Source organism: Pseudoduganella sp. GCM10020061 (assembly GCF_042683405.1).
In the GTDB taxonomy this organism is placed as follows: Bacteria; Pseudomonadota; Gammaproteobacteria; order Burkholderiales; family Burkholderiaceae_D; genus Telluria.
On record NZ_JBHUJS010000002.1, the window covers coordinates 1 to 114649 of the forward strand.

The 114649-nt window shown below is 65.7% G+C and carries 93 protein-coding genes, 7 tRNA genes and 1 pseudogene (1 of these 101 cut by a window edge); 37 read left to right on the forward strand and 64 right to left on the reverse strand.

Going from position 1 to position 114649, the window contains the following annotated elements; genetic code table 11:
• The first annotated feature begins 251 nt into the window (after positions 1-251).
• Positions 252-328, forward strand: a tRNA-Arg gene (locus tag ACFSQR_RS03840).
• Positions 329-432: 104 nt separating this feature from the next.
• A tRNA-Arg gene (locus tag ACFSQR_RS03845) sits at positions 433-509 on the forward strand.
• Between the two features lie 111 nt (positions 510-620).
• Here the strand turns inward: ACFSQR_RS03845 and ACFSQR_RS03850 are convergent.
• The 4 genes from ACFSQR_RS03850 to ACFSQR_RS03865 all read right to left on the reverse strand — a co-directional run bounded on the left by ACFSQR_RS03850 (position 621) and on the right by ACFSQR_RS03865 (position 7505).
• The gene (locus ACFSQR_RS03850) at positions 621-2879 is read right to left on the reverse strand and encodes a diguanylate cyclase domain-containing protein (RefSeq protein WP_377728304.1); all 2259 of its coding nucleotides are present in this window, start codon (positions 2877-2879) and stop codon (positions 621-623) included.
• A gap of 209 nt (positions 2880-3088) precedes the next feature.
• Positions 3089-4984, reverse strand: coding sequence for an ATP-binding protein (locus ACFSQR_RS03855; protein ID WP_377728305.1), 1896 nt, complete (start codon positions 4982-4984; stop codon positions 3089-3091).
• A complete protein-coding gene (locus ACFSQR_RS03860; RefSeq protein WP_377728306.1) occupies positions 4984-5589 on the reverse strand; it encodes a YfiR family protein in 606 nt (201 codons plus the stop codon). Before ACFSQR_RS03860 ends, ACFSQR_RS03855 begins: the two co-directional genes overlap by 1 nt.
• Positions 5590-5597: 8 nt before the next feature.
• Entirely contained in the window at positions 5598-7505 is a 1908-nt protein-coding gene (locus ACFSQR_RS03865) for a TonB-dependent receptor plug domain-containing protein (RefSeq protein WP_377728307.1), read from the reverse strand.
• Positions 7506-7843: 338 nt separating this feature from the next.
• Between ACFSQR_RS03865 and ACFSQR_RS03870 the strand changes: the two genes are divergently transcribed.
• The 4 genes from ACFSQR_RS03870 to ACFSQR_RS03885 all read left to right on the forward strand — a co-directional run bounded on the left by ACFSQR_RS03870 (position 7844) and on the right by ACFSQR_RS03885 (position 14115).
• Positions 7844-8854, forward strand: coding sequence for an alpha/beta hydrolase (locus ACFSQR_RS03870; RefSeq protein ID WP_377728308.1), 1011 nt, complete (start codon positions 7844-7846; stop codon positions 8852-8854).
• 83 nt (positions 8855-8937) lie between these two features.
• Positions 8938-9756, forward strand: coding sequence for a response regulator (locus ACFSQR_RS03875; RefSeq protein ID WP_377728309.1), 819 nt, complete (start codon positions 8938-8940; stop codon positions 9754-9756).
• Between the two features lie 210 nt (positions 9757-9966).
• Positions 9967-12948 carry a PAS domain S-box protein gene (locus ACFSQR_RS03880; RefSeq protein WP_377728310.1) on the forward strand — a complete coding sequence of 994 codons (2982 nt, stop codon included), beginning with the start codon at positions 9967-9969 and terminating at the stop codon, positions 12946-12948.
• Positions 12949-13119: 171 nt separating this feature from the next.
• A complete protein-coding gene (locus ACFSQR_RS03885) occupies positions 13120-14115 on the forward strand; it encodes a diguanylate cyclase domain-containing protein (protein WP_377728311.1) in 996 nt (331 codons plus the stop codon).
• A gap of 146 nt (positions 14116-14261) precedes the next feature.
• Here ACFSQR_RS03885 and ACFSQR_RS03890 read toward each other — a convergent pair whose 3' ends face one another.
• On the reverse strand, positions 14262-14717 hold the full coding sequence (locus ACFSQR_RS03890; protein ID WP_377728312.1) for a hypothetical protein: 456 nt from the start codon (positions 14715-14717) through the stop codon (positions 14262-14264).
• 172 nt (positions 14718-14889) lie between these two features.
• Here ACFSQR_RS03890 and ACFSQR_RS03895 point away from each other — a divergent pair, with 172 nt between their 5' ends.
• Positions 14890-16509, forward strand: coding sequence for a response regulator (locus tag ACFSQR_RS03895; RefSeq protein WP_377728313.1), 1620 nt, complete (start codon positions 14890-14892; stop codon positions 16507-16509).
• A 75-nt stretch (positions 16510-16584) separates the two neighbouring features.
• On the opposite strand, the gene ACFSQR_RS03900 is transcribed toward ACFSQR_RS03895, so the two are convergent.
• Complete coding sequence (locus tag ACFSQR_RS03900) at positions 16585-17049, reverse strand: hemerythrin domain-containing protein (protein ID WP_377728314.1); 465 nt, start codon at positions 17047-17049, stop codon at positions 16585-16587.
• Between the two features lie 169 nt (positions 17050-17218).
• On the opposite strand from ACFSQR_RS03900, the gene ACFSQR_RS03905 reads away from it, so the two are divergent.
• Entirely contained in the window at positions 17219-17923 is a 705-nt protein-coding gene (locus tag ACFSQR_RS03905; protein WP_377728315.1) for a sensor histidine kinase, read from the forward strand.
• 27 nt (positions 17924-17950) lie between these two features.
• Here the strand turns inward: ACFSQR_RS03905 and ACFSQR_RS03910 are convergent, their stop codons facing one another.
• A complete protein-coding gene (locus ACFSQR_RS03910; protein ID WP_377728316.1) occupies positions 17951-19276 on the reverse strand; it encodes an NAD(P)/FAD-dependent oxidoreductase in 1326 nt (441 codons plus the stop codon).
• A 111-nt stretch (positions 19277-19387) separates the two neighbouring features.
• Here ACFSQR_RS03910 and ACFSQR_RS03915 point away from each other — a divergent pair, with 111 nt between their 5' ends.
• Positions 19388-20425 carry a S41 family peptidase gene (locus ACFSQR_RS03915; RefSeq protein WP_377728317.1) on the forward strand — a complete coding sequence of 346 codons (1038 nt, stop codon included), beginning with the start codon at positions 19388-19390 and terminating at the stop codon, positions 20423-20425.
• Positions 20426-20522: 97 nt separating this feature from the next.
• Here the strand turns inward: ACFSQR_RS03915 and ACFSQR_RS03920 are convergent, their stop codons facing one another.
• The 3 genes from ACFSQR_RS03920 to ACFSQR_RS03930 form a co-directional block, all read right to left on the reverse strand.
• Positions 20523-21050: a hypothetical protein gene (locus ACFSQR_RS03920; protein WP_377728318.1), complete on the reverse strand. Its 528-nt coding sequence runs from the start codon at positions 21048-21050 to the stop codon at positions 20523-20525.
• A 134-nt stretch (positions 21051-21184) separates the two neighbouring features.
• Positions 21185-21946 (reverse strand): LytR/AlgR family response regulator transcription factor, encoded by a 762-nt coding sequence (locus ACFSQR_RS03925; protein WP_377728319.1) that lies wholly within the window; start codon positions 21944-21946, stop codon positions 21185-21187.
• Complete coding sequence (locus ACFSQR_RS03930; protein ID WP_377728320.1) at positions 21931-23199, reverse strand: sensor histidine kinase; 1269 nt, start codon at positions 23197-23199, stop codon at positions 21931-21933. Before ACFSQR_RS03930 ends, ACFSQR_RS03925 begins: the two co-directional genes overlap by 16 nt.
• Positions 23200-23665: 466 nt before the next feature.
• Between ACFSQR_RS03930 and ACFSQR_RS03935 the strand changes: the two genes are divergently transcribed.
• Positions 23666-24916 carry a DEAD/DEAH box helicase gene (locus ACFSQR_RS03935; protein WP_377728321.1) on the forward strand — a complete coding sequence of 417 codons (1251 nt, stop codon included), beginning with the start codon at positions 23666-23668 and terminating at the stop codon, positions 24914-24916.
• Between the two features lie 179 nt (positions 24917-25095).
• On the opposite strand, the gene ACFSQR_RS03940 is transcribed toward ACFSQR_RS03935, so the two are convergent.
• Together ACFSQR_RS03940 and ACFSQR_RS03945 are read right to left on the reverse strand one after the other, a co-directional pair.
• The gene (locus ACFSQR_RS03940) at positions 25096-25728 is read right to left on the reverse strand and encodes a response regulator (RefSeq protein WP_377728322.1); all 633 of its coding nucleotides are present in this window, start codon (positions 25726-25728) and stop codon (positions 25096-25098) included.
• Positions 25725-29528, reverse strand: a complete 3804-nt coding sequence (locus ACFSQR_RS03945; RefSeq protein ID WP_377728323.1) for an ATP-binding protein — start codon at positions 29526-29528, stop codon at positions 25725-25727. Before ACFSQR_RS03945 ends, ACFSQR_RS03940 begins: the two co-directional genes overlap by 4 nt.
• A 183-nt stretch (positions 29529-29711) precedes the next feature.
• Here ACFSQR_RS03945 and ACFSQR_RS03950 point away from each other — a divergent pair, with 183 nt between their 5' ends.
• Positions 29712-30047, forward strand: a complete 336-nt coding sequence (locus ACFSQR_RS03950; protein ID WP_377728324.1) for a TIGR01244 family sulfur transferase — start codon at positions 29712-29714, stop codon at positions 30045-30047.
• A gap of 75 nt (positions 30048-30122) precedes the next feature.
• Here ACFSQR_RS03950 and ACFSQR_RS03955 read toward each other — a convergent pair whose 3' ends face one another.
• Complete coding sequence (locus ACFSQR_RS03955) at positions 30123-33434, reverse strand: amidohydrolase family protein (protein ID WP_377728325.1); 3312 nt, start codon at positions 33432-33434, stop codon at positions 30123-30125.
• 423 nt (positions 33435-33857) lie between these two features.
• Here ACFSQR_RS03955 and ACFSQR_RS03960 point away from each other — a divergent pair, with 423 nt between their 5' ends.
• Positions 33858-34649, forward strand: coding sequence for a hypothetical protein (locus ACFSQR_RS03960; RefSeq protein WP_377728326.1), 792 nt, complete (start codon positions 33858-33860; stop codon positions 34647-34649).
• Between the two features lie 89 nt (positions 34650-34738).
• Here the strand turns inward: ACFSQR_RS03960 and ACFSQR_RS03965 are convergent, their stop codons facing one another.
• Both ACFSQR_RS03965 and ACFSQR_RS03970 read right to left on the reverse strand, forming a co-directional pair.
• Entirely contained in the window at positions 34739-35227 is a 489-nt protein-coding gene (locus ACFSQR_RS03965) for a DUF1643 domain-containing protein (RefSeq protein WP_377728327.1), read from the reverse strand.
• Positions 35224-36189 carry a ribonuclease Z gene (locus ACFSQR_RS03970; RefSeq protein ID WP_377728328.1) on the reverse strand — a complete coding sequence of 322 codons (966 nt, stop codon included), beginning with the start codon at positions 36187-36189 and terminating at the stop codon, positions 35224-35226. The genes ACFSQR_RS03965 and ACFSQR_RS03970 overlap by 4 nt, the downstream gene beginning before the upstream one ends.
• Before the next feature lie 181 nt (positions 36190-36370).
• Between ACFSQR_RS03970 and ACFSQR_RS03975 the strand changes: the two genes are divergently transcribed.
• The gene (locus ACFSQR_RS03975) at positions 36371-36718 is read left to right on the forward strand and encodes a hypothetical protein (protein WP_377728329.1); all 348 of its coding nucleotides are present in this window, start codon (positions 36371-36373) and stop codon (positions 36716-36718) included.
• Positions 36719-36783: 65 nt separating this feature from the next.
• On the forward strand, positions 36784-38775 hold the full coding sequence (locus ACFSQR_RS03980; protein WP_377728330.1) for a TonB-dependent receptor: 1992 nt from the start codon (positions 36784-36786) through the stop codon (positions 38773-38775).
• A 51-nt stretch (positions 38776-38826) separates the two neighbouring features.
• Here ACFSQR_RS03980 and paoC read toward each other — a convergent pair whose 3' ends face one another.
• The 4 genes from paoC to ACFSQR_RS04000 form a co-directional block, all read right to left on the reverse strand.
• On the reverse strand, positions 38827-41088 hold the full coding sequence (paoC, locus tag ACFSQR_RS03985) for an aldehyde oxidoreductase molybdenum-binding subunit PaoC (RefSeq protein WP_377728331.1): 2262 nt from the start codon (positions 41086-41088) through the stop codon (positions 38827-38829).
• Positions 41085-42041, reverse strand: coding sequence for an FAD binding domain-containing protein (locus ACFSQR_RS03990; protein WP_377728332.1), 957 nt, complete (start codon positions 42039-42041; stop codon positions 41085-41087). The genes paoC and ACFSQR_RS03990 overlap by 4 nt, the downstream gene beginning before the upstream one ends.
• Positions 42038-42685, reverse strand: coding sequence for an aldehyde dehydrogenase iron-sulfur subunit PaoA (gene paoA, locus ACFSQR_RS03995; protein WP_377728333.1), 648 nt, complete (start codon positions 42683-42685; stop codon positions 42038-42040). The genes ACFSQR_RS03990 and paoA overlap by 4 nt, the downstream gene beginning before the upstream one ends.
• 349 nt (positions 42686-43034) lie before the next feature.
• Positions 43035-43241, reverse strand: a complete 207-nt coding sequence (locus ACFSQR_RS04000) for a hypothetical protein (RefSeq protein ID WP_377728334.1) — start codon at positions 43239-43241, stop codon at positions 43035-43037.
• Between the two features lie 306 nt (positions 43242-43547).
• On the opposite strand from ACFSQR_RS04000, the gene ACFSQR_RS04005 reads away from it, so the two are divergent.
• The 7 genes from ACFSQR_RS04005 (at position 43548) to ACFSQR_RS04035 (ending at position 48955) form a co-directional block, all read left to right on the forward strand.
• Complete coding sequence (locus ACFSQR_RS04005) at positions 43548-43904, forward strand: hypothetical protein (RefSeq protein ID WP_377728335.1); 357 nt, start codon at positions 43548-43550, stop codon at positions 43902-43904.
• Positions 43905-43906: 2 nt separating this feature from the next.
• Positions 43907-45319 (forward strand): TolC family protein, encoded by a 1413-nt coding sequence (locus ACFSQR_RS04010; RefSeq protein WP_377729018.1) that lies wholly within the window; start codon positions 43907-43909, stop codon positions 45317-45319.
• A gap of 14 nt (positions 45320-45333) precedes the next feature.
• On the forward strand, positions 45334-46725 hold the full coding sequence (locus ACFSQR_RS04015) for a multicopper oxidase family protein (RefSeq protein WP_377728336.1): 1392 nt from the start codon (positions 45334-45336) through the stop codon (positions 46723-46725).
• A gap of 44 nt (positions 46726-46769) precedes the next feature.
• Positions 46770-47129 carry a copper-binding protein gene (locus ACFSQR_RS04020; RefSeq protein WP_377728337.1) on the forward strand — a complete coding sequence of 120 codons (360 nt, stop codon included), beginning with the start codon at positions 46770-46772 and terminating at the stop codon, positions 47127-47129.
• Positions 47130-47263: 134 nt separating this feature from the next.
• The gene (locus ACFSQR_RS04025; protein WP_377728338.1) at positions 47264-47545 is read left to right on the forward strand and encodes a copper resistance protein CopC; all 282 of its coding nucleotides are present in this window, start codon (positions 47264-47266) and stop codon (positions 47543-47545) included.
• 7 nt (positions 47546-47552) lie between these two features.
• Positions 47553-48488, forward strand: a complete 936-nt coding sequence (locus ACFSQR_RS04030; protein ID WP_377728339.1) for a CopD family protein — start codon at positions 47553-47555, stop codon at positions 48486-48488.
• A gap of 26 nt (positions 48489-48514) precedes the next feature.
• Positions 48515-48955 (forward strand): YybH family protein, encoded by a 441-nt coding sequence (locus tag ACFSQR_RS04035; RefSeq protein WP_377728340.1) that lies wholly within the window; start codon positions 48515-48517, stop codon positions 48953-48955.
• A gap of 83 nt (positions 48956-49038) precedes the next feature.
• Here the strand turns inward: ACFSQR_RS04035 and ACFSQR_RS04040 are convergent, their stop codons facing one another.
• From ACFSQR_RS04040 to cysS, 16 genes are all read right to left on the reverse strand, one after another.
• Entirely contained in the window at positions 49039-50832 is a 1794-nt protein-coding gene (locus ACFSQR_RS04040) for a 2Fe-2S iron-sulfur cluster-binding protein (RefSeq protein WP_377728341.1), read from the reverse strand.
• Positions 50833-50840: 8 nt separating this feature from the next.
• Positions 50841-51533: a PepSY domain-containing protein gene (locus ACFSQR_RS04045; protein WP_377728342.1), complete on the reverse strand. Its 693-nt coding sequence runs from the start codon at positions 51531-51533 to the stop codon at positions 50841-50843.
• Positions 51534-51603: 70 nt separating this feature from the next.
• Positions 51604-54300, reverse strand: coding sequence for a TonB-dependent receptor (locus ACFSQR_RS04050; RefSeq protein ID WP_377728343.1), 2697 nt, complete (start codon positions 54298-54300; stop codon positions 51604-51606).
• 243 nt (positions 54301-54543) lie between these two features.
• Complete coding sequence (locus ACFSQR_RS04055; protein ID WP_377728344.1) at positions 54544-57684, reverse strand: efflux RND transporter permease subunit; 3141 nt, start codon at positions 57682-57684, stop codon at positions 54544-54546.
• A complete protein-coding gene (locus ACFSQR_RS04060; RefSeq protein WP_377728345.1) occupies positions 57681-59213 on the reverse strand; it encodes an efflux RND transporter periplasmic adaptor subunit in 1533 nt (510 codons plus the stop codon). The genes ACFSQR_RS04055 and ACFSQR_RS04060 overlap by 4 nt, the downstream gene beginning before the upstream one ends.
• Complete coding sequence (locus tag ACFSQR_RS04065) at positions 59210-60448, reverse strand: TolC family protein (protein ID WP_377728346.1); 1239 nt, start codon at positions 60446-60448, stop codon at positions 59210-59212. The genes ACFSQR_RS04060 and ACFSQR_RS04065 overlap by 4 nt, the downstream gene beginning before the upstream one ends.
• 147 nt (positions 60449-60595) lie before the next feature.
• Positions 60596-60991 carry a hypothetical protein gene (locus ACFSQR_RS04070; RefSeq protein ID WP_377728347.1) on the reverse strand — a complete coding sequence of 132 codons (396 nt, stop codon included), beginning with the start codon at positions 60989-60991 and terminating at the stop codon, positions 60596-60598.
• A gap of 319 nt (positions 60992-61310) precedes the next feature.
• On the reverse strand, positions 61311-61682 hold the full coding sequence (locus ACFSQR_RS04075) for a hypothetical protein (protein ID WP_377728348.1): 372 nt from the start codon (positions 61680-61682) through the stop codon (positions 61311-61313).
• 397 nt (positions 61683-62079) lie between these two features.
• Positions 62080-62262: a hypothetical protein gene (locus ACFSQR_RS04080; RefSeq protein ID WP_377728349.1), complete on the reverse strand. Its 183-nt coding sequence runs from the start codon at positions 62260-62262 to the stop codon at positions 62080-62082.
• Positions 62263-62507: 245 nt separating this feature from the next.
• Positions 62508-63302 carry a hypothetical protein gene (locus ACFSQR_RS04085; RefSeq protein WP_377728350.1) on the reverse strand — a complete coding sequence of 265 codons (795 nt, stop codon included), beginning with the start codon at positions 63300-63302 and terminating at the stop codon, positions 62508-62510.
• A gap of 682 nt (positions 63303-63984) precedes the next feature.
• Positions 63985-64077 (reverse strand) — tRNA-Ser (locus ACFSQR_RS04090).
• A 108-nt stretch (positions 64078-64185) separates the two neighbouring features.
• Complete coding sequence (locus ACFSQR_RS04095) at positions 64186-65433, reverse strand: aspartate kinase (protein ID WP_377728351.1); 1248 nt, start codon at positions 65431-65433, stop codon at positions 64186-64188.
• Positions 65434-65590: 157 nt separating this feature from the next.
• The gene (gene tilS, locus ACFSQR_RS04100) at positions 65591-66913 is read right to left on the reverse strand and encodes a tRNA lysidine(34) synthetase TilS (RefSeq protein ID WP_377728352.1); all 1323 of its coding nucleotides are present in this window, start codon (positions 66911-66913) and stop codon (positions 65591-65593) included.
• Between the two features lie 77 nt (positions 66914-66990).
• Entirely contained in the window at positions 66991-67968 is a 978-nt protein-coding gene (locus ACFSQR_RS04105) for an acetyl-CoA carboxylase carboxyltransferase subunit alpha (RefSeq protein ID WP_377728353.1), read from the reverse strand.
• A gap of 56 nt (positions 67969-68024) precedes the next feature.
• Positions 68025-68681, reverse strand: coding sequence for a DNA-3-methyladenine glycosylase family protein (locus ACFSQR_RS04110; protein ID WP_377728354.1), 657 nt, complete (start codon positions 68679-68681; stop codon positions 68025-68027).
• On the reverse strand, positions 68678-70063 hold the full coding sequence (cysS, locus tag ACFSQR_RS04115; protein ID WP_377728355.1) for a cysteine--tRNA ligase: 1386 nt from the start codon (positions 70061-70063) through the stop codon (positions 68678-68680). The genes ACFSQR_RS04110 and cysS overlap by 4 nt, the downstream gene beginning before the upstream one ends.
• A 246-nt stretch (positions 70064-70309) precedes the next feature.
• On the opposite strand from cysS, the gene ACFSQR_RS04120 reads away from it, so the two are divergent.
• The 3 genes from ACFSQR_RS04120 to ACFSQR_RS04130 all read left to right on the forward strand — a co-directional run bounded on the left by ACFSQR_RS04120 (position 70310) and on the right by ACFSQR_RS04130 (position 72216).
• Positions 70310-70879 carry a peptidylprolyl isomerase gene (locus tag ACFSQR_RS04120; RefSeq protein WP_377728356.1) on the forward strand — a complete coding sequence of 190 codons (570 nt, stop codon included), beginning with the start codon at positions 70310-70312 and terminating at the stop codon, positions 70877-70879.
• Positions 70880-70943: 64 nt separating this feature from the next.
• Positions 70944-71432, forward strand: coding sequence for a peptidylprolyl isomerase (locus ACFSQR_RS04125; protein ID WP_377728357.1), 489 nt, complete (start codon positions 70944-70946; stop codon positions 71430-71432).
• Positions 71433-71457: 25 nt separating this feature from the next.
• The gene (locus ACFSQR_RS04130) at positions 71458-72216 is read left to right on the forward strand and encodes a UDP-2,3-diacylglucosamine diphosphatase (RefSeq protein WP_377728358.1); all 759 of its coding nucleotides are present in this window, start codon (positions 71458-71460) and stop codon (positions 72214-72216) included.
• 29 nt (positions 72217-72245) lie between these two features.
• Here ACFSQR_RS04130 and ACFSQR_RS04135 read toward each other — a convergent pair whose 3' ends face one another.
• Entirely contained in the window at positions 72246-72716 is a 471-nt protein-coding gene (locus ACFSQR_RS04135) for a DUF3465 domain-containing protein (RefSeq protein ID WP_377728359.1), read from the reverse strand.
• Positions 72717-72829: 113 nt separating this feature from the next.
• On the opposite strand from ACFSQR_RS04135, the gene ACFSQR_RS04140 reads away from it, so the two are divergent.
• The 3 genes from ACFSQR_RS04140 to ACFSQR_RS04150 are packed head-to-tail and all read left to right on the forward strand — an operon-like array spanning position 72830 to position 75014.
• Entirely contained in the window at positions 72830-73198 is a 369-nt protein-coding gene (locus ACFSQR_RS04140; protein WP_377728360.1) for a GntR family transcriptional regulator, read from the forward strand.
• Positions 73195-74052 (forward strand): ABC transporter ATP-binding protein, encoded by an 858-nt coding sequence (locus ACFSQR_RS04145; protein WP_377728361.1) that lies wholly within the window; start codon positions 73195-73197, stop codon positions 74050-74052. The genes ACFSQR_RS04140 and ACFSQR_RS04145 overlap by 4 nt, the downstream gene beginning before the upstream one ends.
• The gene (locus tag ACFSQR_RS04150) at positions 74049-75014 is read left to right on the forward strand and encodes a hypothetical protein (protein ID WP_377728362.1); all 966 of its coding nucleotides are present in this window, start codon (positions 74049-74051) and stop codon (positions 75012-75014) included. The genes ACFSQR_RS04145 and ACFSQR_RS04150 overlap by 4 nt, the downstream gene beginning before the upstream one ends.
• A 70-nt stretch (positions 75015-75084) precedes the next feature.
• Here the strand turns inward: ACFSQR_RS04150 and ACFSQR_RS04155 are convergent, their stop codons facing one another.
• The 4 genes from ACFSQR_RS04155 to rnr all read right to left on the reverse strand — a co-directional run bounded on the left by ACFSQR_RS04155 (position 75085) and on the right by rnr (position 79883).
• Positions 75085-75753 (reverse strand): YceH family protein, encoded by a 669-nt coding sequence (locus tag ACFSQR_RS04155; RefSeq protein ID WP_377728363.1) that lies wholly within the window; start codon positions 75751-75753, stop codon positions 75085-75087.
• 12 nt (positions 75754-75765) lie between these two features.
• On the reverse strand, positions 75766-76497 hold the full coding sequence (cysE, locus tag ACFSQR_RS04160; RefSeq protein ID WP_377728364.1) for a serine O-acetyltransferase: 732 nt from the start codon (positions 76495-76497) through the stop codon (positions 75766-75768).
• Positions 76498-76673: 176 nt separating this feature from the next.
• Complete coding sequence (gene rlmB, locus ACFSQR_RS04165) at positions 76674-77417, reverse strand: 23S rRNA (guanosine(2251)-2'-O)-methyltransferase RlmB (protein ID WP_377728365.1); 744 nt, start codon at positions 77415-77417, stop codon at positions 76674-76676.
• A gap of 3 nt (positions 77418-77420) precedes the next feature.
• Entirely contained in the window at positions 77421-79883 is a 2463-nt protein-coding gene (gene rnr / locus ACFSQR_RS04170; protein ID WP_377728366.1) for a ribonuclease R, read from the reverse strand.
• A gap of 297 nt (positions 79884-80180) precedes the next feature.
• Here rnr and ACFSQR_RS04175 point away from each other — a divergent pair.
• Both ACFSQR_RS04175 and ACFSQR_RS04180 read left to right on the forward strand, forming a co-directional pair.
• Positions 80181-80265: transfer RNA gene (locus ACFSQR_RS04175), tRNA-Leu, on the forward strand.
• A gap of 68 nt (positions 80266-80333) precedes the next feature.
• Positions 80334-80418: transfer RNA gene (locus ACFSQR_RS04180), tRNA-Leu, on the forward strand.
• Positions 80419-80579: 161 nt separating this feature from the next.
• On the opposite strand, the gene cueR is transcribed toward ACFSQR_RS04180, so the two are convergent.
• Positions 80580-80978 (reverse strand): Cu(I)-responsive transcriptional regulator, encoded by a 399-nt coding sequence (cueR, locus tag ACFSQR_RS04185; protein WP_377728367.1) that lies wholly within the window; start codon positions 80976-80978, stop codon positions 80580-80582.
• A 134-nt stretch (positions 80979-81112) separates the two neighbouring features.
• Here cueR and ACFSQR_RS04190 point away from each other — a divergent pair, with 134 nt between their 5' ends.
• Positions 81113-81670 carry a phasin family protein gene (locus ACFSQR_RS04190; protein WP_377728368.1) on the forward strand — a complete coding sequence of 186 codons (558 nt, stop codon included), beginning with the start codon at positions 81113-81115 and terminating at the stop codon, positions 81668-81670.
• 38 nt (positions 81671-81708) lie between these two features.
• Here the strand turns inward: ACFSQR_RS04190 and tssA are convergent, their stop codons facing one another.
• From tssA to ACFSQR_RS04235, 9 genes are all read right to left on the reverse strand, one after another.
• Positions 81709-82602, reverse strand: coding sequence for a type VI secretion system protein TssA (gene tssA, locus ACFSQR_RS04195; RefSeq protein ID WP_377728369.1), 894 nt, complete (start codon positions 82600-82602; stop codon positions 81709-81711).
• On the reverse strand, positions 82595-85246 hold the full coding sequence (gene tssH, locus ACFSQR_RS04200; RefSeq protein ID WP_377728370.1) for a type VI secretion system ATPase TssH: 2652 nt from the start codon (positions 85244-85246) through the stop codon (positions 82595-82597). The genes tssA and tssH overlap by 8 nt, the downstream gene beginning before the upstream one ends.
• A 12-nt stretch (positions 85247-85258) precedes the next feature.
• A complete protein-coding gene (gene tssE, locus ACFSQR_RS04205; protein WP_377728371.1) occupies positions 85259-85723 on the reverse strand; it encodes a type VI secretion system baseplate subunit TssE in 465 nt (154 codons plus the stop codon).
• A gap of 85 nt (positions 85724-85808) precedes the next feature.
• Complete coding sequence (locus ACFSQR_RS04210; protein ID WP_377728372.1) at positions 85809-86168, reverse strand: hypothetical protein; 360 nt, start codon at positions 86166-86168, stop codon at positions 85809-85811.
• Between the two features lie 8 nt (positions 86169-86176).
• Positions 86177-86653 carry a penicillin-insensitive murein endopeptidase gene (locus ACFSQR_RS04215; RefSeq protein WP_377728373.1) on the reverse strand — a complete coding sequence of 159 codons (477 nt, stop codon included), beginning with the start codon at positions 86651-86653 and terminating at the stop codon, positions 86177-86179.
• A 62-nt stretch (positions 86654-86715) separates the two neighbouring features.
• Positions 86716-87207 (reverse strand): Hcp family type VI secretion system effector, encoded by a 492-nt coding sequence (locus tag ACFSQR_RS04220; RefSeq protein ID WP_377728374.1) that lies wholly within the window; start codon positions 87205-87207, stop codon positions 86716-86718.
• Positions 87208-87242: 35 nt separating this feature from the next.
• On the reverse strand, positions 87243-88727 hold the full coding sequence (gene tssC, locus ACFSQR_RS04225; RefSeq protein ID WP_377729019.1) for a type VI secretion system contractile sheath large subunit: 1485 nt from the start codon (positions 88725-88727) through the stop codon (positions 87243-87245).
• The gene (tssB, locus tag ACFSQR_RS04230) at positions 88727-89236 is read right to left on the reverse strand and encodes a type VI secretion system contractile sheath small subunit (protein WP_377728375.1); all 510 of its coding nucleotides are present in this window, start codon (positions 89234-89236) and stop codon (positions 88727-88729) included. The genes tssC and tssB overlap by 1 nt, the downstream gene beginning before the upstream one ends.
• 9 nt (positions 89237-89245) lie before the next feature.
• Positions 89246-89794 carry a hypothetical protein gene (locus ACFSQR_RS04235; RefSeq protein WP_377728376.1) on the reverse strand — a complete coding sequence of 183 codons (549 nt, stop codon included), beginning with the start codon at positions 89792-89794 and terminating at the stop codon, positions 89246-89248.
• Between the two features lie 180 nt (positions 89795-89974).
• On the opposite strand from ACFSQR_RS04235, the gene tssK reads away from it, so the two are divergent.
• On the forward strand, positions 89975-91306 hold the full coding sequence (tssK, locus tag ACFSQR_RS04240; RefSeq protein WP_377728377.1) for a type VI secretion system baseplate subunit TssK: 1332 nt from the start codon (positions 89975-89977) through the stop codon (positions 91304-91306).
• Complete coding sequence (icmH, locus tag ACFSQR_RS04245; RefSeq protein ID WP_377728378.1) at positions 91303-92061, forward strand: type IVB secretion system protein IcmH/DotU; 759 nt, start codon at positions 91303-91305, stop codon at positions 92059-92061. The genes tssK and icmH overlap by 4 nt, the downstream gene beginning before the upstream one ends.
• Here the strand turns inward: icmH and ACFSQR_RS04250 are convergent.
• From ACFSQR_RS04250 to ACFSQR_RS04265, 4 genes and pseudogenes are all read right to left on the reverse strand, one after another.
• Positions 92048-92809, reverse strand: a complete 762-nt coding sequence (locus ACFSQR_RS04250; RefSeq protein ID WP_377728379.1) for an OmpA family protein — start codon at positions 92807-92809, stop codon at positions 92048-92050. The two genes, icmH and ACFSQR_RS04250, sit on opposite strands and share 14 nt — an antisense overlap.
• The gene (tagF, locus tag ACFSQR_RS04255; RefSeq protein ID WP_377728380.1) at positions 92806-93771 is read right to left on the reverse strand and encodes a type VI secretion system-associated protein TagF; all 966 of its coding nucleotides are present in this window, start codon (positions 93769-93771) and stop codon (positions 92806-92808) included. The genes ACFSQR_RS04250 and tagF overlap by 4 nt, the downstream gene beginning before the upstream one ends.
• A complete protein-coding gene (tssM, locus tag ACFSQR_RS04260) occupies positions 93768-97460 on the reverse strand; it encodes a type VI secretion system membrane subunit TssM (RefSeq protein ID WP_377728381.1) in 3693 nt (1230 codons plus the stop codon). The genes tagF and tssM overlap by 4 nt, the downstream gene beginning before the upstream one ends.
• An 80-nt stretch (positions 97461-97540) precedes the next feature.
• Positions 97541-98167 (reverse strand): annotated as a pseudogene (locus ACFSQR_RS04265) (M15 family metallopeptidase); the annotation flags it as partial.
• Positions 98168-98376: 209 nt separating this feature from the next.
• Here ACFSQR_RS04265 and ACFSQR_RS04270 point away from each other — a divergent pair.
• The 3 genes from ACFSQR_RS04270 (at position 98377) to ACFSQR_RS04280 (ending at position 102929) form a co-directional block, all read left to right on the forward strand.
• A complete protein-coding gene (locus tag ACFSQR_RS04270; RefSeq protein WP_377728382.1) occupies positions 98377-98991 on the forward strand; it encodes a hypothetical protein in 615 nt (204 codons plus the stop codon).
• A 63-nt stretch (positions 98992-99054) separates the two neighbouring features.
• A complete protein-coding gene (locus ACFSQR_RS04275; protein ID WP_377728383.1) occupies positions 99055-100689 on the forward strand; it encodes a VRR-NUC domain-containing protein in 1635 nt (544 codons plus the stop codon).
• Positions 100680-102929 carry a helicase C-terminal domain-containing protein gene (locus ACFSQR_RS04280; protein ID WP_377728384.1) on the forward strand — a complete coding sequence of 750 codons (2250 nt, stop codon included), beginning with the start codon at positions 100680-100682 and terminating at the stop codon, positions 102927-102929. The genes ACFSQR_RS04275 and ACFSQR_RS04280 overlap by 10 nt, the downstream gene beginning before the upstream one ends.
• A gap of 36 nt (positions 102930-102965) precedes the next feature.
• Here ACFSQR_RS04280 and ACFSQR_RS04285 read toward each other — a convergent pair whose 3' ends face one another.
• The 7 genes from ACFSQR_RS04285 to ACFSQR_RS04315 all read right to left on the reverse strand — a co-directional run bounded on the left by ACFSQR_RS04285 (position 102966) and on the right by ACFSQR_RS04315 (position 109855).
• The gene (locus tag ACFSQR_RS04285) at positions 102966-103694 is read right to left on the reverse strand and encodes a LytR/AlgR family response regulator transcription factor (RefSeq protein ID WP_377728385.1); all 729 of its coding nucleotides are present in this window, start codon (positions 103692-103694) and stop codon (positions 102966-102968) included.
• A gap of 1 nt (position 103695) precedes the next feature.
• Positions 103696-104754, reverse strand: coding sequence for a sensor histidine kinase (locus tag ACFSQR_RS04290; RefSeq protein ID WP_377728386.1), 1059 nt, complete (start codon positions 104752-104754; stop codon positions 103696-103698).
• The gene (locus ACFSQR_RS04295) at positions 104754-105479 is read right to left on the reverse strand and encodes a LiaI-LiaF-like domain-containing protein (protein ID WP_377728387.1); all 726 of its coding nucleotides are present in this window, start codon (positions 105477-105479) and stop codon (positions 104754-104756) included. Before ACFSQR_RS04295 ends, ACFSQR_RS04290 begins: the two co-directional genes overlap by 1 nt.
• Complete coding sequence (locus ACFSQR_RS04300) at positions 105472-105843, reverse strand: LiaI-LiaF-like domain-containing protein (protein WP_377728388.1); 372 nt, start codon at positions 105841-105843, stop codon at positions 105472-105474. Before ACFSQR_RS04300 ends, ACFSQR_RS04295 begins: the two co-directional genes overlap by 8 nt.
• 201 nt (positions 105844-106044) lie before the next feature.
• Positions 106045-106221, reverse strand: a complete 177-nt coding sequence (locus ACFSQR_RS04305) for a hypothetical protein (protein WP_377728389.1) — start codon at positions 106219-106221, stop codon at positions 106045-106047.
• A 190-nt stretch (positions 106222-106411) separates the two neighbouring features.
• Complete coding sequence (locus tag ACFSQR_RS04310) at positions 106412-106570, reverse strand: hypothetical protein (protein ID WP_377728390.1); 159 nt, start codon at positions 106568-106570, stop codon at positions 106412-106414.
• A 318-nt stretch (positions 106571-106888) separates the two neighbouring features.
• Positions 106889-109855 (reverse strand): TonB-dependent receptor, encoded by a 2967-nt coding sequence (locus tag ACFSQR_RS04315; protein ID WP_377728391.1) that lies wholly within the window; start codon positions 109853-109855, stop codon positions 106889-106891.
• Between the two features lie 215 nt (positions 109856-110070).
• On the opposite strand from ACFSQR_RS04315, the gene ACFSQR_RS04320 reads away from it, so the two are divergent.
• Positions 110071-110994 carry an N-acetylmuramoyl-L-alanine amidase-like domain-containing protein gene (locus ACFSQR_RS04320; protein WP_377728392.1) on the forward strand — a complete coding sequence of 308 codons (924 nt, stop codon included), beginning with the start codon at positions 110071-110073 and terminating at the stop codon, positions 110992-110994.
• Between the two features lie 126 nt (positions 110995-111120).
• Positions 111121-112023, forward strand: a complete 903-nt coding sequence (locus ACFSQR_RS04325; RefSeq protein WP_377728393.1) for a DMT family transporter — start codon at positions 111121-111123, stop codon at positions 112021-112023.
• Positions 112024-112061: 38 nt separating this feature from the next.
• Here ACFSQR_RS04325 and ACFSQR_RS04330 read toward each other — a convergent pair whose 3' ends face one another.
• The 3 genes from ACFSQR_RS04330 to ACFSQR_RS04340 form a co-directional block, all read right to left on the reverse strand.
• Positions 112062-114098 (reverse strand): TonB C-terminal domain-containing protein, encoded by a 2037-nt coding sequence (locus ACFSQR_RS04330; protein ID WP_377728394.1) that lies wholly within the window; start codon positions 114096-114098, stop codon positions 112062-112064.
• Between the two features lie 358 nt (positions 114099-114456).
• Positions 114457-114533: transfer RNA gene (locus ACFSQR_RS04335), tRNA-Arg, on the reverse strand.
• Positions 114534-114601: 68 nt separating this feature from the next.
• A tRNA-Pro gene (locus ACFSQR_RS04340) sits at positions 114602-114649 on the reverse strand; it runs 29 nt beyond the window's last position.

Consider the following 114649-nt stretch of genomic DNA (forward strand, 5'->3'; position numbering starts at 1 on the left):
GCGCTGTAATGAGGAAGCTTGTCCACCTCATTTACGGTGTGATCAAGTCAGGCAAGCCCTTTGATCCACATTTCTTAAATCGACGGCTTGTAATTCAAGACGGTATCTGACCCCGGATTTGACACTGGACAAAAGGGCTTGGCGCCCCTACAATGCTGCTTCTTCGGGGACAAGCCCTACGGGCCCGGAGATCAGTCGAGACAGTTTTGCTCTTCCGGAAACAGATCGACGATGCTATAATGCTTGTCTTTGCGGCTGTAGCTCAGCTGGATAGAGTACTTGGCTACGAACCAAGGGGTCGTGGGTTCGATTCCTGCCAGCCGCACCAGTTTTTTCGACGGAATGATCCGCTTGCGGGCCGTTCCGATGGAGTCCCGGGGTCGCCCGGGTGCTTCGGTAACATCGGCAACGATGCTACAATGAGTTGTCTTCGCGGCTGTAGCTCAGCTGGATAGAGTACTTGGCTACGAACCAAGGGGTCGTGGGTTCGATTCCTGCCAGCCGCACCAGTATCAAAGAGAAATGCCCCGGTGAGAAATCACCGGGGCATTTTTCTTTATTGCGCCCCCGCCGAACTTGCGTGGAAGTCCAAGCGCGTCGCGGTCGCGGAAAGTGGCGCGTCAGCGCGGCGCTCGCGGCTGCGGACCCGCGGCCTCCAGCGGCGCGACGTCGATTTCGTAGCGGTTGCGTCCCGCTCGCTTGGCCCGGTACATGGCCTGGTCGGCGCGCTGGACCAGGTCGTCGGATGCCATGCCATCCTGGAAGAAGGCTACGCCGATGCTGGTGCTGACCGCCAGTTCGCGCCCGCCCACGCGGAACGGCACCTGCATGGCCGCCACCAGTTTTTCTGCGACGTTTTGCGCCACCTGGCGGTCAGGCACATCGTCGAGCAGCACGGCAAACTCGTCGCCGCCGAGGCGCGCCGCGGCATCGGTCTCGCGCACGCTGGCGCGGATGCGGGCGGCAAACTCGGTGAGCAGCGCGTCGCCAACATCGTGACCATTTGCATCATTGACCTGCTTGAAATGGTCGACATCGAAGTACATCAGCGCCAGCAGGCGGCCATGGCGCCGCGCCTTCTGGATGCCCTGCTCCAGCTGGTGGTAGAAGAATGACCGGTTCGACAGCCGGGTCAGTCCGTCGTAGTGCGCCATTTCCCGCAGCTGGGCTTCCATCTCCTTGCGCGGAGTGATGTCCTCGTACAATCCGAGCAGCGCGACCACCCTGCCGTCCATGCCCGCCAGCGGGATCTTGCTGGTCCGCAGCCAGCTGACGGTGCCGTCCGCGCGGTCCTGGCGCTCCTCGTAGTTGATCCTGGCGTCGCCCGTTTGCAGGACCGCCCTGTCGTCGGCGCGGTAGGCCTCGGCATTGGCGCGCCATGCGAGGTCGAAGTCGGTCTTGCCGACGATCTGTTCGGGCGCGTCCAGGCCCGCATCCTGGGCGAATGCGTTGTTGCAGCCGAGGTAGCGCAGGGACAGGTCCTTCCAGAACACGCGCTGGGGGATGTGGTTGACCACCCGCTGCAGCATGCGCCGCGACTCCGCCAGCTCCCACTCGCGCCGCTTCTGCGCGGTGGTGTTTTGCGCGAACACCAGCACGGTGCTGACCTGGTCGACCGCCCGGATCGGCATCATGATGACGCTCAGTTCACTGCGCTCGCCCTCTTTGTCCAGGATGGCCGAATCGTACGAAACCGGCACGCCCTGCAGCGCCTCCTCGAAACATTCGGCGGCCAGTTCCTGCTTGTCCGGTGCGATGAAAGCCGCAATCGACTGGCCGATCAGTCCCTCTTTCGCGACCTTCAGCTCGCGCGACGCCTGCGCGTTGGCGTTGACGAAACGGCGCTGCCGGTCCAGCAGGTACACCGCCGAAGGATGGTCCTGGAATACGGCGTCGAAGCGCAGCGCCTGCCCCTGCGCCAGCACGCGTGCGCGATGGTTGTGCAACCATGCTGCCGTGAGCGCGGCAAGTGCGACCGACAGCAACAGGCCGGCGACCAGGATGGCCACCGGTTCCAGGCTTTCGTAGCGCTCGAAATAGGGCTTCTTCGGGAAGAAGAACAGCTGCCACTGGCGGCCGCCGACATCGAGCAGTTCACGATGGACCACAGGAAAGTCCCGATCTTTGAACAGGACGTGCGCGCGCTGGTCGCCATCGTAGACCAGGTGCTCCCGGCTGACAGGGCCATCGAAGATCTCAAGGTCAAAATAGGTGCGGAACTCCCGTCCCATGACCTTCTCCACCATGATGTCGATCTGGTGCATCGAAAACACGAAGCCGCGCAATGCCGCGCGCCGTTGCTCGACCGTCGCGGTCGCGCGGGACAGGTCGTACACGGGTGTGAACAGGACGATGATTGGGGTGGTGGGCTCCCCGGTCTGGTAGGAGTGCTTGCGCGTTGCCACCGACTGCCCGGTATCGCGGGCCGCCTGCATCGCTTCCCAGCGCTCGGGTACCGAGGCGAAGTCCAGCCCCCGGGCCGCGGCACTGCGCTCATCATCGGGAAACACGTACAAGTACGGATAGGTATGATCGGGGTCGCCGCCCCGGCGGTCCACGCCGGAACTGCCCGCCCCGGGCAGGGATACGGGTGCGCCTGCGGGACGCGCCACGCGCGGGACGAAGCCCACGTAGCTCATGCCGGTTCCGCCTTCAAGGATGCGCATCCTTTCCGCATACGTGCGGAAACCGGCCATCGTCAGCGCCTGGGAAGCGACCACGAAGCCACCCAGTTCCCTGCTACGTTGCAGGTTGGCATTGATGCCATTCTGAAGTCCCCACTGGAACTGCGTGGCATCGGCACCCGCATGGTCGGCTACCAGGTTGCGCTGGCCTCCTACGTGCAGCGAATACACGACGCCAGTCAGCAGGCAAACCAACAGGAAAACTGCGAGTACCGGGATGCTGTCCCGGAAAACGAAAGACAACCGCTGTTTCGCCATTCACCCTCTCGCGTTGGTCCGGATGGATTTTCCCGTCCGGCTCCGGGGCGCCAGTCGCGCCGCTGTGCGAAATATAGCAGTCTTGCCCTGCCGGGTCCGCTCCGCTTGGCCGCCCCGCAACGCCGGGGCGTCCCCGCAGCGGCAGCTCAGGTGCGGACTTTTTTGATCAGGGCGCGGTTGCTGAGGATTTCTTCGATCTGCTCGAAGCGCACCGGCTTGACCATGTGGTGGTCGAAACCCGCCTCGAATGCCAGCTGGCGGTCCTTCTCCTGTCCCCAGCCCGTCACGGCGATCAGCAGCGTGGTCGCGCCGCACGACAGGCGCCGGATGCCGCGCGCCAGGTCGTAGCCGGACATGCCCGGCAGGCCGATGTCGAGGAAAGCGTAATCCGGACAGAAGCGCGCCGCCGCGGTCAAGGCGTCCGGTCCGTTGTGCGTGATGACGACGCTATGCCCCATGGCCGACAGCAACGCGCCGATACTGTTGACAAAGTCAACGTTGTCGTCGGCCAGCAGGATGCGGTAGGTCTCGGCGCTGATGAAGGCGGCCGGCGTCGGCTTGGCCGGCGGTTCCGGATCGACCACGATCGGCAGCTTGACGATGAACTCGCTGCCCTTGCCGGCGCCCGCGCTGTGCGCTTCGATGGTACCGCCGTGCAGTTCGACCAGGCGCCGCGCCAGCGACAGGCCGACGCCCAGGCCGGCGTTGGTACGCTCCAGCGTGGAGTCGACCTGCACGAACATTTCGAACACCTGGGACAGCATGTGCGGTTCGATGCCGATGCCGTTGTCGATCACGCGCAGCGTCAGGACCTTGTCCTCGACCTTGCCGGACAGGCGCACGCGCCCGCCGCGGTTGGTGTACTTGGCCGCGTTGTTCAGGAGGTTGGACAGGATCTGCGCCAGCCGCGTCGCGTCGCCGTTCAGGAAGACCGGACGGTCCGGCAGGTCGATTTCCAGCTCGTGCCCGTGCAGTTCGATGTAGGGGCGCACCACTTCCAGCGCGTCGTTGACCACCGCCTTCAGTTCGACGCGCCCGGTCTTGATGGCGAACTTGCCGGTGTTGATGCGCGAGACGTCCAGCAGGTCGTCGACCAGGCGCACCATCTGGCGCAGCTGGCGCTCCATGATGTCGGTGGCGCGCCGCGTCGCTTCGGCGTCGCCGCTGCGGATGCGCAGGATGTCCAGGCCGGTGCGGATCGGAGCCAGCGGGTTGCGCAGCTCGTGCGCGAGCGTGGCGAGGAATTCGTCCTTGCGCCGGTCGGCCAGCAGCAGCGCGTCCTCGGCGCGCTGGCGCACCTGCATTTCGTGTTCCAGCGTGAGGTTCGCTTCCTGCAACGCATGCGAGCGCCGCCCGATCTCGGCCAGCATGTCGTTGAAGGCCGCCACCAGCACGCCGATCTCGCCGGTGTTATTGCCCGGCACCCGCAGCGTGAAGTCGCGCCGCTGCATCACCTGGCGCGCGACGTTGGTCACCGCCTCCAGCGGCCGCGTGATCCCGCTTTGCAGCTTGCGCGCGACCAGTGCTGCGACGACCAGGGCGCCCAGCAGCACCACTCCGAGGATCTTGGCGTAGTTGGCAAAGCGTTCGCCCAGGCCGTAGCGCGCGCGCAGGTAGACGGTGCCGACCCTTTCGCCATGGTCGATCACGTTATGGAAGACTTCCAGCTCGTTGCCGGAGATGCGGTAGCCGATCTGGCCGGGCCGCGCCGGGAATGGCTCGGCCAATTCCGGCCGGTGCGTGTAGGTGGCAAAGCGCTCGCCGCTGGCGGTGTAGATGGCGCCGGCCAGGATCTGCGGGCGCACGCGCAGCACGGCCAGGCTTTGCTGGGCGGTGGTGGCGTCGTTGAAGGTCAGCGCCGGTGCGGTCACGCTGGCGACCACGTCGGCCTGGGTGATCACGTCCGAGACCAGGTAGTCGCGGAACGAGCGCAGGTCGTAGGCGATCATCGCTGCAAACGCCGCAAGCAGGGTGAAGAAGGTGGTAGCGATCGCCATGACGATCAGCTTGGAGCGGACGGTGCCAGGTTCGCGCCAGAACATCAGTTGACTCCCTTGTGGACCTGGTGCGCGACGGTGAGCAGGCGCGAGCTGAGCTTGACGTTGTACTTGTCAGCTGCATCGAGCGAGACATCGAACCGGACGCGCTGGTCGATAATCCTGAAATTAATGACGCTGCCGTGCGCCAGGCCGCTCTCGGACTCGGTCACCAGCAGCATCGGCTGCTGGGGGCCTCGGCTGATGCGCGCCGCGATGGCGGTCGCCGACGACGACAGGAACAGCAGGTGGACGCCGGTCGTGGGGTCGCCCTCCTTCATGGAGCGTACTGCGATCGGGCGGGTGCCCACCGTGCGCCCGGCCACGATACGGGTCAGTTCGGCAGCCATGTCGTCCGCGTCGACCACGCCGATCACGACCGGCGCGGCCGGATCGCTGAACGCGGCGGCCGGGAATTCGGTGTAGCCAAGGAATTTGTACAGGAAGGCGGCCTTGACGCTGCGCTCCAGCGTGCGTGCGCTGGCGCTGCCGCCTTGAGCCGACACGGGCGGGATCGAGAGCATTGCGATGACGCAGGCAAGCACCATCAGCGCGGCGCTGAGGCAGCGGCGCGCGGGCAGGTACGGCATGGCGAGGCGGTCAGTGCGCATAAGCCCGTTCAGTAACGCCACGACAGGTTGAACAAGACCGAACGGCCTACCAGCTGCCGAGTCGCGGCCGGCCCGAACTCCGGGTGCTCGCTGTGCAGCAGGTTGCGCCCAGTGACAGATGCCTCCAATCCGGGAGCGGCATTCCACGCGAGTCGCACGTCGAGCTCATGATACGACGGCACATGCGGTTCAGGCAATCGCGCGATGCCGCGCAGCTCCAGATCGAGCTCGATCCCCCTGCCGAGTTCGTGCGCCGAGTGCAAGCGCCAGTAGTGGTCCGGGTCGTTTCCGGTAACGCCGGTCAGGCGCGGACTGGCCAGGCTGCCGGGTTTGATCCAGGTGGCGACGCGCTGCACGACCCCGCCGCCGCTCAGTTGCCAGCGCGGCGTGACGCGCCAGCGCATCAGGAACTCGAGGCCGCGCGTTTTGCCCAGTCCGCTGTTGGCGAAGACCGCCGGAAGCCCGGGCCGCGGCTCCAGCGCGCGCAGGTCGTCGTAGCGGGTGCGGTAGGCCACGATGGAATACGCCAGCCCGCCCGCCTGGGCCCGGTATCCCAGCTCCATGACGCGGGCGATTTCCGAGCGGAAGGTGTCGTTGCCCTCGACCGCGTACGGCGCGCCCGGCGTGGGGCGCGCGCTCACCACGTAGAGGTCGCGGTCGGCGCGCGATGGCGCGCGCACGGTGCGCGTCGCGCCCACCCACAGCAGGTCGCTCGGGCCGGTGTGGTAGGCCAGGCGCGCAGTCGGCAGCCATTCGACGCGCGAATAACTGCTCTTTTCGAAACGGGTGCCGAGCGTGAGCTGCAGGTCGGGCGACAGCAGGATGCGGTCCTGGACGAATACATTCGCCCAGCGCAGCGTGGCAGCGGCCGGCAGGAAGTGCAAAGGGCCGCCATTGCGGACCCGGTCGCGCGCCTGGCGGTAGCCGCCGCCCCAGGCCACGTGGTGGCGGCCGATGCTGACGTCGTGCTGGGCCTCCAGGTCGGCCGTGTGCATCCGCTGGGTGGAGGCGCCTTGCTGGGCGCGGCTCGCGTAGTCCAGCCAGGCTTGCAGGCGCAGTCTGGAGCCGTCGTCCAGCGTGCGGCTGGCGCTGGCGTTGAGGTTGGAGCCGGTCAGCTCGGTGTCGCCGGCGTTAACTTCAGCGTTGCGGCCGGCATAGGTGTCACCGGAGAGGGTGACCGCATAGTTGCCGGCGGAAAAATCGGTGCGGAAGCCCGCCTGCGTGCGGCGCCATCGCCCGGGGACAGGCTGCCCCGCTTCGTTGACCAGGTCGTCATGCTTGCCGTGCTTGGCGTAGATGCGGTAATGCCCGCCGCCGGGCAGCGCCGCACCCAAGCGTGCCGCCCCGCGGCGTTCGGTATTGCCGGCGCCGGCCGCCACGAACACGCCCTGCGACTCCGCCGCGCTGCGGGTGATGACGTTGATGACGCCGTTGACCGCGTTGGCGCCCCAGATGGTGGAACCCGGGCCGCTGATCACTTCGATGCGCTCCACATCTTCCAGCAGCACGTCCTGCACGTCCCAGAACACGCCCGAGAACAGCGGCGAATAGACCACGCGGCCGTCGATCATGACCAGCATCTTGTTCTCGACCGTGGACGCGAAGCCGCGCGCGGTGATCGCGTAGTCCGACGCGCTGGTGCGCACGACCAGCAGGTTCGAGGCCAGGCGCAGCGCTTCGGGCAGCGTGGTGGCGCCGCTGCGGCGGATCTGCTGGCGCGTGACGCGCGTGATCGAGACGGGAACGCTGGCCAGGCTGGCTTCCTGGCGGCCCACCGAGGTCACGATAATCTGAGACAGCTGTTCCAGCGAGTAGTCGGCCAGCGGTCCGGCCGGTTGGCGAGCCGCCGCAGTGGCGCACAGGGCGCCCAGCGGGATGGCCAGCAGGAGTCGGCGCGCGGAGAAATAAGATGGCATAAGTTGCTATCGTAGAACATTTACCAAACTTAACAAAATGACTGGTAATGAATCGTGCGCGGCCGGCAGCAATAGTTTATTGATGGCAACTATGACAGTCATTATGAAAATCAATTTGCACATTTTTTTGCAATGCAGCATCATTCTTCCCGTCTCCTCTATTCTCCCCGCGAGATAGATTCAGGCCCGCCTCTGCGCGGGCCTTTTTTTCGCCTGGCCATCCCGCAGGCGGACGGCGCACCTGTTTGCGGCCGAACGTGTTGCGCAGATGCCGCAGCCTTGCACGGCTTGTGCGCCCGCGCACATACGGTTGTGCTGCACCGGGCCATCATGGCCCCATGGACCATTCACGAAAAGTCGCAAGCGTCGCCGGGTTCGCCAGCCTTCTTTGGCTGGGCCTGACAGCCGCCGTCGCCGTCAGCCAGCGCAAGCTGCTGTTCAACCCATGCCTCAAGCGCGAGGTCGACCGCCCGCGCAGCAACGGCCACCGAACCCGCGCGGTGGTGCTGCGCGCCCGCGATGGCACCCGCCTGTCCGGCTGGCTGATGACGCCGCAGGCGGTCGGCCCGCATCCGGCCGTGCTGTATTTCGGCGGCCGCTCCGAGGAAGTGTCGTGGGTGGCGCGCGACGCCGGCCGCCTGTTCCCCGGCATGACCGTCCTGGCCGTGAACTACCGCGGCTACGGCGAATCGCAGGGCGACCCCGCAGAACAGCACATGGTCGAAGACGGCCGCACCCTGTACGACTGGCTCGCCTCGCACGGCCACGTGGATCCGAACCGGATTGCCGTGGTCGGGCGCAGCCTGGGCTCGGGCGTGGCCGTACAGGTGGCGCGCGACCGGCCGGTGCATTCGGTGGTCCTGGTCACCCCCTACGACTCGATCCTGGCGATAGCCAAGCGCCGCTTCCGCGCGGTGCCGGTCGAATACGTGCTGCGCCACCGCTTCGAGTCGGTCAAGTACGCGCCGCAGCTCACCGCCCCGACCTTCGTGCTGCGCGCGGCCAACGATGACGTGGTGCCCCACTCGCATACGGACATGCTGGTCGCGCAGCTAGCTCGGCTCGAAGGCGACGAGACCGTACCGGATTCGGACCACATGAACATCCCCTACCTCGAAGCCGCCCAGTCGCGCATTGCGGATTTCCTGTGCCGCCGCTTCTTCCCGCAGTGCGAGCAGGCCCCGGCGCCCTCCGGCCCGATCGTGGTGCCGGCCGACAGCGCCGCCGGCGCGGCCGCCCCGATCCCCGCCCCGGTCTGCGCCCCGATCCCTGCGCCAGCCTCCGGCCCGATCCCCGTGCCGGCGCCGGCGGCCGCCGTTGCGGTCGTACCCCTGGCCACTGGCGCCTGAGAGCCGGTCAATCGTAGCGCTCGCAAGCGGAAGCATGGTGTAGGATTGCCGCCTGACCTTACTTTCAGGCTATCCTTTTCCGTATGTCCGACGCCGGCCTCCCTCTCCATCCCTTCGACTGGAACGCCACCGATCTAGGCAGCCGCGACCGCTGGCCGCATACGCTGCGCCTCGCGGTCGACCTCGTGCTGGGTTCACCCGCGGCCTCCATCCTGGTATGGGGCAAGCAACGCATCGTGGTCTATAACGACGCCTACGCCGCACTGGCGGCTTCCCGCTCGGTGCGCGCGCCTGGCGGCAACATGCCCGCGCTGTGGCCCGCGCCCCTGTCGAGCGCCCGCGATGCACTGGAGCAGGCGCTGGCCGGCCACGCATCCGTGCAGCGTTCGCTGTCGGTGCCTTTCGTGCGCGAGACCGGCGTGGTGATGGTGGACCTGGACCTCTACCTGACACCGGTGACGGACGAGACTGGCGCCGTCGCCGGCGCCGTCTGCGCCATGACGCCCGCGACCCCGGCGCAGGAAGCGCAGTCCGGCTGCCTGCGCATCGTGGTGGTGGAGGACAACCTCGATTCCCAATACCTCGTGTGCGAGATGCTGCGCGCCTTGGGCCACGAGGTGGAAGGAGTCAGCCATGGCGAGGACGCCCTGCCCCTGCTCACCGCCGGCAGCCACGACCTGTTGTTTACCGACGTCAGCCTGCCCGGCATGTCCGGCGTGGACCTGGCGCGGCGCGCCCTGGCGCACGATGCGCGCCTGCAAGTCATCTTTGCTTCCGGCTATGGCGACGCGCTGCTGCGCCATGTCGAGTTCCCCTACATTTCGCTGCAGAAGCCCTACGATCTTGAGCAGCTGCAAGACGTTTTGCTCCAGGTCGAGCACCGCCTGGGCGCGCGCCGCTAAGCCCCGAGGGCATACCGTGCGGGAGCGGCCCGCTGCTGCGGAGTAGAATCAGGGAACGATGCCACCTCCTTTGCCCTGATGCGCCAGACCAAGACCGAGCCGATCCGCAACATCCCGCCTTCCCGAGCGCGCCACGCGCTGCGGGATCGTTGCGCTCGCCCATGCCCGCAGGGCCCGGTCCCGGCCCGCCACGGGCGCGGGAGCTGAGCCGTGGCGCGCCTGCCAGGCAAGAGCCATGACATGCTGCGCCCGCTGGCGCACCGCACTGCGGGCAATGCCGCCACCGCACGCGAGCGCACCGAACGCAGCCTGCAAGCGGCCCAGACCGCCCTGCGCCAGAGCCATGAACGCACCGAACGCATGCTCGAAGCGCTTACCGATGGCGTGTACATGCTCGATCCGGCCTGGCGCATCACCTACCTCAACCAGCGCGCGCTCGAGCTGGCCGAGCCGCCCGGGCGGACGCGCGAATCGCTGATCGGGCGCTACATCTGGGACGAACTGGGCGGCCTGAAGAACACGGTCGCCCAGTCCCGCCTCGAACACGCGGCAATCACCGGCGAGACCGTCAGCTTCGAGTTCTTCTACGACGCGGTGCGGCGCTGGCTCGAGGTGCGCGGTTATCCGTCCGCCGAGGGCCTGACCATGTTCGTGCGCGACATTACCCAGCGCAAGCAGGACGAGCGCGCGCTGATCGACAGCGCCAACCGCCTGCAGCTGGCGCTGGCGGCCGGCCGCCTGGGCGACTGGAGCTGGAACGGCGCCACCGACCGCCTGACGCTGGGCGCGCGCGCCGCGGAGATCTTCGGCTTGCCGGCCGACGAGCCGCTGGCCTGGGAGCAGGTGCGCCGCTGCATCTTCGACGAAGACCGCGACATGGTGCGCGCGGAATTCCTGAGCGCCTTCCGCGACCGCACCGACCTCGATATCGAGTGCCGGCTCGAGCGCTCACACGGCGCGCCGCTGTGGATCTCCGTGGTGGGCCGCGTCGCCAGTCCGGAAGACGGCGACACCCGCACCATGAGCGGTGTCGCCCAGGACATCAGCACCCGCAAGAACGCCGAGGATTCGCTGCGCCAGAGCGAGGAAGTGCTGCGCGCCCTGGCCAATTCGATTCCGCAACTGGCCTGGATGGCCAACGCTGACGGCTACGTCGTCTGGTACAACGAGCGCTGGTACGAATATACCGGGACCACGCCGGACGAGATGCTGGGCTGGGGATGGCAGAAGGTGCACGACCCGGCCGTGCTGCCGCAGATGATGCAGCGCTGGCGCGAATCGCTGCGCACCGGCGAGCCTTTCGAAATGGAGTTTCCCCTGCGCGGCGCGGACGGCCAGTTCCGCTGGTTCCTGAGCCGGGTCAACCCGGTGCGCGACCGCCACGGCCATGTCGTGCACTGGTTCGGCACCAACACCGACGTGGACCAGGTCAAGCGCGTGCAACAGGCGCTGCGCGACGAGTCCAACGTGCTCGAGCTGCTCAACACGACCGGCGCGGCGCTGGCCTCGCACCGCGACCTGCGCTCGCTGCTGCAGACCGTGACCGATGCCGCCACCGACATCAGCGGTGCGCGCATGGGCGCCTTCTTCTACCACGGCGCCGATACGCTCAACATGTTCGTGGTGTCCGGCGTGGACCCGGCCGAGTTCGACCAGTTCGGCCACCCGCGCGCCACTGCCCTGTTCGGCCCCAGCCTGCGCGGGGAAGCCACCGTGCGCGTGGACGACGTGCTGCAGGATCCGCGCTACGGCCAGAACCCGCCGTTCAACGGCCTGCCGACCCTGCATCCGCCCGTGCGCAGCTACCTGGCGGTGCCGGTCAAGTCGCGCTCCGGCGAAGTCCTGGGCAGCATGTTCTTCGGCCATCCCGAACCGAACATCTTCACCGACCGCTCCGAACGGATCTTGTTGGGCATCGCGGCGCAGGCGGCGGTCGCGATCGACAACACGCGCCTGTACGAAGCGGCCCAGCAGGCCGCCGAGGAGCGCAACATCATGCTCGAGAACGAGCGCCTGCTGCGCGCCGAGGCCGAACGCGCGAGCCAGATGAAGGACGAGTTCCTCGCCACGCTCTCGCACGAGCTGCGCACGCCGCTGTCGTCCATCCTCGGCTGGGCGCAGGTGCTGCGGCGCGGCAGCCGCGGCCCTGAGGACCTGGCCAAGGGCTTGCAGACCATCGAGCGCAACGCGCGCGCCCAGGCCCAGCTGATCGAGGACCTGCTGGACATGAGCCGCATCACCTCCGGCAAGGTCCTGCTGGACATGCAGACCGTGGCGGCGCCGCAGTTCGTCGACGCGGCGGTAGAGACCGTGCGCCCGGCGCTGGACGCCAAGAACATCCACCTCGAAAAACGCTACCAGCCTGACGCCGGCCCGATCGCGGGCGACCCTGCGCGGCTGCAGCAGGTGATCTGGAACCTGCTGTCGAACGCGATCAAGTTCACGCCGAGCGAAGGCCGGGTCATCCTGACCATCCGCCAGGTGGGGGGCCACGTGGAGATCGAGGTGCGCGATACGGGAGCCGGCATCGGGCCGGAATTCCTGCCGCACGTGTTCGAGCGCTTCCGCCAGGGCGACGCCTCCACCACGCGCCGCCACGGCGGGCTCGGGCTCGGCCTGTCGATCGTCAAGCACCTGATCGAGCAGCACGGCGGCACCGTGCGCGCCGAGAGCGCCGGCGAAGGCCAGGGCGCGGCCTTCACGATCTCGCTGCCGCTGGCCAAGCCGCACGCGATGGCGGCGCGGCCCGACCGCGCGCCGGCCTTTGCCCGCCCTGCCCGCGTGCCCGAGATGACGCTGCGCGACCTGTCCGGCGTGCATGTGCTGGTGGTGGACGACGAACAGGACGCGCGCGAACTGATCAAACGCATCCTGTCGGAATGCCATGCCGAAGTGACAATGGCTGCCGATGCGCACGAGGCGCTGGCCTGCATCGAGCAGCGCCGTCCCGACCTGCTGATCTCCGACCTGGGCATGCCCGGGGTGGACGGCTTCGAATTGCTGGCCCGCGTGCGCGCCCTGGGGCCGGCGCGCGGCGGCGACGTACCGGCACTGGCGCTCACCGCGTTTGCCCGCTCGGAAGACCGGGTCCGTGCGCTCGACGCGGGCTTCTTGGCGCACATTTCCAAGCCGGTCGAGCCGACCGAACTGATTGCCGCGGTTGAAGCGCTGGTGCAGGGGCGCGGCGGCTAACTATCGCCATGCAGTTCCTACCGTAACACGCGGCGCTGTCCTACAAGAATTCGCTTGGGCATTCGGTACACTATTTCTCATTAGACGTGGCCTGAACGGCGCGTGCACTCGTGGGTTGTGTTACATCGCTGGCGGCGCGCCGCGATGTCCCACGGAATGAAGAGATCAAGCATGCCGAGTAGAGACGATATCCTTAACGCGAAAATCCTGGTCGTAGACGACTCCCCGGACAATATCGATCTGATGGAAGAGATATTGCGCGAGGAAGGCTATACGAACGTTAATTCGACGATGCTGCCGGAGCAGGTCTGCCCGCTGCATCGCCAGCACAACTACGACCTGATCCTGCTCGACCTGCAAATGCCCGGCCTGAACGGATTCCAGGTCATGAAGGGATTGAAGGAGATCGAGCACGGCGGTTACCTGCCGGTGCTGGCGCTGACCGCCCAGCCCAGCTTCAAGATCGCCGCGCTGGAAGCCGGCGCGCGCGACTTCATCAGCAAGCCGTTCGACCTGCTCGAAGTGCACAAGCGCATCCATAACATGCTGGAAGTGCGCCTGCTGTACAAGGAACTGGCGCAGTACTCGCGCACCCAGCAGGAACTGGCGCTGCACGACGCGCTGACCGGCCTGCCGAACCGCCGCCTGCTGGAAGACCGCATCGAAACCACGCTCCAGCATGCGAACCGCCACCACCACAAGGCGGCGATCATGTACCTGGACCTGGATGGCTTCAAGGCCATCAACGACACCTACGGCCACGCCTACGGCGACGAAGTGCTGAAGATGGTAGCGCAGCGCCTGGTATCGAACTCGCGCAAGGAAGACACCGTGGCCCGGCTGGGCGGCGACGAATTCATGATCGTGCTGGGCGACGTGCACGGCCTGCAGGATGCGCAGGGCCCGGCGGCGAAGCTGGTCGAAGCGGTATCCGAACCCTACTTCATCAACGACCTGACGCTGCGCCTGTCGACCAGTATCGGCATCAGCATGTATCCGGACGATGCCGAGACGGTGGAAGCGCTGATCAGCATTGCCGACTACGCGCTGTACGAAGCCAAGCGCTCCGGCAAGAACCGCTTCTGCTCGACGGCGACCGCAGCCAACTCGCCGATCGCCGCGCCGCTGGCAGTGGTCGCCGGCGGCCGCACTCCGGCCCAGCGCTAGCGGCCTGCGCCCCACGGGCAAGCCCTCGCGCTGGCGGGGCTGCCCTCGCGGACCGGCAGCTGGCACCGTCCCGTGCGCACGAAAAAAAGCGGCCCGCAGGCCGCTAATCCCGAACACACCGGCGGCGCCCCGCCGGCCCTACAAACTCAGACTTTGGCTGCTTTTCCTTTGCTTGCCGACTTGCCGTTGCCGTCGGCACCGGCCACTCCGGCCTCTTCCATGTGCTCCTCCACCTCGCGCGCTGCCTGGTGGTCGCGATGGGCGTCCACCTTGTCCGGCGCCACTTCGATGCGGGTGATCGAGGACTCGACGGAAATCGGATCGCTGGCCGGGAAAGTCATTTCCACGGCATCGTCCAGCAGGGCTTCCTGCGCCACTTCTTCCGGCGCCGGCTCTTCTTCCCCGGCAAGAGTGGTGATCGCCACCGCCCACTTCACGAAGTTGAGCTCGGCCAGCTCGCGTACCGTGCGAATATTGAACGCCTTTTCCAGCGAGCGGGCGTCCTGCTCCGACAAGCCGCGCAGGGCCGACAGCGGCGCCTCCGCCAGGTCGCGGAAACATTTTCCTGCGTGATTTTTATCAATGATTTTATCGATGTTCATGTTCCTGCCCTTTCGATGGACAAATTAGTAATCCCGCAATCACTATCGCATAGCGTGTTCCGAAGGTATGTGCGGCAGCGAACGTACGCTCGACCCCGCGCACGGTTCGCGTTGGTTATCCTGCCCCGGCCGTGCTATCCTGCTTGCTTAACGTAAAGACTGGTTTCTCTTCGTGCCTAAAATCGACAAACCCAAGATCCTGGTGGTCAATGATGACGCTGCCAGCTTGCTGGCACTGACCAGCTTGCTGGACCAATGGGCGGAACAGTCGAACTATGAGGTAGTCACCGCGCGCTCCGGACAGGAAGCGCTGCGCCAGGTGCTGCTGCACGATTTCGCTGTGATCCTGCTGGATGTGAACATGCCTGGCATGGACGGCTTCGAGACCGCCGAAACGATCCACCAGCGTCCACGCTCGTCCGACATCCCGATCATCTTCGTGACCGCCTTCGTGGCGGACGAAATCGACCGCCTCAAGGCCTACCAGAAAGGCGCGGTCGATTTCCTGTTCACGCCGGTGATCCCGCAAATCCTGCAGGCCAAGGTGCAGGTGTTCGTCACGCTGGCCACCAAGAACGTGGAGCTGAAACGGCAGGCTGCCAAGCTGAGCCAGCGCACCACGGAACTGATGACCACCAACAAGCGCCTCGTGCGCGAGATGGAGGAGCGCCGCAACGCCGAGCGCAAGAGCCACGCCAAGGATGAATTCCTCGCCATGCTGGGACACGAGCTGCGCAACCCGCTGTCGGCCATCACCAGCGCGGCATCGCTGATCGGCCTGCCGGGCGCGAACACCGAGACGGTGGCGCGCGCGCGTTCGATCATCCAGCGCCAGAGCCAGCACCTGTCGCACATCGTGGACGACCTGCTCGACCTGTCGCGCGCGATGTCGGGCAAGATCCTGCTCAACCGCCAGCCGGTCGAGATGTCGCAGCTGCTGCGCGGCTGCTACGACACCTTCCGCGCCACCGGCCGCACGCTCGACTACACCGTGGAGCTGGACGCCAACCCGGATTGCTGGGTCGAAGGCGATGCCACGCGCCTGGAACAGATCACCTCCAACCTGATCGACAACGCGCTCAAGTACACCCCGCCGGGCGGACGCATCGAACTCGTCACCCGCGTGGACGGCGAAGACACCGTGCTCACCGTTCGCGATACGGGCGTGGGCATCGGGCCGGACCTGCTGCCGCATGTGTTCGACGTATTCGTGCAGGGCACCAGCTCGATCGACCGCGCCCAGGGCGGCCTGGGGATCGGCCTGGCGCTGGTGCGCCGGCTGGTGGAACTGCATGGCGGCACCGTCAGCGCGATGAGCGACGGATCGGGCGCGGGTTCGACCTTCATGATCCGCCTGCCGCGCGTCGCCGCGCAGGAGAAGGCCGCGCCGGAGCAGAAGGCGGCGGGCGAGAGCGGCAAGCCATCCGTGCTGCTGATCGAAGATAACGACGACGGCCGCGAAATGATGGCCATGATGCTATCCACGCACGGCTTTGCGGTGCGCCATGCGGCCGACGGCGTGCAGGGCGTGGACCTGGCGGCAGCCAGCGTGCCGGACGTGGCGCTGGTGGATATCGGACTGCCGGGCATCGACGGCTATGAAGTCGCGCGCCGCCTGCGTGCGTCGGCGCTGACCCAGAACATCCGCCTGATCGCACTGACGGGGTACGGGCAGGCCGAGGATCACCGCCGGGTGATGGAAGCCGGCTTCGACGTGCACCTGGTCAAGCCGGTGCAGATGGATGCGCTGATCGACGCGATCAGCCAGTTCCCGGCCACGACCGCCAAATAAGACGAGGGGACGGTCCTGCCGGACCGTCCCCTTGGTTCCTGGGGCGCAGCCCGCCCGGGCTGCGCTTCCTGCTTCCTAGGCGCCCATCGCGGCCTTAAGCTGCTCCTTGCGCGCCTGCATCTGGCGGCCAATCTCGTCCAGGTCCAGCCCCAGCTTGCGCACTTTCGGGAACATCTCCTTTTCCTCTTCCTCGACGTGGTGCTCGATCATCTCCTGCAGCACCTTCACTTTGGCGTCGTACAGGTCCTCGTCCGGATCCATGGATTCGATCTGCGCGATCAGGTCCTTGGCGCTGGCGTGTTCCACCACGGCCTCGTCGACCATGTCTTCGAAGTCGTCGCCCGACTCGCGCACGGCCGGATAGAAGATCTCTTCCTCGATCTGGGTGTGGACGGTCAGTTCGTTGCAGATCTGGTCGGCGATCTTTTTCTTCGACACCTTGGCGCGGTCGGTCAGGTCTTCGAACTTCTTGAAGAGGTCTTCGACTTCGCGGTGGTCCTGTTCCAGGAGTTTGGTGGCGTCGGTCTTGTTTGTGCTCATGCTGGCTCCTTTGGTAGATCGGCGCGTGATGGCGCCGTACAGTGAGAGGTTCCCTCATAACCATGGCGGCCGTATGTGCGGCACTTCACCGTCTCAGCGGTAGCGAGCGCTGCGCCACCCGCCGGGAAGCTGGGGTATGATTCGGCAGAAACTTTCTTCGAGAGGCCACATGACTGCCCCGGCACCGCAGACAACCGAAACCGACGTGGTTCGCCTGGTGGCCGAACGCACCGATGACCTCACCGAGCTGCTCGGCCACCTGGCCAATTGCTGGGACGAGGAACGCCGTGGCCTGGCGCGCAAGCTGCACGACAATCTCGGTTCCTCCCTGACCGCGCTGACCATGCACCTGTCGCTGCTGCAGCAGAAGCTGCCGCCCGATCCTGCGCTGCAGGACCGCGTGGGACAAATGCGCCAGCTGCTGACGCAGGTGGTCAATGCCAACCGCGAGATGCAGCTGAACCTGTGGAACGACAAGCTTGAATTCCTCGGCATCAAGGCCGCGCTGAACGACGTGGTGGAGCGCGCCGCGCAGGAACACGGCATCAAGGTGCGCGCCAGCCTGCCGGAAGACGATGTCGAGTGCACGCGCGAGCACAGTATCGCCTTGCTGCGTTCGGCGGAGGAAGGATTGCGCAACGTGGCGCGGCACGCGATGGCGCACCACGCGGAAGTGGTGCTGGACGACACAGGCGAGACGCTGGTGCTGACGGTGCGCGACGACGGCATCGGCAACGCGGCGATCGACATCGATTCGCGCAGCTGCCACGGCTTGCGCATGCTGCGCGAACGGGTGCGCTTCCTGGGCGGCACCATTGCGGTCGCCAACGCGCCCGGGCACGGCACCATCCTGACCGTTACCCTCCCCCGCTGATGTGCCGGGCCGCGGCGGCCCGGCGGATCAGTGCAGCTTCACTAGCGGCGTGGTGCGCTTGATCAGGAAGCGCGCCAGCGCCAGCACCGCGGTACGCATCGCCCCTAGCACCGCCTTGTGGTGCATGAGGTGCAGGCTGACGTACATCATGCGCGCGGTGAAGCCTTCGACGAACCAGCTCAGGCCCTTGAGCGATCCCATCAGGCTGCCCACCGACGTGCTCTGCCCCACCGATACCAGCGAGCCGTAATCCTTGTACACGTAGCCTTGCCGCGGCGCGGGCCGGCCCGCCTTGGCGCGCAGGAAGGAATCAAGCAGGTAGTCGGCCTGCTGGTGCGCCGCCTGCGCGCGCGGCGGCACCTGGACGCCGCGCGCGTCCTTGCAGTCGGCGCAGTCGCCCAGCGCGTACAGGCCGGGCATGCCGCCGACCTGCAGGCGCTCGTCGACGATGACCTGGCCGCCCTTGGCCACCGGCAGCCCCATCTCGCCCAGGAAGTCTGGCGCGCGAATCCCCGCCGCCCACACGCACAGGTCGGCCGGATAGACATTGCCTTCCTTGTCGCGCACGCTGCCGGGCGCCACTTCGGTCACGCGGCACGAAGTCACCACCTTGATCGCGCGGCGATCCAGCAGCCGGGACGCAGCAGCGGAAACCTTCTCGGGCAGCGGCGCCAGGATGCGCGGCGCGCCTTCCAGCAGCGTGATGCGCACGTCGCGCAAGGCTTCATGGCCCATGCCGTAGGTCGCATACGCCCCGCTGGCTTCGCGCAGTTCCGCTGCCAGTTCCACCCCGGTGGCGCCGCCGCCGATGATCACCACGTCGATGCCGGCGCCAGGCTCGCCGTCGTTGCGGTATTCCGCGCGCGCCAGCATCTTGAGCAGCGTGAGCCTGAACCGCTCCGCGTCCTCGACCGCGTTGAGCGAAATCGTGTGTTCCTGCGCGCCGGGTACGCCGAAGTAGGCCGAGACGCTGCCGACCGCCAGCACCAGCGAGCCGTAGTGCACGCTGCGCGCGGGCAGGACTTCCTCGCCCTGGCCGGTCACGATCGGGCCGACAGTGAGGCTGCGCCCGTCCGCGTCCAGCCCCGTCATCGCCCCGTACACGAAGGTGAAGCCGTTATCGTGGGCCAGCATCTGGTACGACAGGCCTTCCTGGTGCACGTCCAGGGTCCCGGCCGCCACCTCGTGCAGCGACGGCTTCCAGATGTGGTACAGGCGGCTGTCGACCAGCGCCACGCGCGCGGGGCCGAGTTTGCGGCCCAGCTTGCAAGCCAGTTCCAGTCCGCCCGCTCCGCCTCCGACGATCACAAATTCGCTGCGCAAAGCCAACCTCCTGTCGATCAGTGAGCCCATCCGGCGGGCATGATTGCCAGTTTACTATGATCTGCAGGCAGCCGATTGGTCGCTTCCAAAGAGAAACTTTCTGTTAGTATAAAAGCCATCCCTGCTATTGGAGGACGAGCCATGCCGACCATCCGCCGTGCCCTCTTCTGTGCCAGCCTGCTCGTGAGCGCCGCCGCCACGCCGGCGGAAAAAGACCACCTGGTCGACGGCAAGCTCGCGCGCACGATGGCGGAGGAAATCCATGCCGTGTTGTCCACCGACGCGCTGCCGCCGCGGAGCCGGGCGGAATTCGATGCGGCGCTCGCCGCGTTGCGCCAGGCGGCATCGGCCGAACGGGTCAGCGAAAAGCTGCTGCATGCGCGCGTCAACCGGCTGCTCGGCACCATCGATTCGGACGGGCATACCCACCTGATACCACGGCAGCGGATGGAGGCGGCCCACCAGCCGTTCGACCCGGCCTCGCGGCCCGCAGCAGCGGCGCCCGCCTACACGCTCACGCTGGAGGACGCAACAGTGTTGGTCATCGCGCCGCCGCCCACGACCACGCAGGGCGGACGCAACATCGTGCAGGCGGCCGACGCCTTCCTGGACGCCGTGCGCACTGCGGCCGGCGCGCGCGATGCGTGCGCGCTCGTGGTGGACCTGTCGGGGCAGACCGGCGGCAACGCGTGGCCGGGTATCGCCTCGCTGGCCGATCTGGTCACGCCCGCCAACACGGCGCAGGTGGAGACGCGCGACGGCAAGCGCGGTGCGTTGACGCAGTTGGGAGACGTGGAGTACTACACGATGCAGCTGCGCGACGAGAACCGCCAGCTGCTGTCGCGCTTCCGCGAGCTGCCTTTCGCGGTGGTGGTGTCGCGCAATACCTCGTCGGCCGGCGAAATGATCGGCATCCTGCTCAAGGGCGAGCCGCGTTCGCGCGTGTTCGGATGGCCGACCGGCGGCTACACCACCGTCAACCGCACGGTGACGCTGGCCACCGGCGATGCGCTGGCGGTCAGCGTGGCCAGGTACGCGTTCGATGGCCAGCCGGCGATCCGCGGATCGTTCGTGCCGGATGTCGCGTTCGCGCCCGGGGACGCAAAGGATGCGCCGCTCCGGCAGGCGGCCGCGTGGGCGCGGGCGCAGTCCTGCGCGCGGGTCCAGCGGAAAGGCTGATCCGGGCTGGTCCCCTGCCTGCCCGCTGAAGTGGAGCGGCGACCAAAAAAAACGGACCTTGCGGTCCGTTTCCTGTTGATGGCATCAGGCCAGGCGTTCAGTGGCCGCGGCCATGCCCGTTGCCGTGACCGTGACCCTTGTCCTTGTGCTTGCCCTTGCCATGGCCGTCGTGGCGGTCATGGTCGCGGTAGTCGCGGCGGTCGTCGCGCCGCTCTTCGCGGCGGCCATCGCGGTAGCCGTCGGCATAATGACGGCGGTCGTCGTAGTAATCACGGCGCACTTCGCGGTAGTGGCGCTCGCGGTAGCGCGGCGCATATTCGTTCAGGTACCAGTCGTCCCGCACGAAGTACACCGGGCGACCGCAGGCCTCGTACCGGCGGCAGTAGCGCGCCCAGTTCTTGCGGTGGCCGGGCGGCACGCGCAGGTAGACAGGTTCGGCCACGTAGCGCACTTCGCGCTCGATGATGACCGGTTGCGAGATCAGCACCGGCGGCGCCGCATAGTCACCGATGTCGATGCGGCCGTAGAAACCGGGCTGGCCGATCGTGACCGACACATTGGTTTGCGCTGCGGCGGGCAGGATTGCGCCGGCGAAGACTGCAGCTGCGAGAATCAGGTTTTTCATATTGTGGCCTCAGTGGGTGAATGCATGGAACAGATTGTACCCACGCCACGCGCAACTTTTGTGCGTTCACGCACGCCTGGATTGTTACCAAACGTGTCATGCGTAACCGGCCTTGCGCACGCCCTTCCGATACGCTACATCGCCTTGAACAGCGCCATGAACGGCTGGCTCACCGTCAGCGTCTCCGGGCGGTTCTTGAGCTTGACGACGCCGCGCCCCGTCTCGTCGCGCGTGACCGAGGCAATCGCGCGCAGGTTCACGATGGTCGAGCGGTGGATCTGCTTGAACACGGCCGGATCGAGCACTTCCAGCAGTTCGCGGATCGGCTTGCGCAGCAGCGATTCCCCCTGCGACGTCATCACCACCGTGTACTTGCTGTCGGACTGGAAGTACGCCACGTCCTCGATCATGATCAGGCGCGTTTCCGTGCCCGTGCTGGCGGTCAGCCACACCAGCGGCTCGTGCCTGGCCTTGGGCGGCATGGCGGGCGCCAGCACCTTGAGCAGCTCCGCCAGCTTGGCCGCGTCGGCTCCCGCGCGCGCCTTGAGCCGCGCTACCGTATGCGCCAGCCGGTCCTTCGACACCGGCTTTTGCAGGTAGTCGACCGCCCCCTTGTCGAAGGCATCGATGGCATATTGGTCATATGCGGTTACAAATACGATCTGGGTGCCCGGGCTGGCGCTGGCCATTGCGCCGGCCACCTCGATGCCGGTCAGTCCCGGCATGCGGATGTCGAGGAAGGCCACATCCGGCTTGAGGCGGTCGATCGCCTCCAGCGCGGCGCCGCCGTCGTCGACCGCCGCCACGATCTCCAGCTCCGGCCAGGCCTCGCCCAGCATCTGCACCAGCGCGTCGCGCAGCAGCGCCTCGTCTTCGGCGATTACGCAGCTTGCCATGGTTGATTCTCCTTGAGAGTCGAATTCGGCACGGTGATGGTCGCCGCCACGCCGCTCGGGAAGTTGGCCGCGATGCTGAACGAGGCCGCGTCGCCGAAGGCCAGGCGCAGGCGTTCGCGCAGGTTGGCCAGGCCGATGCCTGTGCCGCCGCCCTCGGCCGAGAAGCCGCGGCCGTCGTCGCCGACCGTGATCGCCACCGAGCGGTCGAAGGCGCGCGCCAGGATCCAGATGTTGCCGCCGCCGGACTTCGGCTCCAGGCCGTGCTTGATGGCGTTTTCGACCAGGGTTTGCAGCATCATCGGCGGCACCATCAGGCCATGCAGCTCGTCGGGCACCTCGATCTGCAGGTTCAGGCGCGAGCCCATGCGGATCTTGAGGATGTCGAGGTAGGCGCGGGCGCGCTCCAGCTCCTCGCCGAAGGTGGACATCGAGACGCCGGCGCGCGGCAGCGAATGGCGCAGGTACAGGATCAGGTTGCCCAGCATCTGGTCGGCGCGCTCGGGATCGGTGCGGGTCAGCAGCTGGGCGCTGGCCAGGGTGTTGTACAGGAAGTGCGGCTCGACCTGGGCCTGCAGCAGCGACAGGCGGGCGGCCATCAGCTCCTTCTCGGTCACGGTCTGGAGGGCGGACGCCTGCTCGTTGCGGCGGTGCTCGGCGACGCGGCGCGTCAGGGCGCGCGAGATCGCCTCGGCGTTTTCCAGGTTGGTGCCGTCATCGACCAGGAAGATGTCGGTCCAGGCAGGGCGTTCCGGCTCGCACACCAGCATCACGGTGCCGGCGCTTCCGTTGGGCGTAACGGTGGCCAGGATCTGATTGCGGCGCGGGCCGAGCCAGCGGCGCTCGGGCTGCCCGTCCGGGACGTCGTTGTACGGGTTGATGCGGGTGACCTTGGCGCGCACCTGCAGGCTGTCGCGGGCGCTGATCACGTTGTGGGTGCCCGGCAGCTCGCGGATCGCCGCGTCGACGATGGCGAATGCCTCGTTCGAGTCGAACGGGATCTCGATCTGGCGGCGGTGGCGGTTGGCCAGCGTGCTGCGGTCGAGGCGGTCGGCGATCAGGCGCACCCGGCGCAGGTGCGAGAACGCGACGCTGGCGACCAGGCCGGCGATGATGAAGCCGATCAGGACGAAGAAGCCTTCGGAATCGTGCAGGCCGATCGCATCGAGGATGACTTCGGAGAAGAAGATCGCGACCGCGAGGTAGGCCAGGAACCAAGCGGTGACCAGGCGCAGGACAAGGAAGAATGCACTCATGATGGGTTCTTTTAAGTGGTTGGGACTGGCTTCACGATAGCAACGCCGGTGCCGGACGGGGTGCATTATGCGATGGAATGGCCGCGGCGGCGACGAAATGGCCCTTTCCGAGCGCGTGTGAGGCAGAGGGGATACCCCATGCGACGCGGCCGGCACGAATCCGGTAGCATCGGGACATCGAACCGACCAGGGGAGCGACCATGCAGACCATCCTGAAATCCGTGCTCGCCGCCCTCGCCTGCACCTTGCTGCTGGGCGCGTGCGACACCAAGCCGGAGCCGACCAAGCCGAAAGTCGAGATGAACAAAGCGCAATAGTGCCAACAGCCGGGTTTGGCCGCTGTAAGGCACAGTTGACGCAAGATCGGCATGGTTCGGCGCTGTTGGGCAGGGATATGGCCCGATCCCGGGAAATGAGCCGGGATAGGGTAAGATGCGCGCTGTTTTAATCTTTTGACCACTGATCCATGACGTTTGCTTCGCTTGGCCTGATCGACTCCCTGCTGCGCACCCTCGGGGAGCTCGGCTACGCATCCCCGACCCCGGTCCAGGCGCAAGCCATCCCCGCCGTGCTGGAGGGACGCGACCTGATGGCGGCCGCGCAGACCGGCACCGGCAAGACCGCGGGCTTCGCGCTGCCGCTGCTGCAGCGCCTCGTGATGGAAGGCACCCAGGTGGCGCCCAACAGCGTGCGCGCGCTGGTGCTGGTGCCCACGCGCGAGCTGGCCGACCAGGTGCACGAGAGCTTCAAGGCCTACGCCGGCGCCCTGCCGGTGCGCACCCTGGTCGCGTACGGGGGCGTGAGCATCAATCCGCAGATGATGAGGATGCGCAAGGGCGTGGACCTGATCGTGGCCACGCCCGGCCGCCTGCTCGACCTGCACCGCCAGAACGCGGTGCGCTTCAACCAGCTGCAGGTGCTGGTGCTGGACGAGGCCGACCGCATGCTCGACCTGGGCTTCTCGCGCGAGCTGGATCAGATTTTCGCGGTCCTTCCCAAGCAGCGCCAGACCCTGCTCTTTTCCGCCACCTTCTCCGAACCGATCCGCGCGATGGCGGCGAAGATGCTGCGCGACCCGCTCTCCATCGAGGTCGCGCCGCGCAACACGGCAGCCAAGACCGTGCGCCAGTCCATCGTCACGGTGGACAAGAAGCGCAAGACGGAACTGTTCCTGCACCTGCTCAAGCAACGGCAATGGGGCCAGGTGCTGGTGTTCGCCAAGACCCGCCGCGGCGTGGACGAACTGGCGGTGGCGCTGGAAAAGCGCGGCGTGCCGGTCGATTCGATCCACGGCGACAAGCCGCAGCCGGCGCGCATGCGCGCGCTGGACCGCTTCAAGGCCGGCGAGGTGCAGGTGCTGGTCGCGACCGACGTGGCCGCGCGCGGGCTCGATATCGACGACCTGCCGCTGGTGGTGAACCTGGACCTGCCGATCGTCGCGGAAGACTACGTGCACCGGATCGGGCGCACCGGCCGCGCGGGCGCCAGCGGCGAAGCGCTGTCGCTGGTGTGCGCCGACGAGGCGCCGCTGCTGGCGGCGATCGAGACCCTGACGCGCCAGACGCTGGCGCGCAGCGAGGAACCGGGCTTCGTGGCCGAGCACCGCGTGCCGATGACCAATGCAAAGGGCGAGCTGGTGAAAAAGCCCAAGAAGCCCAAGAAGCCGAAGGTGCATGCCGCGGTTGTGAAGGAAGACGTCCGCTTTCGCAAGCCCTGAGCGCAGGCTGGCCCGTGGCGGCCGGCGCGCGCGGTGCGGCCGGCGTGACATGTGGCGTGCCCCCCATGCAGGGCGGCTGTCACGGATCGCGCGATCCGGGCGTCGAAAATATTGCTACAGGAAAATGTGTGGCATACACAACACTAGCGCGCGGGGCCCGCGCGCCGTGCAGAGGCAAGTCAGCGCACCAGGCCGAACTTCACCGCGTAGTGGATCAGCGCCGCGTTGGTGGACAGGCCCATCTTGCGGAAGATGCGGGCGCGATACGTATTGACGGAACTGATGCTGATGCCCAGTTCCGCGGACACCTGCTTGATCTGCTTGCCCGCACCAATCATATTGAGTACGGCACGTTCGCGCGGCGTGAGCGACTCGTGCGCCGGGCGCGCAGGCGGCGTCGCGGCATCGGTCGCCAGCAAGGCTGCGAGGTTCGCGCTGACGTAGGTCGAGCCGGACATCACGCGGCGGATGCCGAGCACCAGCTCCTCCGCCGCCATCGACTTGCTCACATAGCCCGAAGCACCGGCGCGCAATGCGGCAATCGCGTACTGCTCTTCCGGGAACATCGACAGGATCAGGACGCGCTGGCGCGGGAAGCGCGAGCGCAATTCGACCAGTCCGGCCAGCCCTTCGTAGTCGGGCAGGCTCAGGTCCAGGATCACGAGGTCGGGTGCGGACTGCTCGACCAGTTCGGCCAGTTCCTCGAAGCCGGCAGCCTCGCCCACCATCCGCAGGTCTTTGTGCGAACGGATGATCTTCTTGATCCCTTCCCGAATCAGTTCGTGGTCGTCGGCTATAACAATCGTGATCAATCGCGGCTCCTTTGTTGCCGCCGATTGTAGCGGGATACGGGTCTTGATGTAAGCGGCGCGCGGCTCTCGAAACCGCGCGGCAGCAGCGCCGACACCAGCGTCCCGCGCGGGCGCAGCGGACCGACCAGCACCCTGCCGCCGGACAGCGCCGCGCGTTCGCGCATGCCGACCAGGCCCAGGGTCGCACCGCCGCCGGCGTTGCGTTCGATGCCGACACCGTTGTCGCGCACGCGCAGCAGCAGCTTGCAGCCGCGCTCCTGGACCGATGCGACGACCTCGGTCGCCATTGCGTGGCGCAGCACATTGGTCAGGGCTTCCTGGAAAATCCGGAACAGCTCCCCGGCCGCCGAGTCCGACGGTCCGCGCTGGTCGGACGGCAGCTCCAGCACGAAACGGATGCGGGTGCGGCGCTCGAAATCCTGCGCGTGCCAGCGGATCGCCGCGTACAGTCCCTGGTTCTCGACTTCGGGCGGGCGCAGGTCGCGCGCGATCGACCTGACCGACCCGATCGCCTGCTCGAGCGAATCGGACGCGCTGCGCAGCTCCGGGACCAGCATCTCCCGCGGCACGGGTCCGCTGCCCGACTGCACGTCCTCCAGCAGCAGCTTGATGTCGATCTTGGCAGCGGAGAGCAGTTGTCCAAGGTGGTCGTGGACCTCGCGCGCCAGCGCAATGCGTTCGTCCTTGCGCACGCTCTGCAAGCGCTCGTACAGCTCGCGCAGCTCGGATTGGGATGCGCGCACCATCTGCTCCGCGCGCTTGCGCGCGGTGATGTCCTGGACGATCTTGACCAGGTAACGCGGCCTGCCGTCATCGCCGGGGATGGTGCCGACGAACTTGTCGGCCCAGATCGTTTCGCCGTCCTTGCGCAGGTAGCGCACTTCCATGTCGAACCGGGTCAGTTCGCCCGACAGCAGCCGCCGGACCTGCGCCTGCCCGCGCCGGAAGTCGTCCGGCTCCGTGATGTTCTCCAGCGTCTGCCCGCGCAACTCGTCGTCGCCGTAGCCGGTCAGGCGCCAGAACGCGCGGTTCGAACGCACGATCCTGCTTTCGAGGTCGAGCATCGCGATCGCCGCCGGCGCGCGGTCGAACAGCGCCTTGAGCACTTCGTTGGCGGCATCCAGGTCACGGGTACGCGCGCTCACGCGCCGCTCCAGCTCATCGTGCGCGAGGCGCAGGCTGGCTTCCGCCTCCTTGCGCGCCGTGATGTCGTTCCCGAGCGCGAACGCGCCATCCGAGGTCGGGTAGCAGCGCACGTTGAACCAGCGGCCGGAACGCTTGTGCAGGTACTCCATGCCGACGATGCACCTCTTCTCCATGGCCTCGCGCAGGGCCGTGAGCGTGGGCGAGGCGTCCGGCCGCACCTCCTCGAACAGCCTGCCGACCATGTCTTCCTTGGGCCTCCCGGCCAGCTGGACCGAGGCATTGTTCATGGCGCGGATGCGCAGGTCATGGCCGATGTGGACGAAGGCATCGCTGGTGCCCTCGATCAGGCTCTCCAGGCTGCCGCGGATGTCGGCCAGCTGCGACAGCAGCAGGTCTTCGCGTTCCAGCGCGGCCCGGCGCAGGCGCGCCAGCTTGAAGTGCGAGCGTACCGTGGCCACCAGCTCGCGGCCGCTGAACGGCTTGGCCAGGTAGTCGTCCGCGCCTGCGGCCATCGCTTCCAGGCGCGCGTGCTCGCCCGCGTGGGCCGACAGCACGATCACCGGCACCGACTGGATCGCGCGCTCCGCGCGGATCCGGGCGAGCAGCTCGAAGCCGTCGACCTCGGGCATCATCACGTCCAGCAGGACCAGGTCCGGGCGCTCGCTGCGGATCGCGTCCAGGCCGGCGCTGGCCGAGCTGGCGGTGACGACCGTGCCGACCTCGTTCAGCAGGCGCTCGATGTAGCGCAGGATGTCGTCGTTGTCGTCGATGACCACCAGCTTGAACCGTTCGGATGCCGGGGCTGGCGCCGGCCCGGCCACGCCCCTTTCCGGCCGGGTCGCAGCAGGCGCCGTGCTGGCGAATGCTGCCTGCGTGAGCGCGCCCAGGCTGGGCGCGCGCGGCTGAACGGCGCGCTCCGGCATCCGGTCGGGCAGGCGCACGGTGACGAGCGTCCCCTGCCCCGGCCGGCTATCGATGGACAGCGAGCCCTCGTGCAGGCGCGCCAGTTCGCTCACCAGCGCCAGGCCCAGGCCGGTGCCTTCGGCAGGCCGGCCGGCGCCCTGGCGTCCGCGATAGAAGCGGTCGGTCACGTGCGGCAGGTCGTCCGCCGCGATGCCGATGCCGGTGTCGCGCACCGTCAGCTCGATCGCGCCGGCACGGCGGCCCAGCACCAGTTCCACCCTGCCCGACGGCGTGTACTTCAAGGCGTTGGAGAGCAGGTTGAGGACGATCTTTTCCCACATCGCGCTGTCGACCATAGTCTGCACCGCACGGGGATACGCGCGCACCTCGAACTCCACCCCGGCCGCATGGAACCCGGAGCGGAACAGGCTGGCCAGTTCGCCGGTGAGCGCGCCCAGGTCCACCTCTTCCAGATGCGCCTCCATCTTCCCTGCTTCGATGCGGGCAAAATCCAGCAGCGAGTCGACCAGCACTTTCATGCGCGCGGTATTGCGGCGTGCCATCTCCAGCAATTCGCGCGCGTCCGCCGGCAACTGTGCGCCCGCGTCTTCCAGCAGCATGCCGAGCGGCCCCTCGATCAGTGTCAGCGGCGTGCGCAGCTCGTGGCTGGCGTTGGCGAAGAATGCGGTTTTGGCCTGGTCGAGCTCCGCCAGCGCTTCCAGGCGCTCCTTTTCCATGCGCGCCGCCTCGGCATTGGCCACCGCCGTCGCCACGTGCCCGGCCGCCAGCCTGAAGAACGCCTTGTAGGGAGCGTCCAGATCCTTGCGCGGATTCACGCCCAGCACCAGCACGCCGTTCGGCTGGCGCCGCCCGGGCAGCATCAGCGGCAGCGCGACGCAGCGCGACGCCGGCGACACGCAGACGGCATCGCCGCCGGAAGGGCCGGACAACAGGCCGGTCTCGAACACCTGCATCTTCCCCGTCGAGAACGCGCGCGCCACCGGGTGCGCGCTGTCCGTGCCCAGCGGGACGTCATCGTAGCGGCAGTGGCTGCACGCGCCGCGCGCGAACACGCAGCGCGCCAGCTCGCCGTCGCGGTCCTTCAGGAACATGGCGGCGGACGGCACGTCATCCGGGTTGGCCTCGAAGGCGTCGGCGATGCTGGAATAGGCCGCCTCGCTGCGCTCGGCCGCGACACGCGCCGCCAGCTCGGTCAGCGTGCGCATGCGCCGCTCGTTGATATAGCGTTCCGAGGTCTCCAGCACCGACAGGAACAGCCCCGTGATCGTCCCATCCGGCTCGCGGATCGGGCTGTACGAAAACGTGAAGTAGGCTTCTTCCTCGAATCCGTGGCGCTTGAGGACCAGCAGCAGGTCGTCGTAGCGCAGGGCGCGCCCGGTCTCGAGCACCGAATGCAGCATCGGGCCGATCGTCGGCCAGATCTCTTCCCACACGTCGCGGGTGGGCTTGCCCAGCGCCCAGGGATGCTTGGCGCCGAAAATGGAACTGGACGCGTCGTTGTAAATATAGACCAGGTCGCGGCCCGCCAGCACGACCAGCTGGAAGGTCGAGTTGAGCGCAATGCTCACCGCCGTGCGGATGCTCTCCGGCCAGGTAGCGACCGCGCCGGCCGGCGTGGCCGCCCAGTCGAGGGCATTGACGCGCTCGACCATCTCCCCCTCGCCGACGAAATGCGGCGGCCGGGCCGCCTGCTCCGGTGCGCCGCCCGCCCTGTCTTCGCGCCTGTTCATCGGTGCCGCTCCCCCCTCAGGTAACCAGGCTGCATGGTAACGCATGGCCGCAGCCGCGCGAGGACCAGTGGAAACGGACGATTCGGAAAAAGTATCACAGGCGTGGCTGTGATACTTCCTGTGTATCACAGCGCCGGGGCGGCGCGGATATAATGTTTGCCAACACCTTCGGAGGCAGGGGCCATGGAAAACATCAAACCGATTACTGACAACTTTCACGCAACCGCGCAGCTGACGCCCGACGACGTGGCCGCCATTGCGGCGGCCGGCTACAAGGGCATGATCTGCAACCGTCCGGACGGGGAAGCCGGTCCCGAGCAACCGAGCCACGAAGCGATTGCCGAAGCGGCGCGCGCGCACGGCATCGCTTTCGCGTACGTGCCGGTCGTGCCGGGCCGGATCACGTCCGAGGATGTCGACAAATTCCGCGCGGCGCTGGCCGAGCTGCCGTCGCCGGTGCTCGGGTACTGCCGCACCGGCAACCGCTGCAACCAGCTTTACCAGCTTGCCCACGGTTAGCGTTCGGGGGACGGTACCCGCATCAAATGAAAAGGGGCTCCGAGGAGCCCCTTTCCTATTCAGCCGCCAGCGGTATCAGTGCTGGCCTTGCGATTCCGATTCGCCCTTGCCATGGCTGTGGCCATGGGTCCAGGCTTGCACCGGCACCGCCGCACCTTCCGCACCTTCGAAGTAGAACGGCTTGCGCGCCTTCGGCGTCGCGCCCACTTCGTTCATGGTCGCGGTCTCGTACACGCGGCCGCCCAGCATCACGTGGGTGATGCGGTCCGACTTGCGGATGTCCGAGACGACGTCGCCGTCGATGATCGACAGGTCGGCCAGCTTGCCCACTTCGAGCGAACCGACGTCCTTGTCCAGGCCGAGGTACTTGGCGCCGTTGATGGTGGCCGAACGGATCGCCTCCATTGGGCTCATGCCGCCGCCGACCAGCGACCACATTTCCCAGTGCGCTCCCAGGCCTTCACGCTGGCCGTGCGCGCCGATGTTGACCGGCACGCCGACGCGCTGCAGCTCGGTCGCGGTCCTCGCCACGCGGAAGACGTTGAAGTCTTCTTCCGGCGCGGTCTCGCGGCGCACGCTGCGCGGCTCGAGGATCGACTTCGGCACGTACTTCGACAGGATCGGGTGCTGCCACACGTCGGTGCGGGCGTACCAGTAATGCTCGCCATCCAGGCCGCCGTAGGACACCACCAGGGTCGGGGTGTAGCCGACACGGGTCTGCGACCACAGCTGCTTGACGTCGTCATACGCCTTCTCGACCGGGATCGAGTGCTCCACGCCGGTGTGGCCGTCCACCACCATCGTCATGTTGTGCTGGAACAGCGAGCCGCCTTCCGGCACCACCATCATGCCGGTCTGGCGCGCAGCTTCCAGGATCTGCTGGCGCTGTTCGCGGCGCGGCTGGTTGTAGCTCTTCACGCTGATCGCGCCCGCGGCCTTCATGCGGCGCAGGTGGGTCATCGCATCGTCCAGGCTATTGACCGGGGCCGCGAAATTGCCCTTCGCGCCGTACAGGATCGTACCGGTCGAGAAGATGCGCGGACCGACCACATCGCCCGCACGCTGCATTTCGCTGTGCGTGAAGATGGTGCCGGTGTCGTTGGACGGATCGTGCACGGTGGTCACGCCGAACGCGAGGCCGGCGTAGTTCACCCAGCTTTGCTGCGGCACGATGCCGTCTTCGCCCATGGCGCCGTGCCAGTGAGCGTCCACCAGGCCCGGGATCACGGTCTTGCCGGTGGCGTCGATGCGGGTCGCGCCAGCCGGCACGGCCACGTCCGATGCCTTGCCGATGGCGGCGATGCGGCCATCCTTGACCACGATGCGGCCGTTGTCGATGATCTCGTCGCCCTTCATGGTGACGATGCGGGCACCGTCCACCACCACGGTCGCGCGCTGCACGGCAGTCGGGGCCTTGAAGCCGATCTTCACGCCCGGCTGCTTGACCACAGCCTGCATGCGCTCCTTCTCCTTCTTCGCATCCGGGTCGGCCGGCGCAAAGGCGGTCTTCATGTCGCGGGTGAACAGCTCGTCGCCCAGCGAGAAGTGCAGCGCGCTGCTGTCGCCGGCCCAGTGCAGGTAGTCGCCCGCATCCACGTCGAGCTGGCGGATCGGCAGCGAATCGGTCTTCTCGCCGATCGTCACGGCCTTGCCTGCGAGCGGCAGCGGTGCCACGAAGGTGTGGAAGCGCTCGCCGTAGGCCAGCCATGCGCCGTCCGGCGACACCGCGAAGTTGGTCACGAACTCGCCCTTGGCGACCGTGAATTCCTCGCGCTTGTCCATGTTCACGCGCACCAGGTTGGTCATCGAATCGACCTCGTCCTTCCGCTCGGTGCGGGTCAGGTACACGTGCTCGCTGTCGGCCGCGAACTGCGGGTTGGCGCCGCGTTCGGTGATCAGCTCAGGCTTGCCCTTGCCGCTGGCAGCGACGCGGTACACGCCCTGCTCCATGCCGTACCACGGCGTGGTCAGGTAGCTGCCGCCGTCCTTCACGTACACCACCTGCTTGCCGTCCGGGGTGAAGGTTGGCTGGAGGTACTTGCCCGGCGCGTCGGTGAGGATGGTTTCCTTGCCCGACCTGAGGTCGATGGTGCGGATCGAGCCGAGCTTCTCGTCGTTCCAGGTCGCGAACACGACCTGCTTGCCGTCGCGCGAGAACTTCGGGAAGTACTCGAAGTGATCGCCCTGCTTTGTCAGGCGCTTCGGTTCGCCGCCTTTGGCCAAGTCGCGCACGTACAGGTGGCCGAGCGCGGAGTAGACCACCTTGTCGCCCTGCGGCGCCACGTTCACCCAGCGCAGCTGGCGCACGTTGAACGCATCCGGGGACACGTCCTGCTGGAAGCGCAGCGCCTCGGTCACCATGCGGGTGTCCTTGACGTGGAACGGGATCTCTTTGGCGGACTTCTTGAATGGGTCCACGCGCCAGATCTTGCCCTTGGCCCAGACCACGATCTCTTTACTGCCCGGCATCCAGGCAAAGGCCGGATAGACGCCGTGGATCGCCCATGCTTCCTGCATGTCGCGTTCCAGCTCGCCCCACGCCGGAGTTTCGCGGCCGGTGGTGAGGTCCTTGATGAACAGGGTGGACTGGTTGCGCACGCGGCGCACGAAGGCCAGGTACTTGCCGTCCGGCGAAGGGGTCGGGCGCACGGCGCCGCCGGCGCCGCTGACGAACGGCGTGGTCTGCTCTTCCTTCAGGTCGCGGCGGAAGATCTGGTAGATCTGGCCGTTGGAATTCTTGTTGTACTCGAACACGCGGCCCGGGGTGGTGTCCTGCGAGTAGTAGACGTAGCGGCCGTCCGGCGAGAACGCGGGCTCGCCCAGGTCCTTCTGCCAGTTCGGCTTTTCGTTGAGCTGCACGCCGGCGCCGCCCTGCACGTGGAACATCCAGATTTCGCCGGAGCCCAGCGAACGGGTGCCCGAGAAGTGCTTGCGCGCGGCGATGTACTTGCCGTTCGGGTGCCACACAGGGTTGTTCAGCAGGCGGTACTTCTCCTTGCTGATCTCGCGCGCGCCGGTGCCGTCCACGTTCATCACCCAGATATTGTCGCCGCCGGCGGCGTCCGACATATAGGCCAGCTGCTTGCCGTCCGGGGAGAAGCGCGCCTGCATTTCCCACGCCATCGAGTGGGTCAGCGGCTTGGCTTCGCCGCCTTCGATCGGCAGCAGGTACAGGTCGCCAAGCAGGTCAAAGACGATGTGCTTGCCGTCCGGGCTGACGTCGACGGTCATCCAGGTACCGGTGCGGGTATCGATATTGACGGTGGCTTTCGGGCCGGGCGGGTTGTTGACGTCCCACTTCTTCTTGTCGCCGTTCGCTTCGTCGGCTGCGTGGGCGGCCGACATGGCCATGATGGCAGCGAGGACGGCTGCGCGCGTTGTGTTCATATGACTCCTACTCCTGTGATAGCGGCCGTCGGCGGCCGTCTTTTGGCTGGATATGAAAAAACCCGCCATGGCGGGTCGTCCGGCGTCTCCACCGGTCGCAAGTCCTTGTTTTGATAGAACACCTGACAATGACCCGCTGATTTTATCACGCGCAACTATGCGAAAAACCGCGGAATTGTTGCGGCTTTGTGTCAGCGCGGCGCACGGCACAAGGGGCACCAGACCGTGATAACACTGCCGAAAGGCAACATGGCGTCGTTGTAAAAATAACAGCTCTATACTGGTTTCACTGTTGTCGCGAAAGCGATAGCTATATCAACACCTGCGTGGCACGGCTATGCATTGGACGCCAGGAGTACGCACCGAACGATCCATAGCCGTCCTTCTCAGGTGAGCCTTTTACAACATCACAGGAGAACATGCATGAGATCCCAACTCTTGAAATCGCTGCTCGCAGTGGCCGTTGCATCGACCCTCACCGCGTGTGCCAGCGGTAACCGTGACACCGATGCCGATACCGCCATGACCACCTCGGACGCCGCCACGATGGACCAGATGGCCACCGGCACCGCGTCCACCGCCCAGGCAGCGCCAACTTCTGCTGACACCAGCGTAGCGGACAGCAGCCAGATGACCACCACCAGCAGCAGCCAGGTCGACGCGACCGCAAGCAGCCAGATGGGCGCCTCGACCAGCGGCCAGACCGGCGCATCGGGCACGCAGATGGCAACCACGGGCCAGGCAAGCAGCACCGGCCAGCAGTATCCGACCAGCGGCCACGCGACCAGCAGCCAGGCGGCGACGTCGGGCACCACCCAGCCGGCTACGCAAGGCAGCAGCCAGTGGTCCGCTAGCCAGTCGAGCGCAATGGGCACCCAGTCCGGCGCATCGACCAGCCAGTCGACCTCCACGGCCATGGACAGCAGCAGCCAGACCAGCACCATGAGCAGCCAGGCCGGCATGGATGGCCAGATCAGCGCAGCCGGCGCGATGAAGACCGAAATCGTCGAAGGCTCGCAGATGGGTGCGTCGACCGGCGGCGCCACCGCGGCAAGCATGGATCAGCAGGCTGTGTGCGGAATGTATGCGCAGCTCAAGAGCGCTCGCTCGACCGAGGAACGCGAGAAGATCCTGACCGCGATGCTGCTCAACGTTCCGCGTGGCGACTCGGCACTGGTGGACGTGCGCGAGCAGTGCGCTTCGGCGGCGCCGTAACCGGCGGCCGTTTGAACGCGGCAGGCCTGTGCCGGCAAGCGGACACCGCCAGGTGTTCCCTTGCCGCGCGGGCTGCGCCCGGGTAGGTCCTAGTCAGTTTGCAACGGCCTGGGGTCCTCGCTGTACGCTACGTAGAGCGGGTGCCTCGGGCTGCCATCCTTGTTGATTGCGAGCGCGTAGGGTTCGATATTGGACCGGCGCAGCAGCGCGAGTACCTGGGCATCGCGTCCCAGCAGTGTTCCATCGTTGCCCCAGCCGCAGATCACCCTTCCCGCCCCTTTCGCCGCCTTGACGATGGCCCTGTCATTGCCCGGCCCGACCGGATCGTCCGCCAGCAACAGTGCGCGCGGATCGGTGGAGCGCCATGCAAACAGGTTGGCCACATGCAGTCCGCCAAATCCCATCGCACGTGCACGGCGCTCGCAGCGCTCGATGGTCGGATCGTTGCGGACCTCGTCCGCCGTGGACGGATTGAGCATCAGGAACAGGCAGTATGGAGCGGCCGTGTCCCAGTAGCGCCACAGGCTGTAGCGGTACCGCCCGCACGCCGAGAAGCGTGCGCCTGTGGTGCGCTTCATCGCGCGGCCTCCAGCTTGTGCACCAGGCCGTCCGTATGCAATTCGTAGCTCGCCAGGTCGCGCGCGAGGAACAGCTGGCCGGCGTAGGACTGGCGCGCCTCCGCCTCCAGCTCCTTCATGCCGTCGGCGCTGTCGTAGCGGGGACTGAAATGGGTGAGGATCAGGTTCGGCACCCCGGCCTGCGCGGCGAACTGCGCCACCTGCTGCACCGAGCTGTGCGTCGGTCCCGGGCCGACCTTTTGCGAGATGGCTTCGGTGTAGGTGCCCTCATGGACCAGCAACTGCGCGCCCTTGCATGCATCGGCAAGCAGCTGCGGCGCATCGTTGTCGCCGCCGACCACGATCGCCGCGCGCTCGACCTGCGCCTTGCGGAACTGCGATGCCAGCAGCAGCGTGCCATCGTCCAGCTGCACATTGCGCCCTGCCTGCAGCTCGCCCCAGCCGGGTCCGGGCGTCACGCCGCGCGCACGCAGGGCCTCGGTATCGAGCTTCCACCTGGATTTTTCGGCCGCAAAGCGGAATCCCACGCTGGGCACACGATGCGACAGGCGATGCCATGTGATCGACAGGCCGGCTTCCTCATAGGACTGCTGGCCGCCATCGACCTCGACGTGCACGAGCGGGAACGGCAAGGCCAGGGCCGTATGCTCGAAGGTCGCGTCGAGCCACAGGCGCACCGCGCGCGGCGCGATCAGCACCAGCGGCCGCTTGCGCGCGCCCATCGCTGCACTCGCGAGCAGGCCGGGCAAGCCGTAGGTATGGTCGCCGTGCACGTGGGTGATGCAGATGCCGGCCAGCTCGTGCACCGTCAGCGGCACGTGCTGGAGCCGGTGCTGCGTCGCCTCGCCGCAATCGACCATCCACCAGTCCCGGCTCAGGCCAGGCTGCACGGCAAGCGACGTCACGTTGCGGTATTTGGTGGGCATGCCGGCCGAGGTGCCGAGGAAGGTCAGTTTGAACATGTCGCCATTATGCCGCCAACATACCTTGCTTCGGGCGTTGACCTTTCGACAATTCCGACCGCTCGCGGCTGCCCCCAAACGAATCCCCTCTTCCTTGCAGGGTCTTAGGGCACTATACTGCGACCCGGTGTTGTCGGATATCCGCCACCCCGTATCAATACAAAGACGTCGTGCCCCGCACATGAAACGAAGCTCGCTACGCGTAATACTGCTGTCGCTCGTTCTGCTGTTCTCGCAGCAGATGGCGATGCTGCACGCGCTCGGGCACTGGCGGGCGGGCACGAACATGGTGGCCGGCGCGCAGGACGGCGCCGGCACGGCAGGGAAAAAAGCCCTTGCCGACAGCACCAGCTGCGCGCACTGCTCCACGTTCGCGCAGTTCGGCTTTGCCCTCGGCACACCGTGGCATACCCGCTTCGATTCCGATGCTGTCGCGGCGCGCAACGCCCTGCCCGACACGCCCGTCGCGTGCCTGCGCACCGTCTGCAGCTTCCGCTCGCGGGCTCCTCCTCAAGTACTGGCAAGCTAAGTTGTGCTTTTAGCCGTTGCGGCCCCGCGCCGCGACGCTGTCATCTATTTTTGTTGAGGTTATTTATGTACCACCGCACTTTGATTGCGGGCGCCGTGTTATCCACGCTCGCTCCGCTGACGCAGGCGCAATCCGCGCACAGTGACATCCAGCAGGTCGTCGTGACCGCGACCCCATTCCGCTCCGGCGAAGGCGACCAGATCCTCACCCCGGCAAAGGTCCTGTCAGGCAATGAGCTGCGCGACAAGGTGGGCGCCACGCTCGGCGAGACCCTGTCGCAGGAACTCGGCGTGTCCGCGTCCGCATTCGGCGCCGGCGCCTCGCGCCCCATCATCCGCGGCCTGGAAGGCTCGCGCGTCAAGATGCTGGAGAACGGCATGGCCGTCTCCGATGTCTCCGGCCTGTCCAACGACCACGCCGTGGCAGCGGAAGGCGCAACCGCCGTGCAGATCGAGATCCTGCGCGGCCCGGCATCGCTGCTGTACGGTTCCGGCGCCATCGGTGGCCTGGTCAATGTCGTCAACGAGCGCATCCCGACCGCGCTCGAACCGAAGCCATTCGGCCACATGGAAGCGCGCCTTGGCACGGTGGACCGCAGCCGCAACCTGACGGGATCGGCCGATACCGCCGTGGGCAGCGTGGCGCTGCACGTGGATTCCAACTTCCGCATCACCGACGACTACAAGTTCCCCGGCACGCAAGTCGCCGGCGACGCCAGCTCCGCTACGGGACGGCTGCCCAACAGCGCCACCCGCTCCGGCGGCGGCGGCTTCGGCGGATCGTACGTGAAGGACTGGGGCTATATCGGCGCATCCGTCTCCACGCTGGACAACCTGTACGGCATCCCGACGGAAGAAGCCGCGCGCATCGACATGAAGCAGCGCCGCTACGACGCCAGCAGCCTCGTAAAGAACCCGTTCGACGGCTTCAAGTCGCTGCAGGTCAAGCTGGGCTACTCGGACTACGAGCATGCCGAACTCGAACCGGACAATACGCCGGCCATCCGCATGAAGAACCGTGCGGTCGAATCGCGCTGGGAACTGACCCACAATCCGGTGGCAGGTTTCAGCGGCACCTTCGGCATGCAGTCGGAGCACTCGAACTATTCGGCGCTGAGCGCGGAAGAAGGCCACGGCCACGCCAATACCGTCCCGCGCACCAAGTCGGCGTCGACCGCGGCCTTCCTGGTCGAGGAAAAGAGCTTCGGCCCGGTCCGGATGAGCGCCGGCCTGCGACTGGAAACGGTGGAGCGCAAGCCGGAGACGGGTATGAACCGCAAATTCGACCTGACCTCGTACTCGATCGGTGGCCAGTGGCGCTTCATGCCGGGCTACGCCGCCGGCGTGACCGGTTCGGTGGCCCAGCGCGCGCCGGCGACGGAGGAACTGTATTCCGAAGGCCCGCACGAAGCGACCGCCACCTTCGACATCGGCAACCCGAACTTCCGCAAGGAGACCTCGCGCAATATCGAGCTGACCATGCAGAAGACCACGGGCCTGGTGCGCTGGAAGGCCAACCTGTTCCAGAACGATGTGAAGGACTTCATCTACGGCGACATCACCGGCAACCTGCTGGACGACGAAGGCAACCCCGGCGACGAACTGCGCGAGCGCATCTTCGCCCAGGCCGACGCGACGATCCGCGGCGCGGAAGCGGAACTGACCATCAACGAAACCGGTCAGGGCTGGTCCGGACGCCTGTTCGCGGACCGCTCGCGCGGCACGCTGGACCATGGTGGCAGCCTGCCGCTGCAGCCGGCCGACCGCGTCGGCGCGACCATCGGCTGGAAGTCGAGCGCATGGCGTGCGGGCGTCTCGCTCGTGCATGGCATGGAGCAGGACCGGCTGGCCAGGCACGAGGAATCGCGCACGCCTTCCTACAACCAGCTGAGCGCGAACCTGTCGTATACCCAGCATCTGGGCACGCAAGACCTGACCTGGTTCGTGCTGGCCAAGAACCTGCTGAACGAGCAGATTCGCACGTCGACCTCGGTGCTGAAGGATGTGGCGCCGCTGCCGGGCCGAAGCCTCGTGTTCGGGGTGCGGAGCCGGTTCTAAGCGCTGAACAGATGGGGACTGCCCTTGCGGGGACAGTCCCTTCTTCCGTTCTCACACCATCGGCGGCATTTTGGTGATCAGTTTGTCGAGCGTGATCGGATAGTCGCGCACGCGCACGCCGGTGGCGTTGTAGACGGCGTTGGCGACTGCGGCGGCGACGCCGCAAATGCCCAGCTCCGCGACGCCCTTCGCCTTCATCGGTGACGACATCGGGTCGGTCTCGTCCAGGAAGATCACCTCCTGGTACGGGATGTCGGCATGCACGGGCACCTCGTAGCCCGCCAGGTCATGGTTGACGAAAAAGCCGCGGCGCTTGTCCACCGCAAGTTCCTCCATCAGTGCAGCGCCCACGCCCATCGTCATCGCGCCGATCACCTGGCTGCGCGCCGTCTTGGGATTGAGGATGCGTCCCGCCGCGCACACCGCCAGCATGCGGCGCACACGCACTTCGCCGGTCGCGCCATCCACGCCCACTTCGACGAAATGCGCGCCGAACGTGGACTGCTGGTAGCGCTTGTCCAGGTCTCCGTATTCGATGAAATCCTCGGCGACCAGTTCGCGCTCGCCGGCTGCGTCGGCAAGCGACAGCGTCCGTCCCCCGGCGCGGATCATGCCGTCGGCGAACGTCGCGTCAGCCGCGTTCACGCCAGCCTTCTGCGCCACCGCTTCGCGCAGCTTCATGCACGCCGCGTACACGCCCGCAGTCGAGTTGTTGCCGCCCCACTGCCCGCCCGAACCGCATGACACCGGGAAGCTGGAATCGCCCAGCCGCACCTGCACCCGCTCCAGCGGCACCCCCATCATCTCGCTGGCGGTCTGCGCGATGATCGTGTAGCTGCCGGTGCCGATATCGGTCATGTCCGTTTCGACGGTAAGGAAGCCGCGCCGGTCGAGCCGCACGCGTGCCGCCGACTTGGTCAGCAGGTTGTCGCGGAACGCCGCGGCCACTCCCATGCCGACCAGCCATCGGCCATCGCGCAGCGCCGCCGGCTTCGCACTGCGGCGGCTCCAGCCGAACCGCTCCGCGCCGATCTCGAAGCATTGCACCAGCTGCCGTTTCGAGAATGGCGGATGCGGGATGTGCTTCTCCTGCTCTTCCGGCTTCTTCGACTGCGGATCGGCCGAGGGCGGCTTCGGCGGATTATCCGGCACCACCTGCGTGTCGTTGAGTATGCGGAAGCGGATCGGATCCATGCCGAGCTTTTCCGCCATCTCGTCCATGGCGATTTCCAGCGCCGCCATGCCGGGCGCCTCGCCGGGAGCGCGCATCGCGTTCGCTTCGGGCAGGTCCAGCACGGCCAGCCGGTTGGCGGTCATGCGGTGCTCGCCCGCGTACAGGGCGCGCGTCTGGGTCGCCGCGTTCTCTGGCTTGCCGTTCGGGAGGTCGCCGGACCAGCTCTCGTGCGCGATGGCGGTGATCCTGCCTTCGCGCGTGGCGCCGATGCGGATCCGCTGCAGCGTCGCGGCACGGTGGGTGGTGTTGTTGGGAACGAGCGCGCGCTGCAGCGCCACCTTGACCGGCCGGCCCGCTGCCTTCGCGCCCAGCGCAGCGAGCAGTGCATCGGAGCGCAGGAACAGCTTGGCGCCAAAGCCGCCGCCGATGTAGGGCGAGAGGACGCGCACCTTCTCCTTCGGCATCCCGAGGGTCTTGGCCAGGTCGCCTACGGTCCACGCGACCATCTGGTTCGAGGTCCACACCGTCAGCTGGTCGCCATCCCATGCCGCGATGCTGGCGTGGGGCTCCATCATCGAATGCGATTCGTTCGCCGTCGAGTAATTGGCGTCGAGCTGCACGGGCGACGAGGCGAAGCCGCCGGTGAAATTACCCACCTTGGTCTCGGCCGACCCGCGCTTGGGCGCCACGGCCTTGTTCTTGACCGCGTCGAGATCGAAGCTGCCCTGCTCGCGCGCATACTTCACGTTCAGCCGCAGCGCCGCATCCCTCGCCTGTTCGAAGGTTTCGGCCACCACCAGTGCAATGGCCTGGTGATAGTGCTCGATGCGCGGCCCTGCCAGCAGCATCGCCGTATTGAAGTTGCCCTTGCCGATCTTGCCCGCGTTGGCGGCCGTGACCACCGCAATCACGCCGGGCGACGCCTTTGCGGCCGCGACATCGATGGAAACGACCCGTCCCTTGGGGATGGCCGAGCCGACGATGTAGCCGTGCGCCTGGTTGGGCACGACATCGTGGCGGTCGTGCGCATACGGAGCAGTGCCGGTGGACTTGAGCGGACCGTCGATGCGGTCGATGGGCTTGCCCACCACCTTGAGCTGGTCGATGGGATTGGTGGTGGCGGGAGTATCGAATTTCATGCTTGTCCTTTCGCGTCGGCGATGACGGCGGCCAGCGTACGCTCGACCAGCGCAACCTTGAAGGCATTGTCGTGGGTAGTGCGTGCACCCGCGAGCATGGCTGCGGCCACGGCTTGGGCGCCGCGCGGCATCTCGCGCTCCGCCGACTCGACGCGCCAAGGCTTGTGCGCCACTCCGCCCAGTGCCACGCGCCCGGTGCCGTCGCGCTGCACGACGGCAGCCACCGACACCAGCGCAAACGCGTAGGAGGCGCGGTCGCGCACCTTGCGGTAGGACTGGACTCCGCCGGCAGGACGCGGCAGCGTTACCGAAGTGATCAGCTCACCCGCTTCCAGGCTGGTGTCGATATGGGGCGTATTGCCCGGCAGGCGGTGGAAGTCCGCGATCGGAATCACGCGCGTGCTGCCGTCCGGCCGTACCGTCTCGACCTGCGCGTCGAGCACGCGCATCGCGACCGCCATATCGCTCGGATGGGTGGCAATGCAGGCTTCGCTCGTTCCGACGATGGCATGCACGCGGCTGAATCCATCCAGCGCACCGCAGCCACTGCCCGGCTTGCGCTTGTTGCAGGGCTGGTTGGTGTCGTAGAAGTAGGGGCAGCGGGTCCGCTGCAGCAGGTTCCCCGCCGTCGTCGCCTGGTTGCGCAGCTGACCCGATGCGCCGGCCAGCAGCGCGCGCGACAGCACCGCGTAGTCGCGCCGCACGCGCGGGTCCGCGGCCAGGTCGGTGTTGCGCACCAGCGCACCGATGCGCAGGCCGCCGTCGGGCATCGCCTCGATCCGGTCCAGCGCGAGGTCGTTCACGTCGATCAGGTGGGCGGGCGTCTCGATCTGGAGCTTCATCAGGTCGAGCAGGTTGGTGCCGCCCGCAACGAAGCGCGAACCGGGAATGCGCGCTGCGGCCGCTGCGGCTTCCGCGGGCGTCGCGGCCCGCTCATAGGTAAACGGCTTCATCGCCTGACTCCCGCCACCTCGGCAATCGCGTCCTGGATGTTGGAATACGCGCCGCAGCGGCACAGGTTGCCGCTCATGCGCTCGCGGAATTCCGCCTCTCCCGGCTGCGGCGCGGCGTTGAGGTCGGCCGTCACGTGGCTGGGAATGCCCGCCCTCACCTCGTCCAGCATCGCCACCGCAGAACAGATCTGCCCGGGAGTGCAGAAGCCGCATTGGTAGCCGTCGTGCTTGACGAAGGCGGCCTGCATCGGATGCAGGTTGCGCGGCGTGCCCAGGCCTTCGATGGTGGTGATGTCGTGCCCTTCCTGCATCACGGCCAGTGTCAGGCAGGAGGTGACGCGGCGCCCGTCAACAATGACAGTGCACGCGCCGCACTGGCCCTGGTCGCAGCCTTTCTTGGTGCCGGTCAGGCGCAGCCGTTCGCGCAGCGCATCCAGCAGCGTGGTGCGCGGGTCGATCATCATCTGGTGCTCGGTGCCGTTGACTCTCAGGCGAATGCTCACGTTCGTGGGGCTGGCTGGAACGGCTCGCGGCGCTGCCGCAGCGGCCTGTGCAGGTTGTCCGTGGGATACCGCGACAACGCCTCCGACCGCCACCGCGGTCCCTTTGAGAATCTGTCGGCGAGCGGGATTGAATTCAGACATAGGCGAACTCCTGGAATGGTTGGGCGGGACACCAGTGCGTCCTTGAGTGCCGCGCGCGCCGGGCTGCAAGCGACAGAACCCGTCACCGCATATTCGCTCAGAGTTCAGGCCGGTGTCGTCCATTACATTAGGGACACACCGGCGGTGGCGGAATCGGTCAATTCATGGCGGATTCCGCCATTTCCTTGTCCAGCGCGACACCCCTTGACCTTCCCACAATTGGAAGGTCTATAGTGATGCCTTTACTTCATAACAAGGGCGACATGTTCGCGTTGCGCGCTGAAACCATGAAGGCGGCGGTTGCTGCCGGCGTGAACACTTATCGTAGATCAAGCTCGTCCCAATCCTGCTATACTTTCCCAAGATGAATCGAACGCTCAAGACATTGCTGCTCTGGCTTCTCATGGCCGTGCTGCCGCTGAATGCGGTAGCCGCGGCCGTTGGCGTGTCTTGCAAGGCCGTCCACGGCCAGCAGACCAGCGCTCATCCGGCCGGCCACCAGCAAGGCGGCCAGGCCGCGGCCGCCGGTCATTCCGGCCACGAGTCGGGCGCGCATGCAGCCGCATCGGCCCCGTTGGATGACGCGGACAGCAAGTTCAACCACTCGACCTGCAGCGCCTGCTCCGCATTCTGCATCGGCGCATTTGCCCCTCCACCTTCAGCGGTTCCATCACAATCCCCGACCGGGTCGGAATCCGTACTGATTACGCCCGCACCCTGGGTCGCCGGGTTCATACCCGACGGCCAGAAACGCCCTCCCCGGCAGCTCCCTGCCTGATCGCGGGATCGGCCGTACGCGGCGCGGATTCCCGAACCGAGACGTGCGCAAGCACGCCTGTTCCATCGATTGGAGGTTAATCTCATGAAAAATCTGTATTGGTTCGTCCTGGGCGCGCTCGCCAGCACCCACCTTGCTGCGATCGGCCAGGAGGCCGCTTCCAGGAAAGCGCACGATGCCGACGCCCCTGTCCCGGCGCTGGCATACCACTCCGCTTTCGAGGGCTTCTCCCTCACCGAGCGCGAGCCGGCCGTCACGCCCGACCAGGCGTGGCGCCCCGCACATGCGCAGTTGACGCAGGCGCAGGGGCACGCTGCGCACCACGGTGGCCACACCCAGGAGGCGGAGGCGCCAGCCCAGCCGGCTCCCAAGGCGCCGGCCAAGCCGCAGCCCAAGCCTGAACACCAGCACCAGCATCAGCACCAGCACGAGGGCAAATGAACATGACTAAGCAATACTTTCTGCGCCTGCGGCCCGTCGTCCTGGGCGTAGCCGCCCTGGCGCTCGCAGGTTGCACGACGTTCTCGCGCGACGGCGGCCTCGATGCCGTCTCCGCCATGACGGCGGAGCGAACCGGCCAGCCGATCCAGCTGGCCAAGCCCGGCTCCGCGCCCGCGACGACAGCCGGCACGGTCAGCGAGCTCCTGGCCAAGCCGCTCAGCGCCGAAGGCGCGGTCCAGGTGGCACTGCTGAACAACCCGGGGCTGCAGGCATCGTTCTCCCAGCTCGGCATCGCCGAAGCGGACCTGGTGCAGGCGGGCTGGATGAGCAACCCGAGCTTTTCGTTCGGCCGCTCTTCAGGCCCGCACGCCGTGGAGATCGAGCGGGCCATCATGTTCGACATCGTTGGCCTGCTGACGCTTCCCATGCGCAGCAAGATCGAAGCGTCACGTTTCGAATCGGCCAAGCTGCGGGCAGCCGCCGAAGCGGTGCGCCTGGCTACCGACACGCGCAAGGCCTACTTCAATGCGGTCTCCGCACAGCAGGCCGCCCTGTATGCGGAACAGGTCCACACGGCTGCCGAAGCCAGCGCGGAACTGGCGAAGCGCATGGCCAAGGTCGGCAACCTGAGCAAACTGGACCAGGCACGCGAGCAGGCGTTCTATTCCGATGCCACAGCCCAGCTGGCGCGCAGCCGCCATAACGCCACCGCAGCGCGCGAACAACTGGCGCGGCTGTTGGGCGTATGGGGCGAACAGACGAAGTTCCAACTGCCGGACCGCTTGCCTGATCTGCCGCAGCAACCCGCAGCGGCTGAGCGCCTTGAAGCGCGCGCCATGCAGCAGCGGCTGGATGTGCAGATGGCCAAACGCGAAGCGGCGCTGACCGCGAACGCACTCGGCCTGTCGAAGACCACCCGCTTCATCAACGTGCTGCACGGCGGTTACGTCAACAGGAGCGTCACCGGCGAAGAGCGCGAGGACGGCTACGAGATCGAACTGGAGCTGCCGCTGTTCGACTGGGGCGGTGCGCGTGTCGCACGTGCGGAAGCCATTTACATGCAGGCGGTCAGCCGCACCGCCGATACGGCGATCCGGGCACGGTCGCAGGTGCGCGAAGCGTATTCGGCCTACCGCACCACCTATGACGTGGCCCGGCACTATCGCGACGAGGTCGTCCCGCTGCGCAAGCAGATCTCCGACGAGATGCTGTTGCGTTACAACGGCATGTTGATCAGCACTTTCGAGCTGCTGTCCGATGCGCGTGCCCAGATCGGCGCCGTGAACGCATCGATCGAAGCGCAGCGCGACTTCTGGATCGCGGAGACGGAACTGCAGGCTGCCATCAACGGCACCGGCGGCGCCTCCATGCAAATGAACGCGCAGGCGGCAGGCGACGCGCCCCAAGGACATTAAACAGGATGACATCAATGAATTCACGTCGCAATTTCTTCACCGGCGCGGCAGCCCTGGTCGGGGCCGGCCTGGTTAGCCGCGTCGGCGCGGCCTCGCTGCCGGAGGCGCCGGTCATGGACAACGCCAACACGCAACCGCCGCTGGTGCCAAATACCGGCCGCCATTTCAACGGGGTGGTCACGCTCAACGGCTGGTCCCTGCCCTGGCGCATGAACAACGGCGTCAAGGAGTTCCACCTGATCGCCGAGCCCGTGGTGCGCGAGATCGCGCCCGGCATGAAAGCCAACCTGTGGGGCTATAACGGCCAGAGCCCGGGCCCGACGATCGAAGTCGTCGAGGGCGACCGTGTCCGCATCTTCGTCACCAACCGCCTGCCTGAACACACCAGCATCCACTGGCATGGCCAGCGCCTGCCGAACGGGATGGACGGGGTCACCGGCCTGAACCAGCCCGGCATCCAGCCGGGCAAGACCTTTGTCTACGAGTTCGTGGCGCAGCGGCCTGGCACGTTCATGTACCACCCGCACGCGGACGAGATGGTCCAGATGGCGATGGGCATGATGGGCTTCTGGGTGACGCATCCGAAGAATCCGGCGCACCATGCGGTCGACCGCGACTTTGTGTTCCTGCTGAACGCTTACGACATCGATCCGGGCAGCTATACCCCGCGCACCAACACGATGCTCGACTTTAACCTGTGGACCTTCAACAGCCGCGTGTTCCCGGGCATCGACTCGATGAATGTGCGCCAGGGCGACCGCGTGCGCATCCGCGCCGGCAACCTCACGATGACCAACCATCCACTGCACATCCACGGCCACGAATTCGAAGTGACCGGCACCGATGGCGGCTGGATCAGGCCGCAATCGCGCTGGCCGGAGGTCACCACCGATATCGCGGTCGGCCAGATGCGCGCGATCGAATTCGTCGCCACCGCTCCGGGCGACTGGGCCTTCCACTGCCACAAGTCGCACCACACGATGAACGCAATGGGCCATGATGTGCCGAACCTGATCGGCGTCGACCACCGCGGCATCGCCGAGAAGATCAACAAGCTGGTGCCCGACTACATGGTCATGGGCGACAAGGGCGGTTCGATGGGCGACATGGAAATGCCGCTGCCGGAGAACACCCTGCCGATGATGACCGGCCAGGGCCCGTTTGGCGGTGTCGAAATGGGCGGCATGTTCACGGTGGTCAAAGTGCGCAAGGAGCAAAAGCGCGGCGACTATTCCGACCCGGGCTGGTACAAGCACCCTGCGGGCACGGTCGCGTACGAGTGGAAAGGCGAATTGCCGCCGGCGGCACGCGCCACATCTGCAGGCGGCCAGTCCATGCCGCGTGCAAAACCGGGCATGCCGGTCGAATTCAAGGTCCGCAAGCCGAAAAGCCACGGCCATCATTAATCAAGCAGCACGATCAACCACTGAAACCAAGTAAAGGAATCTTCATGAAAGCATTTACCACCTTCGCAGCAGCAGCCCTGTTCGCCGTTTCCACCGCAGGCACGGCAATGGCACAGGACGCGCACGCGGCCCACGGCGCCCATGCGGCACACGGTACGCACTCGGCTCCCTCTGCTGACGCGGCGCTGGTTAGCGGCGAAATCAAAAAGGTCGACAAGGAAGCAGGCAAAATTACCATCCGCCATGGCGAGATCAAGAACCTGGGCATGGGTGCGATGACGATGGTGTTCCGCGTCAAGGACCCGGCTATGCTCGGCCAGGTCAAGGCTGGCGACAAGGTCAACTTCGCCGCGGAAAAGATCAACGGCGCGATCACGGTCGTGCGCCTCGAAGCGGCCAAGTAACAACAACATGAGCGCCTCCTTCCGGAGGCGCTTTTTGATGGGAGACAGTCATGGTTTTGAGACAGCTTTGCGCATTGGCGGCATTCGCCTGCAGTGCCGCGCTCACGCCTCCGGCTTTCGCACATGCGAAGCTGTTGGCATCGCAGCCCGCTGCGAACAGCGTGGTTGATGTAGCGCCTGCGGTCATGCACCTGCAGTTCAGCGACACGGTCGAACTCGCGTTCAGCAAGGTCAGGCTGGTGGACCAGGCCGGAGTTGCAGGTGCGCCCCTGAAAGTCGCGCGAGATGGCAGCAATCCGAAAGCGCTGATCGCCACGCTGCCGCCGCTGAAATCCGGACGCCACCGCGTCCAGTGGAGCACCGTCACGCGCGACGGCCACAAGGTCAAAGGCGACATCGCATTCCAGGTCAGGTAGCCTGCGGATGGATCTCGCCACCTTTCAGCTGGCAGCAAGCGTCGCCCTGAACCTGGCGATGGCAGTCGTCATGGGCGCCAGCCTGTCGGGCATGGCGCTTCGCCAGGCGGGTTCCGCATGGGCGGCACAACACGCGGCCGGACTGCGTAGCGCCGCGCTGGGCGCGACCGGCGCCGCCATCGCCGCCAGCTGCCTGCTACTGTGGCTGGACGCTGCGTACATGGCCGAAGTGCCGCTGGCCGAAGCCGGTCCGGCGGTTATCACGACGCTGAGTGCCACGCATCATGGCTTCGCATGGAGCATCGGCATCGCGTCCCTGGCCGCGATCGCACTGGCGTCCGCAGCGCTGGCATGGCCGCGTGCCGGCACCGTGGCGGCGTGGGCGCGCCTGCTGGCAATCGGCGCGTTCCTCTACAGCCGCAGCATCGTCGGCCACGCTGGCGCCGGAGACGGGACCGGCTGGGCAGTCGCTGCCGAATGGACGCACCTGGCGCTGGCGAGCGCCTGGGTCGGTGAAGTCCTGGTGGCGGGCCTGCTGGTACTGCGCACGCCGGCCAGTCCCGCGCCCGGCGCGATGCCGGATCGCGCAGCGTACATCCAGGGCTTGTCGACGATCGCGTCGATCGCGCTGGCCGGCATCGTGGCGACCGGCGTTTTCAGCGCCTGGCGCGGGCTGGGCGGCATCGAGAATGCGACCGGCAACCCATACGCCACGGCCCTGCTGGCCAAGCTTGCACTGGTGGCTTGCGCAGCGCTGCTGGGCGGCGCCAACCGGTTCCTGGTCATGCCCGGCTTGCTGGCCGGCCTGCGCGGTCACGATGATCGCGCTGGCAGGCTGGATCGCAGGTTTGCATGGATACTCCAGCTCGAAGCACTGGTGCTGGCCGCCGTCCTGGTGATGGCGGCGATCCTGAGTTCAACTTCACCACCCACCGCCGCCTGATCGGCATCCCCAACCACGGAGCACCCATGAACATGAACAAGCTGTTTGCCATTGCAGTGTTTTCCGCCGCCGCCGCATCGCCAGCCAGCCATGCGGCCGAGGCGAAAGATACCTTGGCCGCCTTCCACGCAGCGCTGGCAGCAGGAGACCGCACCAGGGCACTGGAAGCGCTGGCACCACAGGCAGTCATCTATGAGTCGGGTTATGTGGAACGTTCGCGCGATGAATACGCTAGCCACCACCTGGGCGGCGACATGGCGTTTGCGAAAACGGCGACGCGCAAAGTGCTGAAGCAAAGCGAGCACCTTGCCGGCAATACGGCGATCGTCTGGCAGGAAACCGAAACGACAGGGACCGCACGCGGCCAGGCAGTCCATGTGTTGGGAACGGAAACGGCAGTACTGCAAAAGCAGGGCGACGCCTGGACAATCGTCCACATCCACTGGTCGTCGCGCAAGGCCAAGTGATCCGGCCGGGGTGATGGCCTGCACTGCGCAGCGCCAGGGGGCAGTCCCTCGGGAACAACCCCCTGTCGCTTAACGGTGCTCGATCACACCTTGAAGTCGTCGAACGCGATGTGCTCGTCGCTGACGCCAAGCTCGCGCAGCAGCTTGCGGGTGGCCTCCAGCATGGCCGGCGGACCGCACAGGTAGAAGTCGCAGGCCGCCAGGTCCGGATGCTGGCGCAGCAAGGCCTCGTGCGCGGCTTCATGCACCAGGCCCTTCGCCACGTCCTGCGCCGTCGCGTCCTCGTCGGACAGTACCAGGTGCCACTTGAAGTTCGGATGGCGGGCGGCGAAGGCCTTCATTTCGTCGACGTAGGGCGCATCGCGATGGCTGCGGGCCCCGTACCAGAAGTGGACCGGCTCCGACACGCCGTTATCGAGCATGGCGTGGATCATCGCGCGCAGCGGCGCCATGCCGGCCCCGCCGCCGATGATAACCTTCTCGCGATTGCCCGGCTTGATCGCAAAGTCGCCAAAGGCGCCGCTGAAGCGCACCTTGTCGCCTTCCTTCAGCGTGTACATGTAGCTCGATCCCCGGCCAGGCTGCTGCCCTGGAATGAAGCGCACCAGCAGCGTCAGCTGCCCGCCGGCCTTTTCGACCGGGATGGCCAGCGAATACGAGCGCCGCAGCGGCACCGGACTATTCCAGCTATCCGGCAGGGCCATCCCTTTCCAGTCGTCGCGATGCTCGTCCGGCAGCTGGATATCGCTGGCGCTGCGCACATATTGCGGCACATGCACCTGGATGTAGCTCCCCGGGCGGCATTCCAGCTGTGCGGACGGGCGCAGCGTGATCTCGCGCAGGAATGGCGCCACCGCCCTGACCTGTGTCACGGTCGCCTCGTACTCGGCCGCGAGCGCATCGGCATTCGCCACATCGATGTCCATGCTTCCGTGCAGCGGAAGGTTGCAGGCCAGGCGGTAGCCGGCCGCCAGCTTTTGTGGCGACAGCATTGCCCGGTCCGCGGCGGTCGGTTCCGGAACCGTTCCGCGGCAGCGCACTTCGCACAGACCGCAGCTCTGGCCACCGCCGCAATTCGAAGGCAGCTGCAGGCCATGGCGCGCGAGCGCCTGGAATACGGTATCGCCCTGGTTGGCCGGGACGGTACACAGTTTGCCGCCATCGCCGCTAAAGACGTTGACTGACGTAGCGCGGCGCCACTTCGCCGGCACGAACTCGGACAGCCGGAAGCTGGCGAACAGCAGCCAGACGCCGGTCAGCGCCATCCACACGCCGCCGATCGCACTGGTGACCAGCAGCTTGTTATTGAAGTTCTCCCGCTCCGCGTAGTCCATGATGTGCAGCATCCAGAAGAAGTCGAACACGCGCCAGGTGCTGTTGCGGTGTTCCAGCACATTGCCGGTTCGGGCCGAGACATAGACGCTGGTATCGTCGCTGTCGCTGAAGTCGACGCGCCAGACCGGCTCCTTGTGCTTGCGCGTTTCCGGACTATAGGAAAGCAGCCGCGGCGCCTGCGCCGTGCCGGGTCCGGAATAGGACGCCTGGGCGAGTTTCGTCACCAGCGCGGGATCGAGGTCGAGGCGGCTGCCGGTATCGGCCCGGACAATCCAGCCGCTCTTGTCGTTCACCAGGCGGTAAACGGGAATGTCGAGCAGCCAGCCGGAACTCGCCACCTTGACCGGCGCGCTGCTGCTGGCCACCACCGTCTCCAGCGGCTGCGCGTTGGCAGGCCAGGTGCCGGCGGCGGGAGGCTTGATGCGGAACTCGCGGCCTGCGACCTTGGCCGCATCGAACAGGCTCATGACCACGCCGCTGGCCAGCCACAGCACGAACTGGATCGCAATGATCAGGCCGACCCATTTGTGTATCTTTCGCATCCAGGGCGTCATGTGCGCTTCCTCCGGTTAAAGCTGTACAGCAGCAGCCATGCACCGCTCAGCGCGAACACCAGGCCGGTGATCGATGCGACCCGCAGCAGCGTATTGTTCACGTCCTCGCGCGCCTCGTAATCCATGATGTGGAGCATCCACACGAAGTCGAACCAGCGCCACAGTTCATGGCGGCGCGCCAGCAGTTCGCCGGTGTCGGGCGCGTAGTAGAACGTCGTTTTACCAGCGTCGTCGAAATGCACTGCCCACATCGGGACGGGGCGGGTTCCCACTTCCTGCGGCGCCTTGGTGATCCACTCCACTTTCGTGATCGGGCCGTCGCCGGTGTACGCGGCCTGCGCCAGCGCACGCACCGTCGAGTCGGGAATCGGACTGAGCCTGGCGCCGTTCACGGCGTCCACCAGTGTGACTTGCTTGTCCTGCCTGAGCTCATACACCTCGCGGTCGCCCAGCGTCTTCAACTTGAGTGCCGTAATTCCCGGATACTGCCGGGCCAGCTCCGCGCTGCCGATCCTGGCCAGCCCCGGTTGCAGCGGCTCGCCGTGAAGGTGGGCGAGATGGTCGCCGTGGATGATTTCCAGCGGCACCACGACCATGTACAGCCCGCTGATCATCCACAACAGCGCCTGCACCCCTACGACGAGTCCCAGCCACTTATGGACGCGCCTTACCCAAAACGATGTTTGCATTTCTACCTGCCGATCATGAAGTTGTCGCCGTCATTCCCACTGTGGTGGAAATGACGGCTCCTGTCAGTTATCAGAAGCGATAACCGAGGCGCACGTGCCAGCGGCGGCCGAGCAGGTCGTAGGTCATGGTGTCGGTATTACCGTCGGTCCAGCTCTGGATGTATGGCGGCTTCTTGTCGAACAGGTTGTCGATACCGAAGGACAGCGACAGCGCCTGGTTGAACGCGTACTTCACGCTGGCGTTGTGGTACGCCACCGATGGCGCGCGCGCACCGATGTCCCCGGGCGAAGCGTTGATGTCGTCAGCCGATCCGATGTACTGGATGTTGTAGGAACCGGACCACGGGCCGTTGGCCAGGGTCAGGTTCGCGCTGGAACGCCACTCGGCGTAGCTGCCGCGGCCGCCGGTGATCTTGCCGGCGTACTCGATCGTGTCGCCGCCAGGGAACGGAGTCACGTCGTAGCGGGTCAGGCGCGACACGTCGGCCGACACCGAGGAACGCCACCCGAACAGGCTGAAATCGTACAGCATGCCCAGGTCGATGCCGGACACGCGCTGCTGCGCTGCGTTGGACGGTTGCGACGACAGGAAGTTGATTTCCTTCGACTGCGGATCACGCGTGAAGCTCGACGGGCTGCAGAAGATGTGCGCCATGTTCGGGGTGTTGTAGCACACCGACAGCTTGGTCGAACCCGGCACCGTTTCGATCGCATTGTCGATCTCGATATTGAAATAGTCGAGCGTGACGGTCATCTCGCGTGCAGGCGTCCACACCGCGCCGACCGTGAAGGTGTCCGCGTCTTCCGGCTGCAGGTCGATGTTGCCGCCGCCCGTGGTCAGGATCGAGGTGCCCAGCTGGCGGTAGCCGGCCGGCAGGCCGCTGGCCTGGCAGTTCTTGTACACGTTCGAATTCGGATCGAGCGTGTTCCAGTTGTTGCAAGGGTCGGTGGTGGTCAGGTTGCCTTCGGAGACGCCGCCGAACAGTTCTGGCACGTTCGGTACGCGGAATGCCGTGGACTTGTTGGCGCGGATCTTCAGCGATGGAATCACCTGCCAGTCGAGGCCTACTTTGTAGGTGCTCTTCGAACCGAACAGGCTGTAGTCAGAATAGCGTGCGGCCGTATTCAGGTACAGCGACTTCACCATTGGCACGTCTTTGAGGAGCGGGACCTGCAGCTCGGCGAACACTTCGCGCGCGCTGTAGGCACCGGCGATCGGGTCCTGCGCATTGGTGTTGGCGGCGCCGGCCACGATCAGGCTGTCCGGATCGCGCCAGCCCTTCTCTTCGCGGTATTCGAAGCCGGACGCGAAGCCGACTGCGCCCGCCGGCAGGGAGAACAGCTCGCCGCTGACGCTGGCCACGAAGCTCTTCTGATCATTGCCGCCGGTGTCGCGGGTGTTGGTATGGATGTAATCCAGCACAGCCTGCGACAGGTTGCCGTAACCGAGGTAGTTACCGCACGGCGCAGCGGTGGCGCTGGTGCCGCAGGTCGCGGCATTCAGCGTCGCGTCCACGCGGTCCAGGTTGATGATGTTGGTCATGCCGTCGATGCCGGTATTGCGGCCCCAGTTGACCGAAGCGGACCAGTCCCATTTTTCGCCGAGTGCGCCGTTCACGCCAGCGACGATACGGAAGGTGTTGGTCTCCTGGAAGAAGTTACGTGGCCCCACTTCGGCCACACGGCGGCGCTCCAGGGTCAGGTCCTGGCCGGTCGGATTGGTCGGGTGCGAGGCCGCGATGCGGATCGGGCGCATGGCGCCGATCGCGCCCGGCGTTGCGAGCTGTTCCGACTGGCGGTTGGTGAACATCAGTTCGCTGAACAAAGCGATCTTGTCGTTCACGATGTGGTTGCCGAACGCGCTCACGCCGATGCGCTTGATCGGGTTGACTGCGTTCAGGAAGGGATTGCTGTTGTAGCCGTGCTTGGCGGCGGAGTAAGGCTCGTAGCCGCGTGGGTTGCCGTTCGGGTCCTGGTTGAAATTGACGCGGGTGCCGTCGGCAAGGCGCGCGCGCCCGCCGATGGTCGCCGAGCTGCCCGAACAGACCAGCTCGCCGTCATCCTCGAACAGCGCGCACGGTGCGCGGCTGGCCAGGTTCACTTCCTCGCTCTCGGAATAGTTCAGCGAAGCGATCATCGAACTGCGGTCGGTGCGGGTGCCCCACACCAGGTCGGCCGACATCTCGGCGCCGTCGCCTTTGGCGGTCTTGCCGTAGCGGGTGGCCAGCTCGACGCCCTCGACGCTGCGCTTGGTGATGATATTGACCACGCCCGCAACCGCGTCGGCGCCATAGATGGCGGAGGCGCCGTCGCGCAGCACTTCGATGCGCTCGATCATGGCCACCGGAATCATGTTCAGGTCGACCGAGCTGTTGGCCCCGGTACCGCCGCTGACGACGCGGCGGCCATTCAGCAGCACCAGCGTCCGGTCGATGCCCAGGCCGCGCAGGTTGACCTGCGTGGTGCCGTAACCGTTACTGGTCCAGTAGGCGCTGGTCTGGTTGCCCGCCGTGCCGGCGGACGAAGGGAGGCGCTGCAGCAGCGTCTCGACCGAAATGGCGCCGGAGCGCTGGATCGACTCCGCGTCGATCACGGTAACTGGCCCCACTCCGGAAATCTGTTCCTGGCGCACATTGATGCGGCTACCCGTCACCTGCACCTTGGACATCTGGCCGCCGGCGGCGGCTGCTGCCGGAGCAGTTTCCTGCGCCTGGACGCTTTGAATCAGAAGTAATACACCTACGGCCGTTGCTGTCTGCTTGAACATGTGGTCTCCAATAATCGAACGATCAACCGTGATCGAACTGCAGGCATATTAATTGCTAGCCTGCACTTCTTACACGCTCCGCCTGCATAGACATCTTTTTGTTACGCGCTTTACTTGTCTATACAATTGAAAATACATCCGCGCTTGATGTGTTGCAAGGACTTTTTTTACTAATCGTGCTTGAAATGACACACTCGTTCCGCCGTGGCCCGTAGGACGTACCGTCAAGCTGGCATACCAGTGTCACCTAATAGCACATTCGTTCACCCTTCTCCGCCGCATCAACAGGAAGGCGGCGGGCATGACCAGCATCGACAACAGCGGCGCGGTCACCATACCACCCACCATCGGCGCCGAAATCCGCTGCATGATTTCGGATCCGGGGCCCGAACCGATGAAAATCGGGACCAGGCCGGCGATGATGACCGCCACCGTCATCGCCTTCGGGCGCACGCGCAGCACCGCGCCTTCGCGGATGGCGTCGCGCAGGTCAGCCTCACTGGTGCGGCCCGCGGCCAGCCGGTCATCCCAAGCCTGCTTTAGGTACAGCAGCATGATCACGCCGAATTCGGCGGCGACGCCGGCCAGTGCAATGAAACCGATCGCACTCGCCACCGATACGTGGTGGCCGAGCATCCACAACAGCCAGATGCCACCCGCCAGCGCGAACGGCAGCGTCGCCATGATCAGTGCGGCTTCGTCCGCACGCTTGAAGATCAGGTAGAGCAGCACAAAGATGATCGCCAGCGTGGCCGGAACCACCACTTTCAGCCTCGCCGCGGCCCGTTCCATGTACTCGAACTGGCCGGACCACGACACCGCATACCCGGCGGGGAGCGTGACTTCGCGCGCGACGACTTCCTGCATGTCGCGCACCACCGACTGCATATCGCGGCCGCGGATATCGACATAGATCCAGCCGGACAGGCGCGCGTTCTCGCTGCGCAGCATGGGTGGGCCATCGCTGACGCGCACCGACGCCACATCGCCCAGCCGCAGCTGCGCGCCGCGCGCCGTCAGTACCGGCAGCTGTCGCAGCTTCTCGACCGAGTCCCGCAGTTCGCGCGGATAGCGCACATTGATCGGGAAGCGCTGCAGTCCCTCCACGGTCTCTCCGATGTTGTCGCCGCCGATTGCAGCCGACACGAGGCTGTGCACGTCGGCGATATTCAGCCCGTATCGCGCCGCCACGTCGCGGTCCACATCGACATCGACGTAGCGCCCCCCGACCAGCCGTTCGGCCAGCGCGCTTGAGACGCCGGGGACGGGCTTTACCAGCCGCTCGACCTGGCCCGCGATGCGGTCGATCTCCTTCAGGTCGGAGCCGGACACCTTGATCCCGACCGGGCTCTTGATACCGGTCGCCAGCATGTCGATGCGGTTGCGGATCGGCGGAACCCAGATGTTGGAGAGGCCAGGCACCCGCACCACCGCATCCAGTTCCTCCACCAGCTTGTCGGTCGTCATGCCCGGGCGCCACTGGTCGCGCGGTTTGAACCGGATCGTGGTTTCGAACATTTCAAGCGGCGCCGGATCGGTGGCGGTCTCCGCGCGCCCGGCCTTGCCAAACACGCTTGCCACTTCGGGCACGGTGCGGATCAGGCGATCGGTCTGCTGCAGCAGTTCGCCCACCTTGCCGGCGGAAAGTCCCGGCAGTGCAGACGGCATGTACAGCAGGTCGCCCTCGTCCATCGCCGGCATGAATTCCCCGCCCAGCCGCGTCAGCGGCCAGATCGTCACGATGGCGATGACGCCCGCCGCTACCAGCGTCGCTTTCGGGAAGCGCAGCACCGCTTCGAGCAAGGGCCGGTACAGCGCGATGAGGAAGCGGTTGAGCGGATTCGCGTGTTCGTCCGGGATGCGCCCGCGGATCAGGTAGCCCATCAGCACCGGGATCAGCGTGACCGCCAGGCCGGCCGCCGCCGCCATCGCATAGGTCTTGGTGAAGGCCAGCGGCGAGAACAGGCGCCCTTCCTGCGCTTCCAGCGTGAATACGGGGATGAAGGACAGCACGATGATCATCAGCGAGAAGAAGAGCGCAGGGCCCACCTCGGCCGCGGCATCGCCGATGACGCGCCAGCGTTCCTCGCCCGCCAGCTCCTCGCCGGGGCGCGCATGGCGCCATGCTTCCAGGTGCTTGTGCGCGTTCTCGATCATCACCACCGCCGCGTCCACCATCGCGCCCACCGCGATCGCGATGCCGCCCAGCGACATGATGTTCGCGTTCACGCCCTGGTAATGCATCACGATGAACGAGACCAGGATCCCGATCGGCAGCGTGATGATCGCCACCAGCGCCGAGCGCGCGTGGAACAGGAACAGCGCGCACACCAGCGCGACAACGATGAATTCCTCGATCAGCTTCTCGCTCAGGTTGCGGATCGCGCCCTTGATCAGGCCCGAACGGTCATAGGTCGCCACCACCTCGACTCCCGGCGGCAGGCTGGACCTGAGCGTTTCAAGCTTGGCCTTGACTGCCTCGATGGTGTCGAGCGCGTTCTTCCCGGAGCGCATGATGATCACGCCGCCGGCCACTTCGCCTTCGCCATTCAGTTCGGCGATCCCGCGCCGCATTTCGGGGCCGACCTGCACGCGCGCCACGTCCCCCAGGCGCACCGGAACGCCGGCCGCGCTGGCGCTCAGCGGAATCTTGCGGAAATCGTCCAGCGACTGGAGGTAGCCGCTGGCGCGCACCATGTACTCGGCCTCGCCCATCTCGAGCAGCGCACCACCGGTTTCCTGGTTCGCCTTTTGCACCGCGTCGACCACCGTGCCGTGCGCGATGCCGTAGGCGCGCATCTTGTCCGGATCCAGCACGATTTGGTACTGGCGCACCATGCCTCCCAGGCTTGCGACCTCCGCGACATTGGCCACCGTCTTCAGCTCGTACTTCAGGAACCAGTCCTGCAGCGCGCGCAGTTGCGACAGGTCCATCTTGCCGCTGCGGTCGACCAGCGCATACTCATACACCCAGCCGACACCACTTGCGTCCGGACCGAGCGAGGTTTTGGCCTGCTGCGGCAGGCGTGACTGAACCTGGTTCAGGTACTCCAGCACGCGCGAGCGCGCCCAGTACGGATCGGTGCCGTCCTCGAACAGGATATAGACGAACGAGTCGCCGAAGAAGGAATAGCCGCGCACACTCTTCGCACCCGGCACCGACAGCATCGTCGTGGTCAGCGGATACGTGACCTGGTTCTCGACGATCTGCGGCGCCTGGCCGGGATAGGCGGTGCGGATGATGACCTGCACATCGGACAGGTCGGGCAGCGCATCGAGCGGCGCGCGCTGGACCGACCAGGTGCCCCATGCGATGAGCATGGCCGTGGCCAGCAGGACCAGGAAGCGGTTGCCGATCGACCAGCGTATCAGTCTGGCGATCATTTGGCCTCCTTCGCTGCGCCATGCGCATGTGCACCGCCCTGCGCTGGCTGGATCCGGACGATTTCGTAATCGCCTTCGCTGGTCCGGTGCAAGTCAAAGGAGACGGTATCGCCGACCGCCAGTTGCTTCGGCAGACGTGCCGGAGCGATCTTGAACCCCATGGTCATCGCAGGCCACTTCAGGCTGGCAATGGGACCGTGCGATAGCGTGACGTGGTCTTTCTCGACCAGCTCCACCTTGCCTTCCCCACGGTGGGTGCCCGCCGCCGGTGCGTTCTTCCCATGCGCCGGTGCCGCTCCCATCCGGGTTGCGGTGCCGCGCAGGCTGGCTTCGGAGTCGATCAGGAACTGGCCCGATACCACCACCCGCTGGCCGGCCTCCAGGCCGCGCAGGATTTCGGTCCGGCCGCCCTGTTCGGCCCCGGTGTCGACGTCGACAGGCGTGAACCCGCCATCTTCACGTGCAAGCATGACCACGCTGCGGGTGCCTGTCACGATGACCGCTTCGGTCGGCACTGTCAGCACACCGGCGCGCGCAGCCGGCGCAAAGCTGACGTTCGCGAACATGCCCGGGACCAGGCGGTGTCCCGGGTTGGGCAATTCGATACGCGCCAGCAGCGTCCGCGTGCCCGCATTCACTTCGGGCAGGAGCGCCCCCACCCTGCCCTGCAGCGAGCCTGCCAGCGCAGGCGCGCGCACTGCGACGGTGCTGCCAGGGCGAACCTGTGCGGCCAGCGCTTCCGGCACCTCGGCGTTGACCCACACCGTATCCAGGCCGTTGATACGGAATAGCGGCGTCCCCATGGACACGGTCATGCCCTCGCGCGCCTCCAGCGACGCCACTACGCCGCCCACCGGAGCCCGCACCGTCAGGCGCGGCTGCACCTTGCCGCTCGATGCGACCATTGCGACCTGGTCCTCCGTCATCCCCACCAGCCGCATGCGCTGGCGAGCGGCGTCCAGCAGGCCCTCCGCCCCGTTGCCCTGCATGCGGCTGACCGCGAGGTACTCTTCCTGCGCAGCCACCCATTCGGGCATGTAAACTTCGGCCAGCGCCTGGCCTTTGCGGACCGGATCGAGCGGCGCCCTGACAAACAGGCGCTCGACGAATCCATTGCTGCGAGCCTGCACCAGTGCCACCGCGCGTTCGTTATACGCCACGTTGCCGACCGCCTCCAGCGTCGGCACCATCGGGCCGGCCGACACTTCTTCAGTGCGGATGCCCAGGTTCTGCCGCACGCGCGGGTCGATGGTGACGGCGCTTCCACCGGCGGCTTCGTCGGCATACACCGGCACCAGCGGCATATCCATGAACGGCGACTTGCCGGGTTTGTCGAATTTCTGGCCCGGCGCCATCGGGTCATGCCAATAGAGGACCTTGCGCTCCGCCGGTTTTCCGGATGCCTGCTGGCCGGCCGGCGCGCTTTGCATTTGCATGCCCTGCTTCATGCCGATCCGGTACATGCCATATCCGCCCGCAGCAAGCACACCGGCGGCGACCATCGCGAGGACGATTTTCTGGTTCTTCATTTGACATCCTTGTTCGGCTGAGCGGCCAGCGTTCCCTCGTGCGGGAACTGGAAATTGAGTTGAGCCCACAGCCGGGCCGTCTCGGCCTCCAGCTGCAGCACCTGAAGTCTGGTTTCGATCTCGCCGCGGCGAGTCGACAACACCTCCGCCAGCGAGGCTTTGCCGCCACGGTATGCTGCGGTCGCAGCCTGCGTGCCAGCGTCAGCGAGCGGCAGCAGCTCGCGCTGGAAGCGCGCCAGCCGTTCGCTGTTGCTTTGCCATTCGTTGTACATCTCGCGCACTTCGGCCACGTGGGCGCGTTCTGCGTCCTGGCGCTCCGCCTTCGCATGCGCGGCGAGCGACAGGCTTGCGGACAGTTCGCGGTCCTGACGGTTCTTGCGGTCCCACTGGAGTGGCAAGGAAAGCTCCACCGAGACCATGTCGGAGAAGGCGCTGCCGCGCTTCTGGTACGCCACTTCGACGCTCCAATCGGCCTTCCGGTTCGCGCGCGCCAGCCGTGCATTGGTCTGTGCGATCGCCTCGTCCAATGCCATCACGTTCAAATCGGGATGATGGGCGAGCGTGTCTTCGATTTCGGTGGGGTGATAGGCGATGCGGTCGAGTACCGGGGCTTGCGCCAGCGTGCCGCCAGACGCATCGCCCACCCAGCGCGCCAGCCTGACCCTGGCGTTGGCGATCATCCGGGTGGACTGGCTGCGGCGGTCTTCGATCTCGATCAGCATTTTCTTTGCATCGATGATGTCGGCCTGGCGCCCGCGGCCGGCGCGGTACGCCGCCTCGGCTGCCTCGATCTCGAGGCGTGCCTGCACCAGCTGCTCGGCCAGCAGCGCGGCCTGCGCCTGCGCGTAATACAGGTCCAGCCATGCCAGCGCCGTATCGCGCTGGATCGTTACGATCTGCACTGCCTTCTGGGCCTTGACCTTGTCCGCCTCGCGCTCGAACAGTTCGGCGCGCAGGCGGCGCTTGTCGGAGCGCGGGAACTCCTGCATCAGGCCGATGCGACGCATCGTCATCGATTCCTTGTTCAAGCTGAAGCGCTCGGGACCGTCCAGCGGAAGGTTTTCGATCCCAGCCTTGAGGACCGGGTCAGGCAGCTGCCGGGCAGCGCTGGCCATCTCGCGGGCCGAGGCGAGGGCATCGTCCTTGCCCTTTAGCGAGTACGAGCGTTCAACGGCCAGCTGTTGGGCGCGTTCAAGCGTCAGTGCGGGATCGGCGGCAGCGGCGCCGCCAAGCATGAGCAGGCATGCCAGGCATATCGCACGCGCGGCAGTGTTTGGCGTCCGGGCGGACGCGGGTAACAAGGAAAACATAGCGACTCCAGAAAGCGACAATCAGGCTCGCGCGCAAACTGCGCGCGGCATCAGGATCGGGCGGACAGGAGCTTAATGGCGCAAACAGCAGTTGCGGATCGCCAGCGGGGGCGCGATCGCATGTTCGAGCGAGGGGATGAGATGGGAAGTGGAAGCGTAAGGTGGAGCGGGATCCGGCGGCACCAGGCGCCATGCGCTGGTCGCAATGAACGGCTGGAGCAGCGGCGCAGCAGGCTTGTCGAGCGACTGGTTGCCTGCCTGGTCGTGCGCTTGGCAGAGGTTCGGCTGGTCCGGGTCTGCATCGGCACACGATGACATGTCACCGTTTGAATCCGCCGCAAGCAGCGCCGTCTTGCCGTGGCCTGTCTCCAGCGCAGGGCACTCATACGCTGCAACAGCAAGCTGCATGAACAGCATGCTGAACAGGGTGACGATGGCTGCGAGAAGCCTGGACGGGCGGGTTTTCATAATCTCCGGCAATCCTACCGAGCGCCTATGGCCTTGTCAAACCGCGTCGCAGAGGGGGCTCGTACGGTGTTGCATGGCAGCGGCCAATCACATTCTTTTCCGAATTATCTTGATATAGATCAAACATACTTCGCTCCGATTCATCCTATATTCGCGCGGGTGCCGGCACGCCAGGCAGCGCACAGCCATGTACAGCGAATTCGAAATCCTGCGAGGATAAAAAAATCCCGACGTCTCAGGAGAGCGTCGGGTTCTTAATGTCCCCGAGAGCGACGATGTTCAGGCGGAGACGGTGGGATTCGAACTCAACTATGCGGTTTCAGGTCATTTCGCGCACGTGCCACAGCACGCCGGCGGGATCGCAAAATTGCATCATAAGCCCCTCCTCCTGTATATGGGGGACAGAGAGTACTTTGGCCGTACCGCCGTAGCGTTTAGGCAAATCGAGCCTATCCAAATGCAGGGCCCACGCATGAACGTCTTCCACATACAGACATAACATGGTGTTCGCCGCCCATGCATCTACATAGTAGTCCTGTAGCCAAAAGCCGTAATCCTGCATGACAAATTGGGCGGATTTGGCGGTCGCAATGGCCTTGGTGAAGCCAATATCTTCATAGAATACGCTGCTCAACTGAAAATCCACGGCCGGGACAAACGCCATCACATTCTTAATCTGTAGATTATTCACTCTTGGTGCCCCTTGAAGCGCCTCTCGGCGAAAATGAAGATTTTTCCTGCCAATGTCGGATCAACGCAAGAACGTGCGGTTAGAACTGTAGCAGCGATTCGAAAAAAAACGGATGAAATCTTTGTCCGCAACCTACCCATTGGCTCTGGTCCTGCGCCGATGCGCTCGAACGGCTTCTCGCTGGGCCACACAACATTGGTCCCCTCGGGCACGGTCTCCTTGAAGCCGGCCCATTCCTCCACGGAAAAGCGGGTTTTGCCGTGAACGAAGCTCCTTCGGCGCCTCGCCGCCATGACTCTTCCAGTAAGAATCGACCACCAGTGCCATCAGGGACCTAGCCTTATCCTTCGGGCAGACGGAATTCCAGGGGCCGACGGCTCCGCGAAAGTGGTACCAATCAACGAAGCTTCTTCACATCGAGGTTGTAGATCGCCAGGATCGCGTCTTGGCCCTTTTGCGTCTCCTTGGCGTCGAAGGCGGCAAACGCCTCCCGGAGCTTGCCGTCGATGAACTCGGCCTTGTCCGAGTCTTTTTTCAACTTTGGGCGGATTTCCGCCCACAGCTCCTTGATATCGCCCATGTTTGTCTCGTAAGTCCATGAGCTCCAAGCTGGATAGTTATCAGGCGCGTGGTTCGTGGCGGTCACCAAGGAACCCGAGAAATCGAGCAGCTTCCCTTTTATAGGCATTGTTGTTTCCCTATAAAATTAGGATTTCCGACGAGGCAGCTTTGGCTGTGGCACATTTGAAAGATCAGTTCCGACATCCACAGGTAAATCTCATCCTTATTCCTTAAGACGCCAAAGGATAGGCGGTCCCTAATCCTCTAAGCGCGCATTAGCGAACTCACGTCCGCCGGCTCGGTGAGGCATGGGTCTGGTACCTTGTTAAGGTATGCCTCCACGAGGTCCCACGTCCGCGTAAATAGTTCAAGACGTTCCTGATCAGTAATCGGAACAAGCTGCCCATGCCTAACACCTTCCGCGGCGATTCGAACTGGGTCGATCAAGTCCTTGCCGATCCCGAGGAAATTACGGAATCCTTCCCATTGAGCTAGCTTTTCCCGAACGTCGTTCATTGCCCCCCAATGTTGACGCAGTGATTCGATCGCTCTATAGCAATAAAAGGCCGTATCCACCGCATGCTGCATAGCCAAAGTCAAGTCTGTGAAACAGCGATGCAAAATAAATCCCTTAGGCCCTGAGGCTTTTACGATCAGCTCGGTAAATGCTTCTGGAGAGAATTTTCCCTCCATTTTTTTGACTAAGCAGGGGATATCTATTCCATATACGTGATCGATAGCTCCGTTTGCGGTTGTCACTCGAGTGATTTCCAGATTGTAGGCATAACCCAGCAGAAAGCCCGCGATAGCCAATTGATGCCGTAATATTGTTGATACTTCGTTGCGCAGATCGAAGATGTCCCACTCAAATTGGCTTTTGACCCATACGGCAACTTGATTGAAGACGACGCACACATTAACAGTTGCATCTCCTTTTGGGCCGGAAAGCAAAAAGGGATGGTCAGTAGGATGTCCAAAGCTGATCTGCGCCCGCTCCGGCAATACGGCACCTGTTAGGTGGTAGTTAAACCTAAACTCTTTCAAGGATGTTAAGGTCATGTCTTAGTTGGGCTCAATGCGCAAAACGCGCGAACGTCGGGACTGTTGACGATAGCGGACAGTCGGAATGGCTCAGTGTACGAGCATGTTGCTGTCAGAGCAAGCATCAGGTTTTCTTAGGCGTTCTTAGACTAGATTTTTAAGTAGCCGCGACAACCGGTGAGGCAGGGCAAGAACCGAGGCCAGCTGCCGGCGCATGCAGTGCAGTTGACTGAGGGACGGAATCGCTTCGAGCGCTGGGAAAACCGTGCAATATGCGCCCCCGGCCGGGCAGGCGGCCGCCAATACCGCCGCGGCGTGTTGTCGGAAAGCCCACATCTCGTTCAATAACCGCTAAGCGGTCAGGCTATAGCAGAGAGGACTTTATGCTTCGTAGAATCGTTAGGGAAGTGCTGCTTTCTGTACTGCAGTTTAACCTTCTCTTCGTGGCCTTTTATGCAATAGCATTGTTGTTTTCCAAACAAGTCGCTTTGACTTTCGGGGAGTGGAAGTTAATTGGCAATGCGACGATAATATTTTGGGGGCATTCAGGCTGAACAGGGGCGAGCATGCCCCACAAAAATGCCCCCAAAATCTTAGGCTGCGTGGAAGACATCTCTGGACAGTATAGGAAAAAAAAACCCGCTGCCTCTATGAGAACAGCGGGTTTCTTGATGTGCTCGGATGATCCAAGACAATATTCTGGCGGAGACGGTGGGATTCGAACCCACGATACAGGTTTTGCCCGTATGCTTCCTTAGCAGGGAAGTGCCTTCGGCCACTCGGCCACGTCTCCAGTTGACGAATCAACTATCCGGCTGCGGCGCGAGCGCTGCAACAGGAGACCGGATCATACTTGTCCCGTTCCGTTTGGTCAATGGAACACGAGAAAAATCCGGCAAATTTATGCGTTTTCCAGCTCGAAGGCCTTGTGCAGGGCGCGCACGGCCAACTCCATGTATTTCTCGTCGATCAGGACGGAAATCTTGATTTCGGAGGTGGAAATCATCAGGATGTTAATGCCCTCTTCCGACAGGGTCTGGAACATCTTGGACGCGACCCCGACGTGGCTGCGCATGCCCACACCCACCACCGACACCTTCGACACCTTGGCGTCGCCGACGATGCTGGCCGCGCCGATGCTGGCCTTGATCTCTTCCAGCACGCCGATGGCCCTGTTGTAGTCGTTGCGCGATACGGTGAAGGTGAAGTCGGTCTTACCGTCCACGGACTGGTTCTGGATAATCATATCCACTTCGATGTTCGCGTCCGCGACCGGGCCAAGGATGTGGTACGCCACTCCCGGCTTGTCCGGCACGCCCAGGACGGTGATCTTTGCTTCGTCGCGCGTGAACGCGATGCCGGAAATGACGGCTTGTTCCATGTGTGTGTCTTCCTCAAACGAAATCAGGGTGCCCGAGACGGCTTCTTCCTCCAGCGGCATCAGCGGGTCGGTCAGCGACGAGAGCACGCGCGTCGGCACGCGGTAGTTGCCGGCGAATTCCACCGAACGGCTTTGCAGTACCTTGGAGCCCAGCGACGCCAGCTCCAGCATTTCTTCGAACGTGACGGTACGCAGGCGGCGCGCCTCGCTCACCACGCGCGGGTCGGTGGTGTACACGCCATCCACGTCGGTGTAGATCAGGCATTCGTCGGCCTTCATCGCGGCGGCAATCGCCACCGCCGAGGTGTCGGAGCCGCCGCGTCCCAGCGTGGCGATGTTGTCGTCCTCGTCAACGCCCTGGAAGCCGGTCACGATGACGATCTTGCCTTCGTCCAGGTCGCCGCGGATGCGGCTGTCGTCGATCGACTGGATGCGCGCCTTGGTGAACGAGGAATCGGTCTTGATGCCGACTTGCCAGCCGGCGTAGGAGACGGCAGGTTTGCCGATCGCCAGCAGCGCCATCGCCAGCAGGCCAACGGAGACCTGTTCGCCGGTGGCGGCAATCATGTCGAGCTCGCGCGGATCAGGATGGGGCATGATCTCCTTGGCAAGGCCGATCAGGCGGTTGGTTTCACCGGACATCGCGGAAGGGACGACGACGATCTGGTGGCCGGCGTCGTGCCATTTGGCGACACGTTTGGCGACGTTCTTGATGCGGTCCGTCGAGCCCATCGACGTACCGCCGTATTTGTGGACTATTAATGCCATGCTGGGGAGGTGTTCCGCGTAAAGATTATTCTAGGTGGGAACCTTAACTCTACATGGTGCAGTGCAAAAGAACAAGCACCGGATAGCATAGGCATATAACAAATTGGTATATGCAAATTTTACCGTCGCCCCGGCGAAGGCTGGGATAACGGCGGCGCTAGTTGGAGGTCCAGCGGAACACGACGCCGGGATGGGCGGTCATGTAATGGTAGTCCATGCCGATTCCGGCGGCGTACAGCAGGTGGATGCCGGCGTGGACGATGGGAAGGCGGGTGCGCTCCCAGGCCGGGATGTCCAGCGCCTGGTAGTGGTACTTGAGCGCCTTGGTCGGGCGGTTGTGCGCTGGCTTGACGCGCTCGCCGCCACGGCGGAACGACATTTCCAGTTGCTGCCCGCGCAGCCAGTCGGCATCGATGCCCTCCTCCGCCTGCTCGATATGCAAGGTGCCGCCGTAAGCCGGGAAGGCGATGCTGGCTTCGCCGTTCCATTTGAACGGATGGGCGGGAGGAATGTAGTCGTCGCCCGGCTCACGCTCGGCGGCCAGCGGCGCAAGCTTTGGCGTGATGAACAGGCGGTCGCGGTGGCGCCGGATCAGGCATTCCGGGTGCGTGACCAGCATCTGCGTCTCGTAACGGGCTTCGACGGCCTGCACCAGCATTTCGTGCAGCCATGCGGTCGAGGGCATCGCGATGCCGCGCACGTGGAACCAGTGGCGCAGCATGTTGGCGGCCCGGTCGGCGCTCATGGCGCGCAGCTTTACGCAGTCGATGGCCTCGCCGACCAGGCACGCGGCCAGGTCCTGCTCGCCCATCTCGGCAAGCAGGCGCTGCGCCGATTGCGCGTGTGCGGCGGCACGGGCAAAGCGCTGCTGGTAGCCAGGGAAAGCCTGCTCCAGTGCGGGCATGACCTGGTGGCGCAGTGCATTGCGGGCAAAGCGCGCATCGGCGTTGGATTCGTCGTCGACGTATTCGATTGCGTGCTGCTGGACGTAGGCGGCCAGTTCGGCCCGGGTCACGTCGAGCAGCGGACGCGCGATGACGGTGACCGCATCGCCGAGCAGGCTCTCGGCCTTGTTCGACGCGTCCATGCCCGACATCCCGGCAGGGCCGGAGCCGCGCAGCAGCTGCAACAGCACGGTTTCGGCCTGGTCGTCGAGGTGGTGCGCGGTCAGCAGCAGCGGCACGCCGTGGGCGCGGCACATCTCGCCTAGCGCTGCGTAGCGGGCCTTGCGGGCCGAGGCTTCGGTGCCGCTGCCTTCCGGTTTCACGCTGACGCGGCGCGCTTCGAACACGGCGCCCAGCGCGGCGGCACGGGCGTCGCAATGGGCGAGCCACATGTCGGCGTTGGCGGACAGTCCGTGGTGGACGTGGAAGGCGTACAGCTTGATGCCGTGCTCTTTGCAGTATGCGGAGGCGGCGTGCAGCAGCGCGGCGGAATCGAGGCCGCCGCTATAGGCGACAGCGAGGGATGGGGTCGACAAAAAACCACGAACTTTTTCAAGTGCGTGGGTCAGGATACTCAGTATGGGTCCCAGCTTTCGCTGGGACGACGGCAGGTTCACTCTTCGGACGGGGTAGTTTCTTTGAACTTACCGTAGCTCATGAGCTTCTGGTGACGCTGTTCGATCAGGTCCTTGGTCTTCATGCCCTGGAACTGGCGCAGCGAGTCGGCCAGCGCGCGCTTGAGCAGCGTGGCCATCTGCTTCGGATCGCGGTGCGCGCCGCCCAGCGGCTCGCTGACGATCTTGTCGATCAGGCCGATCGCCTTCAGGCGGTGTGCGGTCAGGCCCAGCGCTTCGGCCGCATCCGCGGCGCGTTCGGAGGTCTTCCACAGGATCGATGCGCAACCTTCCGGCGAGATCACCGAGTAGGTCGAGTACTGGAGCATGAGCACCTGGTCGGCAACCGCAACGGCCAATGCGCCGCCCGAGCCGCCTTCGCCGATGATGGTGGCGATCATCGGCACCTTCAGTTCGGCCATCACGTACAGGTTGTGGCCGATCGCCTCGGACTGGCCGCGCTCTTCCGCGTCAATGCCGGGGAATGCGCCCGGGGTGTCGACGAAGGTGAAGATCGGCAGGTTGAATTTTTCGGCGACCTTCATCAGGCGCATGGCCTTGCGGTAGCCTTCCGGCTTCGGCATGCCGAAGTTGCGCATCGCGCGTTCCTTGGTGTCGCGGCCCTTCTGGTGGCCGATGACCATGCAGGCCTGGCCGTTGAAGCGCGCGAGGCCGCCGACGATCGACTGGTCGTCCGCATAGGTGCGGTCGCCGTGCAGTTCGTGGAAGTCGGTGAAGATCTCGTTCACGTAGTCCATGGTGTATGGACGCTGCGGGTGGCGCGCGATCTGCGAGACCTGCCATGGCGTGAGCTTGGCGTAGATGTCCTTGGTCAGCTGCTGGCTCTTTTTGGCCAGGCGGTCGATCTCTTCCGAGATGTCGACTGCGGAATCGTCTTGCACGAAACGCAGCTCTTCAATTTTGGAATCGAGCTCGGCGATCGGCTGCTCAAAATTGAGGAATGTAGTTTTAGTCATTGGTCCTCCAGTGTTTTGGTGCGGCCGCGGCGGATCCGCCAGCGGCAAGTCGTTCGCTATTTTACCGGAACTGGGTCGAGGCTACGCCATAAATACCACGTAGCAACAGTTCGCCATGGTTCCCAGTTGGCGGAAACCTCGCGCGCATCACTGCGTGAGACAGGCTCACCAGAGAAATAGTTCCGGCTGATGCCGTGGATCAGGCCGGGGTCGTCCAGCGGCAGGACGTTGGGGCGCAGCAGGTTAAAGATGAGGAACATCTCGGCGGTCCAGCGCGTGATGCCGCGGATCTGGATCAGCTCCGAAATCACCTCTTCGTCGGACATCTGCGCCCATTTGTCGGTATGTACGCGCTTCTGGCGGAAACTGTCGGCAAGGTCGAGGATGTACTCCGTTTTGCGCTTGGACAGGCCGCAGGCGGCCAGGTTCTCGGCGCCGGCCTTTGCGACCTGGGCGGCGGTGAACTTCGGGATCTCGGCCATCAGCTTGGCCCACGCCAGTTCGGCGGCCTTCTGGGTCGCCTGCTGCCCGACGATCGAACGCGCCAGCGTGATGAACGGGTCGCCGTGGCCCACCAGGTGCAGGTCGCCGAAGTGCGGGATCAGCTTCTTCATGATGCGGTCGCGCTTCATGAGCTCGGCCTTGGCCTCTTCCCAGTACGACGGCACCTCGAGGGCGCCCGTCCCGGCGCCCGTTTTGACCAGGGCCATCATGCGCGGCGCCAGTTGGTGGTGCCGTCCGGCTTGTCCTCGAGGACAATGCCGCCGGCCAGCAATTCGGCGCGGATACGGTCGGACTCGGCGAAGTTGCGCGCCTTCTTGGCCGCCGCGCGTTCGGCGATCAGCTGTTCGATGCGTGCGTCGTCGTCGCCCGACGCACCGCGCAGGAACTGCTGCGGGTCGCGTTCGAGCAGGCCGAGGATGCCGGCCAGCGCGCGCAGCTGGCGCGCCTGCTGCGGCGACTTCGATTTATTCACTTCGGTGACGAGGTCGAACACGGCAGCCAGTGCCAGCGGCGTGTTGAAGTCGTCGTCCATCGCTTCGCGGAAGCGCTGCGCGTGCGGCTCGTTCCAGTCCACGGCCACGGCCGCGCTGCCGATGTCGATGTCGCTCAGCGCGGTGTACATGCGCTGCAGCGCCACGCGGGCGTCGTCCAGCGTCACGTCGGAATAGTTGATCGGGCTGCGGTAGTGCGCGCGCAGCATGAAGAAGCGCACCACTTCCGGGTCGTACTTGGCCAGCACGTCACGGATGGTGAAGAAATTGCCAAGCGACTTGGACATCTTCTCGTTATCGACGCGGATGAAGCCGTTGTGGATCCAGTAGTTCGCCATCGGGGCGCCGAATGCGCCTTCCGACTGGGCGATCTCGTTCTCGTGGTGCGGGAACTGCAGGTCCTGGCCGCCGCCGTGGATGTCGAAGTGCTCGCCCAGCGCCGCGCACGACATGGCCGAGCACTCGATGTGCCAGCCCGGACGGCCACGGCCCCACTTGGATTCCCACTTCACTTCTTCCGGCTCCGATTCCTTGGCCGCTTTCCACAGCACGAAGTCGAGCGGGTCGCGCTTGGCGGTCGCCACGTCGACGCGCTCGCCCGCGCGCAGGTCGTCCAGCGACTTGCCGGACAGCTTGCCGTAGCCGGGGAAGCCGCGCACCGCGTAGTTCACGTCGCCGTCCTCGCTCTGGTAGGCCAGGCCGTTCTGTTCGAGTTTCTCGATAATCGACAGCATCTGCGGCACGTGCGCGGTGGCGCGCGGAACAATGGTCGGCTCGAGGATGCCGAGCTGGCGCATGTCCTCGTCCATGATGCGGATGAAGCGCTCGGTCAGCTGGCCGATGGTCTCGCCGTTCTCCACGGCACGCTTGATGATCTTGTCGTCGATGTCCGTGATGTTGCGGACGTAGGTCACCTCGTAGCCCGACGCGAGCAGCCAGCGGTAGACCACGTCGAAAGCCATCACCATCCGCGCGTGGCCCACGTGGCAGTAGTCGTACACGGTCATGCCGCACACGTACATGCCGACCTTGCCGGGTACTTTGGGGACGAATTCCTGCTTTTCACGCGCCAGCGTGTTGTAGATCTTCAGCTTGCTCATCGGGCTCTTGGTTCTTGCAGGGACAGGCGCGCGCAAACGGCAGGCAGGCGCGCGCCGGGACAGGCACGCACCGTCAAGTGCTTACATCGTAGTTCGCCAGGACCCCTGAATTATTCTTCTTGGTAGAATGGGACGTTGGGTAAAGTATAGCATTGATAAAAACCGGACTGACCGGGTCCCTGCCATGATTATTTTTTCACGCATGGCTTGACAGTCCCGTCGTCACCACCTCAAGGATTGCTCCCTATGCGCGTATTCACCAAACTTGGCGCCGTACTGTGCGGCGTCGCACTCTCCGCCTCCGTGCTCGCAGCGGATGCGCCGCAAGTGTCGATCAAGACCACGATGGGCGAGATCGTCATCGAACTGGACCAGGAAAAGGCGCCTAAGACGGTCGACAACTTCCTCAAGTACGTCAAGAGCGGCTTCTACAAGGGCACGATCTTCCACCGCGTGATCGACGGCTTCATGATCCAGGCCGGCGGCTACGACGAAAAGCTCAAGTCCAAGCCGACCCGCAAGGCGATCAAGAGCGAAAGCGCGAACGGCCTGTCCAATCTCGCCTACACGGTCGCGATGGCGCGCCACGACGACCCGCATTCGGCCACCTCGCAGTTCTTCATCAACGTAGCCGACAACGCGGGCCTGGACCGCGAAAACCGGGTCGACGAAGGCTACACCGTGTTCGGCAAGGTCGTGGAAGGCAAGGAAGTGGTCGACAAGATCAAGGCAGTCGTCGTGGACGACAAGGCCGGCTTCGAGAACATTCCGGTCACGCCGATCGTGATCAAGTCTGCAACCGTGGTAAAGCGTTAAGTTAAAATAGCGGTCTTTCCCGGCCGCGTGCGGCCGCCTGACAATAAAGCAAAGGATAACCATCATGGCTGTACTGCTGACGACGAACATGGGCAACATCAAGATCGAACTGGACGACGCGAAAGCGCCCAAGACGGTCGAGAACTTCCTGTACTACGTGAACAAGGGCCACTACAACGGCACCATCTTCCACCGCGTGATCCCGGGCTTCATGATCCAGGGCGGCGGCTTCGAACAGGGCATGAAGCAAAAGCCGACCGACCGCACCGTGGAAAACGAAGCGAAGAACGGCCTGAAGAACGACACCTACACGCTGGCGATGGCGCGCACCTCCGATCCGCATTCGGCATCGGCGCAGTTCTTCATCAACGTGAAGGACAACGACTTCCTGAACAATCCGGGCCAGGACGGCTGGGGCTACGCCGTGTTCGGCAAAGTCACCGAAGGCACCGAGGTGGTCGACCAGATCGCCAAGGTCCGCACCTCGCGCGCAGGCATGCACTCGGACGTGCCGGTCGATGCAGTCGTGATCGAAAAAGCGGAAGTCGTCTAACTAAGTAATACAGGGTCCGGAATACATGCCGCTGCCACCGCGCACACTCGCGCTTTTCATTTCGGACCTGCACCTGCAGCCATCGCACCCCGCCACCTCGGCGGCGTTCTTCGCCTTCCTCAAGGACCGTGCGATGGCGGCGGAGTCGCTCTACCTGCTCGGCGACCTGTTCGAGTACTGGGCCGGCGACGACGACCTCGAAACACTCCATCCCCAGCTGGTCGCCAGGGCGATCCGCGCGGTCAGCGACGCGGGCGTCAAGGTGTACTGGATCGGCGGGAACCGCGACTTCCTGGTGAATACCGGCTTTGCCGAAGCGGCCGGCCTGACGCTGCTGGCCGAACCGCACGTGGCCGACATCGGCGGACACCGCATCGCGCTGGTGCATGGCGACGCGCAGTGCACGGACGATGTGAAGTACCTGCAGTTCCGTGCCCAGGTGCGCACGCCGCAATGGCAGCAGCAATTCCTGTCCATGCCGCTCTCCAGGCGCAAGGAGATCATCGCGGGACTGCGTGAAGGCAGCCGCGAAGCGCAGAGCGGCAAGACCTACGAGATCATGGACGTGACGCCGCAGGCGATCGACGAGCTGTTCGCATCGACGGGCGCGGACGTGATCATCCATGGACATACGCACCGCCCGGCGGTGCACCAGTACGGCGCGCGCAAGCGCTACGTGCTGCCGGACTGGGACCTCGACGCGGAAGTGCCGCGCGGCGGCTGGATCGCCATCGACTCCGATGGCGCGATCGTGCGCCACAACCTCGACGGCCAGGTCATCTGAACTTGCGGGGGACCGTCCCCGCACCGTTGCTACTGATACGTCCGGCCCTTGTGCCTGAGCCACCCGCCCGCATGCGTCCCGCGCGGATCGTGGTGCGTCCAGTGGATCACCCCACCCTTCTGGTTCCACTCGTACTCGCCGTAGTAGCCCACTTCATCGCCCTGCTGCAGCGCCTCGATGCGCGGGGCAAGGTCGACGTTGTGCGCGACCAGGACGGTCAGCCCGGAATCGAGCCGCAGCACGAAGCGCTGGTGCTTGCTGCCCTTGTTATCGTCCGGCAGCACGCGCGACACGGTGCCGCTGCCCTCCACCTGCACATTGCTGCGCTTTTCCTCGTACGCCGCGTCGGTCTCGGATAGCAGCGCGGTTTCGGACTCCGCCGCAGGTTCCGCTGCCTCCTGCACCGATGGAACCGTATCCGCCGGCGTCGGCGCGGGCTCGTTGGAGTAGTAGTACAGTCCGGCGCCGAGCGCCGCCAGGATCAGGATGAGTTTCTTCATCCACACATTTTAGCCATGCATATCAAAAATTTGTTGCCTTTTCGAGTTTCGGTGTTATAGTCCACTACAACACTACTTCGATAGGAGACTGACGTGAACAGGGAGCGACCGACATGACTAACGGCTGGAATGACAATTTACCAATTTACCTGCAGGTAAAGGAGCGGGTTGTGGGTATGATGCTGGACGGCATCCTTAAAGCAGGCGACGCCCTGCCCTCGGTTCGCCAGGTCGCAGCTGAATACCAACTGAATCCGATCACTGTTTCGCGCGCCTACCAGGAACTGGTGGACGACAACCTCGTTGAAAAAAGAAGGGGAATTGGCATGTATGTAACGGAAGGCGCGAGCGAAAAACTGCTCGCCAGCGAACGCGAGCGCTTCGTGCGCGATGAGTGGCCAGCGATGGTGGAGCGCATCCGCCGCCTGGGCCTGGACCTGGACGTCCTGCTGCGCGCCGCGCAGCCCGGGAGCGCGGCATGAGCGCCGCCATCTCCGCCCGCGGCCTCACCAAGCGTTACGCCAAGGCCGTCGCTGTCGATGACATCTCGTTCGAGATCCCGGCCGGCCGCATCGTCGGCCTGATCGGCCCGAACGGCTCCGGCAAGACCACCACCCTGAAGGCTGCGCTCGGCCTGATCGAGTTCGACGGCGAACTGTCCGTGCTCGGCTTCGACCCGCGCACCCAGCGCGACCAACTGATGCAGGAAGTCTGCTTCATCGCCGACGTCGCGATCCTGCCGCGCTGGCTGCGCGTGAAGGATGCGGTCGATTTCGTCGAGGGCGTGCATCCGCGCTTCAACCGCGAAAAGGCCCTGCGCTACATCGCCGCGACCAAGCTGTCGCCGGACATGAAGGTCAAGTCGATGTCCAAAGGGATGATCGTGCAGCTGCACCTGGCCCTGATCATGGCGATCGATGCCAAGCTGCTGGTGCTGGACGAGCCGACCCTCGGCCTGGACATCATGTACCGCAAGCAGTTCTACCAGAACCTGCTGGAGGACTACTTCGACGAGAACAAGACCATCATCATCACCACCCACCAGGTCGAGGAAGTGGAGCACATCCTGACCGACCTGATGTTCATCCGCGACGGCAAGATCGTGCTGGCCGCGTCGATGGACGAAGTGGGCGAGCGCTATGTCGAACTGATGGTCCCGGCCGACAAGGTGACCGCTGCCGCCGCACTGGGCCCGATCGACAAGCGCACCGTGTTCGGCAAGTCGGTGATGCTGTTCGACGGCGTCCCGCGCAAGCAGCTCGAAACGCTCGGTGAAACCCGCAACCCAAGCGTCGCCGACCTGTTCGTCGCGACGATGAAAGGAATGTACGCATGAAAACGATGAAATGGCTCGTCCGGCGCGAGTTCTGGGAACACAAGGGCATGTTCTTCTGGGCGCCCCTGATCGCAGCGGGACTGATCGTGCTCGCCGTGGCGGCAGCCTCCATCAAAGGCGCCACGCAGATGGACAACGTGGTCGAGATCAACGGCCATGTCGTGACCACCAAGGTCAACGGCCTGCCGCAAGAGGCGGTGGAAACCGTCGGCACCGTCCTGTCGGCGACCTACCTGGTTGCTGCCGGTCCACTGCTGCTGCTCATGACCTTCGCCCTGTTCTTCTACCTGCTTGGCGCGATGTACGACGAGCGCCGCGACCGCAGCATCCTGTTCTGGAAATCGCTACCGGTATCGGATTCGCAGACCGTGCTGTCCAAGGTGGCTGCGGCCATGGTGGTGGTGCCCCTGATCTACCTGGTGATCTCGATCGCCATGGCGGCGATCTCGCTGATGATCGGCAGCCTGGCCATGATGTCGAAGGGGATCAACCTGTTCCCCGTGCTGTTCTCCGAACCGTCGCTGTACACCGGTCCGCTGATGGTGCTGGGCCTGCTGCCGGTCTATATCCTGTGGGCGCTGCCGACCGTGGGCTGGCTGCTGATGGTGTCGAGCTGGGCCAAGTCCAAGGTTTTCCTGTGGGCAGTCGGCGTACCGCTGATGCTGCTGGCGGTCCTGAACATGCTGACCGTTGCGTTCAGCCTGCACTGGGACCTCGAATGGTTCGGCGTGAACGTGATCCTGCGTGCCCTGGGCGGCCTGGTGCCCGGCATGTGGCTGGGCTTCGAGGGTCTCGACGCCGATGCGTTCATCCATACGGCCGACAAGGCGCCTGACTTCACCGGCCTGTTCACGGCATCGTGGGGCACGCTGGCCGGTGCGAACGTGTGGATCGGCGCGGCTGCCGGTATCGCAATGATCGCGGTGGCGGTGCGCATGCGCCGCTGGCGTGACGAAGGCTGATCGCCTTTTCGCGCAGAGAAAAAGCCGCCTTCGGCGGCTTTTTCTTTTGTCGGGAGGGACAGTCGCCTTCCTATTCAAACTGCTTCTTGAATTCGTCGAACTGGGCGGTCAGGGCGGCGACCTGCTCGCGCAGCAGCGCCACTTCCGCCTCCAGCACCGCGACGCGGCTGCTTTGCTGCGGCGCCGCTACCGACGCACCGTAGCTGGCCGCCGTCACCTGCTGCTCCAGCGCGCCCTCCCCCGATAGCAGATGCCCGTAGCGGTATTCCTTGGTGCCCGGCGCACGCTCCAGGCGGGCCACCAGCGGCGGGTATTTATCGATCAGGAACTGCAGCACCTCTTCGACTTCACCGATCGTCTTGAATTCAAAGATGCGGCCAATGCGCGTGCGCAGTTCGCCCGCCGTCTGCACGCCGCGCAGCATCAGCACCGTGAGCACCGCGACCTTGTCCTGCTCCAGGTTCCACTTGATGCGCATGCGGTGTTCGTACTTGGTCACGCGGGCGCCGGCCTGCGTGATCCCGCTGACCAGCTTGCGCTGGCTGAGGCGCTGCAGCACGTCGGCCACGGTTTCTTCGGACAGCTGCATCACCGGGTCGCGGCTGGACAGCTGGTTGCAGCCGTTGGTCAGCGCGTTCAGCGACAGCGGGTAGTTGTCGGGGGTGAGTGCTTCTTTTTCGGCCAGCACCGCCAGCACGCGGACCTCGAACGGGTCCAGGATGTCGTAGTCGTCGCTCATGGAATCCTCTTCTTATTCGACCATCTTGTTGAGCTGTTCGGAATCGAGCCGGTCAACCGGCGGCACCGCGGCGCAGTTGACGCCGGCTGCGTCCATGGCGGCGCGCATGCATGCGATCTGCTCGTCCTGGCGCGCGATGTGGCTGATCAGCTTGTGCAGCGCCTTCGACACCGGGTCGTCGCCGCCCGGCGTCACGCCGTAGGCGGCGAACATGGCGCCGCGCGTATCGGATTTCTCGACGATGTGCGCCGGGTTGCCGACCGCCGTCGCGCCCGCGGGAACAGGCTTGACCAGCACGGCGTTGGAGCCGACTTTTGCGTATTCGCCCACCGTGAAGGAGCCCAGCACCTTGGCGCCCGCACCGATGATGACGCCCCGCTCGAGGGTCGGGTGGCGCTTCATGCCGGCGCTGAGCGAGGTGCCGCCCAGCGTCACGCCCTGGTAGATGGTGCAGTCGTCGCCCACCACGGCGGTCTCGCCGATGACCACGCCGAAGCCATGGTCGATGAACACGCGGCGGCCGATCATGGCGCCCGGGTGGATCTCGATGCCGGTGATGAAGCGCGCGAGGTAGGAGATGAAGCGGCCTGGCCAGCGCAGGCGCTTCGACCAGCACCAGTGCGCCCAGCGGTGCATCATGATCGCCTGGAAGCCCGGATAACAGGTGAACACTTCCCACGCGTTGCGGGCGGCCGGGTCGCGCTCGATGATGCTCCTGATATCTTCGCGGAGGTGGGCAAACATGGGGATGCGGGGGTGGGAGTTGACAGGTTTGACATGGTAGCGCATCCGCCGAAGGCTTGCTGGCGGATGCCTCGTCATCCCCGCGAAGGCGGGGATCCATGCCGAGCTAGCGCAGATGCGTACACTGTCGCCAGGCACGCTCAGTATGGGTCCCCGCCTGCGCGGGGACGACGGGATCAGGCTTCGCGGGCGAGGCGCTGGCGGCGGGCTTCGTACAGGCAGACGCCGGACGCAACCGATACGTTCAGGCTCTCGACCGAGCCGAGCATCGGGATGCTGACCAGCAGGTCGCAGGTCTCGCGCGTCAGGCGGCGCATGCCCTCGCCTTCCGAGCCCATGACCAGTGCGGTCGGGCCGGTGAAGTCGGCTTCGTACAGGCCCTTGTCGGCGTCGTCGGAGGTGCCGATCAGCCAGATGCCGCGGTCCTTCAGGTCGCGCATGGTGCGCGCGAGGTTGGTGACGGTGATGTACGGCACGGTCTCGGCCGCGCCGCTGGCGACCTTGGCGGCGGTGGCGTTCAGGCCGACCGCGCGGTCTTTCGGCACGATCACGGCATGCGCGCCGACGCCGTCGGCCACGCGCAGGCAGGCGCCCAGGTTGTGCGGGTCGGTGATGCCATCGAGGATCAGCAGCAGCGGCGGTCCTTCGATCGCATCGAGCAGTTCATCCAGGTTGCGCGCCAGGGCGAGCTGGCTCGCGAACGCGATCACGCCCTGGTGGCGGCGGGTTCCGACGATCCGGTCGAGGCGCTCCGATTCCACCGGCATCACGCGCACGCCGGCAGCCTTGGCTGCGGCGATGAGGTCGTGCATGCGGCGGTCCTGGCGGGCCGCGTCGACAAAGATCTCTTCCACCGATGAAGCCTCGTGGCGCAAGCGCGAGGTCACCGCATGGAACCCGAAAATCATTTTATTCTTCATGTGTTATCGCTTCTTCTTCCCTGATTTGGAGCTGGTTTTGCTGGCTTTGGCACTGCGCGATGCCGGTTTGCCTGCTGTTGTTGATTTTGTTGATTTGCTGCGGCGCGCGCGCGGCGCTTCGAATTCCGCTTCATAGCGGTCGGGCGATGCCTTGCCCTTGCGCGACTTGGCCGGCTTGGCGTCGTGCGCCTTGTGCGCGGCGCTCTTCGGCTTGCCGTACACCGGCTGGGCTGCTTCGGAACCGGCCAGCACCAGGTCGATCTTGCGCGCTTCCAGGTCGACGCGGCTGACCTGCACGGTGACGCGGTCGGTCAGCTGGTAGCGCTTGCCGGTGCGCTCGCCGCGCAGTTCGTGGCGCGCTTCGTCGTACTGGAAGTAGTCGGCGCCCAGTTCGGTGATGTGCACCAGGCCTTCGACGTACAGCGCGTCGAGCGTGACGAAGATGCCGAAGCTGGTCACGCCGGACACGGTGCCGGTGAATTCCTCGCCCAGCTTGTCCTTGATGAACCAGCACTTGAGCCATGCCTCGACGTCGCGCGAGGCTTCGTCGGCGCGGCGCTCGTTGGCCGAGCAGTGCACGCCGAGCGCGTCCCACACGGTCAGGTCCTTTTCGTCTTTCGGCGAGCGGCCCTCGGCCTTGTCGACGGCAGCCTGGCGGCGCGCGGCGTTCGACACGGTCGTGTTCAGCGCGGCCAGGTTGATGTTCTTCGGCTCGTAGCGCTTGCCCTGCAGGATGGCCTTGATGGCGCGGTGCGTCAGCAGGTCCGGGTAGCGGCGGATCGGGCTGGTGAAGTGCGCGTACGCCTCGTATGCCAGGCCGAAGTGGCCGATGTTGTCGGGGCTGTAGACGGCCTGCTGCATCGAGCGCAGCAGCATGGTCTGCAGCAGCGACGCATCCGGACGCTCCTTCACCTTCTTCATCAGTTCCGCGTAGTCCGAAGCGCTTGGCGAATCACCGCCGTTCAGCGACAGGCCGACCTGCTTGAGGAACTCGCGCAGCGTCTTGAGCTTTTCCTTGGTCGGCGCCGCGTGGATACGGTAGGTGCCGGGATGCTTGTGGCGCAGCAGGAGATCCGCCGCGCAGACGTTCGCCGCCAGCATGCACTCTTCGATCAGGCGGTGTGCGTCGTTGCGGGTGCGCGGGATGATCTTCTCGATCTTGCCGAGCGAATTGCAGACGATGTAGGTTTCGGTCGTTTCGAAATCGATTGCGCCGCGTGCGATGCGCGCCTTGAGCAGCGCGTTGAACACTTCGTTCAGGTGCAGCAGGTGCGGCACGACATTGGCGCGCTTTTCCGCTTCCGCGCCTTTGGTGTTGCTGAGGATGGCGGCGACTTCGGTATAGGTCAGGCGCGCGGCCGAGTGGATCACGGCCGGGTAGAACTGGTAGGCCTTGACCTCGCCCTTGGCGGTGACGACGGCGTCGCACACCAGGGTGAGGCGGTCGACGGCCGGATTCAGCGAGCACAGGCCGTTGGAGAGCTTCTCGGGCAGCATCGGGATGACGCGGCGCGGGAAGTACACGGAGGTGCTGCGCTCGAGCGCGTCTTCGTCGAGCGCGTCGTTCGGCTTGACGTAGTGGCTCACGTCGGCAATCGCGACGATCAGGCGGTAGCCGTTGGTGCGGCCGATCTTGACCGGTTCGCAGTACACCGCGTCGTCGAAGTCGCGTGCGTCTTCGCCGTCGATGGTCACAAGCGGCACGTCGCGCAGGTCGACGCGGTCGGCCAGGTCGGCCGCGCGCACCTCGGTCGGCAGCTTGTTGGCCTGCTTGACCGCGGCGCTGGAGAACACGTGCGGCACGCCGAACTTGCGCACAGCGATTTCGATTTCCATGCCGGGATCGTCCACCTCGCCGAGCACTTCGACGATGCGGCCGGACGGCTGCTTGAAGCGGCCCGGCTGGTCGACCAGCTCGACGCTGACCACCTGCCCGACCTTGGCCTTGCCCGGCGTGCCGGCGACCAGGATGTCCTGGCCGATGCGCTTGTCTTCAGGGGCGACGAGCCAGACGCCGTTCTCTATCAGCAGGCGGCCGATGATATGGCTGTTGCCGCGCTCGACCACTTCGACGATGGTGCCTTCCTGGCGGCCGCGCCGGTCCACGCCGGTGACCTTGGCCATCACGCGGTCGCCGTGCAGCACCTTCTGCATTTCGCGCTCGTTGAGGAACAGGTCCTCCTGGCTGGCGTCGTCGGGAATCACGAAGCCGTAGCCGTCGCGGTGCGCGCTGACTTTGCCCGAGACGAAGCCGGAATGATCCTGGACGCTGAAATTGCCGTCGTCGTCCATGATGATCTGGCCGTCGCGCTCCATGGCGGACAGGCGCCGGGTCAGTACGTCGACCGCGGCCTTCTTGACGCGCAGCTTGCGCGCGATACCTGCGATGTCCAGCGGTTCACCGGAACCGCGCAGCAGCCCGAGAATGTCTTCGCGGCTGGGAATGATATGTGTTGGCTGATTCAAATCTGTTCTTTATTCTTGTTAGTGGAGACGCATGCGCCCGCTGGCGCATCCGTCGCTGTTTCAGTGAAAATTTGACACGCTCTGGCGCGTAGTGTAACGGAGACAGGCGCGATTCGCCTAACCTGGCGTGCGTCGAAAAGTCCGAGGCGGCGCTTTGACATTTCAAAACTTTCCGCTATAATCTTGGTCTTTCGCGAAACGACAAGTGACGCGAAGAAGTCGGCAGGAATGCGAAGGGGAAACGAAAGTTAATCTGGCGCAAAACTGCAAAGACGAGTATTATAGCAGAGCAGCAATGCCCACGTGGCGGAATTGGTAGACGCGCATGGTTCAGGTCCATGTGCCGCGAGGTGTGGGGGTTCGAGTCCCTCCGTGGGCACCAAATCTACTCCGGTAGATTTCCGCTGAAGTTGCAGTAAAACGTAGTAAGGTAGTACCAGCAGTACAAATGCCCACGTGGCGGAATTGGTAGACGCGCATGGTTCAGGTCCATGTGCCGCGAGGTGTGGGGGTTCGAGTCCCTCCGTGGGCACCAAGAATTCCGCAAAAGCGCCGCAGATCGTGCAAACGACTGCGGCGTTTTTCATTTCCGGCCCAGATCTCGCAATGAGGGGGGAGTATGCGGCCCGCTGCCTGGCGGCCGCAAAAAACAGGGGGGTATGTGCTTTTTCGCTCCCCAGCCGGATATACCCCCCCTCATACGTGCGAGGCCAGGTCCTCCAGGATCGGGCACTCCGAGCGGTTGTCGCCATGGCAGGAACGGGCCAGCTGCTCCAGCGTCTGCCGCATCGACTGCATTTGCGCGATCTTCCTGTCCAGTTCTTCGATGTGCTGCAGGGCGAGCGCGCGCACGTCGCAGCTGGCGCGGTCCTTGTCCTGCCACAGGGCCAGCAGCTCGGCGATCTGGTCCAGCGAGAAACCCAGTTCGCGCCCGCGGTGGATGAACTGAAGCACGCGCACGTCCTGCTCCATATAGACGCGATATCCCGAGTCGGTGCGCCGGGCGGCCCCGGTCAGTCCGATCGATTCATAGTGGCGGATCATCTTGGCGCTGACGCCCGATGCCTTGGCCGCTTCTCCGATGTTGTAGCTCATGTGACTGTCCCTCCCTGCCCGCGGCGGCGCCACGGCTGCGCGATCATAACGCGCCCGCGCAATTTCATGTTATACACTTAAGTTGCAGCACCACTACCTTGCCTGTCCACATTTACGAAACGCAGGAGGAGACGATGTTTACCAGCCCGGAACAATTCGCGGCAGCCACCAAGACGCTGTTCGAATTGCAGATGAATACGTTCAACGCACTGGCGAGCAAGACCGTGCAAGGCGTCGAACAAGTGGTCAACCTCAACATGGCGACTGCCAGGAAGGCGATGGGAGACTCGCTGACGGCCGGCGAGCAGATCACACAGGCGGCCACCCCGCAGGCGGCGATGTCGACCGCGGCGGCGCACGCGCAGCCGGGCATGCAAAGCGCGGTGACGTACGGCCAGGATCTCAAGCAGATCATCGACGAGATCCACGACGACTTCACGCACGCGGCCGACGCGCACCTTCTGGAAGCGAAGAACGCGTTGTCGGCGCTGATCTACGACGTCACGCAGAACGTCAAGCCGGGGTCGGAAAATGCGGTGCTGATCGTGAAGGCCGCGATCGATAATGCGTTCCGTGGCTACGAGCAGGTGACGCACGCGACGCGCGACGCCGTCAAGCAGGTGGAAGAGCAGATCGCCAAGGCGACCGAGATGGTGTCCAAGAACGGCACGCCGCCCGCCAGCCAGCGGTGATGCAGGGGGACTGCACCTTGCGGTGACAGTCCCCTTCCCTATTCTGCGCGCACGCCGAGGAGCTCCTCGACATGCGCGTACGACGCCGGATCCTTGATCACGCTGCGGAGCCATTCGTGCAGCGGCTGCGCCCCCCACTCCGCCGCTTTATCCGCCAGGTAGGCCACCGGGCTATGCGGCTCCGTGCGGCGGAAGAATTCGGCGATCGACCGCAGCTGCGCCAGCGCCTGCGCGCGCGACTGCACCGCGCCGCCGATGGACGCCGGCTGCGCACCCGTGGCTCCCATCGCGGCCGCCACATCGCCCTGCTCTTCCTGCCCCGCTCCCGCAGCCCGCGCTGCGGCAACGATGTCCCGCTCCAGTGAGCTCATCGCGGCTTTCGCCGCCGTGAGGCCCGGTCCGTCCCTGCCAAGACGCTCGTCCACTACCCGCTCCAGCTCCTCGATCGCGGTCGCGCAGTGGTCGGCATCGAGCACCTGCTGGCGCAGCGCATCGGCGCCGGCAGCTGGCGAGAACGTCGACAGCAGCTGCGGCGTGCGCGCAGCGATCCACGCCAGGTTGCCGGCCCGTAGTTCGTGTCCGTCTTCGTCCGGCTGCGGATGGACACATTCCCAGAACCGGTCGCACAGTCCGGCCACCGCCATCAGGCCGTCGCCCAGGCCGCGCAGGCCGCCGGTCAGGGCCAGCGCCTCCGCCAGCCATACCGCCAGCTTCAGGTCCTTGCTGCGGGTCGCGATCACGTCCGCGCACCGGCGCGCGACGAACTCCCAGTCGGCTTCGCGCAGCTCGGTCTCCCATGCACCCTGGTCCAGCGAAGGGTCGTCCGACACGCGCGCCTTCGCAATCGCGTCGATCTCCGTGGAGAAGGAAATGTCCTCGCCGGCAGGCGACGCACCGGCGATCGGCGCAAGGATCCGTTCCAGGTCAGGCATCGCAACCTCCTTCCGCCGGTTCGAACGCATAATCGAAATCGCCCGCCGCATTGGCGCTGGCACTGATGCGCGCGATCGGTGTGCCGGACGCGATCCGGGCCAGCACCGACTCCGCGATCGCGGGGAGCACGCTGCCATTGATGATGGCGTCGACATTGCGCGCGCCGGAATCGACCTCGGTGCAGCGCGCCAGCACCGCATCGACCAGGGTGTCGTCGTACAGGAACTCGGCCTGGTGCTGGCCCTGGATCCGCTCGCGGATGCGCTCCAGCTTGAGCTCCACGATCTCGCCCAGCACGTCGTCGCCCACCGGATAGAACGGGACGACAGTGCAGCGCCCCAGGAAGGCGGGCTTGAAATGGCGCACCAGCACGGGCCGCAGGATGTCGGCAAGGGCTGCCGGGGACGGCATCTCCTCGGGCGGCTTGTTCAGGCAGGCCTGCATCACCTGGGCAGAACCGGCGTTCGAGGTCATGATGATGATGGTATTGCGGAAGTCGACTTCGCGGCCCTCCGAGTCGTCCAGCGTGCCCTTGTCGAACACCTGGTAGAACAGTTCCAGCACGTCGGGGTGCGCCTTCTCCACTTCGTCCAGCAGCACCACGCTGTACGGATTGCGGCGCACCGCCTCGGTCAGCACGCCGCCCTCGCCGTAGCCCACGTAGCCGGGCGGAGACCCCTTCAGGCCGGAGACGCTGTGTGCTTCCTGGTACTCGCTCATGTTGATCGAGACGAGCTTGCGCTGGCCGCCATACAGCAAATCGGCGAGCGCCAGCGCGGTCTCGGTCTTGCCCACGCCCGATGGGCCGGCGAACAGGAACACGCCGCGCGGCTTGCATGGATCCTCCAGGTTGGCACGCGCGATCCGGACCCGCTGCGCGATGGCGGCCGTGGCCTGTCGCTGGCCGAGCACACGCTCGTCGAGCAGCGCCTGAAGGCGCACGACCGCGTCGATTTCATCCCTGACCATGCGGCCCAGCGGAATGCCGGTCCAGGCCGCGAGGATGCCGGCGACCACCTGCCCGTCCACCTGGGTCGGTACCAGCGGCGCATCGCCCTGCACGCTGCGCAGCTCGGACAGCAGGTTGCGCAGCGCATCGGCCTGCCCGTCCGCCTCCCCCGCCTCCATCTGCGCGCGCAGCCGGGCGACCTGGGCGGTCATGCCGCGCTCGCGCTCCCAGCGTTCGCTCAGGCGGCGATGCTCCGCCGTCGCCGCCACGCGCTCGGCGCGCAGCATCGCAATCCTGCCGCTATGGTCCGCACCCGCGCTTTCCTCGCGGGCCAGCGCGGCCAGCTGGGCGTCGATCCGCTCCAGCGCACGCACCGACTCCTCCACCTGCGCCGGCGTGGCGTCCTGCCCCAGCGCGACCCGCGCGCAGGCGGTATCGAGCACGGAGATCGCCTTGTCGGGCAGTTGCCGGCCGCTGATGTAGCGATGGGACAGCCGCACCGCTTCCACGATGGCCTCGTCGAGCACGCGCACGCCGAAGTGCTTCTCCATCAGCGGCGCCATCGCGCGCAGCATGGCGCACGCGGTTTGCTCGTCCGGCTCCTCCACCTTGATCACCTGGAAGCGCCGCACCAGCGCGGCGTCCTTTTCAAAGTACTTCTTGTATTCGCCCCAGGTGGTGGCCGCGATGGTGCGCAGCTCGCCCCGCGCGAGCGCCGGCTTGAGCAGGTTGGCGGCGTCGTTCTGGCCGGCCGGTCCGCCCGCGCCGATCATCGTGTGCGCCTCGTCGATGAACAGCACGATCGGCCGTGTGCTCTTGCGCACCTCCGCGATCACGTTTTTCAGGCGGCTCTCGAATTCGCCCTTCACGCTTGCCCCCGCCTGCAGCAGGCCCATGTCCAGCGTGTGGATCTCGACATCGCGCAGCACGGCCGGCACCTCCCCGGCGGCGATGCGTAGCGCCAGGCCTTCCACCACGGCGGTCTTGCCCACGCCGGCCTCGCCGGTCAAGATCGGGTTGTTGTGGCGCCGGCGCATCAGGATGTCGATGGCCTGGCGGATCTCGGGATCGCGGCCGATAACCGGATCGAGCTTGCCCTCGCGCGCACGCTGGGTGAGCGAGGTCGTGAACTGGTCCAGCGCCGGCGTGCCGGCATCGGCGCGTAGTTCGGACACCGGATCGGACGATGCGGGTCCCGCGTCGCTGTGCGCCACCGTTTCCCGCGAACCCTTCGTCATCTTGTCGAACTCGTGCTTGATACGCTCGCGCGGGAACTGGGCAAACAGCCGCGAGCCGCGCTGCGCCAGCTGCGCCAGTCCTGGCTCGGTCAGCAAGGCGAGCAGCAAATGGCCGCTGCGAATGCGCGGCGCCTGCCCCCCGCCCAGCGAGGCGATCAGCCAGGCATGCTCGAACAAGGTGGGCAGGTAGCGCGAGAACACCGGCGTGCGCGTGCTGCCGTTGGCAAAGCATCCGACCTCGCCGCGCAGGTCGCTCTCCAGCGTGGTCAGGCTGATCCCGCTGTTGCGGGCGATGCACACGAAATCGCAGTCGGGTTGTTCCAGCAGCGCCAGGAACACGTGCTCGACATCGACCTCGTAGTGGCCGAGGCCGACCGCGATGCTGGCGGCGCGGGTGGCGGCCTCGCGGGCCGACTCGTTCAGCTTGGCGATCAGCGTCTTCATATTGATATCCATGGGCGTGGGTCCTCAGTTGTTGCGCGCGGCGCGCGCGGAACGGGAGATCGAATAGCGCAGCGACGACGGCTGCAGCACGGCGTTGAAGTTCACGGGCTCGCGTCCGGATGGCATCCGGAGCGTCGCGCTGATGACGAAATGCAGGCGGTTGACGGTGCCGCTCTCCTTCTCGAGCATGGCGTGGACGTTGGACATGCGCGGCTCGTGGCGCTCGATGGCCTGCTTCAGGCTGGCGCACACGGCGGCGCGGTCGGCGGGGCTGGACATGCATTTGTCCGCGAAGTCGACCAGCCCGTAGCTGAGGATCGAATTTCGGCAGTGCGGATATGGCGCCAGGTCTTCCGGCAGGATCGCAAGGCGCGTGTTCAGCAGCGCTTCCAGGTCGCGCGCGATGCTGTCCTTGTACTGCTCGAGCGTCAGCTGTGCCGGGCCATCCCCGAACAGCCGCTCCATCAGTCCGGCGCTGAACCGGTGCATGGCGCCTCCCAAAAAAAGACCGCGGCACCGGGCCGCGGTTAACGACTCACGCCGGAGAACACTTTGTGTACGCAGCATCGCGTGGTCAGCAGATCGATCCCGGAATACTTTCCCCAGTTCGAAGGTTGATCCCGATGTGACAGCTGTAGCCATCCGCCGGAAAATAGGTGCATGAGACTTTCTGCTTCCGTCGCACTCGCCCTCCGTCCTCGGTACCGCATGTACCCTTGATGTCGGGTCCCATTGAATGGAACATATCGCGGGCAAGGTCACCCATAACCATCATCGAGAGCTTGCGGTCACTGGGTGTCGGCGGCGCCGTTTCACCAAGCTGCCCAGCGTAGATCACGTACTCGCCTGTAAACTTTCGATAGCTGAAATCCCAATCGGGCGCCGCATTGGCAAGTGCCGCTGAAACCGCCAATGCCGCTGCCGAAACGAACATCGCCCTTCTCATCGCGGAGCCTTAATCGTTACGTGAAAGTGATTGTCATGCCCGGCGAGCGAACGGACTCCCGGAATCGAGATGTCATTGAAATACACCAGCTTTACCCTTGCGAGGCAAAAGAAGAGTTCAATCAGCCTTGCGGTGGCATCGCGATCGTAATTTGCATCGAACCTCGTGACACCCAACTGCTTCCCGTCTCGCCTAATCGGCCGAATATCCACGTCCAAGCCGCTGCGATGCGAATCATGGCCACTAAACTTCTTGCCATCGTAGAGACTTATATTCCCGATCCCAAACTTCCGCTCATCCATTAACGACCAGTGGCGCTCGACAGCGAACAATGCGTTGATCAAGGCAGGATGGGTGTACTGACCAACCCCATTTTTCGGTAGACCATACGTGTAGTAGCCGGACTCTTCCGGTGATTGCGGAAGGATAAAATATCTGCGGCTGTCCTGGACCGGTATTTCGAGCGCTGCCATTTCTTCTCCTCGCTGGAAGCGGTCCCACGTCCGGATCGCAGGACCGCCACTGTGACTCGCTCCTATACGACGCGGTTGGCGGCGAGGTCCCAGCCGCCGGAGGTGTTGCCGCCGGCGCCGCCGCCGATCTTCTGCTGGCAGTACTTCCACTTGGCCTTGGAGAACTTCAGGCCGACGGATTCCTGCATGATCGCCCCTTCCCCCACCGAAGGATTCACCTGGCCGATCAGGACGTTCTCCAGCTCGATCTCGTAGTACTTGATGCGCTCGCCCTGGCCGTCCGCCCGCATGAACTCCAGCCGCGCGCGCGGGATCGTCTTGCCGGCCGAGCAGGTCTGCATCAGGATCGGCGAGGACAGGTCGGCCATCTTCGAGATCACGATGTCCTGGTGCTCGCAGCGCTCCGCAGTGTGGCCGCCGCCGGTCGATGCCGTCGCAGAACGGGGCTGCGTGACGCCCCACTGGACCGACGTCACTTCGATCCAGTCCTTGTGCTTGTCGTCGGCCGATTCGCCCTTGATGCCGTCGATCTGCAGATACACGTCAATTGCCATGTGAAGCTCCTATCGTTGGGTGGAAAAAACCGGGATCAGCCCTTGCTCGACTGCGGCAACTCCGCAACCAGGCGCAGGGATACGGACAGCTCGTCGAGCTGGAAGTGCGGCCGCAGGAACGAGACCGCGCGGTACACGCCGGGCCGTCCCGGCACTTCGGACACCTGCACGGTCGCTTCGCGCAACGGGAACTGGGCCTTCTGTTCCTGGCTCGCGTTATCGTCCAGCAGCACGTAGCGCGTGATCCAGCGGTTCAGGTAGTCCTCCACGCTGGACGCGGAGGCGAAGCTGCCCACCTTGTCGCGCATCATGGCCTTCATGTAGTGCGCCACGCGCGAGACCGCGTAGATGTACTGCAGCTGCGAGGACAGCACCGCGTTGGCATTGGCAGCCTCGTTGTTATAGCGGCGCGCCTTCTGTGCCGACTGCGCGCCGAAGAACGCCGCATACGAGGTGTTCTTGCAGTGGACCAGCGGGATGAAGCCCAGGTCCGACAGTTCTTTCTCGCGCCGGTCGGTGATGGCAAGCTCGGTCGGACACTTGAGCGCGATCTCGCCTTCGTCGGTCTTGAACGTGTGGGTCGGCAGGTCCTCCACCAGCCCGCCGCCCTCGACCCCGCGGATCGCGGCGCACCAGCCGAATTCGTCGAAGGCATGCGTCAGCCGCGCGGCGAAGGCGTAGGCGGCGTTGCACCACAGGTAGCGCGAGTGGTCGGTGCCGTCCACGTCTTCGACAAAGTTGAATCCCTCCACGGTGGTGCCGTTGACCGGGTTGAACGGCAGGCGACCGAGGTAGCGCGGCATCGCGAGGCCAACGTAGCGCGCGTCCTCGGAGTCGCGGAAGGCCTTCCATTTGGCGTACTCGATGGTGTCGAACACCTTGGCCAGGTCGCGCGGCTTGCCCAGTTCCGCGAAGCTGTCCACGCCGAACAGTTCGGGCGAAGCGGACGTGATGAAGGGCGCATGCGCGGCCGCCGCCACGTGCGACATCTGTTCGATGAAGTACATGTCTTCCGGCTGGCGCGTGATCTCGAAGTCGCCCACCAGCGTGCCGTACGGCGCGCCGCCGAAGGTGCCGAACTCCTCCTCGTAGACTTTCTTGAAGATCGTGCTCTGGTCGAACTCCAGCGCGCTCTGGAAGTCCTTGACCAGTTCGCGCTTGGTCACGTTCATCATGCGCACCTGGACCGTCTGCTGCGAGGCGCAGTTCTTCACCAGGTAGTGCAGGCCGGTCCAGCTGCGTTCGAGCTTCTGGAATTCGGGCGCGTGCATGATGCACGAGAGCTGCTGCGAGATCAGCTGGTCGATCTGGGCGACGCGCGCGTCGAGCGTGGCCGACAGGTTGTCCGAGACGACCACCGTGCCGTCCATCACCTGGCGTACCAGCTCCCCGATGATGTCGCGCGCGCGTGCGTGTTCGCTGCCGGACCTGGCGACACGGCTTTCTTCGACGATCCTGTCGAGCAGGCTGGTTTCGGTGACGGCGGGCGCGGCAACGGCGGCTTCGAGGGTCGCGGACATCATTTCTCCTCAGGGGTGACGGTTGAACGCAGGCTTTCCAGCTTGTCGGTGCTGGCCAGGACATCGGCCAGCAGGTCCTCCAGCTTGTCGTTGCCGGCGATCTTGTTGCGCAGGTCGGCCAGCTTGGTGCGCGCGTCGAGCAGGCGCCGCAGCGGCTCGACCTGCTGGACCACCGACTCGGGGCGGAAGTCGGCCATCTGGCGGAACTGCAGCCTGACCGGGAATTCGCCGCCCTTGCCGTCGATCTGGTTGGGCACGCGGAACGAGGCGGCCGGCGCCACGCCGCCCAGCACCTCGTCAAAGTTGCCGCTGTCTATGTTGACGAAGTGGCGGTCCTTCAGGCGCTTGCGCTCCACGTCCGGGTCGGCGCCGAAGTCGCCGACCACACCCACGACGAAAGGCAGCTCCTTGTTTTCGATCGCATCGCCGATCTCCACGTCGTAGGTCATCTGCACCCGCGGCGGGCGCACCTTCTGCAGGCGCTTTTGCACGCTGTCGTTCTTGCCCATCTCTTCTCCTTATTTAAGTGCGCTGAACGGATCGTCAGCCGGCGCTTTCCTGCCCTTCTTCGACGGCGCCGGCGCGCTGCGCGCCGGGACGTTCTTCACCGGGACCAGCGGCCCGTCTTCCTTGAGCGCGGTGCGCAGCAGCTTGGCCAGCCCTTCCGCTTCGTCGCGCGCTTCGCCGGTGAGGTTGCGGTCGGCCAGGTCGTTCAGGGACTTGGTCACCACGCGCAGGCCGCTGACCGTGACGATGCTGTGGGCCAGCACATTGGCCGGTTCACGCTCCAGCGCCTTGCGCGCCCAGGTGATCGCTTCGCCGTACTCGTTGCGGTCGTAATGCATCTGGGCGGCCCGCAGCAGGGGTTCGGCCTTGGTGGGATGGTTGGCAGCGGCCTGCTTCAGCACCGCCAGTGCCTTGTCGCGCTGATTGGCGCGCAATGCCGTCTCGGCCTCATCCAGCGAAGCCTGGACCGTCGGCGGCGGCGGCGGGGGCGCAGGCGTCTGCGTCGTGCAGGCCGCCAGCGCGACCGCCATCAAACACGTCAACAGGGTTGGATATTTCATCGCGCTCTCCCGTTCGGTTTTGTAGTGGCCATTATTGCCGCGTGAAAATCCGGGTGAATTGCGACCAGTCAACAAAGATGGGCTGATCCGTTCCATGCGGAAAATCGTTGCGGGTCATCAATATCGGACGCGCCTATTGGGCGATCCTTGGATCGGGTTCTTTAATACAGCGAGGCTCAATTGACTACTCCGGCACCGGTACTGTGGGGCGAAGGACTGTTCCTGCGCCCGCAGCACTTCCAGCAGCAGGACCGCTACCACGACATGCGGCTGCAGCAGATGGCCAGCGCGCTGCACCCGTATGCGTGGGGCGTGCGCCAGGTCGAGATCGATCCCGAAGGACTGCGCAACGACGTGGTGCGTGTGGACGCGCTATCGCTGGTATTCCGCGACGGCGAGACATTCCGCGCGCCCGGCCCAGACATCCTGCCGCTGCCGCTCAACCTGTCCACGCTGCCGGACGATGCGCAGGAGGCCACCATCCATGCCGCCCTGCCGCGCGTCCGTCCGCATGGCGGCAACTGCAGCGGCGCCGATGCGCGCTACGCCACCGAGCAGCGCGAGGTCGACGACCTGTATTCACGCTCCGCGGGCGCGCAGGTGTCGGTGCTGCGCAAGTCGCTGCGCCTGCTCACCGGGCACGAGCCACTGGACGCCTACGAGACCGTGCCGATCGCGCGGATCCGCCGCCTGGCGGCAGGCGGCTTCGAGGCGGACGCGGACTTCCTGCCACCCTCGATGTCGATCGGCGCCACCGCGGCGCTGTACCGGCGCCTTGCACGCCTGCTGGAGAAGCTGCTGGCCAAGGTGAACGCGCTGTATGGCCACCACCGGGAGCCGAGCCGGCACGTGATCGAGATCCGCTCCGGCGACGCGGCGGCATTCTGGCTGCTGCACACGGCCAGCAGCGCCCATGCCGCGCTGGCACACCTGGCCCAGCACCGCGACCTGCATCCCGAGCGCCTGTACCAGCAGCTGCTGCAGCTGGCCGGCGCGCTGATGACCTTTTCGCGCAGTTACCGGCTGGAGGACCTGCCCGCCTACTCGCACGCCGATCCCGGACCTGCCTTCGCCAGGCTGGATGCGATTGTTCGCGACCTGCTCGACACGGTCATCTCCGCGCGCTACTTCTCGATCGCGCTGGACAACGAGCGCCCCAACTACTATCTCGGCGCGCTCGATTCGGGAAAGATCGACGCGCGCACCGCGCTCTATCTCGCAGTATCGGCGGACATGCCGGCGCTGCAGCTGGTGGAACTGGTGCCGCTGCGTTTCAAGGTGGGGGCGCCGGAAGACGTGGACAAGTTCGTCCTGTCCGCGCTGCCGGGCGTGAAAATCGCGCATGCGCCGCAGGTCCCGTCGGCGCTGCCGGTGCGGCCGGACACCTGCTACTTCGCGATCGACAGCCGAGGCCCGCTCTACGAAGCCATGCTCAAGGCGCAGGCGATTTCCATCTATGTCCCGGCCGGCATCCAGGAGCTGCGCCTTGAGCTGGTGGCGGTGCTGCCATGAGCAAGCGCACCGAACGCCGCGCCGCCGGCGAAGCCGCCACCCCTGCCCAGCGGGCACCGGCGCTGGTGGACCTGCTTTACGAGGGCTTCTATGCGCTATTCCTGCTGCGCGACGGCGCCACGATCAAGGATGAAGCCAGCTTTTCGGACCGCATGGCCGAGCTGATCGCCGAGGTGGACAAGCGCGCGCGCAAGGCCGGCATCGCCCCCGACGAGACGCTGGCTGCCAAGTACGCCTTTTGCGCGGCGCTGGACGAGACCGTGCTGCGCACGCAGCCGCAGGCACGCGCCGCATGGGAGTCGCGACCGCTGCAACTGCGGCTGTTCGGCGACCAGCTGGCCGGCGAACAGTTCTTCGACCGCCTCGACGAGCTGCGCCTGCGCGGCAGCGTCCACCTGCAGGCGCTGGAGGTCTACCACATGTGTCTGCTGCTGGGATTCCGCGGGCGCTACTCGATCAATGGCGTCGAGAAGCTGGGCTATATCTGTGCGCGGCTGGGTGAGGAAATCGCGCGCATGCGTGGCGGCGCGCGCCCGTTCGCGCCGCGTGGCGCGCGCCCGGACCAGGTGGCGAACCTGATGCGGCGCGACCTGTCGCTGTGGATGCTGTCCGGCGTGTTCCTGCTGGCCGGGGCATGCGCCTACGCGGCGCTGTCGGCCCTGCTCGGCAACGAGGCGGAAGAGACGCTGGCGTCCTACAACGACGTGGTCAGGCTGCCGCCGCGCACGGCGCACGTGACGATCACGCTTCCGTAATCACCTTGAACTCGATGCGCCGGTTGCGGGCGCGCCCCTCGGCGCTCGCATTGTCGGCCACCGGGCGGTCCGGGCCTTCGCCGCTCACCGAGATCGCATCCGGACGGATGCCGCGCGCAACCACGTAGGCCTTCACCGCTTCGGCGCGAGCCTGGCTGAGCGTCAGGTTGCGTGCGCGCGATCCGGCGTTGTCGGTATGACCGATGACTTCGACCCGCTTTCCCCTGACCTGGCGCAGCGCGGCCAGCACCTGGTCCAGCACCGCCATCCCGGCGCCGGTCAGGGTCGCGCTGCCGGATTCGAATTCGACGATGCGGTCGGCCAGCGCGGCGTCGAGCAGCGCCTGCTCCTGCACCGCCACATGCAAGCCATCGCTGACGCTGAAGCCGCCGCCAAGGGCCTGCGCGACCTTCGATGCCACCTCGCCACGCACGGCATCGCTGGGGACGGCGCCGCGCAGACTGACCGAGCTCCCCTCCACCGCCAGCTGGCCGCCGGAGATGTTCCTGAGCGCCGGGCCGACCATCGCCGCGACGCGCTCGCTCCAGCCGGCGGGGGCAGCCACGTCGCCTACCGCTATCTGGTCCACCACGCGGCCGGCGCCGTAGACCTCGCGCAGGCGCGCCAGCAATGCATCCTTGCCCGCCTGGTCGGGCATCGTGCCGCTGGCGATGACGGGGCCGGGCGCCGGCAATTGGGCCAGCGCGGCGGGTGCGGCAAGGCACAGGATCATCAACAGGCGCTTCATGAGCAGGCTCCCACAAAGGTTTGCAGGTACAGGTCCCGGGCCAAGCGCAGTGGCGTGTGCGGCTGCTCCAGGTAGCTGGACAGGGTGCGCAGGTCGAGCGGCGAGGCATCCGGTTCGTCCACCCAGGCGGTGTCGTCCACCGTCACCAGCAGTTCTTGCGCGAAGTCAGGGTCGACGATGGCCGCCAGCGTGCGCGCGTTCGCGCTGGAGAAGCCGATCACCAGCGACGGCGCGCCGGCAAACTGCGTGAGGTACAGCGCCAGCTCGGCGTTGTTCCCGGCCAGGAAAGGCACCACCAGTTCGAGCCAGAACGCCGCCACCGGGAACGCGGCCGACGGACTGGCCGGCAGCGGCAGCACGAGGCTCTTCTCGATGTCGTCGTAGGCATGGGACAGCAGCGGCTGCAGCAGCATGCCGACGGCCATGACCAGCTCGCGCGGATCGCTGCGCCCGAGCAGCGCGCCGAGCGAGCCGACGGTGCCGGTATCGAGGAAGCCCGCCAGCGCGCCCTCGCAGTGCGCCGCGAGCGCCACTTCGGAGTCGCCCAGCGCCAGCAGCCGGGGCAGCGGTTCGGCGCACGCGAGCAGTTCGGCCGCGGCGGCCGCCATGCTGGCCCACAGCGGCGCCAGCGCGAGCGGGCAATGGCGCGCGAACGCGGCTGGCTCGGGCACATCCAGCGGCCGCATCATCATGAACGGGAAGCGGCGCCCGGATGCGTCGCGGCTGGAGACCAGGTGCCCTGCCACTGCGTGCCTGCGCGCCGGCGACAGGAAGGCAAAGTGCACTGGCGCGAGCGCATCGTAGCGCGTCTTCCAGCGCGCATTCTCAGGCAGCGTGTCCATCACTTCGGCGAGCCAGTGGTCGAGCGCGGCCAGCAGCGAAGCGTCGTGGGCCGCTTTCACGAAGTCGCTGCGCGAAGGCAGCTTGCCGAAGTAGCCGATCCGGTGCGGCAGCGGCTTCATTGCGCACCTCCTGCAACGGCGACCTGCTCGGGCGGCCGGCCCACGATCGCATCCGGCAGCGCCATCCCGACAAAGCCGCGCCCGCCGGCGCCCTCGCTGCTGATGACCTTCTTGAAGTCCAGCGCCACGCTCACGTTGCCCTTCTTCCAGCGAAGTTCGTTGTAGGCGCCGCGCTTGACCTGGTCCGACTGCTCGATCGCCATGCCGAGCGCATGCGGCCCGGCCTCGTTGAACACGTCCACGGTCCGGCCGTCGACCAGCACGGCGCTGATCCGAAAGCCGCGCACGCCCGGTCCCGGATGGACCATGCTGGTCCACGTGGGCGGCGTGTTCCGGTATCGCAGCTGCTGCCCGTCGATCTCGACGGTGAATTCCTGCACGCCGGGCGACAGTAATGGCCGGATCTGGAAGATGTTCTGCACGCCGCCCGTGCCGGCGACGCCGTTGGCCTCCAGCGGCGCCACCCAGGACCGGAAGCCGGCCAGCGCGCCAGGGTTCATCTCGATGCCCATGTCGGCCCAGCGGCGCGGCTCCAGCAGGTCGCCGCGCCGCACCACCAGCGAGCCGAGCGAGGCGCTCACGAACTTTGCCACCACGCCGTCCGGGCCGAATACCTGCCCGATTTCCGCCGGGCTGGCCTGGATCGTGGCGCGCGGCGAGAACGGGTACTTGCTTGCCAGCGAGGCCCGGAACGGCTCCACCACCTGCGCCATCCAGGTGCGGTTGATTTCTGATTCGCTGGGCGCGATCACGACGCCGAACGACTGCATCAGGGGACGCACCAGGATCGGGCGCAGCGCCTGCTTCTGCTCGTCGCTCATCCCGGTCAGCATCTGCTCGTCGACAAATTTGAGCGCTTCGGCCAGTTCGGAGCCGCTGCCCTCCAGCGTCTGCTGCATGAACTGGCGGGCGCCGGGACCGGGATCGCCCTGGTTCCTGATCTGGTTCAGGCGCGTGCGCAGGCGCGAGAGCGCGTCGAGGTAGCCGGTCATCAGCGTGGCCTCCTTCTCGCGCACGGCCACCATGCGCGCCAGCCCCGAGAACTCGCGTGCGATCCGCCCCTGCGACGGGGCGGCTCCGCCTGATGGAATCTCCAGTCCGGCCGCGTCCACGCCGGTACGCACATCGGACGGGGCGCGCCGCAGGATCTTCTCGCGCAGCCAGGCGATCACTCCCTTCTGCACCTTGGCCGTTGCGGCGCCGCCCCCGCCCGGCGCATCCCACGCAGTCTGCTCGTGGACATAGGCGAGCACGCGCGAGATCGGGGAGGATTGGGGATCGCCCAGGCGGTTCATCGCGCGCACGCCGCCGTCGAAGCTGTCGAAGCCGGCCAGGGTCACGCCCTGCAGGAACGTGTTCCATTGCCTGACGTAGTCGGCCTTGTACAGGTCGGTGAGCGCCTTCTCGATCTGTTCGGGGCTGCCTTCCAGCGTCAGGTCGTTCTGCGTCGTCGTGCGCAGGACCCAGTCGGTGCTTGCCAGTTCGCGGTTGGCCGCATCGCGGATCGCCGCCCGCACATAGCCGTCCCAGGCTTCGCGCGTGAAGGCGCCGGGCACGGCGTGGCTGCCTGCGATGAACGCCGCGTCGCGCTCGCCCGCGAGCCGGGCGACCGTCACCGCGGGGTAGCGGGTCGATGCGCGCGCGCGGATGTCGGCATAGGCGCGTTCGCGCGCGGGGATGCCGCGCACCACGCGCCGCAGGTTTTCGCGCGCCGTGTCGAGCAGCGCAATCTTTGGCTGGAGCTGCGGCCAGGCGGGGTCCTCCACGTTCGCGATGTGGAAAGTGAGCAGCTTCTCGGCGCTGCGGATCAGCTGCTCTTCCGGCATGGCGCCGCGGTTCGCGTGCAGCCAGCCGCGCCAGAAGCGCGTGAGCTGGTCGTGCAGGTGGCCGGTCTCGGCATGACTCTTATCGCCCAGCATCAGGTACGTTTTCAGGGCGTTGTAGCCATCGGCGACGTTGGTGGGCGAGCCGTCCTGGTAGGGCTGGCCCGGCTGGGTGCCTGCGCCCAGCCGTTCCTGGGTCGCCGGATCGAGCTGGTCGCCGTGCGCGTTCATCGCGGCCAGGTGCGCCTCCAGCGCCGCGCCGACCGGCCGCACCATGACGTCGCGCATGCCGGCGAAGAATTCGTCGCGCAGCTTGCGCTCCAGCGTGTCGCCCTGGTACAGGCCGAACGACAGCATCAGCGGCGTATCCGCACGGTAGTGCTCCAGCTGCTGGATACGGTCCTGCAGCACCTCCAGCGCCTCGAGGCGCGACTGCAGGTCGGTGCGCTTGTCCTGCAGTCGCACGACTTTCGCCAGGTCGGCTTCCACATTCGCCACCAGCTGGCGGTTGTTCGAATACGACCAGCTCCATCCGGCCAGCGCCACGCCGAGCGCCAGCGCCGCGCAGGCGAAGGCGCCGTACTTGATGCGCGTGGCGGTGGGAGTGGTGTAGCGCGCGACCAGGTCCTTGTCGGCGAAGATAATGCTGCGGAACAGGTCGCGCAGGAAGTAGCCGGCGCCGGCGTCCTGCGCCTCCCCTGCCTCCCCCCGTTTTGGCAGCTCCACGTCGAAGCGCGCCGCGACCCGCTCCGATGCATGGTTGGCGACCGATCCCTCCTGCAGCGCGCTGGTGAAATAAAAGCCGCGGAAAACGGGCCGGAACTGGTAGGTATTCTCCTCGAACAATGTGGCCAGGAAGGCGCGCAGCACCGGCTTCATCGACGCGAACTCCAGCGGGAAGGTAAACACGCCGGGACGCATGGCCTGCGCCATTCCCATGCTCGCCAGGCTCATTTCCTTCAGGCCTTCGTGCAGCTCGTCGAATCCCTCGTCGAAGAAGGCCAGCACGTCCTGATGCGCGCGGCGGCGGTTGTAGCGCAGCGTGGCGCCCCAGGTGCGGTCGCGCTCGGCCCCTTGCGCGCCGTGGAAGAAGTCGCAGAATCCGGCCACCAGGTCGGCCTTGGTGAACACCACATACACGGGCGCGTACACGCCAAGGTGCTCGGTCAGCTCCTGCACGCGGGAGCGCAGGTTGCGCGCCAGCTCGAGGTTCTTCTGCGGCGGCCCGGCAATCAGGTCGGCGACGCTGGCCGCAATGATGATGCCATTGACCGGCGCGCGCGGACGGTAGCGGCGCAACAGGCCGAGGAAGGCCAGCCATTCGGCGCGGTCGCTGTCCTCCACGCTGTAGCGCCCGGCCGTGTCGAGCACGATGCCTTCGGTGGTGAAGAACCAGTCGCAGTTGCGCGTGCCGCCCACGCCATGCAGCGCGCGGCTGCCGGCCAGCGGGAAGCTGAGGCCCGAATGCGCGATCGCGCTGCTCTTGCCGGCGGCCGGGTTCCCGATGATCATGTACCACGGCAGCTCATACATTGCCGCGGAACCGCGCATGATGCCCAGCCTGGACGACTTGATGGTGCCGACCGCATCGAGCATCGCCTTGCGCAGCGCGGGCACTTCGTCGCGGGCGTCGTTGCACGGCTCGGCGATCGCTTTGGCGAGGGGATCCGCGGCCCGTTCGCGCCAGCGGCGCCGGGCATGCACGGCAAGGGCCCAGAGCGCCGCGGCGAGCAGCACGCTGCCGATGCCCCACAGCGGCGTGATCTCCAGGACTTCGGTGACCAGCAGCGCGACGGCGCAGGCCAGTGTGAGCACGAGGGTGCGCTTGACCCAGCGGTGGGTCAGGAATTGCCATAGACGACGCATGGGATGGGCTCGGTTGTAGTCGTCAGGAAATGTTGGCACCCTTCACCGTTTGGCCGCTTGAGGCGGCGCAAGCGCCGGGCTCAGCCCGGTTTCGCGCCGCGCAAGCGCAGTTCCGCATGGCCGAAATCCATCATCTTCCAGCGCCCGCCCCAGGTCAGCCCGAGCGATTCGGCCACCTCGCCGTACAGGCGGTAGCCGCGCATCGCCCACGGATCCTTTTCGGAAATGACCAGCTTGCCATCGCGTAGGAAGGCACAATCGGCGGCCAGCCCGTATTGGTGGTAGCTCTGGAACGCGCGCGCGTTGGTGACGCCCTGGCCCAGTGCGGCCAGGCGGTCCTGGCGCTCGGGGCTGCGGTACCCTTCCAGCAGCGCCATCTCATAGCCATGCCGTTCGCGCATGACCTGGAAGGCTGCCAGCAGGCGGCGCTGGAATTCCGGATGCAGCATGCCCCAGTTGCGGCTGGCTTCAGCCAGCATCGGCCTCACCAGTTCCACCTCCGCCGTCGTGAATACGAGCGGCGGCAAGGCGGGCGGCGCCACCAGCTGCTCGCCACGCAGCAGGGCCGACACTTGCGCGTCGGGCACGATCTCGCCTTGGTCGTAGCCGGGCAAGGCCGGGTCCGTACTGGACAGGAGGGCGACCAGGACAGGCGGAATCAACAGGCAGCCAACGACGACGCCGGCCAGCCAGCGGTGACGCACCAGCCGGCCGAGTTTCAGCGCCGGACCGTGTCGCTGGGGCGCGAGGAACACCGCGCCCAGGCCACAGACCATGAAAAAGTAACAAAGTGCGATCAAGATCATCATGTGTCCGCGCGGATTAGCTTTAATCAATGCTAGGAGTCATCAATCTTAGGAGCAAAACCGTGCGCCCTTCAGACCCCCGTCAACAATCCTCGAACCGTCCGAACTTAATGTCCGGAAATCGCAAACGTCCCGGCACAGGGGGCATCCTCGACCAGCTGGAACCGAAGACGGCGCGCAAGGCAGCGGCAGGCTTCAGCATCGGCATCGAGCCGCGCTGGGTCTGGGCGGGTGGCGGGGCCATCGTCCTGATGGTGGCGGCGCTGGCGGCGGTCGCGTGGTCGACAACCACCAAGGCGCGGCCTTTGCAGCCCTCGTCCGGCGAGGCCGCCCCTGTCCTGGCGCACAAGCCGGTGTTCGAATCGGGCCCGGCCCGGGTGGAACGCGTCGCGCTGGCCCCGCCCAAGCCGGCCCCGATCATGCTGGCCCAGGTGGAGCCGCCGCCCATGCCGCCGCCGATGCCATTGGTCGTGCTACCCAGGGAAAAGACAGCAACGCCGCCGGCCAAGGCTCCCGCCCGGTCAGCGACCGCCCAGAAGCGCACGGCGCCGGCAGCCGCTGCCGGCAAGCCGCCGGGCCAGCGTACGGCGGCGCGGCGCAACGCACCGGTGCCGAAAGCGCAGCGGGCCAAGCCCGAGCCGGCGCCGGAAGCCGTCCCGGACAACGATCCCGATGTCGCCTTGATAAGAGCCATCCGAAAAGCCACGAAAACGCAGTCGCCATGACCGAATTGGCTGGGTAAGGAGCCGGCGGCGGGTTATACTGTACATAATTACAGTACCCGCACCATGACTCCACAGCTCGACAACCAGTTCTATTACCTGGATAACTTCCACCGGGTGCTCGACTGGATCGGCTCGCGCTATCCGGACCTGCTGACGGACGAGGAGCGCGCGTTCCTCGACCGTTTCCCCACCCTGCCCCGGCCATCGCGCGCGCTGCTCGTGCGGATGGTGATGCGCAAGGGCGCCCTGTTTCGCGCCAGCAAGCTCAATTACGCGGAAATCGGCTGCGCGGTCGAGGCATCGCGCGCGCTGGTTGCCACCGGATGGGTCGAGGACGATCCCGAGATCACGCTCGACGAACTGTTCGCCCTGCTCACCAAGGCGGAGGTCGCGGCCGTATTCGGACTGCCCGCGCAGCTCAGGGGTGCGCGCAAGCCGGAGCAGCTGGAAGCACTGCGCGCCGATTTTGCCGACGCGCGCGCCTTCAGCGCCTGGTGCAAGGACCTGCCCGAGCGCGCGCTGCGCGTTGCAGCGCAGGCGCTGTGCGACCGGCTGCGCCTGATCTTCTTCGGGAACTTCCACCAGGACTGGACCGAGATCGTGCTGTCGGACCTGGGCATCTACAAGTTCGAGCAGGTCGAGTTCTCGGCCGCGTCGCGCGCGTTCCGGTGCCGGCGCGACATCGACTACTTCCTAGCGCTGCACCAGTGCCGCGAGCGTTTCGCCAATGGCGAAGACATCGGCAGCGTGCTGCGCGACGTCCCGCCACCGGTGCCGGACAACGAATGGCTTGGCGGACGGCGCGAGAAGCTGATGTTCGCGATCGCCCAGCACTACGAAAAGCTGCACGACTGGACCAACGCCCACGACGCCTACCGCAACTGCAGCTACCCCGGCGCCCGCGCACGCGCGGTACGGGTCCTGGAGAAGGCGGGCCGCTACGCCGAAGCGCATGAGCTGCTCGCCGCGGCCCAGCAGGCGCCGGAAAGCGACACCGAACGCCAGCACCTGGCCCGCATTGCGCCGCGCCTCGCGTCCAGGCTGGGGCACGCCAGGGTGCGTGCCAGGCGGCCCGGCGTGGACCGCATCGACCTGAAACTGCCGATGCCGGCCGAAGCCTGGTGGGTGGAAGGCGTGGTGCGCGACCACCTGACGCGCGACGACGCGCCGGTGTACTACGTCGAGAACACGCTGATCAACGCCTTGTTCGGCCTGTTGTGCTGGCGCGCGATCTTCTCCGCCATTCCGGGCGCGTTCTTCCATCCGTTTCACCGCGCCCCGGCCGACCTGTATGGCGCCGACTTCCACGCGCGGCGCGAGCGCGAGTTCGCACACTGTTTCGGGCAGCTGGAGACGGGCGAGTACCGCGCCACCATCCTCGCCAATTTCGCCGGCAAGCACGGGATCCAGTCGCCCTTCCTCGCGTGGGACTACCTGAGCGAGGAACTGCTCGCGATGGCGCTCGACTGCATTCCGGCGCTGCACCTGCGCCGCTCGTTCGAGCGCATCCTGGCCGATGTGAAAAGCAACCGCACAGGCTTCCCTGACCTGATCCGCTTCTGGCCCGCCGAAAAGCGCTACCAGATGATCGAGGTGAAGGGCCCGGGCGACCGCCTCCAGGACAACCAGCTGCGCTGGATCGAGTACTGCGCCACCCATGGCATGCCGGTCTCGGTCTGCTACCTGCAATGGGAGTGACCTACACCGTCTCGGTGCGGGCGCTGTGCGAGTTCACGGCCAAGCAGGGCAACCTGGACCTGCGCTTCACGCCCTCCCCGACCGCCCAGGAAGGCATCGCCGGCCATCAGGTCGTCACCAGCCGGCGCGGTCCGGGCTACCAGCGCGAGGTCAGCCTGTCGTGCGACCACGGCAGGCTGCACGTGCGCGGCCGCGCCGACGGCTACGACCCCGGCCAGAACCTGCTGGAGGAAATCAAGACGCACCGTGGCGACCTGTCGCGCATGCCGGACAACCACCGCCATCTCCACTGGGCGCAGGCGCGCGTCTACGGCCACCTGATGTGCCGCCAGCTCGGGCTTGGCGGAATCGCACTTGCGCTGGTCTATTTCGACATCGCCACGCAGGCCGAAACCGTGCTGCGCGAGGAGCGCACCGCGGCGGAGCTCGAAGCGATGTTCGAAGCCCAATGCGATCGCTTCATCGCGTGGGCCGGACAGGAGGCGGCGCACCGCGCGGCGCGCGACCAGGCGCTGGCCGCGATGCAGTTCCCCTACCCGGCCTTCCGCCCGGGCCAGCGGCAGCTCGCGCAGGCCGTGTACCAGGCCAACGCCAGCGGGCGATGCCTGCTGGCGCAAGCTCCCACTGGCATCGGCAAGACCGTCGGCACGCTGTTCCCGGCGCTGAAGGCGGCGCCGCTGCATGGCCTGGACAAGGTGTTCTACCTGGCGGCCAAGACGCCGGGCCGGCGCCTGGCGCTCGACGCGGCGCAGGTGATCCGCAAGCAGTGCGTTATTCCGCTGCGGGTGCTGGAACTGGCCGCGCGCGACAAGGCGTGCGAGCATCCGGACAAGGCCTGCCACGGCGAGTCGTGTCCGCTCGCGAAGGGCTTCTACGACCGCCTCCCGGCGGCGCGCGAGGCGGCGCTGGCCGAGGAAACGCTGGACCGCGAGGCGCTGCAGCGGGTCGGGCTGGCGCACGAGGTCTGTCCCTACTACCTCGGCAGCGAGATGGCGAAGTGGAGCGACGTGGTCGTTGGCGACTACAACTACTATTTCGACCATGGCGCGATGCTGTACGGGCTGACGCTGGCCAACCAGTGGCGCGTCAGCGTACTGGCCGACGAAGCGCACAACATGGTGTCGCGGGCGCGCTCGATGTACAGCGGCCAGCTGGCGAAGGCAGCGCTGCGGGCCGCGCGCGCAGCCGCCCCTGCCCACCTGCGCAAGGCGCTCGACCGCGTGTCGCGCGCGTGGCCCAGGGTGGAGCGCGAGTACGCGGTGCTGGAGGCGATCCCTGAAAAACTGGTCAGCGAGCTGCAGGGACTCGTTTCCGCGGTCACCGACATGCTGGCCGAGCATCCCGAGCAGCTCGACCCTGCCCTGCAGCGCTTCTACTTCGACGCCATGCTGTTCGTGCGCCTGTCTGAGCAGTTCGGCGCGCACTCGCTGTTCGACGTGTCGATGCAGGGCGCGCGCGACTCGGCCCTGTGCATCCGCAATGTGGTGCCGGCGCCATGGCTGCAGCCGCGCTTTGCGCTCGCGCATTCGACCACGCTGTTTTCCGCCACGCTCAGCCCGTGGAATTACTTCACCGACGCGCTCGGCATGCCGAAGGACACGGCCTGGATCGACGTCGAGTCGCCGTTCAGCGCCGAGCAGCTGTCGGTGCACGTGGTCCGGCAGATCTCCACGCGCTACCAGCATCGCGCGCGCTCGCTGGGGCCGGTCGCAAGGCTGATGGCGCAGCAGTACGAGGCGACGCCGGGCAATTACCTGGCGTTCTTCAGCAGTTTCGAATACCTGGAACAGGTGGCCGATGCGTTCGCGGCGCAGTACCCGGACGTGCCTGCATGGCGCCAGTCGCGCTCGATGAGCGAAGGCGAACGCGATGCGTTCCTGGCCCGCTTCACGCACGACGGACGCGGCATCGGCTTCGCGGTGCTGGGCGGCTCGTTCGGTGAAGGCATCGACCTGCCGGGGGCGCGCCTGATCGGGGCCTTTATCGCGACGCTGGGGCTACCGCAGTTCAATCCCGTGAACGAGCAGATGCGCGAGCGGATGGAGGCGATGTTCGGGGCGGGCTACGACTACACCTATCTCTACCCCGGGATACAGAAGGTGGTGCAGGCTGCCGGGCGGGTGATCCGCACCCAGTCGGACCGGGGCGTCGTGTACCTCATCGACGACCGGTTCGGGCAGGCGCAGGTGCGCGAGCTGTTGCCGCTGTGGTGGGACGTCAGCCCGGCGCCCGCTTCCTAGCCAGGCGGGGGCCGCAAGTCTTGCGGAGACGCCGCGCTACCGGACCAGCGAACGGACCTTCTGGTAGCCGGAGCGGCTGACGGGGACCACGGTACCATCCTTGAGCACCGCCTGGTGCGTGTCCTTGGTGGCCTGCTCGATGCGGCTGACCCGCTCGATATTGACGATGTAGGAGCGGTGGATGCGCACGAAGCAGCCCGGATCGAGCTGGCTCTCCAACTCCGACAGGCGCTGGTTCTTGAGGTAGGAGCGCCCCTCGGCATGGATCTCCACGTAGTCGTCCTGCGCGACGATCATGTCCACCTTGCCCGCGGCGATCACGTGGACCCTGGCGCCGTCGCGGATCAGCACGCGCTCCAGCGGCGCGCTGCGCGCGGCTGCCTGTTTTGCCATCTCCTCCGCCGGTTGCGTTTCCCCGAGGCCGGCGCGCGCGTGCGCCAGCGCCTGGTCGAAGCGCTGCTGGCTGAACGGCTTGAGCAGGTAGTCCACGGCATGGATCTCGAAGGCCTTGAGCGCGTACTGGTCGTAGGCGGTGACGAACACATAGCGCGGCTTGCTGCCGGCCAGCTCCACCACCTCGAATCCATCCAGCTTGGGCATCTGGATGTCGAGGAACACCAGGTCCGGCTCCAGCTCCGTGATTGCCTTGACCGCCTCGAACCCGTTGGCGCATTCGGCCACGATCTCCACGCCCGCATGGGGGCGCAGGAATTCGCGCACGACACCGCGCGCCAGCTCTTCGTCGTCGACTATGATGACCCGCACTTCACTCCCCTCCGGTTTCCGCGGGCAGAGCCAGCTCCACCCTGAATCTGTTGTGTTCCTGGGACCAGTGCACGCTGGCCTGGTGTTCGTAGGCGGCGGCCAGCCGCTTGCGCACATTGGTCAGGCCAATGCCTTTCCCGCTGACCGGCGGCGCGTCGGCGTCCACATCGTTTTCGACTGCCACCCGCAGGATGGAGCCGACGCGGCGCGCATGCACGCTGACCGTACCGCCTTCCGGCAGCGAGCCGATGCCGTGCTTCACCGCGTTCTCCACCAGCGGCTGCAGGATCATCGGGGGCAGCAGGCAGGGCCGCGCGTCGTCATCGATGTCCAGCCGGACGCCGAGGCGCTGGCCGAACCGCACCTTCTCGATGGCGAGGAAGTGGTTGACCAGCGTGGCCTCGTCCGCCAGCGTGACCTTGCGGTGCGCTTCCAGCCCGAGGCTGTGGCGGAAGAAGTCCGACAGCTGCAAGGTCATCTCGCGCGCCCGCTTCGGGTCCACCGAGGTCAGCGCGCTAATCGAATTGAGGCTGTTGAACAGGAAGTGCGGGTCGATCTGGGTGCGCAGCATGCGCAGTTCCGCGTCCTGCGCCATCAGCTTGGACTGCATTTCGCGCCGTTCCGCCGTGCGGCTGCGCTCGAATTCGTTAAGCAGGTAGTTCGCCATGGCCGACAGCACGTACAGCGCGATCCCGATGCCGAACACCACGGCCCGCATCGGCCTGGTGATCGCAATGCCGACGCCGCCGGAGGCCAGCACCTCGTTCCATGCCATCACCGCCGCGGTCCAGGCGCCCGCCGCCATGATCGAGGACACCGCCAGCACGCCGAGCAGCCGCAGCGAAGGCGATCCGGCCAGCGGGAAGGCGCGGCACAGGTAGTAGGCTGAAAAGCCGGCCGCGAACGCATAGACCAGCGCGGCGGGAACTGCAAGCGCAATCGCGTTCGGCCACGCGGCGCCGGTGGCGCCCACCACGAGGGCGGACAGCACCAGCCCGAGCACCAGCCATACCCCCAGGTACAGCGTGGCACCGCGCCGCGAGGCGAACGGACCGGACATCAGTTACGTACCTCGACACCGGACATGATGGCGTAGCCGCTGATGACCAGGCGCTTGCCCGCGCCGGCCGGCGAGGCGGTCTTCTCTTCGAACGCGGCCATGATCGGGGTCCCGCGCAGCACTACCGTCCAGTCGGGCGGGACGCGCAGCGTGATGCCGCCCATGACGGCGAAGACGCGGATCTCGGCGTCGCTGACGATCGACGCTTCGCGCAGGTCCAGCTCGCAGCCGCCCATGAAGGTGGTCACATGGCCGCCACGGAAGTCCTTCGAGACGATGCGGCGCTCGATCCCGCCCAGCGCGGCGGTCAGGTCGATGACCGAGTCGGCGTCGCCCTCCGCCGGGGAGGCGGTGCGCTGGAACACGGCTGCCTGGGTGCCGTTCTCGCCGCGGTTGCGCAGGGCGTTGTACACCACTGCGCCGCCCACCGCCATCACCAGCACCGGCCAGATGGTGCGCCAGCCAAAGTAGATGTAGCCCATGTGCCGCAGCGTGAGCATCACGCCGATCGCAATCAGGATGCCGCCGAAGACCCGGCCGCCGGTGTCGTGGCTGTCATACAGCTTGAGCACGCCGACCAGGATGAACATCATCGGCCAGAAGCGGAACATGTCGTTGATCTCGAAGATGTTCAGGTTATCGAGCAGGAACAGCAGTCCCATGCCGATCACGACCAGGCCCAGGATGACCTGCGCGGGCAGGCGCTTGTTGATATCGTCACTCATGGCTGATTCCTTTCTTGTCCAATGCGCGTTTTTCGAGGAATGGCTTGATCACCATGATCAGGCCGCCGGCAATGAGCAGCAGGGGCCAGCTGTTCCTGAAGGTCAGGTCGAAGCGGTCGTCGAATACCGCAAACAGCCAGGTGCCCACGAATACCATCCACAGTCCGCCCGTGAATTCGCCTGGCGTCGGCGACGCGATCATGCGCGTCAGGCCGATGAAGACGATAATCAGCGGCCAATATTGCCACATGTCATGAATGTTCAGGAAGTCCATGCGGTCGAGCAGGAAGACTGCGCCGACCACGATCAGGACCAGGCCCCAGACGACCTGCTTTCTCCATTGATTTGACGTTCCGTTGTTCACCTTGCCCTCCCGTTGAAAGAATGAGCACAGCTTAGCGGGGTGTAAGCGCGGAAGAAACCGGATTTCGGTGAGTTGCGGACGGGGGGCGGTGAATGCCGAAGAAATCGGCGGGTGGCGGGCGGGGCAGGAAGCGTCTGCCTTGTGCTGCAATAAAACCGGGGACGGTCCCCGGCAGGGACGGTCCCCTCGGTGTACCCGTGCTTACGCGGGCTGGACGACGACGATCGGAACCTGGTGGTTCTTGATCGCGTTGCGGTACTTGGACTTGGCGATCGCCTGCTTGATCGCTTCGCGTGCGATGTTGGTCTTGCGGATGTCCTTCTTCTCCTGCTTGCTGCGCTGGTGCGCTTCATCCTTGTTGCCGATGCGCTTGGTCATTCTCATTCTCCTGTTGCGTTAGGTCCTTCGATTATTGAATGCGCGCCGGAGGCGCAAAAATAGGACTGCGTGCGCTGTGCGTGTAGGATTCGGACGATTCGAAGAGGCGGACGAAAAAAAAGCGGCGCAGCCGCCGCTTGTCCTGCCGTGCCACCGGCCAGGCGCGGCACGCGCGCCTGGTCCCGGCTGCTTACGACCGGCTCAGCGAAGGCTTGAACTCCTGCGTCGTCAATCCCCATCCCAGCTGGCGCCGGATTTCCTCCGGCGTCGGCGGCGGACGCTTGTCGCGCGTGCGCTGCTCGAGGTAGGCCCGGACGACCTGCTTCGGTGGATTGGTAACGTTGGACATCACGACCTCCGCTTCTGAATTTGGTGCCGATCCTTGAGGCGACCGGCTCACCTGTCGAGTGCGCATTCCACGGTCTTTTTATATTCGCATGGCGCCTCACTCACACGACTCCATCATAAGGCCGCAACGATCACTTAACCGTTCGTTGCCGCACGTAGGGCGCTCTATTGCGGAGCGTGCGCTTGTCCGACAACGGCGAACGGGGCTGTCGGACAATACCTCATCCGTCGCTTGCGCACAGGCCGCTCCGCGCGCGCGGAACAAAAAAAAACGGGGCAGGCGCTTGCGCGGCCTGCCCCGTCCATCAAGCTACAAGGATCAGAACTTGTACTTGAGGTTCAGGTAGTACTGGCGGCCGGAGACGTCCAGCTTCTGCTGCTCTTCTTCGCTGTAGCGATAGTAGGCGCGCTTCACGTTGGTCAGATTGGTCGCATCGAAGGTCAACACCCATTTCGGGTTGAGGTACCAGCTCATGTTGAACGCCAGCGTCGTGACCGGAGCGGCCATCGTCGGCGCGGTCGGCATCAGCTGACCGTTGATGGTGACCAGACCCTGGCTGTTCGCGTTTGGCGGAGGCGCAGTGCTGGTGTTCACGTACTCGCTGCGGTAGTTCGCCACCAGGCGAGCCGACACGTGCTCGTTCTCGAAGTAGGCGCCGACGTTGGCGGCCCATTCGGACGCACCGACCAGCGGACGGCCATCGTCCACGTCGGTCTTGGCGCGGCTGACGTTCGAGGTGAAGCCGAACGGCGTATCGCCGATCGCCTGGTCGTACTGGATCTCGATGCCGCGCACTTTCGCGCCCTGGTTCGAAGCCGAGTTCACCGCGAAGGTCTTGACCTGGTTGTCGCGCGAATCGAACAGGTCGACCCGGTTGGAGCCGGCGACACCGGTCTTCACGTAGCCGTCGATGTCCGAGTAGAACACGTTCACGCCCACCATCGAACGCGGAGCGAAGTACCATGCCCACAGCGCGTCGAAGTTGGTCGCGTTCAGCGGCTTCAGGTCTGGGTTCGGGCCGGTGACCGTGCAGGCGCTATCGGTACAGGTTGGCGTACCGTAGCCGGCGCCCAGGATGTTGTAGTTCTGGCGGCCGATGGTCTTGTTCGCGGCGAAGCGGACCTGCATCTGGTCGTTCATCTCGTACAGGACGTTCACGCTTGGCAGCCAGTCGTTGAAGGTCTTGCTGGTCGCGGTCTTGTAGTACATGACGCCGGTGCGGTTCGGGAACGGCACGCCGTCGTAGTACTGCACGCCGTCGCTGGCGGTGGTGATCGCGCCAGGCACGGCCGCGCAAGGGATCGCCGGCTTGCCCGGTTCGGTGCGCTCGCACAGGCCGACCGGGATCGGGCTAGGAATCAGCGCGTTGACCTGGGTGCGGACGAAGCGCAGGCCGACGTTACCCGACCACTTGCCGCTTTCCATGTTGGCCATCAGGTAGGTCGAGGTCTGGCGCTCGCGCATGTCCAGCTCGGACGACACGCGGCGCTCCCAATCCGCGGTGGTCGGCTTGTAGTTGGCGTTGAAGTAGTTCTTCAGCGTCTCCGGGGTCAGCGTCCAGCTGGTGTTATCCCAGCCGGCCGGGCCATCCAGGCCGTCGCCGAAATCGGACGGGAACGGGATGTAGTTGCTGCTGTCCGGTGCGTTGGTCGCCAGCGCGCCGGTCTTCATCTGCGGGAAGCGGCGCGCGCTGTCGCGGCGGTGGTCGGCGTAGCGCACGCCGGCTTCCAGCGACTGGAACATGCCCTTCTCGAGCGCGTATTCGAAGTCGAACTGGGCGCTGTGTTCCTTGTCGGTGGTCTTCACGCCGGAGGCGGCGCGGCCGGTCAGCACGTAGCCGCTGCCGTCCGGGTTGCGGCCAGGGACGTTCGGGCCGGTGCCCATGTACTGCACGTAAGGCGCGTCGTGCAGGTCGCCCAGGCGGTAGGAGACGCCGGTGCCGTAGCGGGTGTAGGTCAGGCCCTGGTCGCGGCCGGTCTGGCCGACACCGCGGGTGATCGAGAACAGCGACTTGACGGTCAGGTCCTGGTTGATGCGATACTTGGTGTCGAGGTCCAGGAACGAGCTGGTGGCCTCGGCGCCATCGCGGTATGCGCCTTCGGTCTCGCCGATGTACTGCGGCGGCACGCCGTTCGCGTACACGATATCGGCGGCCTTCAGCACCTTCAGCTTGTGGCCGTACATGGTGGTCTCTTCGACGATCACCGGGTTCTTGATCTGTGCGAACACCTGTTCGCCGTTCGCGCCGACGGTCGGCGCGGCGCCGCCCTGCACGCCACCGCGGCCGCGCAGCATGCTGAACATCGCGCCCGCGTTCAGGCGGCCGAAGTTGTTTGCCTTCATACCGGAGTGGAAGCCGGTCATGGTCATGTCGAGGTCTGCGTTCGGCTTGAACTGCATCGAGAACATGCCACCCTTGCGGTCACGCACGCTCTCCACGAATTCGGTCGACATCGAGCCGGGAATACGCACGCCCTGCAGGTCCGACGCCTTGTAGCCGGTGCCGGCCAGCGATTCGTCGGTGATGCCCTTCATGGTGGCCAGGTCGATCTGGTCCCAGCCGCTGCCGCCCACATAGGCGAAGCGCGAGGCCGAGTCGCGGCGCACATAGCGCTTTTCCTTGAAGCCCTGGACGATGATGCCGAAGGTGTTCGCTTCGTTCTTCCAGTTGACGGTGGCCTGCATGTCAGGCGCCGCCTTGCCCGGCAGGTCCGCGTACGCGACGCCGGTGCTGATCATGCCGCCCAGGCGCTCTTTCTGCGCCAGCGGCTTGCGGGTGGTGACGTTGATGGTGCCGGCCAGGCCGCCGTCGACGATGTTCGCCTGCGAGGTCTTGTAGACCAGCGCCTGGTTCAGCACGGACGAAGGCATCAGCGACAGGCTGGTCGAACGGCTGCTCGACAGCTGGTCGGCGAAGTACCAGTCGCCGCCGGAGACGGTGTGGCCGTTGAACAGGATCAGGGTCATGTCCGGATTGGTGCCGCGCATCGCGACCTTTTCCGCTTCGTCGTAGTCGGTACGCACGGCCACGCCGGCGAGGCGTTGCAGCGAGTCGGCCAGGTTCTTGTCCGGCATCTTGCCGACGTCTTCGGCCGTGATGACCTCGACGTTGGCGGTGGCGTCCTTCTTGACGCTCAGCGACTTGGCCATCGAAGCGCGGATGCCGCTGACTTCGACGGTCTGGACGGGTGCGTCAGGCGCGGTTTGCGCTGCAACGGGAAGTGCGTAAAGCGCCAGCATTGCCATTGAAACGGCAGCGGCGCCCGGGGTTTTCCGAAAACTCATTTTGTCTCCTGGATCGGTATAGAGGGTGGGATGCCGGACTGATGCCAGCGTCGGCGCGAGTATTGATGAGTTCGGGAGGGAATGATAATGACAACAATGTTTCGACTCATAACCCCGCTTTATATCCAAATTGATGTGAATTTATTCATTGGGAATATTAATTAGCTTTAAACGGCCGGGCGCACTAGCGTGGACGTTTTTTCACCCGGAATTTTATGAAACGCTTCGCCCCTCTCCTGATCGCAGCGGCCCTGGCCGGCTGCGCCGTGCAGCCTGCAAAAGTCGAGACCGTGCAGCCATTGAGCATGGAACAGCTGCTAAAAAAGCAGATCTATCAAATGACGCCGCAGGAAGTGCACCGCTATATCGCGCACATGCAGCAAGCCGAACCGGACCTGCGCAAGCGCATCGCGGCGATCGGCCGGCAGAATATCGGGCAGCCGTATGTACTGAATCTGCTGGGCGAGTACCCGTTCGAGCTGCACGATACCCTGCCGATGTTCAGCCTCACGCACAGCGATTGTGTTGTTTTTGCGGAGCATACCTACGCGATGGCGCTGTCCAAATCGTGGGAAGAATTCTTCTGGATGCTGCAGCGGATCCGCTACAAGGACGGCGTGATCGGCGTCGCCACGCGCAATCACTACACCGAACAGGACTGGAACATCAATAATGGCTGGCTGGTCACGGACGTAACGGCGCAGCTGGGCGGCGACGCGACCGCCTCCTACCAGCTGACGGTGGACCGCGAGCGCTTCCTGCGCACGCGCCACAACACCGAGGTCAAGATGCCGGTGCAGGTGAGCAACGAAGCCTACATCCCGACCGAGCGCATCGGCGAGGTGCTGGGCAAGCTGCAGGACGGCGACTTCGTCAACGTGATCTCGACCAAGGACGGCGGCTACTGGGCCTCGCACGTGGGCCTGATCGTCACGGCGCCAAATGGGCAGCGCATGTTCCTCAATTCGGCCGCGCCGATGGTGCGTGAAGAGACGTTCGACGCATTCGTGCTGCGCGTGCGCGAGCGCGATGCGCGCAATGGGCCGAACGGGCAGAAGCTGGCCGGCTTCAAGTTCCTGCGGTTGAACGACCAGGTGGTGGTGCCGCCGATGCTGCCGCAGCCGCGTCCCGGCAGCTGACACCCGGGACCTCCTGCCCGCCCGTTGGCGGAATCCGCCATGTTTTAGGCGATTCCGCCATCAAGGCCAGCGTCGGGGACATCCCCGCATGGCCTGTCCCCTTCCATTCGGCTGTATCATGCGGCGATGCCAGAACAGGAAGATAGGCGCCGGATCAGCCTCGTCCAGATCCACATTGCAGTGCTGCTTGCAAGCGGGGCCGGCCTGTTCGCCAAACTGGTCCCGGTCAGCCCGGTGGTGCTGACAGCGGGCCGCACCGCGTTCGGCAGCGTCGCGCTGCTGCTGTTTGCCCAGTTCACGCACGCATCGCTGCGCCTTGGCAGCGCGCGCGACCTGCTCGCGATCCTGCTGTCGGGGCTCGTGCTGGCGATCCACTGGTTCACCTTCTTCCTGTCGATCCAGGCATCGAGCGTGGCCATCGCGCTGCTGGCATTTGCGACCTTCCCCCTGTTTACGACCTTCCTCGAGCCGGCCATCGACGGCGTGCCGCTGCGGCGGGCGGATGTCCTGACCGCCGTCCTGGTGGCCGCCGGACTGGTGCTGGTCACGCCGAGCTTCGACATCGGCGACCGGATGACACAGGGACTGCTGTGGGGGATCGTCTCGGCGCTGGCGTTCGCGGTGCTATCGCTGATGAGCCGGACCTACTCGGGGCGCTATCCGGCGCCGGCGATCGCCTTCTACCAGCAGGGCTTTGCGGCCCTGTGCACCCTGCCGTTCGCGCTGCAATGGGACGGCACGATGAACTTGGGCGACCTGCGCGACCTGGCGATTCTTGGCGTCGTGTTCACCGCGCTGGTGCAGGGACTGGTGGTGGCGAGCCTGCGGCAGCTGCGCGCGCAGACCGCGAGTGTCGTGTTCGGGCTGGAGCCGGTGTACGGGATCGTGCTGGCGTGGCTGGTGATCGGCGAGCAGCCCGGACTCCGGACGGTGGCGGGCGGCAGCCTGATATGCGGCGCGGTGCTGTGGGCCTCGTTCGCGCATCGCCCCGCGGCGCGGGCACCGTCGCCGGAGCGGTCCGTCTCCTGAGCGCGGGCGCGCAAGTGGAAGGCCGGGAACGGCCCCCCCTAATTCACTTCTTCCATGACCTTCAGGTTCTCGCCGAATACCCACACGCGGCGGATCTCGATCACATCGTACTGGGAGGCGACGTTCGGCGGGAACGCCGAGTAGCGCGCGTTCAGCCGCACGATGCTTTGCACGGCGCGGTCGATATCGGGACGGCCGCTGGAGCGCGCAAAGGATATGTCTTCCACCGTGCCGTCGCTGCGGATCGACACCACCACGGTCAGCTCGACCTGGCTGCCCCGGTGTGACGAATAGACCAGGTGGCCATTACGCTCGATCTTCTGGCGCCAGTTTTCCACGTACATCTTGAGCGGCACATCGCGGATCACGCGGCCGGCCAGCACGCGGCGCCCGTTGCGCTCGCGCTCCGGCACCGCCCGCGGCGGCGCGCCACTGAGCACGCCCAGTCCGCGCACCGCTTCGCGCGCGCGGTTGGTGATGTCGCTGTCCAGCATAGAGCGGGGGATCGTATTGCCTTTGGCCGTGCCGGCACCCAGGCCATCGCTGCGGCCCAGCCCCGAGCCTGTCCCGGGCCGCCTGTCGCCCGCCAGCACATCGCTGCCGCGCAGCGCATCGGCGGCGAGCTGCTCCTGGCTGCGGCGCTGCGCCTCCTGGGCGGCTAGGCGTTCGCGTTCCAGGCGCTGCGCCTCTTCCTGCGCCAGGCGTTCGCTTTCACGGCGACGCGCTTCCTCCGCCGCCAGCCGCTCGCTTTCCCTGCGCTGCGCCTCGAGCGCGGCGAGCCGTTCGCTTTCCTGCCGCTGCGCCTCCTGCGCTGCAAGCCGCTCGCGTTCGCGCCTTTGCGCAGCCTCCGCAGCCAGGCGCTCCGCCTCCAGCTGCGCGTTGGCCTGTTCGACCTGGCGGCGCTGCGATTCCTCGGCGGCGATGCGCTCACGCTGGCGGTGCTGGATCTCCTCGATCGCGAGCCGTTCGCGCTCGATGCGCTGCGCCTCCTCCACCGCGGCCAGCCGCTCGTTCTCGCGCCGCTGCGCCTCCTCGAACGCAAGACGCTCGCGCTCGCGGCGCTGCTCCTCTTCCATGGCAAGGCGCGCGAGCTCGCGGCGGCGCGCCTCCTCCGCCGCCACGCGCTCGCGCTCCCGGCGCTGGTCTTCCTGCGCGAGTCGCTCGCGCTCGCGGCGCTGCGTCTCCTCGATAGCAACGCGCTCGCGCTCGCGGCGCAGCGATTCTTCCGACGTCAGGCGGTCACGCTCACGGCGCTGGACCTCTTCCGCCGCCAGGCGGTCCCGTTCCCGGCGCTGGGCCTCCTCGACCGCGAAGCGCTCCCGCTCGCGCCGCTCGGCTTCCTCCACCGCCAGGCGGTCGCGTTCGCGGCGCTGCGCCTGCTCCGCCACCAGGCGCTCCTCCTGTCGGCGCAGCTCCTCGGCCGCAATGCGCTCGCGGTCCTGCCGCTCGCGCTCCGCCAGCTCGCGCGCCAGCGCCTGCTCCTGCCGCTCACGCTCTGCCTGTTGGGTTGCCGCCTCCAGCGCCAGCGCCTCGGCGGCCTTCGCGGCATCGTCGCCTGCCTCGGCGGGCGTGCCTGCAGCCTGTGCCATCGTCGCATCCGCCTCCGCATCGGTGCCGTCCTGCGCTTCCGTCAGGTCCATCGTGACCGCCTTGGCTTCCTGCGGCTCCGGCAGGGGCACCGAAAAGTCCGACTCGACCTGCGTTTGCGCGATCACGCGCGGCCCCTGGACGGGATCGGCCTTCGCGATACGCGGCGTCGCGACCTTCTTCTGCTTTTTCTTGGGCGCACTCTTCTTCACCGCGGCCTTGGGCGGCGGCGGTGGCGCCTTTGGCGTGGCCTGCGCCACGATGGTCAGCCCCTGCGCCGGCGCCGGACGCTCGGTCGGCAGCTTCTCCAGCGGCGGAGGCACCGGATCGGGCAGCGGCGGCGGTTCGGCCGGCAGTTCCAGCGTCACATTCAGCGGCGGGTTGCCCAGGCCGGGCAGGTCGATCGTCATCACACCGAACTGCAGCGAAAGCAGCAGCGCATGGACGAGCAGGGACACCGTCAGCGCCGCCGTAAAGCGGTGCTGCACAGTATCCTGCGGCGGTGCCTTCCCGATGTCTCCCACTGGCCTTCCATTGCACAATAACAACGTCCAGCATAACGCTTTCTCTTCCGCAACGCGACACGCTTGAGCAACACTTTGGCAGTATCAGATTCCGATACCGAGGTCAGGCACGCGCCCCCTCCCCGTGACGCCCCAACTTGCCGAGGCGCACCGAATCGCGGCACATATTGAACGCCCGTGGTTGAAGGCTGTCTGGCTGATCGGTCCGGCAGAAAAGTGGCGGAAGGCAACTTCGGGGTCAGGCACCCCCTTGAACCCAGGCCTGACCCCAGGGTTGAGGCAGATCAAAGGTTGGGCGGGTTTTTGCGGGGGGAAGGTAGCGTGGCCTGCCCAGCAGGAGTCGAACCTGCGACCTACGGCTTAGAAGGCCGTTGCTCTATCCAGCTGAGCTATGGGCAGTCAGCGGCGCAATTGCGCCAGATAAAAACAAAGCGGGCTGTCAATGACAACCCGCCTTGTAGATGTTGTGGTCGGAGTACAAGGATTCGAACCTTGGACCCCCTGGTCCCAAACCA

Excerpts from the sequence above, each read along its gene's own strand:
- ACFSQR_RS04010 (WP_377729018.1), top strand. The coding sequence starts at position 43,907 with ATGACTAAGCAATACTTTCTGCGCCTGCGGCCCGTCGTCCTGGGCGTA.
- paoC (WP_377728331.1), bottom strand. The coding sequence starts at position 41,088 with ATGAAATTCGATACTCCCGCCACCACCAATCCCATCGACCAGCTCAAG.
- ACFSQR_RS04275 (WP_377728383.1), top strand. The coding sequence starts at position 99,055 with ATGACTCCACAGCTCGACAACCAGTTCTATTACCTGGATAACTTCCAC.
- ACFSQR_RS03945 (WP_377728323.1), bottom strand. The coding sequence starts at position 29,528 with ATGAACAGGCGCGAAGACAGGGCGGGCGGCGCACCGGAGCAGGCGGCC.
- ACFSQR_RS04035 (WP_377728340.1), top strand. The coding sequence starts at position 48,515 with ATGAACATGAACAAGCTGTTTGCCATTGCAGTGTTTTCCGCCGCCGCC.
- ACFSQR_RS03890 (WP_377728312.1), bottom strand. The coding sequence starts at position 14,717 with ATGAACATCGATAAAATCATTGATAAAAATCACGCAGGAAAATGTTTC.
- ACFSQR_RS04280 (WP_377728384.1), top strand. The coding sequence starts at position 100,680 with ATGGGAGTGACCTACACCGTCTCGGTGCGGGCGCTGTGCGAGTTCACG.
- ACFSQR_RS03975 (WP_377728329.1), top strand. The coding sequence starts at position 36,371 with ATGAAACGAAGCTCGCTACGCGTAATACTGCTGTCGCTCGTTCTGCTG.
- ACFSQR_RS04065 (WP_377728346.1), bottom strand. The coding sequence starts at position 60,448 with ATGCTTGGCGGCGCCGCTGCCGCCGATCCCGCACTGACGCTTGAACGC.
- ACFSQR_RS04000 (WP_377728334.1), bottom strand. The coding sequence starts at position 43,241 with ATGCGCGCCCGACTCGTGGCCGGAATGACCGGCGGCCGCGGCCTGGCC.
- ACFSQR_RS04045 (WP_377728342.1), bottom strand. The coding sequence starts at position 51,533 with ATGCAAACATCGTTTTGGGTAAGGCGCGTCCATAAGTGGCTGGGACTC.
- ACFSQR_RS03965 (WP_377728327.1), bottom strand. The coding sequence starts at position 35,227 with ATGAAGCGCACCACAGGCGCACGCTTCTCGGCGTGCGGGCGGTACCGC.
- ACFSQR_RS04130 (WP_377728358.1), top strand. The coding sequence starts at position 71,458 with ATGCCGCTGCCACCGCGCACACTCGCGCTTTTCATTTCGGACCTGCAC.
- ACFSQR_RS04140 (WP_377728360.1), top strand. The coding sequence starts at position 72,830 with ATGACTAACGGCTGGAATGACAATTTACCAATTTACCTGCAGGTAAAG.
- ACFSQR_RS04150 (WP_377728362.1), top strand. The coding sequence starts at position 74,049 with ATGAAAACGATGAAATGGCTCGTCCGGCGCGAGTTCTGGGAACACAAG.
- ACFSQR_RS04305 (WP_377728389.1), bottom strand. The coding sequence starts at position 106,221 with ATGACCAAGCGCATCGGCAACAAGGATGAAGCGCACCAGCGCAGCAAG.
- tssH (WP_377728370.1), bottom strand. The coding sequence starts at position 85,246 with ATGGATATCAATATGAAGACGCTGATCGCCAAGCTGAACGAGTCGGCC.
- ACFSQR_RS03905 (WP_377728315.1), top strand. The coding sequence starts at position 17,219 with ATGACTGCCCCGGCACCGCAGACAACCGAAACCGACGTGGTTCGCCTG.
- ACFSQR_RS04105 (WP_377728353.1), bottom strand. The coding sequence starts at position 67,968 with ATGACTAAAACTACATTCCTCAATTTTGAGCAGCCGATCGCCGAGCTC.
- paoA (WP_377728333.1), bottom strand. The coding sequence starts at position 42,685 with ATGTCTGAATTCAATCCCGCTCGCCGACAGATTCTCAAAGGGACCGCG.
- ACFSQR_RS03870 (WP_377728308.1), top strand. The coding sequence starts at position 7,844 with ATGGACCATTCACGAAAAGTCGCAAGCGTCGCCGGGTTCGCCAGCCTT.
- ACFSQR_RS03950 (WP_377728324.1), top strand. The coding sequence starts at position 29,712 with ATGGAAAACATCAAACCGATTACTGACAACTTTCACGCAACCGCGCAG.
- ACFSQR_RS03990 (WP_377728332.1), bottom strand. The coding sequence starts at position 42,041 with ATGAAGCCGTTTACCTATGAGCGGGCCGCGACGCCCGCGGAAGCCGCA.
- ACFSQR_RS04215 (WP_377728373.1), bottom strand. The coding sequence starts at position 86,653 with ATGGCAGCGCTCGAAATACCGGTCCAGGACAGCCGCAGATATTTTATC.
- ACFSQR_RS04120 (WP_377728356.1), top strand. The coding sequence starts at position 70,310 with ATGCGCGTATTCACCAAACTTGGCGCCGTACTGTGCGGCGTCGCACTC.
- ACFSQR_RS03900 (WP_377728314.1), bottom strand. The coding sequence starts at position 17,049 with ATGAGCACAAACAAGACCGACGCCACCAAACTCCTGGAACAGGACCAC.
- rlmB (WP_377728365.1), bottom strand. The coding sequence starts at position 77,417 with ATGAAGAATAAAATGATTTTCGGGTTCCATGCGGTGACCTCGCGCTTG.
- tssB (WP_377728375.1), bottom strand. The coding sequence starts at position 89,236 with ATGGGCAAGAACGACAGCGTGCAAAAGCGCCTGCAGAAGGTGCGCCCG.
- ACFSQR_RS03970 (WP_377728328.1), bottom strand. The coding sequence starts at position 36,189 with ATGTTCAAACTGACCTTCCTCGGCACCTCGGCCGGCATGCCCACCAAA.
- ACFSQR_RS03935 (WP_377728321.1), top strand. The coding sequence starts at position 23,666 with ATGACGTTTGCTTCGCTTGGCCTGATCGACTCCCTGCTGCGCACCCTC.
- ACFSQR_RS04310 (WP_377728390.1), bottom strand. The coding sequence starts at position 106,570 with ATGTCCAACGTTACCAATCCACCGAAGCAGGTCGTCCGGGCCTACCTC.
- ACFSQR_RS04125 (WP_377728357.1), top strand. The coding sequence starts at position 70,944 with ATGGCTGTACTGCTGACGACGAACATGGGCAACATCAAGATCGAACTG.
- tssE (WP_377728371.1), bottom strand. The coding sequence starts at position 85,723 with ATGCACCGGTTCAGCGCCGGACTGATGGAGCGGCTGTTCGGGGATGGC.
- ACFSQR_RS03920 (WP_377728318.1), bottom strand. The coding sequence starts at position 21,050 with ATGAAAAACCTGATTCTCGCAGCTGCAGTCTTCGCCGGCGCAATCCTG.
- ACFSQR_RS04145 (WP_377728361.1), top strand. The coding sequence starts at position 73,195 with ATGAGCGCCGCCATCTCCGCCCGCGGCCTCACCAAGCGTTACGCCAAG.
- ACFSQR_RS04210 (WP_377728372.1), bottom strand. The coding sequence starts at position 86,168 with ATGTTCGTTTCGGCAGCGGCATTGGCGGTTTCAGCGGCACTTGCCAAT.
- ACFSQR_RS03885 (WP_377728311.1), top strand. The coding sequence starts at position 13,120 with ATGCCGAGTAGAGACGATATCCTTAACGCGAAAATCCTGGTCGTAGAC.
- ACFSQR_RS03860 (WP_377728306.1), bottom strand. The coding sequence starts at position 5,589 with ATGCGCACTGACCGCCTCGCCATGCCGTACCTGCCCGCGCGCCGCTGC.
- ACFSQR_RS04005 (WP_377728335.1), top strand. The coding sequence starts at position 43,548 with ATGAAAAATCTGTATTGGTTCGTCCTGGGCGCGCTCGCCAGCACCCAC.
- ACFSQR_RS03930 (WP_377728320.1), bottom strand. The coding sequence starts at position 23,199 with ATGAGTGCATTCTTCCTTGTCCTGCGCCTGGTCACCGCTTGGTTCCTG.
- ACFSQR_RS04060 (WP_377728345.1), bottom strand. The coding sequence starts at position 59,213 with ATGAAGAACCAGAAAATCGTCCTCGCGATGGTCGCCGCCGGTGTGCTT.
- ACFSQR_RS03875 (WP_377728309.1), top strand. The coding sequence starts at position 8,938 with ATGTCCGACGCCGGCCTCCCTCTCCATCCCTTCGACTGGAACGCCACC.
- ACFSQR_RS04135 (WP_377728359.1), bottom strand. The coding sequence starts at position 72,716 with ATGAAGAAACTCATCCTGATCCTGGCGGCGCTCGGCGCCGGACTGTAC.
- ACFSQR_RS04325 (WP_377728393.1), top strand. The coding sequence starts at position 111,121 with ATGCCAGAACAGGAAGATAGGCGCCGGATCAGCCTCGTCCAGATCCAC.
- cysE (WP_377728364.1), bottom strand. The coding sequence starts at position 76,497 with ATGTTTGCCCACCTCCGCGAAGATATCAGGAGCATCATCGAGCGCGAC.
- ACFSQR_RS04040 (WP_377728341.1), bottom strand. The coding sequence starts at position 50,832 with ATGCGAAAGATACACAAATGGGTCGGCCTGATCATTGCGATCCAGTTC.
- ACFSQR_RS04270 (WP_377728382.1), top strand. The coding sequence starts at position 98,377 with ATGTCCGGAAATCGCAAACGTCCCGGCACAGGGGGCATCCTCGACCAG.
- ACFSQR_RS04110 (WP_377728354.1), bottom strand. The coding sequence starts at position 68,681 with ATGATGGCCCTGGTCAAAACGGGCGCCGGGACGGGCGCCCTCGAGGTG.
- ACFSQR_RS04085 (WP_377728350.1), bottom strand. The coding sequence starts at position 63,302 with ATGACCTTAACATCCTTGAAAGAGTTTAGGTTTAACTACCACCTAACA.
- ACFSQR_RS04320 (WP_377728392.1), top strand. The coding sequence starts at position 110,071 with ATGAAACGCTTCGCCCCTCTCCTGATCGCAGCGGCCCTGGCCGGCTGC.
- ACFSQR_RS04080 (WP_377728349.1), bottom strand. The coding sequence starts at position 62,262 with ATGGGCGATATCAAGGAGCTGTGGGCGGAAATCCGCCCAAAGTTGAAA.
- ACFSQR_RS04295 (WP_377728387.1), bottom strand. The coding sequence starts at position 105,479 with ATGAGTGACGATATCAACAAGCGCCTGCCCGCGCAGGTCATCCTGGGC.
- cueR (WP_377728367.1), bottom strand. The coding sequence starts at position 80,978 with ATGAGCTACAACATCGGAGAAGCGGCCAAGGCATCGGGCGTCAGCGCC.
- ACFSQR_RS03910 (WP_377728316.1), bottom strand. The coding sequence starts at position 19,276 with ATGGGCTCACTGATCGACAGGAGGTTGGCTTTGCGCAGCGAATTTGTG.
- ACFSQR_RS04155 (WP_377728363.1), bottom strand. The coding sequence starts at position 75,753 with ATGAGCGACGACTACGACATCCTGGACCCGTTCGAGGTCCGCGTGCTG.
- ACFSQR_RS03855 (WP_377728305.1), bottom strand. The coding sequence starts at position 4,984 with ATGTTCTGGCGCGAACCTGGCACCGTCCGCTCCAAGCTGATCGTCATG.
- tssM (WP_377728381.1), bottom strand. The coding sequence starts at position 97,460 with ATGCGTCGTCTATGGCAATTCCTGACCCACCGCTGGGTCAAGCGCACC.
- tagF (WP_377728380.1), bottom strand. The coding sequence starts at position 93,771 with ATGAAGCCGCTGCCGCACCGGATCGGCTACTTCGGCAAGCTGCCTTCG.
- tssC (WP_377729019.1), bottom strand. The coding sequence starts at position 88,727 with ATGTCCGCGACCCTCGAAGCCGCCGTTGCCGCGCCCGCCGTCACCGAA.
- ACFSQR_RS04050 (WP_377728343.1), bottom strand. The coding sequence starts at position 54,300 with ATGTTCAAGCAGACAGCAACGGCCGTAGGTGTATTACTTCTGATTCAA.
- ACFSQR_RS04290 (WP_377728386.1), bottom strand. The coding sequence starts at position 104,754 with ATGTCCGGTCCGTTCGCCTCGCGGCGCGGTGCCACGCTGTACCTGGGG.
- ACFSQR_RS03925 (WP_377728319.1), bottom strand. The coding sequence starts at position 21,946 with ATGGCAAGCTGCGTAATCGCCGAAGACGAGGCGCTGCTGCGCGACGCG.
- ACFSQR_RS03865 (WP_377728307.1), bottom strand. The coding sequence starts at position 7,505 with ATGCCATCTTATTTCTCCGCGCGCCGACTCCTGCTGGCCATCCCGCTG.
- ACFSQR_RS04055 (WP_377728344.1), bottom strand. The coding sequence starts at position 57,684 with ATGATCGCCAGACTGATACGCTGGTCGATCGGCAACCGCTTCCTGGTC.
- ACFSQR_RS04095 (WP_377728351.1), bottom strand. The coding sequence starts at position 65,433 with ATGGCATTAATAGTCCACAAATACGGCGGTACGTCGATGGGCTCGACG.
- ACFSQR_RS04235 (WP_377728376.1), bottom strand. The coding sequence starts at position 89,794 with ATGAAATATCCAACCCTGTTGACGTGTTTGATGGCGGTCGCGCTGGCG.
- tssA (WP_377728369.1), bottom strand. The coding sequence starts at position 82,602 with ATGCCTGACCTGGAACGGATCCTTGCGCCGATCGCCGGTGCGTCGCCT.
- ACFSQR_RS03955 (WP_377728325.1), bottom strand. The coding sequence starts at position 33,434 with ATGAACACAACGCGCGCAGCCGTCCTCGCTGCCATCATGGCCATGTCG.
- ACFSQR_RS04020 (WP_377728337.1), top strand. The coding sequence starts at position 46,770 with ATGAAAGCATTTACCACCTTCGCAGCAGCAGCCCTGTTCGCCGTTTCC.
- ACFSQR_RS04015 (WP_377728336.1), top strand. The coding sequence starts at position 45,334 with ATGAATTCACGTCGCAATTTCTTCACCGGCGCGGCAGCCCTGGTCGGG.
- ACFSQR_RS04070 (WP_377728347.1), bottom strand. The coding sequence starts at position 60,991 with ATGAAAACCCGCCCGTCCAGGCTTCTCGCAGCCATCGTCACCCTGTTC.
- icmH (WP_377728378.1), top strand. The coding sequence starts at position 91,303 with ATGAGCAAGCGCACCGAACGCCGCGCCGCCGGCGAAGCCGCCACCCCT.
- ACFSQR_RS04315 (WP_377728391.1), bottom strand. The coding sequence starts at position 109,855 with ATGAGTTTTCGGAAAACCCCGGGCGCCGCTGCCGTTTCAATGGCAATG.
- ACFSQR_RS03960 (WP_377728326.1), top strand. The coding sequence starts at position 33,858 with ATGAGATCCCAACTCTTGAAATCGCTGCTCGCAGTGGCCGTTGCATCG.
- ACFSQR_RS04030 (WP_377728339.1), top strand. The coding sequence starts at position 47,553 with ATGGATCTCGCCACCTTTCAGCTGGCAGCAAGCGTCGCCCTGAACCTG.
- cysS (WP_377728355.1), bottom strand. The coding sequence starts at position 70,063 with ATGAGCAAGCTGAAGATCTACAACACGCTGGCGCGTGAAAAGCAGGAA.
- ACFSQR_RS04250 (WP_377728379.1), bottom strand. The coding sequence starts at position 92,809 with ATGAAGCGCCTGTTGATGATCCTGTGCCTTGCCGCACCCGCCGCGCTG.
- ACFSQR_RS04190 (WP_377728368.1), top strand. The coding sequence starts at position 81,113 with ATGTTTACCAGCCCGGAACAATTCGCGGCAGCCACCAAGACGCTGTTC.
- ACFSQR_RS03980 (WP_377728330.1), top strand. The coding sequence starts at position 36,784 with ATGTACCACCGCACTTTGATTGCGGGCGCCGTGTTATCCACGCTCGCT.
- ACFSQR_RS04220 (WP_377728374.1), bottom strand. The coding sequence starts at position 87,207 with ATGGCAATTGACGTGTATCTGCAGATCGACGGCATCAAGGGCGAATCG.
- ACFSQR_RS03915 (WP_377728317.1), top strand. The coding sequence starts at position 19,388 with ATGCCGACCATCCGCCGTGCCCTCTTCTGTGCCAGCCTGCTCGTGAGC.